Genomic DNA, 115,343 nt, shown 5'->3' with positions numbered 1-115,343 from the left:
TCTAAAATGGCAGCAAACATATTCTTCAAATTGTCTTGGATTCATTAGTCCTTCAAGTTAGCAAATGGGCGTTTCCCATATCTGAGTTTAAAATCTCGAATTAAATCACTTTCAACAATAGCAGGATCATCGTTTTGTACTGGTTTCCAGCAAACAAGCAAATCATCAGATTTATTTAATTGCCAAATATATCTTCCTCCCCAATGTCCGACATTACCTCCTTGTCCAAAAATGAAGTATTGTTTTAGTCTTGATTGCAAGGTTGCACGGCTTCCATCTTTTCCAGCCTTTCCAATATAAACAACAATCGTATCATTAACCCATTCATCATTCAATTTATTAATAGGAACATTGGGATTTCTACCTTTAAAGTGACCTCCACTACCGACTTCTAGAAAGTTTGGTTCATTCCTATCTATCCTTAGAATCATATAAACACCTTTTGACAATGAAATCATTGAATAATCATTAAATAGCGCTTTCATTGATTTAAATCCTATAAAGCCATTCTCTTTTAATTCTTCAATTGTTTTGAATTTCATCATTCTATAATCTATTAATATTTATTTCCAATATTTTTTCTCAATATACCGAACTATATATTTAGCAGTTTCTTTCTCTGCTTCAGATGCATTTGAACTTTGTGAAATCATAATATAAAACTGTCGCTTTCTTTCAACGCCTTCTTTATCTAAGCCCAGCAGTTCCTGCTCAATCATGTTATGCAACTGTTCTTTTTCTTTCTGTTGCTTAAAATATAAATAAAAGCAATAGGGAATTAATATAAATAATAATAGAGGAAATATACATGCCACCAATATCAAAAGAACAACCATCAAGCAGCCGCCCAAAATTTTGCGTTCATCTCCATTCATAAGAATATATAATTAACTTGAGTTTTTTATACTAAGATTATTATTAAACAATCAATTTAAATAATTCTTTTCTCATCTTTTGTTTTTAGTACAAAACTAAAAAATAATATAAACAAAAGTACACATTTTATCGAACAGCTAATCTATTCTCAGCTATTAAAATTTATCAATAAGCAAAAAAATAACAAAATAGTTCCTAAAAAAATGGGGGGATAGTCTGTAGATTAAAAGCATTATGTGCAATTGCTACCGAAAAAATTACCTATACATCTGAAATAAAGAGTAATGTATAAGAGTAAAAATGATCAAAAAGCAGAAATAAAGAGATAACAGAACCTGATTCATTCTTTAGTTGACTTGACAAATATAAACTCATAAACACATTCTAAAAATAGAGTTTTAAAGAATGTGTTTATGAGTTTATATAATTTTACCGAACAATAATATTTTAATATTAAAACATCTTCCTTACTCGTTCAATACCCGCAACCAATGCATCTACCTCTTCTTTGGTATTATACAAACCGAAAGAGGCACGCACTGTACCTTCAATACCCAAAGCCTGCATAAGCGGTTGAGCGCAATGGTGACCGGTACGAACGGCAATACCAAGGCGATCGAGCAATGTACCCATATCAAAATGGTGAATGTCTCCTACAAGGAAGGAGATTACACTACCCTTTTGGTCGGCCTCGCCAAAGATTCTCATACCCTCGATTGTTTTAAGGCGATTCATGGCATAAGTAGTAAGCTCATGCTCATAAGCTGCAATCTCCTCAATTCCAATCTTTGATATATAATCAAGAGATACTGCTAATGCTGTTGTTCCGATATAATCGGGAGTACCAGCTTCAAACTTATACGGAAGTTCATTGAATGTAGTCTTTTCAAAACTTACAGTCTGAATCATCTCTCCTCCTCCCTGATATGGAGGAAGTTTATCGAGCCATTCTTCTTTTCCGTAAAGTACACCCACACCGGTAGGACCGTAGATTTTATGTCCTGATAATGCATAAAAGTCTGCATCCAGGTCTTGTACATCTACTTTCATGTGTGGAACCGACTGAGCTCCGTCTACAAGAACAGGAACACCATGTCCATGCGCAAATGCAATCATCTCTTTCACCGGATTGACGGTTCCAAGGACATTGGATACATGAGCTATGGAAACAAGCTTTGTACGTTCTGAGAAGAACGACTTATACTCATCCATCAGCAGTTCACCCTTTTCATTGATAGGAATAACCTTTATGGTAATCCCTTTACGGGCTGCAAGCATTTGCCAGGGAACTATATTGCTGTGATGTTCCATGGTTGAGATTATAATCTCGTCACCTTCACTGCAGAATTCTTCCCCAAAACTGAACGCCAAAAGGTTGATAGACTCTGTAGTGCCGCGGGTAAAGATAATCTCGTTTGTGCTGCGGGCATTGATAAACTGCTGAACAGTTTTACGTGAACCTTCGTGCAATTCTGTAGCCTGCTGACTAAGGAAATGGACTCCACGGTGCACATTGGCATTTACAGAATAATATTGTTCTGTAATAGACTCAACCATGCAGCGAGGTTTCTGAGTAGTAGCTCCGTTATCGAAATATATCAGCGGCTTACCATACACTTCGCGTTGAAGTATAGGGAAGTCCTGGCGAATAGATTCTATATTGATCATTGAATTACTATTTTTAAATGGATGAGTTTATTTACATCCTCTGCAACCTACGCATTTACTCAATTCACCACGGAAGCGTTTCTCGATAAGCAGATGCAGACGTTCTTTCAAAACGTCTATCCGGATATTGTCTACCACTTCATTGACAAAAGCAAACATCAACAGCAAGCGTGCTTCTCTTTGTGAGATACCACGAGCTTGCATATAGAAAAGTGCACCCTCATCCAGTTGTCCTACTGTTGCACCGTGACCACACTTCACATCATCAGCATAAATCTCGAGTTGTGGTTGGGTAAACATTCTGCATTCTTTGGTTATGCAAAGATTACGGTTTGTCTGTTGCGAGAATGTTTTCTGTGCATCCTTGCGAACCAATACTTTCCCGGCAAAAGCTCCGCGAGCTTCATCATCGAGCACATACTTGAAGAGTTCGTTGCTGGTACAGTTGGAAACAGCATGGTCAATGAATGTATGATTGTCCACGTGTTGATTCTTATCGGCAATAGCCATACCGCAAAGGTTTATCTCGGCATGTTCTCCCGCCAGTAAAACATGGGTACGGTTGCGTGTAGTACCGTTATGCAGTGTCATTCCGTTAAGAAGAAGGTTGGAACCTGCTTCCTGACGAACATAACAGTTAGAGATTCGTGTACTGGCTGTGTGAGTTTCTTCAAGCTCATACATATCGAAAACAGAATCTTTACCTGCAAAAATCTCGATAACCTGAGTAGTAAGGAAGTTCACTTGGTCCTGTGCATGGTCGCAAACCAGCAATTTGGCTTGCGCACCGTCTTCAAGTACCACAAGAACACGACGATTGACCATAAAGTCCACGTCTCCCCTAAGGATATTCACCAACTGAATGGTGCGTTCCACAACTACTCCTTTAGGAATATAAAGGAAAACACCATCCTGTGCGAACGTTGTATTGAAGGCTGTTACTCCATCTTCTGAAGTTTTTGCCAGTTTTCCGTAATATTTGCCTACTAATTCAGGATGTGATTCAGCCATATCTTTCAGACTACCCATCAATACACCTTCCGGTAATTCTACTTTTGGTTGTTCTTTGGAGTAGAAAGCATCATTAACCACGAAGTAAAGTGAGGTACTCATGTTGGGCACATCACATTTAAATACTTCATACGGATTAACCGGTATTTCCAGACGGTTCAGATTCAGTCCGTAGTTCGGAGCAAAGGCTTCGCTTACATCGGTATATTTATAATCTTCCAGTTTTTGGGTGGGTAAGCCTAATCGTTCAAAGTCGGCAAAAGCATCTGCACGCTTTGCGTTCAGCACTTCAGCACTGTGTGAACAAATCATCCCTTCACACTGAGAAAAGAGGTCGATATATTGTTGTTCTACCATAATTCTATATGTTAATTGTCTGCACTCGAAATGGAATGCTGACAAATTAATTATTTATTCTCCCAGTTCTTTCTTAATCCAGTCATAACCCTTTTCTTCAAGTTCAAGAGCTAATTCCGGTCCGGCAGTCTTTACAATCTTTCCCTGATAAAGCACATGTACGATATCTGGTTTGATGTAGTCGAGCAATCGTTGATAGTGAGTAATCACAATTGTGGAGTTTTCCGGAGTCTTCAACAGGTTTACTCCATTAGCTACAATGCGAAGAGCGTCAATATCAAGTCCGCTGTCTGTTTCGTCAAGGATAGACAAGCGTGGTTCCAGCATAGCCATCTGGAATATTTCATTTCTTTTCTTTTCACCACCACTGAAACCTTCGTTTACAGAACGGTTTGCCAATTTAGTATCCAGTTCAACAACCGCACGTTTTTCACGCATCAGTTTAAGGAATTCGCTGGCAGTAAGAGAAGGCTGACCTTTATATTTACGATGTTCGTTTACAGCAGTACGCATAAAGTTTACCATACTTACACCCGGAATTTCTACCGGATACTGGAAACTAAGGAAAATACCTTCACGGCTACGGTCTTCCGGAGGAAGATCAAGAAGATCCTTTCCATAGAAGTGAACAGAACCTTTAGTTACTTCGAAAGCCGGATTACCGGTCAAAACGGAAGATAATGTACTTTTTCCTGATCCGTTAGGTCCCATAATGGCATGAACCTCTCCCGGTTTCACTGTCAGGTTTATACCCTTTAATATCTCTTTGCCATTAATACTGGCATGCAAATCTTTTATTTCGAGCATATTATTTTTTGTTTTTATTTATCCTACTGAACCTTCCAAAGAAACCTGTAGCAGCTTCTGGGCCTCTACAGCAAACTCCATCGGAAGTTTATTAATTACTTCTTTTGCATATCCATTTACAATCAAACCAATAGCATCTTCTGTTGAGATACCTCTCTGATTACAATAGAACAGCTGATCTTCACTAATCTTTGATGTAGTAGCTTCGTGTTCAACGATTGCTGTTTCATTATGAATATCCATATATGGGAACGTATGAGCTCCGCATTTATCGCCTAACAAAAGACTGTCACACTGGCTATAATTACGCGCACCTTCGGCTTTTTCTACAACCTTAACAAGTCCGCGGTATGAATTCTGACTCTTTCCAGCTGAAATACCTTTTGACATGATAGTACTCTTGGTATTCTTTCCCAGGTGAATCATCTTTGTTCCCGTATCTGCCTGCTGATAATTGTTAGTAACAGCCACAGAATAGAATTCAGCCACAGAGTTATCTCCTGCCAGAATACAACTTGGATATTTCCAGGTAATAGCCGATCCTGTTTCTACCTGAGTCCAGGAGAGCTTAGAATCATCACCTTTGCAAATACCTCGTTTGGTTACAAAGTTATATACTCCACCTTTACCATCCTTGTCACCCGGATACCAGTTCTGAACAGTTGAGTACTTTACTTCTGCCCTATCGTGAACTATGATTTCCACAATTGCGGCATGCAATTGGTTCTCGTCACGCATTGGAGCAGTACAGCCTTCCAGATAACTTACATAAGCATCATCATCGGCTACAATCAACGTTCTTTCGAACTGGCCTGTATTGGCAGCATTTATACGGAAATAGGTAGAAAGTTCCATTGGGCAACGTACACCCTTTGGTATATAAACAAACGATCCGTCAGAGAATACTGCAGAGTTTAGTGCAGCAAAGAAATTATCTCTATAGCCCACTACACTGCCTAAGTATTTCTTAACCAAATCGGGATGTTCACGAACTGCTTCACTAAAGGAGCAAAAGATAATTCCTTTCTCCATAAGGGTTTCCTTAAAAGTAGTCTTAACAGAAACCGAGTCCATTACGGCATCAACAGCCATTCCGCTTAATGCCAGACGTTCCTCGAGAGGAATACCAAGTTTATTGAATGTTTTGATCAGTTCAGGATCAACTTCATCCAACGATTTTGGTCCCTTTTTCTTTTTGGTAGGGTCGGCATAATAGCTTATACTTTGATAATCAATCTCAGGAATAGTAAGATGTGCCCATGTTGGCATTTCCAAAGTCAGCCAATGGCGGTAAGCCTTGAGGCGAAACTCCAGCAACCAATCCGGTTCATCTTTCTTAGCAGAGATCAGGCGAATTACATCTTCATTAAGCCCTACAGGGATAATTTCAGTCTGCACATCGGTAGTAAAGCCATACTTGTACTTTTCTTCCGTGATCTCCTTTAAATATTTATTGGGTTCTTCTTGTTGCATATTTAATGAATATATTTATTCGATACTTCTTTAACCAATGGGAATACGATTCCTGCTACCTTTTGTGTTGGATAATATAAGATGGCTCCTTTCTTATTATCTTGCGAAATAAGATGGTTGCTACTATCTATAAACTCCAGTACATTAATAAACAGGCTTGCTAATATAAGATATTTTAATCCACCCAGCAAAGCACCGGCCCATTTATTTAACCAATTAATATGCATAGCTTCGAGCGTTTTGGTAAAAAATCCACCTGCCAATGTTGACAGTAAAGGTACAGCTACCCATATTATAATGAAAGCGAGAGCTCTGGCAAACGTCATTGATTTCGTAAAAGACGGACAAAGTGTTTCTGCAAACGGTATATACATTAATTTGGCAATATACAATCCCACTATTAATCCCACCGTAGAAAGCAAGAGCTTTACTCCTCCTTTTAAATATCCTTTTGCTGCGCCGGCTCCAATAACCAGCAATAACAATATATCAATTGTTCTCATTATTTTATATATAACAAAAAACGTGCCGATGTGCCTGTTACTATATCAAAAAGATACGTCAGCACATCGGCACGTTGTTATTGTCTTATTGACAAGCCAATTTGCCTATTGGCATTTTGGCTAATCAATTTATTATAAAGTCTGTTTCACTTCAACTTCTTCAAATGATTCAATAATATCACCTACCTTAATATCACTATAGTTTTGTAGACTGATACCACATTCATAGTTTACAGCAACTTCCTTCACATCATCCTTGAAACGTTTCAGAGCATTGATTTCTCCTGTAAAGATTACAATACCATCACGAATCAAACGAGCTTTGTTAGAACGTTTAACCTTACCTTCCTTAACCATTGCACCTGCTACTGTACCCACCTTAGTGATATGGAATACTTCGCGAACTTCAATAGTTGCAGTAACTTCTTCCTTAACAACCGGAGCAAGCATACCTTCCATTGCAGCCTTCACCTCTTCAATAGCATCGTAGATGATAGAGTACATACGGATATCAACTCCTTCTTGCTCTGCAAATCTACGTGCAGAAGCTGATGGGCGTACCTGGAATCCAATGATAATTGCATTGGAAGCCGCAGCCAAAGTTACATCTGATTCAGAAATCTGACCTACTGCCTTATGAAGTACGTTAACCTGGATCTGTGGAGTAGAAAGCTTGATCAATGAGTCGGACAATGCTTCGATAGAACCATCCACGTCACCTTTCACGATAATATTCAATTCCTGGAAGTTACCAAGAGCAATACGACGGCCAACTTCGTCCAAAGTAAGAAGTTTCTGAGTACGCAAGCCCTGTTCACGTTGCAATTGTTCACGTTTGTTGGCAATTTCACGAGCTTCCTGTTCTGTTTCGAGTACATGGAATGTATCACCAGCAGTTGGAGCACCATTCAAACCAAGAATCAATACCGGTTCTGAAGGACCAGCTTGTTTAATACGTTGATTACGTTCGTTAAACATAGCTTTTACCTTACCGAAGTTTGTTCCTGCCAATACGATGTCACCCATCTTTATTGTTCCGTTTGATACCAGAACAGTAGCAACATAACCACGTCCTTTATCTAATGTTGATTCAATAACAGAACCTGTTGCACGACGATCCGGATTAGCTTTCAAGTCAAGCAATTCAGCCTCAAGCAATACTTTTTCAAGTAATTCATGAACTCCATCACCTTTCTTAGCGGAAATATCCTGAGATTGGTATTTACCACCCCATTCTTCTACTAAGAAATTCATTTGAGCCAATGATTCTTTAATCTTTTCGGGATTTGCATTCGGTTTATCAACCTTATTAATTGCAAACACGATAGGAACACCGGCAGCTACAGCATGATTTATAGCCTCTTTTGTCTGAGGCATTATATCATCATCGGCAGCAACTATAATAATCGCGATATCTGTTACCTTCGCACCACGAGCACGCATAGCAGTAAATGCCTCGTGACCCGGAGTATCCAGGAATGTTATTCTCTTACCATCAGGAAGTTTCACATTATAAGCTCCAATGTGCTGAGTAATACCTCCGGCTTCACCGGCAATTACATTCGCCTTACGGATATAGTCAAGCAATGAAGTCTTACCGTGGTCAACGTGTCCCATTACGGTTACGATTGGTGCACGTGATTCCAAATCTTCATCATCATCCTCTTCCTCTACAATAGCTTCAGATACATCTGCACTAACATATTCAGTTTTGAATCCGAACTCATCAGCCACAATGTTAATTGTTTCAGCATCAAGACGCTGGTTGATAGAAACCATCATACCAATACTCATACAAGTACCGATAACCTGATTAACCGAAACATCCATCATACTTGCCAACTCGTTTGCAGTTACAAACTCTGTAAGCTTAAGTATTCTGCTGTCTGCCATTTCCTGATCTTCAAGAGCCTGTTGACGATTAGATACAGCGTCACGTTTCTCTTTACGATATTTAGAAGCTTTGTTTTTACCTTTAGAAGTAAGACGTGCCAGTGTTTCTTTAACTTGCTTTGCTACATCCTCATCGCTAACTTCTGCTTTTACAACAGGTTTCTTAAAGCGATTTCCTTGTTGTTGAGACTTGTTAAACGGTTTATTTCCCGGATGATGTCCGCCAGATGCAGGTTTATTTGTACGTTCACTGTTAGGTACAGGACGTGCTATTCCCGAAGGAGCAGATACATTATTAATATCTACTTTCTCTTTGTTTATACGGCTACGTTTTTTCTTCTTTTTATCATCCTCAGCCTTATCTACAGTCTTAACTATTTTTTCATCATCCTTTCTTATCTCTTTGATAATAGCGTCTTTCATCAACTTCTTCTGCTCAGTACGCTGCTTATCTTTTTCTTCGCGTTCTTTGCGTTTTTCCTCTTTAGACTTCTTTTTAGGACGAGTGGACTGATTCAACGCTGCAAGGTCAATTTGACCAACTACATTGATTTTAGATACAAACGCTGTAGAAGAATGAATTTTAAATACATCATCTTCTTCGGTTTTTTCCACTTGTTCAACCATTTTTTCTTCCTTTTTCTCCTCTTTTTGTTCAGATTTAGGCATATTCTCTTTATTCACCACTGGTTTTGGAGATTCCTTCTTCACAATAACCACAGGTTTTTCTTCTTTAATAATTTGTTCTGCTTGCTTTTCTGCTTTTACTTCTTCCTTTGCAATTACAGGAGCTTTAGTTACTTCCTTTTCAATCTCTACCTTCTTTTCCGGAACAACAGGACGAGGTTGAGGCACTTCAGCTGGTTTTTGTTCGGCAACAGGCTGAGGAGCTACTTTCTGAGGTGCAACTGCAGGTTTTGGTTTTTCTACAATCTCTTCTTTTGCAGGAGGTGCAGTTTGTGTTGTATGTGTCTTTTTATTCAAATTCTCCAAATCAATTTTCCCAACTGGTTTGAATTTAGGAATGACATCCTCAGGAACAGTAACTTTTATAACTTTCTCCACTCTCTTCTGAGCTGGTTCTTCCTTTTTCTCCTGTTCAAATCCATCAATTGAAATAGATGCTTTGTTTCGATCTTTATTTTGGCGTTCCTGAATAAATTTTTCCGATTCTATACGCAAATTCTTATCTGTACTAAACTCTTTTACAAGAATAGCATACTGTTCTTCTGTGATCTTCGTATTCGGGTTTGCCTCAATAGAAAATCCTTTTTTTTGTAAGAACTCGACTACCGTCGTGATTCCTACATTCAAATCTCTTGTTACTTTGTTTAACCTAATCGTCATACTTTTTTTTAATTGATAATTGAAATTGGAGTATTGAAAAACAGAAGAATAAATTAAAAATGATAACGGAAATGCGTCTAGACATTCGGTTATCCATTCTCAACCTTCATTCATTAGTCTTCAAATTCCGCTTTCAAAATGCGTAATACCTCATCCACCGTTTCTTCTTCCAAGTCGGTTTTTTCGATCAGCATTTCGCGTGGAGCATTAAGTACAGCTTTTGCTGTATCAATACCAATAGCTTTAATTGCATTAATCACCCACTCATCGATCTCATCTTTGAATTCATCAAGATAGATATCTTCATCCTCAGTAGCTGCGTCCAGTTCGCGGAACACATCAATGGTGTACTCAGTTAACATACTGGCAAGTTTGATATTCATACCGCCTTTACCGATAGCAAGCGAAACTTCTTCCGGTTTCAAGAAGACTTCAGCCTTCTTTTCTTCTTCATTCAATCGAATAGAAGATACTTTTGCCGGACTTAAAGCACGCTGAATAAATAATGAAATATTAGAAGTGTAATTAATTACATCAATATTTTCATTACGAAGTTCACGAACAATACCATGAATACGACTACCTTTAACACCCACACAAGCTCCTACCGGATCAATTCTTTCATCATAGGATTCTACCGCAATTTTTGCGCGTTCGCCAGGAATACGGGCAATTTTTCTAATTGTAATCAGTCCGTCGTTTATTTCCGGAACTTCCATCTCAAATAATCTTTGCAGGAATACAGGAGAGGTACGTGAAAGGATAATCTTCGGATTGTTGTTTTTATTATCTACACGGGCAACAACGGCACGTGCTGTTTCACCTTTCCGATAGAAATCACTTGGTATCTGCTCTGTTTTAGGTAACAATAACTCATTACCTTCATCATCAAGCAACAGAATTTCTTTCTTCCAAATCTGGTAGACTTCTGCATTGATGATAGTTCCTACCATGTCAATATACTTAGCGTAAATACTGTCTTTTTCTAGCTCAAGAATTTTTGAGGCAAGTGTTTGACGAAGGTTCAGAATAGCACGACGACCGAAACTAATAAAATTAACCTCGTCTGTTACTTCTTCACCAACTTCATAAGAAGAATCTATCTTCTGAGCTTCTGTAAGTGATATCTGCATATTCGGATTAGTAAGATTTTCATCTTCAACTACCTCACGGTTACGCCATATTTCAAAATCTCCTTTATCCGGATTCACGATAACATCGTAATTTTCATCCGTGCCAAACATTTTCGCGATAACACTACGGAAAGACTCTTCAAGTACACTCACCATAGTAGTTCTATCAATATTCTTCAGTTCTTTAAATTCCGAAAATGTATCAATCAAGCTGATTGTTTCCTCTTTCTTGGCCATAATTTATTTAAAACTAATTAAGTATTTAGTATATTTTATTTCATCATATGTAAAACAGAGATCTTCGTCCACAAGTTTTGGACGTTTTTCTCCTGCTTCTTTCACTTTCTTCTGAACAGTAACAACAAAACGTTCTTCGTTCACATCTTTCAGAACCCCGGTATATTTAATTCCGCCTTTTGTCAACACTTCGACATCACAACCCAAATGTATATAATATTGTTGTAATACCTTGAATGGCTGACCGATACCGGCAGAACCAACTTCCAATTCGTAATCCTCTTCTTCACGGTTAAGCTTTGATTCAATATATCTGCTCAACTCTACACAATCTTCAATCCAGACCCCTTCAGCATGGTCTATTTCAACAAGGATCTTGTCATCCGGAGACACATTTACGTCTACCACAAAATACTCTTTACCTTCAAGCCAGTCATTAACAATCTGACTAACAGTACTTTTTTCTATCATTGGTTCACTATTAAGAACAAAAAAAGGGCTTTAATCGCCCCTCACCATTCATCCATTTCGACCGCAAAGATACGAATAATCCCTTCATAAGCAAAATATTAGGACTATTTTATTATAATATGATTATAATTTTTGCAATATTTTCTTAAAAATAAACTTTTCAGATAAATAACATTCTATTCTTATGACTAAAAACTTGTGGTATAATTTCTGAGTTCCTTGCGCAATTCCAAGGCACGCCCCTGAGTCAACCCATCAAGTATAGTCCAGAATCTGTCACTATGGCTCATCTCTTTTGTATGAGCAAGTTCATGAAGAATCACATAATCAACGAGATATGAAGGCAGCAGTAATAGATAATATGAAAGATTAATGCTTTTCCGAGAAGAACAGCTCCCCCATCGACCCTGACTAGAATTAATTTTCAATGATTCGTATGGTAACTTATGTAGTTTTGAAAGATTATCTATGCGTGAAGGTAAAATTATTTTCGCATTCTTCCGTAAAGCTTCTTCAATAACCTTACGCAACCACGCTTGCAATTCATCGTCATCGAAATTGGCTATTGGAGGACAGACAATACGGGTTATGCCCAATTCTGAATAAGATAAGAATTTATTTTGTGTACCCCGAACTAATGATAACTTAAAAAACTCTGCGTCAATAGTAAAATCAAGGTCTATTCGTTTACGCTCCACTTTCTTTTTAGAGCGGATTAATCTTGCTCTGAATTTTTCAATAGCTCCTTGCACTTCGTGCATCTCTACTCCTTTTGGAACAGTAATATAAAGAGCTTCCGGGCGGGTACGAAGTACAATTCGCCGGGCTCGTATATTTTCACGTATTACAATCTTGCCTAACTCTTTATCTGAATATTCCTTTCCAACCATGATTATTTATTATTGAAGCAAAGATAGATAATCTTTGCACAGGAGCTAACTTAGAAATAAAATTTTAAAAGTTAAAACCGTACAGAGTGTTCGATAATGAACAACCATATTTTATATAAAGCGTTATAAATAAAGCAATTATAATTTTGGCACAACAAATGCAATACTTGGTTATAAAATAATATTTCAGTGGTGCTGCAACTTTTTTAAGTACAACTCCGTCTAATAGATACAAAACAATTAAAATCTTAATAGAATATGAAAAGAATAGCAAAAACAATCAGTGGATTAGCAATGATTATGTCTGTATTGGCTTTAAATACAAGTTGCATTGAAGTCAGACGTATTAAAGCAAGCGGCAACTATATAACAAAAAATATAGAAGTGCCAGATTTTAATTCAATCAAGGTTCAAGGAAGTGAAGATATACTCTTTTCTCAAAGTACTGACGGAAAAACAAGTGTTAAGGTTTATGCTTCGGATAATATAGTAGACTTATTAGATATTAGAGTGGATGACGAAACATTAATCGTAAAACACAAAAATAATTTTTCCATATTTGGTTTTGGGGATAATGGTAATGTAAAAGTAATCGTATCAAGCCCTAATATTTACGGAGCTTCAGTTCAAGGGTCGGGAGATATTCTTTTCAAAACAATAATCAAAACAGACAAGCTTGATCTTTATGTTCAAGGATCTGGAGATATTAATGGAACAGGCATTATTTGCAACGAATTGCACTCAACTGTACAAGGATCTGGTGACATTGCAATAAAAGGTATTAAATGTCAGAATATAGAAGCTGGCATACAAGGATCAGGAGATATTCTTTATGAAGGCGAAGCAAACTCCGTTACTCTGAAAACTCAAGGTTCAGGAGATATTAATGCCGCAAACCTTAAAGGAATGGAAGTATATGCTACGACACAGGGATCGGGCAGTATTTCTTGTTTTGCTATTCATGACTTGAAAGCAAAAATACAAGGAAGCGGTGATGTCTCTTACAAAGGAAATCCTAGAGTCGATTTCGAGAGCAATAATAAGTTACATAAAATGGATTAATTTTCTATTCTCTATAAACCAAGGCAGCCTTTCTCTCAAGAGTGAGAAGAAAGGCTGCTTTTTTATTCTTCTCTTTTATACAGAAAACTTACTTTTCTTCGTGATACAAAGTCAGCAATAACTAATTCTATAAAGAAACCTAAGCCATTCATTCAGGAAACATTTATCAAATGGTCTACAGCTAATATATTTAAAGTCTACTTCTATTTTTATTTTAGTCTACACCTAAATTAGGTATAAGCTACTATTAGTTAACAAAGTCTGGCGAAAAGAAGAGTTAGATCCCTATATTTATTATCTAAGCAACCTCAGGATCTAAACAATATGACTTTTCTTATTTCTAGAATATGTAAATAACTGACATTTATCACTATATTTACAATAACAAAAAAATGGAAACTATGAAAAATCGTAGCCGCTTACTTCAACAAGGAATACCGGGAACCGGCAATATACTTTACTGGATGAGTCGGGAACAAAGAGTTGCCAGCAATCCGGCGCTATTCTTTGCATCCTATATGGCCAAAGAATACGGCAAGCAGTTGGAAGTGCTATTTGTAATAGACGATAATTACCCCAATGCCAATCTCCGGAGTTTTGCTTTCATGATTGAAGGTCTGCAGGAAGTTAAACTTCTTTTGGAGAGCCTAAACATTCCTTTTCATATCCGAATTGGAACGATTCCGAACGAAGTAATAAGCCATATTAACCTTCATCAGAATTCTATAATAGTAACCGACTTCAATCCGTTACGCCACGATGTTTCATGGAAAAAAGAATTGTTTCATTCAGTTTACATTCCTGTTTACGAGGTAGACGGACGAAATATTGTACCCTGCTGGATCAGTTCTGACAAACAAGAATATTCGGCACGTACTATTCGTCCGAAGATCACCCGGCTACTTTACGATTATTTGCACCCTCTGCCCGATGTAGAATCACTAAAACAAGAACAAACTCTTGCATCCGAAAGCGTGGACTGGGAAGGAATTCTGGACTCATTAAATATAGACAAGAGTATAACTCCAATAAATAAAACTGCAGGAGGAAAAGCTGCACAGAAAGTATTAAATCAATTTATTGAAGAGCGGATAAGGAATTACGCTATTGAAAGGAATAACACCAAAACAAACGGCTGTTCAGAGCTCTCGCCTTATCTTCACTTCGGACAGATTTCCGCATTGGAAGTAGCTTTAAAAGTAATAAAAGAGTGTCCGGACGATGATAATAGAAAAGCTTTTCTCGAACAACTAATCATTCGTAGAGAACTGGCAGAGAATTTCTGTTACTATAATCCTAATTACGATTCATTTGAAGGTTTTCCTTCATGGGCTAAGAAGTCATTGCTAGATCATCAATCCGATATAAGGGAGTATCTTTATTCTCGTGCTGAGTTTGAGCAGGCACAAACACATGATTCTCTTTGGAACGAAGCACAAGGTACACTTGTAGAAAGCGGAACAATGCACAATTACCTGCGGATGTATTGGGGAAAAAAGATTTTGGAATGGTCGGCTACAGCCAAAGAGGCCATGCAAACAGCAGTTTATCTGAACGATAAATATCAATTGGACGGAAGAGACCCAAATGGATATACCGGATGTGCCTGGTGCATTGGTGGGCTTCACGATCGCCCCTGGTTTAACCACTCTATTTTCGGAAATGTACGGTACATGGGATCTAAAAAAATAAGCAGTCAGAACCGGAAATAAGAAACCAGTATTACATATAAAAATAAAGTTTTGCTGACCTGCATATATAATAAAAGGGTTACTGTGACCAGCAGTAACCCATTTTATTTGAAGTTAGTTATTTATGAAATTTTGAGATAATTGAAACTTCACAGTTTCATCAATTGTTTGTTTTAATTAAGCACAAAAACTATTACAGTTATATAGTAAATGAAAAAAAACTTGTTAATTATGAGTGTTTAGGCTCCATTGATTTAGCCAATCTGGCTATAAAGTCTTGACTCATGTTTCCGGTAAAGTTTATAATTGTGAAACAATCATTTTCACACATCAACATTACCAGTTCAATAATAGAACTCCTCTTTTTTCTGACCATGATCTGAAAATTTTCAGATTTATCTTCGAAAGAAAGATACGGTTCAAACCTATCTGAATTCTTATCGAGAACTTTCAAAGCTTCTTTATAATACTTATGCCCATTATTCTGGGTAGTAAGCATCTGCATGCTTTTAAGCTTTGAGATCATGTCCATCATTTTACCTTCATCATCCACATCCAGATCCATTACCTTTTCCATCATCTTCGGACTGATAGTCACACAAGTAAGATTGCCATCAGGCTTATGATTCTCTAAAAAACGAGAAGCAAAATCCTGCGCAGAAACCGTAACAGATACAAGAGTCATCCACAGTATAAAAAGAGCGCTCTTCATTGTTATTATTCCGTAACCGATATTGAATCATCTCCACTCTTAGTTTTCAGGATACTATCCGAAGCTAACTGAGTTTGAGATTTATTAATACCTTCAGATACTTTCATCAATGCAGATGACAATTGTTCATAAGCCATTTGCGGGTCTTTGTAAGTATCCTTATATGATTCGTAATTATAATCCAATTGATCTTCAGCAAAGAATGAGCGTTGAGCTACATTCCCTAAAGTGATAACAAATGCCACCATCGCTGCAGCTCTCATAAGCGGCATAAAACGGCTTGCAATTGTAAGATGTCTGGCTTTTACCACCGGAGTTTCTATAGCAGCTAAAACCTTTTCGTCAAAGTCTGCACTTAGTTTAACATCCTGCTGTGTCTGCTGATAAACAAACACCTCTTTATATGGAAGCAAGTGAGCCGGTATCTCTTCCTGAGAAAAGAAAGAACGTAAAATCTGCTCTTCCATCAAGGAAGTCTCGCATTGCCAGTATCGTTCTATTAGCTGTTCTATATACTTATAATCCATAATTCTCTATGTCTGTGTATCTTTGTTTTATCTTTTGTCTAGCCCTGAAGAGATTCACTTTAACCTGTTCCTCTGTCAGTTGCAGAACTTCTGATATTTCTTTATAACTCTCTCCTTCTATATCCCTGAGTTGCATAATTACTCTCTGCTTCTCAGGCAGTTCATTAATCAACTGGTGAATCAGTTTCATTCTTTCTTCGTTCACTAATTGATCATAAGGACCAGATGCAATAGCTTTTTGTTCCAGTTCGGGAGTTAACGACTCGTTTTGAGCTTCCATCTTCTGGCTTCGGTCTATGGCTAAGTTTCTGCAAACAGTTAAACAATAAGCCTCAATCGATTCCAGTTGCGACCACTCATCGCGTTTATTCCATACCCGGATCATCGTATCCTGCACCACATCTTCTGCTTCAGCCCTGTCAAAGGTGATTCGAAGCGCCACGCGAAAAAGTTTATCTTTCAGTGGCAGTATGTCGTTTCGGAAGCTGATTTCTTGCATCTCTATAAATAATGACGGGTGAGGGTTTAAAAAGTTACAGGCAGACAGAAAAAAAATTGGATTATTTTATAATTTTTGTGCCTTCATTCTTGTTAATCGCTGAGGATAAGGTTATTACAACCTGAGAAACACCTGCATTAATTGCAGAAAAAGAATTTTCTAACTTCGGAATCATGCCTCCCTGAATAACTCCCTGAGCTACATAAGCATCAAATTCGGCACGAGTTATCTGAGGAATTACGCTATTATCATCGTTTTCATCTTTGAGGACTCCCCTCTTTTCAAAACAATAAACTAACGTCACATCAAAAATATCAGCCAAAGCTTTGGCTGTTTCTCCTGCAATGGTGTCGGCATTTGTATTTAGCATATTTCCATTACCATCATGCGTTAGGGGAGCCATCACCGGAACGACACCTTTTTTAATAAGATCTCCCAGGATAGATACATTTACCTGCTCCACATCTCCAACAAAGCCATAATCTACATCCTTAACCGGACGTTTTACAGAGCGGATGGCATTCATATCGGCACCAGTAAGCCCCAAAGCATTCACACCTCTGGCCTGAAGTCCGGCTACAATATTCTTGTTTACCAGTCCACCATAGACCATAGTCACCACTTTCAGCGTTTCTGCGTCAGTAATGCGTCGGCCGTTAACCATCTGACTTTCAATTCCCAGCAGGGAAGCGATCTTTGTTGCAGATCGCCCTCCACCGTGAACTAATATTTTATTTCCCTGTATAGCAGCAAAGTCATTAAGAAGCTGATTTAATGTAGCTTCTTCTTCAACGACTTTACCACCAACTTTAATAATAACAAGTTTTTCCTTCATGATTATTCCAAATATGTATATCCATAAAGTCCAGAACGATAGTTAGAAAGGAATTCTTTTCCCTCTTCCACTGAAATTCGTCCGTTCTTCACAGAAGAAGTAACCCATGTTTCGAGTGTGCGAACCAGCTTCTTTGGATTGTATTGCACATAATCCAATACCTCAGCAACTGTTTCACCATCAATAATCTGTTCAATGTTATAGCCTTTTTCGTTTACAGTGATATGAACCGCATTCGTATCACCAAACAAATTATGCATATCGCCCAGAATTTCCTGATATGCTCCAACAAGGAACACTCCCATATAATAAGGTTCTTTTCCTTTCAGACTATGTATAGGCAGATAATGAGACACATTTCGTGTAGAAATAAAATTATCTACTTTTCCATCAGAGTCGCATGTTATATCCTGCAAAGTAGCACTTCGGTCTGGTCTTTCATCCAATCGTTGAATTGGCATAATAGGGAAAATCTGATCAATAGCCCATGAATCAGGAAGTGACTGGAACAATGAGAAGTTACAGAAATATTTATCTGCCAAAAGCTTAGAAAGCTGACGGAATTCATCCGGAGCATGTTTCAAACCAGAAGCAATCTGATGAATTTCCCGGGTTATCGACCAAAATAGTTTTTCAATCTTAGCACGAGTTGCCAAATCAACAATACCATGACTAAACAAGTCGAGAGATTCTTCACGGATCTGCTGAGAGTCATGCCATGCTTCAAGCATCTTATTCTGATTCAAGCTATCCCATATAGAATACAGTTCTTTCAATAATTCATGATCATCCTCATCAACCACATCTTTTTCATCATCCCATTCTGGAAGAGTTGCAGTTTCCAGCACTTCGAAAATAAGAACAGAATGATGAGCTGTCAATGAACGACCGGATTCGGTGATAATATTAGGATGTGGAATATCATTCTTATCAGCTGCATCTACCAATGCTGAAATTGAGTCGTTCACATATTCCTGAATAGAATAATTCACGCTACTTTCACTGTTAGAAGAACGGGTTCCGTCATAGTCTACACCTAACCCGCCACCAATATCAACAAACTCCACGTTAAAGCCCATTGAATGGAGCTGAACATAGAATTGAGAAGCCTCACGTAAAGCTGTTTTAATACGACGTATTTTAGTAACCTGACTTCCAATATGGAAATGAATAAGTTTCAGACAATCTTTCAGATCCTTCTTTTCAAGGAAATCCAACGCTTCAAGCAACTCACTGGAAGTAAGTCCGAACTTGCTTGCATCGCCACCGGAATCTTCCCATTTTCCACTACCTGATGAAGCCAGTTTAATGCGGATACCAATATTAGGCAAAACATTAAGTCGTTTTGCAACCTTAGCTATTAATTTAAGTTCATTAAGCTTTTCAACAACCAGAAAAATTCTCTTTCCCATTTTCTGGGCAAGAAGAGCTAGTTCTATATAACTTTCGTCCTTATATCCGTTACAGATAATTAAAGAATCAGAATCAGTATTGATGGCAATTACAGCATGTAGTTCAGGCTTGGAACCAGCTTCCAGTCCTAAATTAAATTTCTTACCATGACTGATAATTTCCTCAACAACCGGGCGCATTTGATTTACTTTGATAGGATAAATTATAAAGTTCTGTGCTTTATAACCATATTCCTCAGATGCAATCTGAAAACATTTAGCTGTTTTCTCAATCCGGTTATCCAAAATATCCGGAAAGCGTAACAACATAGGAGCCGAAACATCCCTCAGTTGCAATTCATCAACCAAATCTTTTAAGTCGACAGCCACTCCGTTTTTCTTGGGGGTAACCACTACATGACCTTTGTCATTGATACCAAAGTACGAGGTTCCCCAACCGGTAATGTTGTAAAGTTCCTCTGAATCTTCAATACGCCATTTTCTCATTTTCTAATCTTATACTATTTATGGTAAGTTATTAATAGCGCAAAAGTACGTATAAATCTATAGTTTTCAATCAGTAATAAGTATATTTTTACTAAATACGACACATTCTTAATATAATAAAACAAAATATGTGATACTTTAGGTGAGAATACAGATATATAACATACACACAACAACTTGTATGTATGCTACAACATTTTGCATTTGCATGAAGTAAAGAGAAAATTTACAAGCCAAGTAGTTCCTTTAGCTTATTGACAGAAGATTTTATTTGGTATATATCTTCCAGCTCATCGGCATTGAATATATATTTTGCCTTTGAATAGAACGGAGCACGTTTCTCGAGCGCCTTTGCAATGAATGCTTTTAACTCTTCGTTCGTTTTACCTCTCAGAATAGGACGATTTTGACTAGCAATCTTCAGACGGCTAAACAATACATCCGGAGCAACATTTAAGAATACAGTTTCTCCCTTTTGATTCATGAATTCCATGTTATCATAAAAGCAAGGTGCCCCTCCTCCGGTTGAAATAACAACATCCTCAAATTCAGCAATTTCATGAAGCATCTGGCGTTCCAACTCTCTGAAGCCTTGTTCTCCCCTCTCCGCAAATATTTCCTGTACGGTTTTATGGAAGCGTTCCTCAATATACCAATCCTGATCGACAAAAGATAAATTCATCTCTCTGGCAAAAGCTTTTCCAAGAGTTGTTTTCCCCGCTCCCATATATCCGATTAAAAAAATCCGAGTCATTGCTGTTCTTTTATAATATTTCGGCTACAAAGATAAAATTAAAAGGAAGAACTATTTCGTCTGCAGAGATGTTTTTTATCTTTGCAAATGAATCCACTACTAAAAAGAATAATTATGCTCAAAAAATTAATGCTAATGAGTATCTGTGCCTTAACACTCTCATCTTTCACACCAAAGGATAACTCCAGTAAAGATAAAAAGAACAGCGAGCTCTTCCTGCTTATAGGAACTTACACTTCCGGAACTAGCAAAGGCATATACGTTTACCGTTTCAATACGGAAACAGGAGATGCTAGTTATGTCAATGAAATAGATGGACTTTCCAACCCATCCTACTTAAACCTCACAAAAGATGAGAAGTTTGTTTATTCTGTTGGAGAAAACGAGGACGAAGGAGGAGTGGCTTATGCTCTTTCATTCGATAAAAAGAATGGTAAACTAACCCGCCTTAATTCTCAGAAAACATTCGGTGGGTCGCCTTGCTATATTAACATCGATCCAAAAGGAAAATATGTAATCACAGCTAATTATACGGGAGGAAATGTTTCTGTATTTAAAATTAAGAAAGACGGAACGCTATTCCCTTCAAACCAGATCATTTCTTTTGATAAGAAAGATGCTACGGAGCCACAACCAAAATCTCATCTACATTGTGTTGCTTTTACTCCGGAAGGGAAATATCTATTAGCCGACGATCTTGGAAAAGACAAAGTACACAAGTTCAATTTAAATTATACTGAAGCAGAAGATAACTCTGTTCAGTTCCTGCAACCAGGTAAGCCCGAATCTTTTGATGTAGAAAAAGGATCTGGCCCGAGACACATAACTTTCCACCCAAACGGCAAATATGCTTACCTCATCAATGAGCTATCCGGAAAAGTGACTGTGTTCAGTTATAACAACGGAATATTAAAAGACATTCAGTACATTGCATCTGATACAACTCCGGGAGCTGATAAGAAAGGTAGTGCAGATATTCATCTTACCCCTGATGGCAAATTCTTATATGCCTCAAACCGTTTAAAAGCTGATGGTATTGCTATTTTTAAGGTAAACCAGAAAACTGGGAAACTTACCAAAATTGGATATCAGTATACAGGAATCCATCCACGAAACTTCATAATTACACCTAATGGAAAGTTACTTCTGGTTGCTTGCAAAAACAGCAATGTAATTCAAGTCTTTAAAATTAATTCTAAGACTGGTTTACTTGAAGATACCGGAAAGAAGATTGAACTGGATAAACCTGTCTGTCTGAAGTTTGCAAGCCTTTATAATAAATAATGCTATACAAAAGAAACAGAAGTAAAAATAAGGTCTCAGATATTTTGAGTATCAAAAGAATTCACATTCTGAAATTCAAATAAATACAAATGGGGTTGTCCAAAGTTGGAACAACCCCATTTCTATATCTTTATCTTCGGCTCTCTTACCTGAAATCGCTTTCAAATATTCAATTCTCAGATACCTAATTTTATTTTTCGGACATCCTCGTTTTGTTATATGATTTAAAGAATCCAAACTTTACTCATTAACTTAAGGTCGAAGCCATCTCTTTCACCTTAGCTCTGCAGATCTTACCGCTTTCAGTTAAGGGTATTGAATCGACAACAAAGATCTTTTTAGGGACCTGATAGGAAGTCAGTACCTTACTCATCTCCGTTTTAAGCATTTCATCATTAACGGGAGCAGCAACAAGTAAAACTACAATCTCGCCAAACTTTGAATCACTCTTAGACGTTACAGCAAAAGGTGCATGGATAAGTGCTTTAAGCTTTTCTTCTACCTGTTCAATCTGTATCTTTACTCCTCCGCTATTTATTGTATTGTCCTTCCGTCCTATAATATTGAAACTACCATCGGGATTTATCTCTGCGATATCATTTGTCTGCAATATAACATCACTAACCAGAGGTGCATTGATTACGAGCGTACCTTCTTCTGAAAGAGAAAGATCTACTGAAGAAAAAGGATAATAACTGATAGATGCCAATGGTCCATTGATTCTTCTCAATGCGATATGAGAGAGCGTTTCTGTCATTCCATAGGTACAGTAAATCTCACCGGGAAGCTTTTTCAGTTCTTCTTCCAAATTCGTATCAATAGCCCCGCCACCAATAATCAGGATATCAGATTCCTCCAGTATCTTTCTTTCTTCAGGTACTTGCAGACTATTAAAGACCTGCAAAGGCACCATCGATAAAAAGCGAAAAGGCTTTCTGATATTTTCCAATGGGTGACCGCAAGGAGGAATATAATGGATATCAAGTCCGGCAATCAAAGCTCGAACTGCCATCATTTTCCCGGCAATGTACCCCAATGACATATTTATCAGTGCAGAGTCGCCTTTTCTTAAATGAAGAAATTCACAAGTCAATCGTGCGCTTTGCATCATCTGTTCCTTGCGAACTACCAATTCTTTCGGCTTGCCTGTAGAACCGGAAGTATGCACTTTTATTTCAGTCTTGCCATCAAACCATTCAAGTAAAAAGGAATATAAGCCATCATATTCGCTTTTCCCTTTCAGGAAGTCTAAAGCCTCAGTTGATGAATAAGTTATACCGTCTAAAGTCAGGACTTGTTTGCTTATATCAAATTCAAAGTACTGCAACTTATTTTCTTCCATACCAAAGTTTATCTTCACGAATCACTAAAGGCATTTCTACATTATCGGTAAAGAGCATGCCGGTACCCAATCCTTGAGGAAGAGTTGTATTAAGTGTAGCACACCATTGAGCTATGGCATTCAATCCTATATTCGATTCCAAAGCAGAAGTAACCCACCAGCCAATATTTCTCTTTACAGCCTCATCAATCCATTCAGTGGAACCACAGATTCCTCCGTGAAGAGACGGTTTCAGAATAATATATTGCGGATTTATCTTATCTAAGAGCTCAGCTTTCCCACTTAATGAAGTTACTCCAATAAGTTCTTCATCAAGAGCTATAGGTATCGGTGTTTCTTTAACGAGTCTGGCCATCTCCTCAATTTGTCCGGCACGAATAGGTTGCTCTATGGAATGAATATCAAGTTCCGCCAGTCGATTGAGCTTATTCATGGCATCTTCCGGAGAAAAAGCGCCATTTGCATCTACTCTCAATTCTACTTCTCTGGCAGTAAAATGCTTTCTAATGTGTCGCAGCAAAGAGAGTTCCTCTTCAAAATTAATAGCACCAATCTTTAGTTTGATACAACGGAAACCCAATTCCATTTTCTTCTCAATCTGACGGAACATTTGTGCATAATCCCCCATCCAGATAAGTCCGTTGATTGGAATACCAGTCTCTCCACGAGAAAAAGGTGTATCCCAAAGCGCAAAACTGTTTGCCTGGAAGTGCAACAGAGCTGTTTCCAGTCCAAAGAGAATAGAAGGATAAGAGCGCAATGCTTCCTTATCGAGCACTCCCGTTTGCTCCAATCGCTTGCAAGCATCACTGAGAATATTCTCATAATCGGGAAGGTCATCACAGCTTAGGTTTGGCAGAGGTGCACACTCTCCCAAACCTATTCTTTGTGGTTCTTCAACAGAAGTAATGCCAACATACCACACTTTCCGGGTATTATACACTCCGCGGGAAGTTCCGGCAGGTTGTTTAAAGTGTAATGTTGAAGGACGTATGGTTGTTTTAAACGTCATTACTAAGGAAATTTTGGAAATTGTTTAAAGTCGGGTTTACGTTTTTCAAGGAACGCATTTTTACCTTCCTGAGCTTCTTCAGTAAGATAATACAAAAGAGTGGCGTCACCAGCCAATTCCTGAATTCCGCTCTGACCATCAAGTTCGGCATTCAATCCAGCCTTAATCATTCGTAAAGCCAATGGACTGTGCATCATCATTGTTTCTGCCCATTCCACCACTTCATCTTCAAGCTTGTCAAGAGGAACAACTTTATTTACCAGTCCCATATCCAAAGCTTCCTGAGCATTATATTGTTTGCAAAGAAACCAGATTTCACGAGCTTTCTTCTGTCCTACGCAACGAGCCAGGTAAGAAGCACCAAATCCGGCGTCGAAACTACCCACACGAGGACCAGTCTGACCGAAAATTGCATTCTCGGAAGCTATTGAAAGATCGCATACCACCTGAAGTACATGACCGCCACCAATGGCATAACCATTCACCATTGCAATAACCGGTTTAGGAATTGAACGAATCTGTTTTTGTACATCAAGCACGCTCAAACGAGGTACACCGTCTTTGCCAATATACCCACCTTTACCTTTTACATTCTGGTCGCCTCCTGAACAAAATGCCTTATCTCCTGCTCCAGTAATAACAACCACACTAATGTCGGCACATTCGCGGCAGATTGTAAGTGCATTACTCATTTCTCCTGTTGTTGTAGGAGTAAACGCATTTCTATAACGAGGACGGTTGATTGTTATCTTTGCAATTCCATTATAAAACTCAAAAAGAATATCCTCATATTCCTTTATGGTTTCCCATTTTCTTTCTTCCATATACAGTCTATTTTAGATTGTGATAATATGCTTTAAATACTTCGGCATTCACCTCCATTGATGTTATTGTCTCCAATAATATTGGTTTCTCAGAGGTGCTGCTCACAAAAGTAATAATATTCTCCTTCAATTCTGTTTCATTTTCAGCCGACAAATAAGAAAATCCCATGGCCTGAGCCCACTCTTTGGCCACAGTATTGTGCCTGTAAGAGATATGATCGTCTAATGATTCAGCCTTATTTAATCCGGGTAGTAAATGGAAGATCTCTCCTCCTCCATTATTTACCAGCATAATACGTAGGTTCTTGTTTATATGCTTATTCCACAGTCCATTTACGTCATAAAAAAAGCTGAGGTCGCCAATTACCAGAAACGTAAGATCCGGATGAGCAGCAGCAAATCCTACAGCCGTAGACATTGAACCGTCTATACCACTTGTTCCTCTATTACAATAAACCGGAATATCTGCATTCAAATCAAAAAGCTGAGTGTTACGGATAGAAGAACTGTTGCCCAGTTGCAAAGCAGCCTTTTCCGGTAAAAGAGGCAAAAGATTTTTCAGCACAAACAAATCAGAATAAGGTATAGCTGCCGTAAACTCATTTCTTTTACTTTTCAGTTCATCCGATTTAGTTTTCCAAAGCAAACTGTAAGAAGCCATTTCCGGTTCATCGGGAGAACCCAACAGAGAAAAAAAAGTTTCATCCATTTCAATTACATCCGTCAGCGATTGGAAAAGATCGGGAACAGAACCATCTAAAGAAACATGCCAGTGTTGAGCCGGGCGTTGCTTTCTGAGGAATTTCTTTATTCGCTTGGAAACTATATGTCCACCAATGTAAATCAATAAATCGGGGGTAAACTCATCCCACTTTTCTTCGGGAAGAGCATATATTATCTGATCGAAATTGCCAATTACGGGGCAGGAAGAAACATTTGATATATGTTCAGCCAAAATCACACAATCCCACTTTTCAGCAATCTCTTCAATGGATTTTCTAACCTTTTCATCGGGTAAAAGCTGACCTACAATAATCATTCGTTTACTGCTCTTTGCCCATTGATTGCGAAAATATTCGCTATTATCCAAAGACTTGGGATAACCGCCCGAATATCGTATCGCTCTTACCTGCGGAAGTTCTTCAGTAGTAAATTCAAAAAGAGGTTCAGAAAGCGGAACATTGATCTGTACCGGACCTTTACCGTGATGGTTCAGTTCCAGCAAAGCCTCGTTAATGAGGCGGTTGCAATACCATTCATCCTCCTCGGTAACAGGTTCGGGAAGTTGGACGGACTTCTTTACCAAAGTATTAAATATCCCCGGTTGAGGAAGTGTTTGTCCGTCCATCTGTCCTATCCAGGCAGCAGGACGGTCGGCAGAAATAACAAGTAGTGGCAACTGTTGATAAAAAGCCTCAGCCACAGCCGATCCAAAGTTTAGTAAAGCTGTACCTGAGGTACAGCACACAGCCACCGGACGATTAATTTTCTGAATAAGACCCAATGCAAAGAAAGCAGCACTCCGTTCATCCACCACCGTGAAGCATTTGAATGCAGGATGCTGGGAAAACGTCTGAGTAAGGGGAGCTATGCGTGATCCGGGAGAAACCACCACGTGATCGATGCCATATTCGCGCAACAGCGCAGCCAACTGAAGAACATTTTTCTTATTCGAATACATACTAAGCCTCCAATTTATTTAATTATCGCCAACATAGTCTGCAGTTTCGCCTCCGTCTCTTTCCATTCCAGCTCCATCTCCGAATGAGATAACAATCCCCCTCCGGCATATAGAGTTAGACAAGAAGCACCAATCTCCATGCAGCGCAAATTTACATACAAATCCGTCTTTCCATCGGGATTAATCCATCCCAAAAAGCCGGAATAGTAACGACGATTATACCCTTCATTCTCCAATATAAATCGATATGCCTCCTCTTTAGGGAGTCCGCAAACCGCCGGCGTGGGATGCAATAAACCAAGCAAACTACCTAGCCGACCTTTTTCCGGTAATGCAAAAGAGAATTCACTCTTGAGATGTGCCAATTCACCGGCACGAACCGTAAATGGACCCTTTTCTTCAGGAGTTATACCAAAAGCAGTCAACTGATTCCGAACATAATCTACAACCAATTGTTGCTCACGAATATTTTTATCACTCCAGGCATTCGGCAAAACAGCCCGATGAAAAGGCAAAGTTCCTGCAAGAGCTACCGTATTCCATTGCTCATCCTTTCCGGAAAGCAGAATCTCGGGCGTACTACCCAGCCATGTTCCCGTTTGAGGGGTATGATATAGATAAACAAATGCGTCGGCATATCGTTCACACGCGTTGAAAAGAGCCTTTTCAAGAGAAAAGGATGAGTTTTTTGGCTGCACGGAAGTACGCGACAACACCAGCTTTTCAAATCTTTTTTCTCTGAGCGAAGATATAAACGAAGAAAAAGCCTGTGAATAAGAATCATAATTATCCGCTTGCGGGCAATTTTCCGTATCTTCTTCAGACAAGGTATCCTCCGCACATTCCTCCTTCGATAGATAACTATTTATATCCTTCCATCCTTTAATGAAAACATCCGGTTGCATCAGCATAAGCGGAGACGAGTCTGAAATCCAGAACGGAGCAAAGACAAATCCCCTCTTGCCGTCCAGTTCATCCAGTTCATTTAAAGAAAAAGAGGGACTAGCCGACTGAAGAATTAAAACAGGTTCCTCTTCCGGAACCCTGTAAATAACAAAGCTTTTATTCTGTTTGATAAGTGCTTCAATTCCTATCATCTGATCTTCCCTTTCCGCACTAAAAGTCTATCTGTCATCGTTACTTTTTTATTGGAGTACAAAAGTAAGACTATTTTTCAGATTATCCTTAAAACGGTTCCTGGATTAACTTAATGCAAGATTAGTTGTTGCTGATTTACCGGAATTTCAAAAGACTAAATAACGATATGGAAATTTTGCTGGGAATTATAAACGAATTAAAAGGGAGTAATCTGTATAAGATTGTTTTGAAGAGTAGCCCGTGGGGGAGTCGAACCCCCCTTTCAAGAATGAAAATCTTGCGTCCTAACCGATAGACGAACGGGCCATTTATGATTTGCAATTAGAGATCTTCAGCACTATTAGCAGCACCTCATTTCCCAATTGTGGCGCAAAGGTAGTACTATTTTTCGATTTACCAAATAGTGAATAGAAAATCACCATAATTATAATCCAAACTTATGCTCATTCCCAATAGCTATTGTTTTCAATTTTCTAATAAGTTTATTAGTAAATTTCATCTTTCTTAATTGCAAGTTATAATCAAAATATTTAGGGTTATATTCTTTTTCTATATCTGTTTGATTAAACTTAAAATGTATAACTTTATTTTTTAAATAAATGTAAACCTGAGTATTCACATTATTCTCATGCCATGTAACTGAATTAGATCCATAACCCTCCGGATATATTTTTTCTTTTCTCATTCTGGAAGCATTTTTATTTATAAATAAAAAAAGAGAAGAACAGTCAACCAACATAGGTTTATAGTTAATACATGGATGAGTTTTAGTAAAATAACATTTCCCAGACCTTTTCCAAACAATATAATTATTAACATAAACACCTTCATAATAACCAGTAGGCGAGCAGGTATCATTATTTAATCTTTCAGTTCCCCAAACACCACCTTCTACAACTTTCAACACAATAATTGAATCTACTCCATTTTTCCTTAGGCTATCAACCAATGAAAATAAATTCCTTTCCGAAAAACAAGATATAGAAAGCAGTAATCCTAATAGTGTAAATACATATTTTTTCATAAAATTTTATCTCTATTTTTTATCTCTTTTCGAAAAAAACAAATTTGGATAGATCCTCAGTCAAATGGAAGTTTTTTAAGAGGTGCACAATTTGTTTTCCAGATGTCAAGTTCAAACAGTTTATTTTCATTATCAATATACAAAGACGCAATAACTACTATTCCATCAAGATCATTAAACTGATATTCGCTTACACATTTATCAAAAAAACGTTTTTTAATTATATCTCCATCTGTATATAGGCGTAAACTGCCCATTTGTCCATCATCCATATTTTGTACAGTCAACTCATCTTTCCAATTAGAAGATAAGTTGATTGAAGCTTTTTCAACTAAAAGTTCTATGAGTTTCAATTCCTGTACTGTTGGTTTTCTATTTAATTCCATGTATTTGGCCTATATTTAATAGATGAAAAAGGTAGATTTACTTTATACATATTCTTTTCAAGGCTTGAATAGCTTCTTCATTTTCACAATTTTCTTTCATCTTTTTATAAGATGATTGGATAAATGATATGATATCAATCCTATTCACTGGCTCGAAAATTCGAAATTAAGACAGTAACTATCCTTTTCCTCCATACCCATATCTGCAGTCCTAGTTTATCGAAATCATATACAGTCTGATTTTGCCCTTTTCCATTTACTAAAATATAAATATTTTCAGATTTATCCGGTGTCACATTATAAGATAATAGAAACTCATCAAATGGCATTTTTATCAGATTACGGCCCGCCCAGTAACATTCCTTTTCACAGCAAATAGTCTCGATCTTACTCTTTTCAACCCATAGAATGAGGTCTTGTTCATAAAAATTATAACTCTCATATGAAAAGTCTTTCTCTTTATTTTTTGTCAAACAATGAGGTAAATGAGTATATTTTCTTATATCACTTCCTAAAACGAATTCACCTACAGATATATTAGGAACTAATTCTGTTTTCCTCATTTTTTCATTTTTTACATGCCCAACTGTGTTCTTCTCCTTTAGCATTTTTTTAAGTATCTCATTCTATATTAGTTAGTTTTCATTCTATTATTTCTTTTTATTCTGCCTTTATTTGAATATTATTAGAAGTATTTTTTCGTTTGAAATAAGTCTGATAAACATCTTCAGCTTTTTCTACAATTAATTTTTCATACGAATTTCTATCAAAGCACAACTCATAATAGCCCCAAATTGCTTGAATATAAGGATATATATCCTCTTCCTTCTCAATTAATCTGAAATGCCATTTAGGATCTACCTTATCATCAACAACTTCAAATAGCTGACAAGGGCAAGCTGAAATAAGGCCATCATCATCTACTAAATAGGATAAATAGGATTCAAACATTATCATTCCCATCACCAAATATTCTCTTCCTACCGTTATTTCTCCATATATAGAATTTGCCGTAATTCCAAACCTTCCTAGCTCCTCTTCCTTCAACAATTTATTTTCATAACGCCTTAAATCTTGACCTGTATTATACTTGCATCGAACTTTCATAATTATTTAAACTTCAATTTTAATTGGTTCCTGTAATCAAAGTTTAAAACACTAAATGGATCCATATAAATATTTTTATACAATAAATATTTATCGTCTGTTAGAACAATAGTCCAATACCGAACAAAATATGAGCTTTTATTTGTTCTAAAATTAATATCATCATTCATAGCTTCTAAATCTACCAGACGTTCAATACCTGTATATATGAAAAAACCTTTTTTATTATCAATCGGCATGTATAAAAGAGGCCTGTTTTTTGTAAGATAATTATTCATTGCCTGCTTATTATCAAGAGCTTTATAAGGAAAAGCCATACTTGCCATTAAATGAATATAGGTTTCTTTAGTATTTCTTTTATCTACAATCATCTCAAAAAAACAACTATCGTTATCAACCTCTTTTACAAAAGAATTTAGCAAGTTACTAATAGTATCATTGAAAATAAACTTTCCTGCAAATTCAAAATGCCGTTTATCAGAAATATCTTTTTCACATACCCCAGATATAATATCTTGATTTATGATTAGATATATATTTAAGATTATTGAAAAGATAAAAATGGCTGAACTTATTTTTTTATTGATTTTCATTCGTTATTATTTTACTGTTAATCTTTTAAGTAACATTGAAAGTTTTGAACCATTAAGAATATCACTTATACTTCTATAACCTATAATTATGTTTTAGAAGAAATAATTTCTACCATAAACACTCATAATAATACAACATCAAATGCCCTCTTTAAAGGCTTACTAATAATTTATATCTATAAATTTCCATTGGTATATCAAATCTAATAGGATTATTCTCGCAATAAACATAAGGTGAAACAGGATAATATCAAAATGAGCAACATCTATCAAAGTTAGCTTAATCATATTGCTCTATAATGTTAGTGAGCCGTTATCACTCTTTTGTATATCCTGGTTGATTTCGTTGGATCAGAGTCATTTGTACTCAACTGAATTGTATTATCGTCAGCAAATTGAACTTTAAATTCTTGAGTAGTTTTCTGACCATATAAAGCGAACAATTCTTTCCCAATCTTATTTTCAGTTAGTTTGAATTCAAAATTTGAGATTCTGCTAATCTCTGGAATCCATACGTCATCTGAATCAGAAAAGAGCTTCACATATTTATTATCATTAAGCTTATAAATTCTACCTACCAGTTTATTATTCTCCCTTTTAATGTGTATTTGAGTTCCATCCATCAATGGCGCCTCCTTAATTTCCCAAATCCCAATAAATTTATCATCTGATACTTGCTTCAATTTTCCAGAGCAACTAAAAAAAATCAATGATGTTAATAATAACGCTAAACTTGTTTTCGTAATTTGTCTCATATTTCACTTTTTTATTAAATCTATATATCTATAATCTCAAATATCTAAATGATTCCAAATTAATTAAATTCTATATATCATTTGAAATAAATATTTCTTCAAATTTTAAGCCCTTAATTTCATATTTATCAAGAGATTCTTTAAACTTTTCACTAATAACCAATAACGGTCGTGCATACCTCACAACAAAAATATCATGTGCTGTAAGATTAGATAGGCCTGTACACTCCCACGTAAAAAATATATCACTTTTATCAAAGAATAAGCTATCAAGTTGTTCCTTTGAATATTGGAGACTAAATGGTAACACTTTAGTTGGAACATTGCTAGACTGGTTAAAAACAACCTTACTAAAATATCCATTACGTTTACATACAGGACATTGTCCCTCAATAGCAAAGTTGTTCATTTTGGATGGAGGCAATATTATATTTGTATTCAAATGATAAAAAGGCAAATCGTTATTTTTATAATCAACGATCTTTCTTAAATCGCCTAATTTAATACCATCAGTTATAAGTTTCTGATATAAATTTTCAGATATTATAAAATCATCATCAAGTGTTATAAAAAAATCCTTTTTTATCTGTCTTAAACCTTTTGTTTTCAATTTGCCGACTAAAATTGCACCTGTACCACAACTTCTACATGCAATTTCAATACTATAATTACTTTTACAGGATTCACCACTTTCACCTATAGGAGCTCTATTATAAATCAATATATAATATTTCATAAAACAACATCTATCAAATTATACAAAAATATCTTGCGCACTTAAATTAACAAATAACAATGGAGAATTTGATATTTCATCTTGACAATAAACTATTGGAAATCTATTCAATAGGTTACAATCAAAATCTTGAATATTAGTAATCTTTTTAAGTAAGTATCCATTCAATTCAAAACTACACAAGGCATATTTTATAAAAGAATTCTGTTCAAAACATTCATGAATAAAACTTGTAAGTTGCATTAATTCATTTTCAAATACTTCTTTATGGTATGTTTGTTCAGGAATACCAACACATATTTCATAAAAGTCAGCATTCTCATAATCGAAAAGAGACACTATTGTCTTTCTGTTCTCAAAATATTCTGATTCATTTTCGCCTTCAGGCAGATTGATCTTCATAAGAAAATCATGAATTTCATTTTTTGAATTATTTCTTTTGCTTACTATGAGTGAAATATCAAAGTATTCTGGCATAATATTATATTCATTATAAAATTGAGCAATCTTGTTTTCCGTCTTTGATCAACTTGTCACGCTAAATTCATAACTAGCAACAAATTAATTATCAAGAAAAAGTTTTTTTCATTCCATATGTTTTATTATGTAGATCAATTAAAGTCCAAACAAAAAATATTTTCTTAATTCTTTAATAGACTACAATGGGCATGCTTTAAGCTGAACATAAGATACTCCGTAGTATGATCTTGAGTTAATTAAAACGCACTTGGCAAATTTAATATATTGTATTGAATTTTTGCTATTTATATTATGAAAATTTCTTATTAAAATAGATAACAACTCTTCTGTAAAGGCCTTGAAATTATCTATCTGGAGACGCTTGCAGATGGTCACAAAGAGACTAGGGTCAAAGACAGGTTGATCTGTAAACTCTGTCAAGTCAACCAAGCATTGCATATACGGATTCTACTGTATCGCCCCAATTTTTTCTCTAAAACAAAAAAGTTACTGCCATCTGCTACTAAAATGCCTCAAAGAACTTGCTAAAAGGCATTTCAGAGGTGGGAGATAAAAAGATTGCACAATTTCATCTGCTACAAATTGCCATCATCTACCACCAAAAATAGAATTTCAAGATAGTACTACGACGTAAAATTGCAATTACGAGGCAACGTTAACTATTTGTTTACTCCAAACTTTAAATAATAGAAAAGCCAATTTTTGCTCATTATCCCTTTTCTAGTATAAACATTCATTTATGATAATAAGTGAGTTTACAGCCAAGAACTCATGGGTTCTCGGCTAAAGTCCCATGGGTTTACGGCCGAAGACTTATGGGTTCACGGCTGCAAACTTACTAAGCACTAAATACGAAACCAATAAACACATGATATCTAGACCATTATATGCAATAAGAAAAGATTCAATTATTATAGGAATCATGTTCTCCAAAAAATCAGACTACGCAAAGGCGAAGACAAGAGATACGTACAGAGGAAAGTTATATACTTTAAGCAAGAGAATTGAGTAGGTGGCAGATGAATGAATTTAGTGGAAGATAAATTGTAAAACAAAAATATCTACTATCAGAATATACAATTATAAATCAGTTAATTACACCATTTTTAGTAGCAGGTGGGAGATCGAACCAATAAATATCGACAGAAAAACAAGAAGGAGTTAATAACAAAATCAAAACATCAGATGGAAACACAAGTATACAGAAACCAAAAGTTCATTGAACTTAACATTCTAGCAGTGCATGAGAAAAACGACTCATTTGTGGGATGAACCAAAAAATAGTTATCTTTGTCCACAACTTATACATTCAAGAAACAATACTCCGAATAAAAGAGCGATGGCAAAACAGAAATATTATGTGGTTTGGGAAGGTGTTACGTCGGGAATTTATACTTCTTGGAACGAATGTCAGCTTCAGATAAAGGGTTACGAAGGCGCAAAATATAAATCTTTCGAGTCCAAAGAAGAGGCTGAACGAGCCTATGCCTCCTCTCCTTACGCATATATTGGTAAACAGGCCAAAGCGTCTGCTCCGAAAGTGCTTCCGGCGAACATAATTAAACAGAGTCTGGCTGTAGACGCTGCTTGCAGCGGAAACCCGGGAGCTATGGAATACAGGGGGGTATATATTGAAACGGGAGAAGAGATTTTTCATTTTGGCCCGATGAAGGGAACAAACAACATCGGCGAATTTCTTGCTTTGGCGCATGGCCTGGCACTGCTCAAACAAAAAGAGCTCAAAATTCCTATCTACAGCGACAGTGTAAATGCTATAAGTTGGGTGAAACAAAAGAAATGCAAAACCAAGCTACCACGTACTCCGGAAACAGAAGAGTTGTTTCAGATTATAGAACGGGCAGAGAACTGGCTGAAAAATAACAAATATACCACTCAGATTATTAAGTGGGAGACAAAAGACTGGGGTGAGATTCCTGCCGATTTTGGCAGGAAATAAGATTTTTTGGAGAAGCTAAAACAATACTCGTTCTGATTCTTCAATTGCCTTGGTGATAAAATATCCTTTAGCTAACTTATCACTAATATTTATCACATTATTCTTCATCGCCTGATACTGTTCTGCAGTTAATGATGACAGAATCTGATCAAGCTCTGACAGTGAACCGATGCATATACCTATATTGTTTTCTTCAACAAAATGTGCCAGAGCTGCTTTCTTCCAGATTATTACTGGCAACTGACAACGAATATAAAGAGATGTTTTATGAGGGTTATTATATTGCAGATAATCGCCGAAAGCTCCGCTGCAGGCATCTATAGAATCTCCATCCCAAACCAGACCAAAATGCCCTTCAGCAGTTGAGATAAGTTCATCGGATGGAACAAAGCCTTTATATGCAAAGTTCTGATTTCCTCCAAGAAGTTCTTCATTAAAACCGGAACCATACAGTACAAACCGGTATGTTTTTACATATTCTCCAAGCTTATATAAAAATGCATTTTTCTTATAACTCAGCCCACCAGCATATACTATACTAAATGGAAAATTTATCTTAGCTGTGTTTTTTGAAACATTAGCAGAAAGATAATCAAAGATCTCCAAACAACCCAATTTAGATGTACTTCCATTCTCTTTCAGCCAATTTGCCATTTTCTTATTATGGGCAATGATATAGTCTGCATTATTAAGCCGTTCTATTTCCTGAGGAATGGTTAGTTTTCCCCTTCGAAAGCTTCCAAGATCATGAATAACAACTGTAACCTTTCCACCTTTAAGATGAGCAACTTTACAAATAAATGAAAAATATTTCTTCAGAGGATACTGAAGTACAAGCCAATCACCTTTAGAGATTAAAAAAGAGGCTTTCAGCACTCCCAGCAGAGTAAATATAAATCCCAGTAACTTATTGTTATAATGGGTTTGCTTTAATCCGATATTTACAAAACCAGCGTCGGACAAGATTGTTTCAATATCGGTTTTGGCCTTGTTACCGGCACTAGACAGATTGGGATAGTTCTTTGAAAGATAATACTTATTCATTCTTTCTCTTTTTAGAGATTATACAATTCCTTTTTCACTAGTCTCAATGCAGCTTCCACGGTATCATCCATGTCAAAGTATGCATACTGAGCCAATCGGCCACCTAGCAAAAGCTTTCCATTTAAGTCAGCCTTTTCTTTGTATTTTGAATATATCTGCATATTCTTATCATCGTTAACAGGATAATATGGCTCGTTTTTGCCAGTGAATTCACTCGGATACTCGCGGGTTATAACAGTAAATGGCTGATTCCCGAATTCAAAATGTTTATGTTCAATAATCCTTGTATATGGAACACTTCGCTCATTGTAATTAACAACTGCATTTCCTTGAAAGTCTTCAATATCCAGCCGTTCATGCTCAAAAGACAAGCTTCTATACTCTAAAACACCAAATTCATAATTAAACAATTCATCTATTCTTCCCGTAAAAAGAACTGTATCTGCAAACTTATCAAGTTCAGCTTTATGATCAAAGTAGTTGGTATTCAGCTTTACTTCAACACCCTCCAGCAAACCATTTATCAATTTATTATATCCTCCTTTGGGAATGCCCTGATAGTCATCATTAAAGTAATTATTATCATAGGTAAAACGGAAGGGAATTCGTTTAATGATAAATGCAGGAAGTTCTTTAGCTGAACGTCCCCACTGCTTTTCTGTATATTCCTTTATGAATGCATAATAAATATCATCACCGCAAAGCTTTAATGCCTGTTCTTCCAGATTTGCAGGTGTTTCAATATGTGCATAGCGCTGCCTTTGTTCTTCGAGCTTTTCTTTTGCTTGCTGTGGTGTTTCTACGCCCCAAAGCTTGCTAAACGTATTCATATTAAAAGGAAGATTATAAAGCACTTCTTTATAATTTGCCAGCGGAGAGTTGGTAAACCGATTGAATTCTACAAATGAATTAACAAACTGCCATACTTCCTTATTGCTTGTATGAAATATATGTGCACCATACTTATGAACATTAATAGAATCTACATCCTCACAATAGATATTGCCACCTAAATGAGAACGCTTGTCTATCATCAGACATTTTTTACCCATTTTCTTTGCATGGTAAGCAAACACTGAGGCAAAAAGTCCTGTTCCTACAATTAAATAATCGTACTTTATATCCATTGTTTATCCCGAAATTAAGATTTCTTCTGCTCAAATATAAAACGAAAATCTGAAACAAGAAGAATCTAACTAAACTTATTGAAAACTATTTATTAATATTTTTCAATGTTTCTTTATAATTATGTTGTGTATCAAACAATAAAGAGCCATGCATAGTAGGCGACTGAACAGGAGTCATATAATCACCAAAATCAATCTTTAGAATTTTATCATACCCAACAGGAACAGGTATCATTGTATTTTCAAAATCCATATAGAGTGTTTGGTCATAGAAGGATTTATTTTTTATTCGCACGCGGTAATTTAATGATAAATGTGCCATAAGCTCTGTCTCTTCAATAGGAGTTTGCCTTAATACATTCTCATATTTTTCGAAAAGAACTTTGTCCCAACGTAATTTAAGATAAAGCTTCTCTGGAAGCCGCCACATTATCTTTGAAGATAATTTAAGCATGTGCTTATATAAATTAATCTTTCGAAGTTGTTTGTTATAACGACGAGGAATATCAGTCACTCCGTCAAAAACAAAAATATCTATAAATATACCTTGGTTATATTTTGCTTTTGGATTTGATATTGCTGTAGTATCCGAGTTTCTAATTTGTACATGCCTACGACCATAATATTTATCAGAATAGATGGTCTGAAAAAAATAAGGCGAAAGAAATTCTTTATCTGCTACTTCACAAAGTTTATCAAAATCATCTCTTAGCATAACCATGTCAATATCATCATCCCACGGAATAAAGCCTTTATGACGTACTGCACCTATCAACGTTCCGGAATCTGCCCAGCATTTCAGATTATACTTTTTACAAACATTAAGCAAGAGATTTAAAAGATCGAGCTCGCAAGCCCATACTCTCTTCATTTTTTCCGTAACTAAAAAACCATCTCTGACCTCTTCCTTAAAGAAGTCAGCATTTTCCATATTGAAATTATTCATTTTTACGTTTTTGTTTTTTTCAATAGATCTTATTACTGTAACAAGACCTTAAATAAGCATTTGCCCTTGTCTGGATACAGGAATCTTTCTGATTTTCAGACTTAAGAAGTAATTCCTTACCAATGATAATACTTTATCTTCAATCTTAGTTTTATTTTTCGTATTAAGTTAAGAGGCTTTGATTTAATCTTCCCCTTATAGTTCTCTATAAAATCATCAACAGCATCTAATACACGGGCCGAATTCTTGCCGTCACGATGCGGTTCATGGTGCATGGTATAAGTATAGATGTTATCCATAAGCTCTTTAGGACGTAAAAGTGCCTTTTCAATAGCATCTCCAATCTCGTTTTCATTCATTACATCCAGCAAGTGATTACCCGGATGCGTATTGCGAAAAGTAACGACCGGCTTATTCAGGAACATGTATTCCACAATAATGGATGAGCTATCGCAGAGCATAACATCTGTTTTTCTGAAGGTGTTAAGACCATCATTGGAACGATAAAAGACTACGTTATCATATTTATCGGCCAGATCTTTATATTTTTGGATTAGTTCAGGATCATCAAGCTTTGGATGGAAAGTTATAATCCAGTTCCACGGCTTGGTTTCGACCAATTGCTTTATTGTTTCCCACAAAAAGGGTGCAGAAGAAATTCCTTTGGTAAATGTTGGCGAATAAAGAATTGTTGGATTATCTCTTTGATCTGTATGAGATTCAGTCTTATCAAAGAAAGGATCAACCTTGCACCAACCAGTTTCATACACTTTAAAGAAACCATTTTTCTTTTCCAGTTCTTTAAAATAGGGTGTGGTGCTTTCTCCCTGCGTGCAATATATATCATACCACCCCCTGATGGTGAAGTGATCATCGATCTTTTCTACTCGCTTTTTCATGGCATATCCATGAAAAACAGCGACTTTTACTCCGGGAAAGAAGTCGTAAACAAAGTTTCCGGGTGCAAAAACTGCAATCGGATTATAATCAAGCACTTCTTGTATTGTCTTTAATTGCTTTTCATTCTCTGTTAGCCAGCTTTCGCAAGAGTCTTCAATAAACCAGGCTACATCATCTCCTCTTCGCCATATTTCATCCTGAAGAGGGCGCAAAATAGAAAAAGAATAAGTCAATGAAACAAAAAACAAATAGTGCTTACCCATAATATGTAATATCTTCCTATTCTATTAAAAATTCAGCGTATATTTTACCTGATGTTTTTTTGCAAAGCGGGTCCAGAACTTCCGTCTGTAAGTCAGAATTAAATCCCGGCATAAGACCTCATCTGCTCCACGCGTTGCAGCATATTCTTTTGCCAGCAATTCAAAGAAAGGAATTTGTCCCCATAACCTTGCAAAGTTAGCACACCCCGCTTCAATACTCACCTTTCCAAATTTCATGCGGTTAATATCCACCAAAGAAAACTTATATTCACCATCTTCTTTGTCAAAAAGGATATTACCGGGTGAGTAATCAAGATGCAATATTCCGGCTTCGTGAAGTTTCGCTGAAAAACGTGCAAATGCAATAACAATATCCGAACAGTCTTTTATATCTGCATCGCCAAATTCATAGAATCTACGGCTATATGGACAATGTACACTTACAAAATAAGAATATCCGATCAAGCCAAAATTTCTTTCTTCAATATAGGCTATCGGTTGCGGAGTCTCAAAACCCTTCTCGAGCAATCGTTGCGGATACTGAAAAGCACGCAATCCTTTGCTTTTTCTTATAAAAGTATAAATAACCCGGTTAAAGAACATCGGGACTCTATATCTTTTGACGTTTACGTCAATCTCTCCTATTTTGATTACTTTAATCTTATTCCGGCCTTTGTATATGGTTTTTCCTTCTTCCCCAAAGATATGAGGAACAGATTCTACAAAAGTTCGCAATGATTCAAAAGCCGGATTCAGAAGTATCTTCATTCTATTTAAAATATTATGCTCTCTATCTTTTTAATAACCATATCGGGAGTAATCATATTCAGACAAGCATAATCTTTACGATAGCAAGATTTGTTTCCAAATACAGAACATGGACGGCATGGAAGATCAACCTGAACAGCATTCATAGGAGATTGTTTCCAGCCCATAAATCCGCAATACGGATGGGTGGCTCCCCAAACAGATACGACAGGCGCATTGACTAACGATGCCAGATGCATATTTGCGGAATCCATAGATACCATTGCATCCAGATAACTCATCAGGATGAGTTCGGTGTTCATATTCAGCTTGCCAATCAGTGATGTTACAGAAGGATATTTATTTACCCATGAGGTAAGAACAGACTCTTCGTTTTTCCCTCCTCCAAAAAGGAATACCTTTACACGGGGATCTTTTGCAAAGTAAGCTATCACTTCTTCCTGCTTATCCAGAGGAAGCACTTTCCCTTTATGTTTGGCAAAAGGTGCAATGCCAATCCATTTCAAATCGCCTTTATCTCCGGTGATATGTTGTATCTGAGACATATCGCCTCTTCCTTCACCGAAGATGGAAGTAAAATTAAGCTGAATTGGAAAACCTAAAGCCTTAAAGACGTCTGTATATCTACGGAAGGATGATTTCTGATTCTCAAATACCTTATGGTATCTGTTGGTCAGTTTCTTCTTGCCCAGACGTCCTTTAAAGATATAAGCAGTTGGAATACCCATCATCTTGAAACGAAGACGAATTATTTTTGTACGGAGTACATTGTGTAAATCGGCTACGTAATCAAAGTTCTGAGGCTTCAACTCGTTATAGAATAACCGATGTAATCCCAGTAGCCCACTATGTTTACCATGCAAGTCGGCTCCCATAAAATGAACATTCTGAGGTAATCCTATAAAAAGCGGTTGGAGTATTGCACGACTCAACACAGTAAATTCATGTTCAGGATGCTGAAGGGCAAGCGAATGAATCACCGGGATAGTCATTGCTACATCTCCTATCGCGGAAAAACGAATAATCAATATCTTAGCCATTATTACTTCTTAGCGTAAAGAACAGGATTAAGAGCCGGGTCGTTATACATCTTCATCTGTTTGTATACTTTCATATACTTTCTGCCAGCCTTAATATCATCTAACAGCTGATCAATAGCTGATGATAAATCTTTTTTCTGTTCCAAAAGGATATCTAATTTCTTCTGGCACTGTTCGTGATGCTCTGGAGTAGTATCTGTACGCTTCACTTCCTCGCTCATGTGATAAATCTTCAATGCAAGGATAGAAAGACGGTCTACAGCCCATGCCGGACTTTCTGTATTAATAGTTGCATCAGCCAAAGGCTTCACGTCTTTATACTGATCATAGAAATAGCTGTCAATAAGTTCAACTAAATCTGTACGATCCTGATTAGACTTATCAATGCGTCTTTTCAAAGTAAGTGCTTCTACGGGATCAATCTGAGGATCACGTATAATATCTTCAAAATGCCATTGCACGGCATCTATCCAATTCTTCAAATATAAATAATACTCAATAGTTTTCAGCTCATAAGGATTCTGAATCGGAGCATCTACACTATCAGTCACATGGTAATTCTCTGTTGATTGAAAGAAAATCTCGTTGCAAAGGTTACTAAATGTCATAATCAGTATTTTTAAAAGTGAACCGCAAAAATATGCATTCATTCCCGAAGAAACAATTTTTCGCACATTTTATTAGTTAAATGAGCAACTTTTAGTACTTTTGTGGTTAATCTTCTACCCAAATATGCATTAATATATGTCTATCAGATTATCTAATGTATCCAAATTCTACGGAAATCAGGAAGTGCTTCATAATGTGAGCTTTGAGGTGCACCCAGGAGAAATTGCTGCTTTTCTTGGACCAAACGGAGCAGGCAAATCAACATGCATGAGAATTATTACAGGATGGCTGACTGATTTCAAGGGTACGGTTAGCGTATGCGGAAATGATATTACCAAGGATCCTATTGCTGCCAAGCGCTGCATTGGCTATCTGCCGGAGAACAATCCGCTTTATCCGGAGATGTATGTCAGAGAATATCTGGAATATGTTGGACAGATTTACCGGGTAGCCAACCTGCATGGTTTAGTAGACAAGATGATTGAACGGGTAAAACTGGAGGAAGTTTGTGGCAAAACCATAGGAACGCTGTCGAAAGGATTCTGTCAGCGAGTGGGACTGGCGCAGGCTTTAATACATAACCCCGAAGTGCTGATTCTGGACGAACCGTCATCGGGTCTTGATCCTAACCAGCTAACTGAAATCCATTCTTTGATCAGAGAACTTGGAAAAGAAAAAACAATTCTATTTTCTTCTCACTCCTTACAGGAAGTTTCTGAGTTATGCGAACATGCAATTATTATTCATAAAGGTAATATTGTGGCTGATGCACCGATCAGTGAGCTAACTAAAGAGGAGCCTCTGGAGGATATTTTTAAAAGACTAACTAAATGAAAGTAATTATTGATAATAAGATTCCCTACATTGAGGGAATTATTGAAAAGCTTGGAGGAGATACTCCTAACGAAGTTATTTATATACCCGGAACAAAATTCACCCCCGAAATTGTTCGTGATGCCGATGCACTGATAATCCGCACCCGTACTCTCTGTAACCGTGAATTACTGGAAGGAAGTAAAGTGAAGTTTATCGCTACTGCAACCATAGGTTTTGATCACATTGATACTGATTATTGCAAAGAAGCGAGGATTACCTGGACAAATGCTCCGGGATGCAATTCTGCTTCTGTGGCTCAATACATTCATTCCACGCTATTGCTTCTGGAAAAAGAGAAAGGATTTACGCTGAAAGGAAAATGTATTGGTGTTGTTGGTATAGGAAATGTGGGAAGTAAGGTATGCGATGTTGCCCAATCACTGGGCATGCGGGTATTGATGAACGATCTTCCTCGTGCCGACAAGGAAGGTGCCGGAATGTTTACGGATATGGAGACCATAACCCGTGAATGTGATGTAATCACGTTCCATACTCCGCTCAACAAGGAAGGCAAATACAAGACATACCATTGGGCCGATGCCGGATTTTTCAATTCGCTAAAAAAGAGTCCGGTTATTATAAATACCTCCCGGGGTGAAGTTACCGAAACCTCTGCCCTGCTCTCTGCTTTAGAAAAGAAACAAATCAGCGAAGCGGTTATTGATGTTTGGGAGAACGAACCTGAAATCAGTCTGGAATTGCTTAACAAGGTATTTCTGGGAACTCCGCACATCGCAGGTTATTCAGCAGATGGGAAAGCGAACGCCACCCGTATGTCGTTAGAATCATTCTGCCGCTTTTTCAATATTAATCCGGATTTTGATATTCAACCTATCCAACCGGAGAGCTCAGTAATCAAAGCCTCAACAGAAGCAGATGCTTATCTGCAAATGTATGATCCGAGACGAGACAGCAACGCTTTGAAGGCCAATCCAGAGATGTTTGAGCAATTGCGGGGTGATTATCCTTTGAGAAGAGAAAAAGAAGCGTATACTATTCAGATTGCATAACGTAATATTCAAAATATCTTGTACAAAAGAATGATTTGTTTTGTACAGAACAATTAATTCTTTTGTACAGAAGATTGCATTCTTTTGTACAAAAGAATAAAAACATCTGAGGAAGTAATAAAAACCTCCCGCCACTGCTCATAAAAAAAGCCTCCATTCAACATGGAAGCTTTTCCCTTTACTAACAAAACACCTAATTAAAAAAAGCGATACATTTATTTCACATAAGGCTTTAACACCTCTTTCCAAACCATATATCCTGGTCCTAAAAGGTGAAGGCCATCATTTGTATATTTCTTATCGAAGCTTTGAGTTCCCGGAGCAACAAAGTGAGCATACAGGTCAATATAAGTATACCCATTCTCTTTTGCCAGTTGCTTTAAACCTTTGTTTATATCAAGTATCACTTGTGTCTTATTGTGCACTTTAGGGAAACGGGTAAATTCATCGTTCACCGGAAGAATACTTTGAATATAGAGCTTTGTTTTAGGAGAATCTGATTTGATTTTGTTCACCAACTTCCTGTACATTACAAGAATGCTATCTGCTGTAAGGTCGTGAGAAACATCATTAACTCCAGTCAACAGGAATATCTTTGCCGGTTTACCTTTCAGTATTGGATCAATCCGATCATATATTCCCATAATTTCGTCGCCACTGATTCCACGGTTTTTGATGTGCGGATTGCCAAAAAGTTCGGCCCACTCACAGCCATCTGTCAGACTATTGCCTAGAAAAACAATATCTGTAGACGTGATGGGCAGTTTCTCAAACAATGTAGCACGCTGGTAGTAATAAGTGGTGTATTTATCTTGTTGCGCAAAACTATTTGCACAAAAGAGTAAGCCGAGAACAAAAAGAAGTGACGCACTTTTCATTTCTATTCATTATTTTGTTGCGCACGATATGCGTCTACTGCTTTCTTCACAGAACCATACATCAACAGTAAGCGTTTGGACTGTTCATATTCCAATCCCAACTCTTCCGAAACCATTCGTGTGCCACGGTCCACCAGCTTCTTATTAGAGAGTTGCATATTTACCATCTTGTTTCCTTTTACGCGACCAAGTTGAATCATTACAGATGTAGTAATCATGTTCAGAATCATCTTTTGTCCGGTTCCCGATTTCATACGTGAACTTCCGGTTACGAACTCAGGACCAACAATCATTTCGATAGGAACTTCGGCTTCTGCAGATAATGGAGAATCAGGGTTACTGGATATTGAGCCAGTAAGGATGCCATGTGCACGTGCATTTCGTAATGCACCAATCACATAAGGAGTAGTTCCTGAAGCGGCAATACCAATCACTGTATCTTTCTCATTGATTTGATGTTCCACCAGTTCTTCCCATCCACGTTCCATGTTGTCTTCGGCATTCTCCACCGGATTACGCAAAGCCGTATCGCCTCCGGCTATCAGCCCAATAACTAATGTAGGAGGCATACCAAATGTAGGAGGTATTTCCGAAGCATCCAAAACGCCTAATCGGCCGCTGGTGCCGGCTCCCATATAAAAGATTCGTCCACCTTGTTTCATGCGGGGAACTATCTGAGTTACTAATTTTTCTATTTGTGGTATTGCTTTTTGAACAGCAATTGCTACCTTTTGGTCTTCTTCATTAATACCTTCCAACAACTCTCTGACTGATTTCTTTTCCAGATTATCATGAAGAGATGGGTGCTCGGTTATTTTTATAAATGACATATCTTATTTTTTGTTTATTGTTAGTTTGAATGATAAGCTACAAGACCTTCCATTGGGCTCTTTATAATTGTACCAATCTGAATATGGAGTTCCTCTGCAGCTTCAAGGAGAACGTCTTTATAATTAACAGCTACTGATCCTACAAAATGAACTTTATTATGCTGGTAATCATACTGCATTACATTCTTAACAAAGAACGATTTAAAACTATTCAGCACCAATTGGTGAACTTCCGGGTTCTCTATATTCTGTGCCAGGAACGGAGATAAATGAGCCAGGAATCTATTTGGGAAAGGCTTTTTATAAACATTTTCCAGGATTATTGCCGGTGTTAGCTGAAACTGATTCAGGAACTTCTCTTTTAGTTCGGGCGATAACTGATTCTTTAAACAATCACCAACCAGCAATCTTCCAAGTACAGCTCCGCTACCTTCATCTCCCAAAATATAGCCAAGAGGTGAGACATTATCTACAATCTCTTTCCCATCATAAAAACAAGAGTTCGATCCTGTTCCCAAGATACATGCTATACCTGAATTCTTTCCACACAAAGCACGGGCTGCAGCAAGAAGATCACTTCCCACCTCTACAGGTGCCTTTATGTGTTCGGCTATAGCAAGGCGAACTATTTCATTCTTTTCGGGAAACGCACAACCTGCACCGTAAAAAAACACTGATTCAATGCTACAATCCTTAACCTGTGGCAATAATGCCTCCTCAATCTCCTGACTAATCTCTTCCTGAGTCTGAAAGAAGGGATTTGTTCCTTTTGTCAGGATTCGCTGGACTATCTGTCCGTTCTCTACTAAGCACCAATCTGTCTTGGTAGAGCCACTGTCTGCTATTAATATCATATTTTAATATATATTTTCTTTTTGTATAATACATATCCAATCATCCAGTTTACACCGACAAATAACAATGCAAAAGTTAATGAGCCAGGATAATCGCCCAAAAGAGGCTGAAGGATATATTTGTATAAGTATATTTTCAAACTAATCATTTTGCCATCAAAGTAGAAAAGGATACTACCTGTAAATATTGAAAGAACAGCTCCCGTTACATAGATAAATAAAGGATTCACACCGAATGACTCAAAGAATCGGCACCATTTTTTATAACCTTTAATATCTATAATCCAAATAAGCAGTCCCAGGAAGCTGGAAGCTAATCCGCATGTAGTCAAAACAAATGTAGGTGACCATATTTTCTTACTGATAGGACAGCCATAACTTAACAGTAAACCTGAAAATGTGAGAACCGTACCAACCAGAAACAATCGTTGAATGCGTTCTCCGTTATCTTTAACGCTCATAAGCAATTCACCACACCAGAATCCTATTAGTACATGGCAAATAGAAGGGATAGTACTAAGCAATCCTTCCGGATCGATAGCCAGACCAGCATCTTTATACATGTGATCCACACCCAGAACAATCTGATCGAAAACAGAAATAATGTTCTGTTCGCTTTGTTCGAACCCATTGCCTGTTATTAATAACAGGAAATAGGCAAAAAGAGTAACCAGAACAATTACCGGTATATATTTATGCTTTACCAGAATAGCAATAATAGATGTTGCACCATAACAAAGAGCAAGTCGCTGCATTACTCCAAGTATCCGAAGATGTGCAAAGTTTGTAACCGACTGCAGAAGGCGTTCGCCAAATGGTAGATTCTCTGCAATCAATGAATTATATGTTCGGAATGATAAGGATAGCCAACCAATTCCCAGACCAATAGCAAAAATAACCAAAGTACGCTTTAATATTTTCAAAGCAGCTGAATGACTGAACTCGAAATTATATTTCCTGAGCGAAATATAAGTAGAGATACCCATTATAAACATAAAGAATGGAAATACTAAATCGGTAGGAGTTAATCCTATCCATTCGGCATGCTCAAGAGGTGCATAGATTGAACCCCATGTACCGGGATTGTTAACCAAAATCATACCTGCAATGGTAATACCTCTTAGTATATCCAATGCCAGCAGTCGTTGACTTACGTTTGTTTTCATAGTATTTTTATTTTGTTATTGCTGTTGTACACTGATCTACAAGATACACAATGGAAATATAAGGGATTCCGGAATTAGTTGTCAGTCCAATTTCACAAGTGCGACTGTTTGAATATCCCACTTCTACTCCGGCCTTCTCTAATTGAGGCTTCAATTTTCGGAGAGCGTATGTATTTACCTCAGGATGGGTAAAGCCTTTGTCGCCAGCAAACCCGCAACATCCTACCTCTTCGGGAACAATTACCTTTGTTGAGCAAAGACTGGCCAAAGCTACCATCTGATCACGTAATCCCATCTTTTGAGTAGAACAGGTTATATGGATGGAAACCGGTTTATCTATTGGTGTGAAATCTAACTTATCTTTCAGGAAAGTGTAGATAAATTCCACTGGTTCGTATAGCTTAACTTTCGTCATTACATTTCGCATACGGTGCAAACAAGGACTCTGGTCACAAAGCACTGGATATTTACCTTGCTCAGTGGCAGCAAACAGCGCCTCTTCAAGTTCGGCAGATTTACGGTCTGCAATATCCATCATTCCTTTACTTTCCCAGATAGTTCCGCAACAAAGCTTATCCATATCTTTAGGGAATATTACTTCATAACCCGCTTTTTGGAGAAGCTGAACTGTTTTATCCACTAAAGGAGTAGCATCCGGAGTTTCCTTTGCTGTTCCCATCATCTGGTTAAGGCAGCTTGGAAAATAAACAACCTTCAACGGTTCACTCTTTTGAGTTATTTTATGGGGATAATAAGCTTTTGGCATTGCGGGAGTCCACAATGGGAAATTATCCATTGATACATAGCGAATGCCTTTTGTAAGGGAAGTCATTGTTTTGGTTCCCAATACAGAATGGGCTCCATTAGCCAGACTAAGTACCGGACGAAGTATACTCTTCATCCCTTGGAAATGGTTGGCAGCGAAATCGCCAATCTTATATCCCAGACTTCCCACCGGCAATTCTTCCTGACGAATATCATGCGTAAGGTCTCCCACATTAATATTCATCGGACAAGACATGGAACAAAGTCCGTCTCCTGCACAAGTTTGATTACCAAGATATTTATATTGCTGTTCAAGTTTAGCTAACCGTTCATTATCTTCACCCGATTTTCTTAATCGGGAAATCTCTCTGCGAATAACAATACGCTGTCTGGAAGAAAGGGTAAATCCGCAAGTCAGACAGTTAACTTCACAAAAACCGCACTCTATACACTTATCTACATGAGCATTAGTCAGAGGTAGCGGTTTGAAATTCTTAATATGGCATTCAGGATCATCATTAAAGATAACTCCCGGGTTAATCAGATTCTTTGGATCGAACAGATTCTTCACCTCTTTCATTACCTCAAAAGCAGCCTCACCCCACTCGTATTTAACGAACGGTGCCATGTTTCGTCCGGTACCGTGCTCGGCTTTTAAAGATCCGTCATACTTATCGACTACTAAAGTCTTCACCTCATTCATCAGGTTCTCATATTTACGAACCTTTTCATCCGTATCAAACGCCTGATTAATAATAAAGTGATAGTTTCCTTCCAATGCATGACCGTATATGCAGGCATCTGCATAGCCATGTTTTACCAGTAAAGCCTGCAACTCAGCAGTTGCTTCGGGTAAGTTTTCTATATGGAAAGCTACATCTTCAATCAAAGTTGTTGTACCCAATTCACGGGTACCCCCTACTGATGGGAAAATTCCGGAACGAATGTTCCAGTACTTGGAATATTCACTCTCCTTATCAGTAAAATGAACCGGAGTATATGTTTCAAAAGATTCAAGAATAGTCTCAATCTCCTTTATCTGATCATCCAATTCTTGTTTGGTAGCAGCTTTCGTTTCTGTAAGAACTGCGGTTAGTCCCTCTCCTGTTGGGTCGTTCACAGAACTGAGCGACTTTGAATCGAGTAACTCTGCCCCCATTACCGGTCCTTTTTTCATGGCCACAACAGCACGGCATGCCTCTTTTATGTCCTTGAAATAAAGCATGGCACTGGCACTGAACGGATAATCATATCCCGTTCTCATAGTTGCTTCAGAAAGGAAGGCCAATGTTCCTTCGGAACCTACCATCAGGTGGGTAATGATTTCAAAAGGATCGTCATGTTCAACAAAAGGGAGAATATTCAATCCGGTTACATTCTTAATAGAATATTTATATCGGATCCTTTCCGATAACTTTTCATCATTTCTGATTTTATCACGTAAAGCCTCTATGCCTTTAATAAAATCAGGCTTTTTCTTTGCAAAATTTCTTTTACTGTTCTCATTTCCGGTATCAAGTATAGTACCATCAGCCATTACTATTCTTACGGAGAGTAACATCTTGTCACTATTTGCATGAGTTCCGCAATTCATCCCCGAAGCATTATTCATGATAATACCTCCCACCATTGCAGATTTTACGGAAGCAGGATCAGGAGCAAACTTTCGTCCGAAAGGTTTCAGAATCTGGTTAACTCTTTCTCCTATTAGTCCCGGTTGAAGAGTTATGGTTTTATAATCGGGAGAGATTGTATACTTCTCCCAATGCTTGCCTGCAACAATCAAGATAGAATCGCTTATGCTCTGCCCCGAAAGACTTGTTCCCGCTGCTCTGAAAGTAACAGGTAAGTTCAAGCTATCAGCTATTAAAAGTATTCTGGAAATTTCCTGTTCATCGACAGAACGAATTACTATTTTAGGAATAAGGCGATAAAAGCCGGCATCAGTTCCCCATGCTAAAAGACGTAGCTCATCTGTATAGATTCTGTCTTTAGGCACAAATGCTGAAATCTCTTCAAGAAGAGAATTATAATTCTTACTCATGATCTTGCTTTGTTTATAGGCTAATAAACCTGTTACTTATATAAATAATATTTTTTTGAAAGCTTCTTAAAGCTCTCTACATCTTTATACCAATAATCTTTAATATCCTCAAATCGGTTATTCTTTGCAAAACGCAAACGAATCTGATCACTACCACTGACTTTATCGAACATATTGAATCGTTTGTTATCAGCATTATTAAATACCGCTTTATCAGGATATAATTCTGCAACTTCCTGCATTATATAGAACTGAATTTCAGAAAGAGCAGCTTTCTTATAATCAGTAATATGCACCTGCACACCCTGAAGATTCTTGCCCTGTCCCACTGCATAGAATGGATTAAGGTGAATCGGTCTGAATTTAATACCCGGTAAATTCAGGCTATTCATTTTTGCTGCAAACTCATCTGCTTTTATCCATTCGGCCGCAAACATCTGGAAAGGAATGGTATATCCCACACCAATAGACATATATCCCAGTTCACCAAGGATTCCTGATACAGGATAGAATTCAGCAGAATGAGCATGAGGAATATGAGGCGAAGCAGGAACCCATTGTAAACCGGTTTGGGTATAATCCATCTTACGTTTCCAGCCTTTCATTTTTACAACATGCAGTTTGCATTGCTTTTTCAGCATATTCTCATTATTAAGCATCATAGCAAGTTCACCACAGGTTAATCCGTAAACATAAGGAATTTTGAATTGGCTCACAAAAGAGTAATAACCATCTTCAACCACATTGCCTTCTATCTTAAGACCATTCACCGGATTTGGACGATCGAGCACCACAAACTCAATATTATTCTCGGCAGCTGCTTCCATTGCAAGTCCCATTGTACTTATATAAGTAAATGAGCGGCAACCAATATCCTGAATGTCATACACTAAAACATCTATATCTTTCAACATTTCGGGTGTGGCCTTACGTGTTTTGCCATATAATGAATAAACAGGCACTCCAGTTGAAGGGTCGTTGGAATTATCAACATGATCACCGGCATGCACATCTCCACGAACTCCATGTTCAGGACCAAAAAGAGCTACAAGCTTTACGTTCTTTGCTTCATGAAGAATATCAATAGTCGACTTCAAATCATTGTCTACCCCCGTTGGATTAGTGATTAACCCAACACGTTTACCTTCCAATATTTTAAAGTTCTGTTCTTTCAAAACTTCAATACCTGTTTTTATTCTTATTTTCTGTGCGGCTACATTGACTGCCAATAATCCTACAAGGGACAAAGTAAATAAATATTTAAGTTTCATCACTCTTATTTTTTAAATTATTCCGATTCTATTTCATCTTTTTTCTTGCCATACTCTGGATCAATCTTCACAAATGCACAAACTGCAATAGTGGCAGCGCAACAAATCATCACCCAAACAAAGAAGTTCTCATATCCAATATGATCTTGCAACCATCCGGCAGCCATACCCGGCAACATCATGCCTAATGCCATAAATCCTGTACAGATTGCATAATGAGCTGTTTTATGTTCTCCTTCAGAGTAGTAAATAAGGAAAAGCATATAGGCTGTAAAACCAAATCCATAACCGAACTGCTCTATAAAGACACAAATATTAATAATGATCAGGCTTTGTGGCTGGAAATATCCCAAGTAAACAAAAGTAAGGCATGTTAAAGAGATGCTCCAGGCCATAGGCCACAACCAGCGTTGAAGACCGCCCTTGGATGCGCAGATTCCACCAATGATTCCACCAATTGTAAGGCCTAGAATACCTACAGTTCCGTAGACTATCCCAACTTCTGCGGTACTAAGCCCCAACCCTCCTTTTTCTAATGGATCAAGTAAAAAGGGATTGATAAGTTTCACTAACTGAGCTTCCGGCAAACGATAAAGCAGCATAAAAAGGATAGCTACGCCAGCCTGTTTTTTCTGAAAGAAAGTAATGAACGTTGCCAGGAATTCTTTAAAGATATTTGATGCTGAGACATCAGTCACAGTCGATTTATCTGTTTTGGGTGTTGGCAAGATAAATTTGTGATAAAGGCAAAAAGCAATAAACAATCCACTTAAAATATAGAAAGTGATGGACCACGCAAAAGGAATATTTCCAGTCCAGTTTTCTAATCCTCCGGCCAATACAATAAGAACACCTTGTCCAAAGATAGTGGCAATACGATAGAAAGTGCTGCGAATACCTACATACAATGCTTGTTCTGAAACATCTAATGCCAGCATATAAAATCCATCGGCAGCAATATCATGAGTAGCAGAACTAAATGCCACCAACCAAAATACAGCTAAAGTAATCTGGAAGAAATTGGACATTGGTATGGTAAAAGCAATACCTGCCAACCCGGCACCAACCAAAAGCTGCATTGTTACAATCCACCAACGTTTGGTTTTAAACAAATCTACAAATGGACTCCAGAATGGTTTGATAACCCATGGCAAATAAAGCCAACTGGTATATAAGGCTATATCTGTATTGGAAATATTCAGTTTCTTATACATAATAACCGATATAGTCATTACTGCTACATAAGGTAATCCTTCAGCAAAATATAATGTGGGGATCCATGCCCAAGGTGATATTTTCTTATTTTTCATAATATGGCATTAATATAGTTTATTTATGGATGCTCCTACGTAATAGTGCAACAAAATCTTGTCGTATGTATAACCTTGCTCACCCATTACTGCAGCTCCAATCTGGCAAAGTCCTACTCCGTGTCCCCATCCTGAGCCAATAAGGTTAAAGCGTTGGGGAATATTATTTATTATATTCTCTTTTTCGACAACAAAAGCAGAACTGTATAAGTGAGACGTAGAAAGTGTTCTTCTGATTTCTAATTCTTTGCCGATTGTCAGTGTTCGTTTGGTTCCAACTATTTTTAGTTTTACCAATCTACCCGAAGTACCTCTCTCCACAGGGATAAGATCTACTATTTCACCATAATCAACACCTGAACGTTTAAGGATAAGTTCAGAGAGCTCTTTCTGTGAATAAGAAACCTTCCAGCGATAAAAGTTAACTGTCTCCTGATCATAGTTATTCAATACCTGAGAAAGAATTTTCTTATCTGTTGTATTACAGAAGGCATCTGGAGAAGTATATATCCATTTTACAGCTTCATCTTCTTTAGTCAAATCCGGCAATGGTTCTCCACTCTTATCATCACGAAGTTTGACCAAATATGGATGTTTCACATCTTCCCAACAGTATTGAAACTCTTCTACTGCGCCACCACAACATTTAGAGAAACGAGCATCACAAATCTTTTCTCCTGACATTAAGAGTTGTCCGGAAGTACTTCTGACAGCAAGTTCTACATTTTTTGTAGAAGCACGTGTAATACCTTGGTAGCGTTGGCAATGATCATCAGCACACACATCAAAATTAACATGGTCTTCACGGTCATACCACTTTATACATTCATCCTCTGTCTGAGAAAATGCAGTATATTCTGACTTTGCTTCAGCGATCTCTTTGTTCTTCTGAATCTGAGCTAATAACCAGCTACGGGAGATTACGGCATGTGCTTTCAATAATTCCATAGAAGCTGTAGCACTCATCTCAGACGAGATTACACTGATTAAGTAATCTTCAACAGAAATTACATTTACAGCGGTCAGCTTATTATTCTCAACAATAAGTTTAAGAGCACCACGAAAACGTTGATTTTCTTTCCGCTCCCAATGGAAATTAATGCCAATGGTTACATCCAGCAATTCAAAAGAATCATTTGCACTGTCGGAAGGTTCAAACAGTAATTCTTCATAAGCCGAACCATTCCAAAGAATTTTTCCTTCAGAATAAACAGCGTTCTGGCTTCCGGTTACTAAAGAACTGTTCCAAAGATAATTGCCCTGCAAAACAAAATCTATTTGAGGTTCAAACATGATCCCCACATCTACTCTAGGTTCTTTCATAACGCTGGTTTTATATGATCTGCGATTTTCTTTAAAGCAACTTCATCCATACATACCTCGCTTAAAATTGTACGCACATTTTCTGCCGTAATCTTATCAAAGTCTTTTTCCAAAGGAATTATAAATACACCACCCATATCAACAGCACCCGGACTAATTAAGATATTATCTTCGCCTTTTGCAGTATAACAGGAAGGACGGTGCAATGACCGGGGAAAAACACAGACTATCCATTTATCTGCTTCATACCAGGCAAGAACATTCATCATTGGTTCCTCTTCTCCCGGTTTAACTTCCATTGAAGCATATATTTGTTCAAACAATTCAACTGCATTTTCTTTTGAATCCGACTCTATAACAAAAGTTCCTTTCAGATAATTATGCAAAATATACAGTTTTGCTGATTGAAACTCTAATACGGGCTTAATTGCAAATTGTCTCCATTCCTTCTCTATAGTAAGAAAGCCTTTACTTCCAGCCTGAAAATGTACATGATCAGGTGCAGACGCACCACATTTCGGACCATTATAAAAGATTGTATATTCATCTATATTATATGCCAGATCCAACATATCTCCTAGTCTACCGGCAATTCGCTGATCCACATGCTTGCATGAAGGGATAGTAAGATGCTTCGGAAATATTGGAAACGGATTAATCAGAATTTCATAATCTTCTCCAAACGGAATGCGCATCTGTTCTACCGGGCGGTTCTGCCTGCATAGAAAACATTTTCTTTCCTGAATAGATTTGGTATCTATTTTGGCTGAAGAAGAAACAATTCTGGCCGGATTAAACTGAACTTTGATTTTAAAATTATCAAACGCCAGTTCTTTAACCTTTACTTGTTTCAGTGCATCATAATTGTTCCTCGCCAGTTCCCATACATTGAGCTGTTCCTGAAGCAATTCTGCAACTTGCGATGATGTAACTATTCTTTTCATTTCTTCTTATTTAAAGCAACTCTAGCTTGAAGTTCCCAGGTACGGATTCTGTCTTTATACGTGTTGTGACCGTTCATCTTAACAATATCAAGTGAAGCATCAGAATTATCATCCCAACGACGACACATATAAACAACATCGTATACACGTCCGATCTGATATTTGCGGGAAATGTTCAATCCTAATGCATAATCTTCACCATAACTTGTATTAGGTACTTTTATTTCTCTAAGTACTGGTGTATAGAAAGCACGTGGAGCACCCAAACCGTTAATACGAAGTGCATTGTTCCGTCCGTTCTCTGGAGTCCATTCTTTATGATCAATGATTCCGGGAGCTATCATATTCATATTAAAGTCGGTCATCATATAAGTACCAACGACCATAGCACAATTTTGCTCATAGAAAGCATCAACCATTTTCTGCAATGTATTCTCGTCAATGTAAACATCATCACTGTCTAGCTGAACAACAAACTTTCCACATTTTGGATGGTGTACACCCAGATTCCAACAACCACCTATACCTAAGTCCTGACGTTCCGGAATTATGTGAATCAAACGTTCATCTGACGCAAACTTATCAATAGCTTCCGTTGTGCCATCGGTAGAATAGTTATCTACTACAATTAAATTGAACTTAAAGTTTGTTTTCTGATTCAAAACTGAACGGATAGCATCTTCAACTGTACGGATACGGTTTCTAACAGGAATCAGCACTGATGCTTCAAACTCGAAATCTCCGGCATTAAATTCAATCTCTTTAAATTCTGGAGCAAGATATCCGCCTATAACTTTTAGATGATCAGTACATGCTGCTTCCATCTCGATTTGTACTCCTCTGTTCTTAGGATCTACATAATCGAATATCTTTTCTCCACTTTTACGTGTATCGAATTCTACTTCAGAGTATAGATACTCATTGATATGAACCAAAGAAGATCGTTGAGATACTTTCAGGCGCAAATCGTATAATCCTGCAAACGAATACTCGGTAGTCATTTCTTTCACAGCAGCTTTTAGTACACTAGACTTATAAAGCAATACTGAACCAAAATTAAAATCATCGCGCAAACTACCAAACTGATAATCAATAACAGGACAAGCTGTTCTTGTTTCACCTATTACCTGGTAATGATCTGCATAAACCATTCCTGCATCAGAATCTTCTGCTATATGTAACATACGTTCTAATGCAAACATTCCTAATTCCAGAGTGGTATATTTTGTATAAATCAAGCTGTAATCTGCATCTGAATGAGATGCAATTTCGCGGGCTGCAACTGTAGAATTCAATGATGGAACCTGAAGTTTCTCACAACCATCTATAGATTCTTCCACATTATCTGTAACAAGTAAGTAGATCTTACTTACCAAATCGCTGGCTTTTAAATTTTTTATAGTCTGCTCAGCTTGTGCAGCTCCCATAAAGGGAATAAAACAATTAACTGTAGTTTTCATATTAATATCGTATTACTTTTTATTCTTATCGTTTATAACTTGACTGTTTTAAAATTCCTACTTCACCGCTTGTACTTGTAAACACGCATTCTGTAGCACTCAGTGGCACCACCGTACTTATAAGTGAGTTCCCCACTTTATGTTTCCAGAGAAGTTTTCCTGAGAAAGCTTCCAAGGCAAAAACGACTCCACTCTTAGTGCTACCAAACACAACTCCATCTTTCTCCACCAACATGGATGGCGCATGTTCATATCCAAACTTCACATCGGTTGCCCATATCTGTTTTGGAACATTACCTTCTGTAGAAAAACAAACTACGCTATCTTGCATGGTTTTACTATACAATCGCATCTTATCTGCCGAAAGTCCAATTGTTTCTCTGACAGTAGATTGAAAAGTTCTCCATATTGTTTTTCCACTATTAGCATCAATCGCAGTCATTGCACGTTGAGGATCGGTTATGAAAACTTTCCCATTTGCGGCGACAGGCCATACTGCAGCCGGAGAAAAATGCATCCGAGTCAGATTTCCATTCCATTTCCAAAGCTCTCGCCCGGATTCTTTATCTAATGCATACAGATTATTATCCCAGGCACCAAAAATAACTTTGCCTTCGTAAATTAATGGTCTTGTTTCAATATATCCTTTAACGTCTGTATATTCCCAGCGAAGTTTTCCTGTCTTCACATCAATAGCCCGAAAGGTATGATCACTTGCTCCAATATATGCAATCCCATTATCAATAGTAACAGCACCTAGTACAGCTTCTTTGGCTGTATATTCCCAACAAAGTTTTCCTGTTTTAGCATTGACTCCATATATTTTTTTATCAGCAGACCCAAAAACAACGACACCATTTGATGCTGCCGGGGTTCCTACAATACGATTTCCTGATTTGAATTCCCACATTTTCTTACCACTGCTTAACGAGTAGCAACTTAAAAAGCCCAAATCATCTCCAACATAAACGTTCTTATTATATATAACAGGAGATGAATATATTCCTGCAGCTGTCTTCACAATCCAAAGTTCTTTAACCTTATCATATTCTTTATTTATAGAATAATCAGGTCTTTTATACCCAGAATCATCTGAATTATAATAACTTTTTCTTAAAGAATATGATGCCCACTTTTCAGGTTCATTTCCTATTTTTTGCTCATATACCAATAATGAATCGGGAGTCACTTCAAAAACGGAATAACCTCCGACTTTTTCTTTTCCTCGCAAGTTTGAACGACAAATAATACCAGGAATACCATCGTAATTAAACAATAAATTACGGTGATAATGTCCTCCCAGGAAAGCCCTGATATTGTATTGACGAACAGCATCTGTTACATCATACCAATTATCTACATCGCCCTCTTGCAAAGGGTAATGGGTTACCAGAATAACCGGTTTATCTTTTCCAAAGGTTGCCAACTCTTTTTTCATCCAGGAAATATCCTGTGGAGAAACATGTCCATCAGCCATTCTAATGACTGGCCCTGAATTAAATCCAAGAAAAAGGATTCCATTGTACTCAAACTTAAATCTGTCTGAACCAAAAATATGGCCAAAATCAGTTGCTCCAGATTCACTCCACTTTGTTTCATGATTTCCGGAAGTGATATAATATTTCATCTTCAACAAGTCAAGCAATGACTTTACTCTCTTCAGAGATGCACGATCCCCTTCTTCAGTTACATCACCAGATACAATTACAAAGTCTATATCCTTGGTTTTATTTATTTGCTCAACAGATTTTCTCAAATCATTATAAGCAAGAGAATCACCACTAACATGTAAATCTGTCAATAATGCAAAGCGGAAATTTTCACCTCGTAAAGAGTTAATTATTAGGCAAAAAAGAACTGATAAAAAGACTTTTTTCATAATTAGATCTATTTAGGCCCTTATAAAAACAAATGTAAAATAAATGTTTTAATTGTAGAAATAAGAGCGTTTATTTTATGAGTTAGAATCATTTATTTGCAAATAATAACATTTAAGAAAACAATATTAGTAACATAATCATGTATAGTAAGCCATTAAAAATGCGAAATAGGAGAAATGTTTTGAGTATGATATTCAACCAGTCCATTCATTGGCGACTCAACAATATTATCAATTACTATACCAAATTCCTTTGCAACCTGATGTAACACAGAAGAATAGTTATATGCAACAGAGCCGACAAAACGAATTGGATAATTTTGATAGTCATACTGAGTAACACTACGAACAAAGAAGCTTCTTAAATTCTGAGAAACAAGATCATAGACATATTCACTATCAAGATGTTCATTAAGAAAATATGAAAATGTTGATAGGAAACGGTTTGGAAATGGGCGACTATATACAGACTCAAGAGCATCATCAGCCGAAATACGAAACTTTTCATAGAATGTTTCAATAAGAGCAGCTGGCGCCAATCCTTTTAAACAATCAGCCAGAAAAAGCTTACCTAAAACAGCGCCACTACCTTCATCACCTAAAACATAACCTAAAGATCTCACATTGCGAGTTATATTTTTCCCATCATAAAAACAGGAATTAGATCCAGTCCCCAAGATACAAGCAATTCCTGCTTCATTTTTTAATAAGCCACGTGCTGCAGCCAATAAATCACTCTCAACTTCAATGGGAGATTTAAATTGGGCAACTAAAGAAGCACCAATAATACCTTTTCTTTCAGGAGAAGAGCAACCTGCTCCGTAGAAAAAGACCTGTTCAAATCTTTTTCTAAAGAAATGTTCCGGAAGTCCTAAGCGTACACTGCGACTTATTTCTCTCCTTGATTGAAAAAAAGGATTTATTCCTTCTGTAAAAATATGCTCAGTAACGCAATCTCCATCAATCAAAGCCCATTCCGTTCTTGTTGAACCACTCTCAGCTATCAGTTTCATTTATTGTTTGCTTATTAAAAATTGCTCAAAGATAAATAATATTTCTTTATCATCATAGATAAGATGAAGAGGTATTATTCACCATTTAAAATTCAATTATTCAGTTTTTTGAGAAGAAAGATAACACTGACTTCATTAACTGGTTTTTCCCTTCTTCATTCTTAACAGATTCAAAAGGAAAACCGAGTATGCAGGTTTTATATTTTCCATTATACGCCACACCTGCACTCAAATTATTTTCAGAATATCTAAAGACTGTATACGAATCTTTTGCTGCCGGCTCTATTCCATCAGGAGATTCTACAGCATATGATTCAGCATTTAGTTCATTGTAATAGTCATAATTACCAGACAACATTGCAAAAGGAGATGCTACGCTTTTAACTTTGCCTGTTATAGCAGCCTGTCCTGTACGCCATTTATATTTCAATGTATTCATCGCAAAATTCCTATCTTCCTGTCGGGATGCTTTATTATCCCACAAATCCGATCCGACAAATGCACCCGAAATAAAGATATTACCATCTGCTTCGCAATATTCTTTAATTGCAGTCTGCAATTTCTCAGGGAATGTTTTAAACTCTGTTGGACATTGGCCTCCACGCCCCATCTTTGTTTCACGTTCTTTCCCCAAGATCAGATCTACAAATTTATATTCTTTCAGATCTGCATTCTTATCCATTATGGCTTCATCACTACAAGAAACAAAAGAGTATCCTGCATTAGTTATTGCTTTTCCATGAACAAAAGGATAATCGAAAGTATTGCCTGCAATAACCATTTTTTCATAATTTGCGCGACTAGCTCCAAAACCTGCAGCATCATCATCCATCCATGGAATACTACGTCGGAATTCCGTCTGACTTCCAATAAAACTATAGTCTTGTTTGTAAGGAACTCCATGATCAAGCACATCATAGAAACCTGCAATACTATCGGCTACAAAGTCGGCCGGAGCACTAATTCTATCAAAGCCGTTCACTACCAGAACCATCCCCTTCTCTTTTGTCACTCTACTGGCTGAAAGAATTTCAGAAGGAAAACTTTCACCTCCATCATTCAATGCAGTAACCTTATAACTATAGATTTGTCCTTCATTTTGTGATACGCGATAGCTATTTGTATTCACAATAACACCATTATCAAATTCTCCGTCATCAATGCGCGTATAAACAACATACTTATTTGCTACAGCAGTTGGTTCTAATGGGTCCATAACTGGTTTCCAATTTAACTCAACTTCGTCTGTATTAACAAAGTGAATATTAAAATGATCTATTGGCAATGGCTGAACAACATATTTCTGCTTATATTGAGAAGATACAAATTGAAGTATTCCTTTATAAATTGCACGACTCACTGTAAAACGAAATCTCGGATCCAGTCCATATCGCATATCAGCAAAATTCTGATGAGAAAGAAGTTCCAACAACATAGCAGGAACCTTAGGAACACGTGCTTCATAATAAGACTGATTCCACATTCCACGACGCGACCAGTTAGGTTCATATAATGAACGAATGTCATTCACTATTTGAGACTGTACAAGGTCTGTTAAATCTCTGGCGGCATATCTGGAAACGCCATTTGTATATTTGGTATCATCGGTATTAGTACAGAAAATGCCTAAAGATCCTATAATTGAATCATTCATTGTTGTTCCAGCATCGGTATGGAAAGCAAAAGATAAATCAATTGGGATATTCAAACCTTCTGACTTCGGATCAACACTCGATCCTCCAGCTAAATAATTAACCCAAAGGCCTCTCGATTTATAATCATCAGTATAATCGTTCACTCCTTTACTTGGAGAATATACATCTTCCGGAAAACCTGCCCATTGTAGCCAATAACGGGCCCCTTCTGTATAACGAGGGTATCCGCTCGTTTCGTAAGGATAGTCAACTTTTGGCAATGGTTTTATTTCTTCCTGAGCTTTGGTATCTGAGCTCTTTACATTTTCAGTGGTACCACTATCGGCAATGCGACGAGCAATATTTCCAAAACCGCCACCAATCTTTATAGCATCTGCCGTAACAACATTTCCTGTCTTAGACGATTTGTTAGTGAGCACAATTCTGGAATCATAATTTCTGCCAGCATCAAAGCTGAAATGTCCTAAATAAATCCATGTACCTCCGCCCATTGTCTGATTAATCTTAAACTGAGTGGTACCTCCTTTATGATAGACAGTATACAAAGCGTCATCAGAACTGTTTGCTAGGCTTTTATAAGAAATATAAACAGCATATCTACCAGCTTTAGGAATATCCGGAATCCACTCTGCCGAACTCTCTTTTCCTTTCTTAATTGTTTCTATCAAACGGAAAGTTCCATCATGAAAAGGGTTATCATTGTTTATGTAAAAGTCCTTTTTCTGAGCAAAACCAGGACCGGCGCCATCATTCCATTTTTTATCAGTAATCTTTTCAATATAACGAGAACTTGCACTTAAAGAACCGTCATTATCAACAATAATTTCTGCTGTATTTGTATCACGCTCACGAGGCAAAAGTACATTAGCACCGGCATTTTCAAGCATTGGTACTAAAAACGGCAGAACATAACTCTGTGTATATAAATCCTCCACTGTCTGAAAGATACGGGCTCGTTGCCACTCCCATCGTGTTAACTTCGACTCATAATAATATCCATGACTTTGCCACATGGCAATGTGTCTGTTCAAAAGACCTTTTGTTGGTCTGTAAGGTACTGAAATACGAGTTATTAAAGGCTTATCAATGTCATTAACAAAAGTTTTTGCTTTCTTATCTTTCTTACTTCGTAATGCAAGTGGAATAAGTTCTTCTATCGGGTGCTTATCAGTAATCAATGTCACTTGATAATTTACAAATTCTGGGGGTAGTTGTTGACGAATATGCTTATATATTTCGGCTACATTATCTTCCCTGAAAGGGATATAAGAGCAATTCATATTAGCATATAATTCTAACTTGTTTTTACTAACTGCAAAAGAATCAATATAAATTGGTCCTACAGATATGGTCTTCTTTGAAACTTGAGTCAAATACGAACCAATTGTTGAGCGCACTTCTTTAGAAAGTTCCTGGGCTTCAGCTACCTGACTAAAAGAACCAGCGAATAACAAGCTTAATACAAAAATACGAATAGGTTTCATATACATCTATTTTTGTTTATTCATTATCAAAGTAAGACCAATAAAAGTAAATAAGGCATTAAAGATTAGCAATTCATAGCTAAAAGTGTACCCATTAAACCAAACCTGTGAATTCTTTTGAAGAACAAAACAAAGTATTGGTGAAATAAGGGCAACTAAAGGAACATATTTATCACGAACTTGCTTTTTTATGCAAATACCAAAGGCAAACATACCTAGAATAGGGCCATAAGTATAGCTCGCCAGAATATAGACAGCATCAATTACACTTGTGTTATTCAATGAATTTATCACAATGATAACCAGCCCCATTACTACAGACATCATTACGTGAACCTGCTTACGAACTTTTACAACTTCTAAATCAGTTTTATGCTTTGTACTTCCCAGAATATCCACAGTAAAAGAAGTAGTTAAAGCTGTTAGTGCTGAACCTGCAGCTGAGTAAGCAGCAGAAATTAATCCAACAATAAATAAAACACCTACAATTTTAGGGAAATAACCATGAGTAGCGATTAATGGGAAAAGTTCGTCACTCTTTTTAGGAATTGCAATTCCTGATTTCGTAGCATATATATATAAAAGTACACCTAACATTAAAAACAATAAAATAATTACTACCTGGAAAATACCACTGGTAATCATATTCTTCTGAGAATCTTTAAAATTCTTGCAACTCAAATTCCGTTGCATCATGTCCTGGTCAAGACCGGTCATAGCAATCATTGTGAATATACCTGCAAGGAATTGTTTAAAGAAATATCTTTTATCATTAACATCATCAAAGAAAAAAGTCTTTGAATAATCATGATCAATAATAGCACTAAATGCTCCATTAAAAGAGAGATTCAGATCTGAGCTTATATAATATATACAAAAAAGAACAGAACCAACTAGACAAAGAGTCTTTAAAGAATCTGTCCAGATTAAAGCTTTAACCCCTCCACGGAAAGTATAAAGCCACACTAATAAAACTGTAAAAATAACATTCAGTAAGAAAGAAAGATGTAATGGTTCAAAAACCAGTAATTGTAGAACCACACAAACAAGGAAAAGGCGGACTGCTGCACCCAGCATTTTTGAAATAAAAAAGAACCATGCACCTGTTTTATGTGTAGAAACACCAAAGCGATTATCAAGGTACTCGTAAATAGAAACCAGGTTCATTTTATAAAAAAGAGGAATCAGTAAAAAAGCTATAATAAACTGTCCAGTCAAAAAGCCAAGAGCCATCTGCAAATAAGAGAAATTGCTTACGGCCACCATCCCTGGAACAGAAACAAAAGTTACTCCTGAAATGCTAGAACCTATCATGGCAAAAGCCACTACATACCAACGAGACTTCCGGTTTCCAACAAAAAAACCTTGATTATCAGTCTTTCTTCCTGCAATATATGATATTGCAAACAAAACTGCAAAATAACAAAAAATAGTTGATAGGACTAGAACTGGACTCATACCTTCATTTATTAAACTTCTAAAACATTATACTAAAAAAAAGGCTAATCAAAACTTATTCAATTTTTCCAAACAAATAACAAAACTACATTCTTTTTCATTTATAAAAAAGGGATAGTCTAAAAAAGGCTATCCCTTTTTAAAATTATTCACAACTATTTAAGGTTAGTTCCAAAGTGGAGTCTGTGTTAGATTATATCCTCTTTTAGTATACAAATCTATTTGATCCTTAGCTACTGGAGATAAATAGTTCTTATCATCAAAAGAAATTCTATCTTTCGCGCCCTCAGGGATATAATAGCCTACCATACTACTTGCATTTGTACCATTATATGTAACTATCGTACCATCAGCCTTTGCAACTTGAAGTTTACCAATTTTAGCTTTCACTAAATAAGCAGGAACTTCTTGTGGAATATTAACCCATATACCTTTCAAGTTATCTGGATGAGTAGTGCAATTCATATATTGCAACTTTCCCCATCTTTTTATATCCAATAGACGAGAATGTTCAAATACAAATTCCATTTGACGTTCGCGACGAATCTCCCAGATGAGAACAGGAACATCACTATCACGATCAGGATCATCCGGAAGACTAGCTAATTGCATAGGAGCAGTTTTAGTAACACCTCTTGAAATTGCTTCTGAATCCAATGGTCTATTACGGATAACATTAATTGATTTATCAATGTCAGCTTGGGTAACTGCAACTCCATTTAATGTAGCCAGTTCAGCTTTTGCCTCAATCCAGTTTAATAACACTTCAGATAAACGCATTACCGGATAAGCATTCGTATTAGTCATACTAGCATATCTTGCAGGAATATTTGCATCTGCAGCATGTGTCGGTCCTTCTCTATCAATAAATTTACATGAATAAAGTAATGACGCAGACTGAACTTTAGGAGCATACCAGAATGTTGCTTCAAAACGTGGGTCACGTGTTTTAATCAAATTTGAAAGATTAAACGAATCCGCTTTTGCTACCGATGAATTTTTCCAGTTTTTTCCATCTACACAGATAAAAGCTTTAACCAAAGCAAGGTTAGCTGCAGAAGTCTGACTTTCATAGCCATTACAGTATGAAGCAATACAATGAGTTACTCCCTGATCTTTATTATAATTTCTGAAAAGGATACACTCTTTATTGCTTGACAAGTCTGAAGATCCAAATAAAGAGCGGAAATCAGAAGAAACTGAATACTTTCCACTATTCATTACAACTTCCGCAGCATCTCTGGCAAACTCGAGATATTTTTTAGCTCTTGCCTGATCATTGGAATGATATTTCTGCCATGTTCCTTCAAAAAGCATCCAACGTGAAATAAATCCAGCAACAACGTACTTATTTACATATTGATTACCATCATTTGCACGTACTTTATCTAATGCATATTTAAAGTTAGCATAAACAGAATCCATCACTTCAGCTCTTGGAGTTCTGTCTTTAAACATCTGATCATAATCTGTTTCAGAGAAAGTCTTTGCATAATATGGAACATCACCAAATGTTGCTACTAATCTGCTATATTCTAAAGCTTTAAAGAATCTGGCGATTCCAGACCAATGCCCGTAAGCTTCTGTTGATATACTTGATTTAGAATAACTTTCAATTCTATCAAGAAAGACATTTGACTTACGAATCCATCCAAAATACCAGGATGGACCAGCATATTGTTGCAACCACGCACTACTACTTCTTGAAGAAGGAATACTAGATTCAAAATTTGTCTGAACATTAGTATTCACACAGTTATCACTAAAATTATAGCCTAATAAAGGAGCATAATCTGTTCCCCATGAAGAATTATAACCTGGGAAAAAAGAGGTATAATATTCATTGGCATAATACCTTAGGTTACTTTCCTGAGTCCAAAATGCTGGAGTATCAGGCTCATTATTTAGCTGAGGACGATCCAAAACATCATCACTACATCCCGAAAAAACGATGAGTATTAATGAGAATAGGGTTAATATATTCTTTTTCATTGTTATATTTTTTAGAAGTTAAGCTGTAAACCGAATGAAACACTTTTAAACATCGGAGTACCTACTCCAGTACGACCCGAATTGTAATTTGATGAATTAAACATAGAATATCCAGACACAGCTTCAGGATCGATTGGAAGATCACGTAAATGATCAAATGTGAAAAAGTTTTCAAGAGCTATATAAACACGAGCTTTAGATATTGCAGCCTTTTTCAATAAGTCCTGAGGCAATGAATATCCTAATGTCATATTCTTAATTCTCATATAAGACATATCTAACAAATATCTGGATTGAACCTGCATATTATTTGTATTGTCGCTACCTCCTTGATTATATGCTCTAGGATAAAATGCATCTGTACGGTCGTCTTTCCAGAAATCTCCAGCAAAAGTTTGAGGCATAGCGCCATCAGAAGAGTTATATCCCGGAATAGCTAAGAAACCTGATCCCCAAATTTGACGTTTTCCAACTCCCTGGAAGAAAATAGAGCAGTCAAAGCCTTTCCAGTCAGCACCTAATCGAAGACCATATTCATAGCGTGGAGTTGAATTACCAATAACTGACAAGTCACCATGATCATCTGTTGTATTACTACCATTGTTTATTTCACCATCACCATTCAAATCCACGAATTTAACATCACCCGGTCCAAAGTAGAAATTTGATGAATTTTGCAAATAAGGTTGATAAACAGGCTTCTTCCCATCAACTGTTTTTAGTTTATAAGCTTTTTTTCCAGCATATTTGGCACTTTCATCTGCAGTCAATGTAATTAACTGCGGTTTACCATCACTACCAAGTTCAAAATCGCTGTATTGGTATAACCTGTCTGTCTTATAACCCCATATATCTCCATATCTTTTTCCTTCATAATAAGTATTGGAAACAGTCTTTACAGCTAGCGGAGCATACTTTGTAATTATAGTTGTTGCATCTGCTAGAGTTGCTGTTGCATTAACACCAATACCATTACTAAATCTGTGATTATAGTCAACAGCAAGTTCCCAACCTCTGGTTCTTAATTCACCAAAGTTACCATTTGGAGCACTAGTACCAAATGTATTAGCAACAGCAGCACCTGCTACAATCATATTTTTAGTTGTTCTTTGATACCAGTCAAATGAAACTCCTAATTCATTATTAAACATACGTAAATCGACGCCTAAATCTAGTGTTTCAATATCTTGCCATGTAATTGATGGAACTACTACAGAAGGAGTACCGACAGAAACAAATTTAGTAGAACCATCTAACCAACTTGTATTCGAAACACCCATAGTAGAAACATACATAGAATTAGGCACTGTCTGATCACCAATAGTACCCCATGAACCTCTCATCTTCAAAGAACTTAGAGTTGGTTTTGCCCATTCCATAAATTTTTCCTCACTTGCTCTCCATCCGGCAGAGAAAGAAGGGAACCAGCGCCAGCTTAAATTAGTAGGGAACTTAGAAGAACCATCATAACGTAGATTTGCCTCAAATAAATATTTATCCATTAAAGCATAATTTAAACGTCCATAGTAACCCAACTGAGATTCCCAATACACTTGTCCACCTGCAGTCTGAGTTCCTGTTGCCAAATCAAACTGAGGATTAGAAATATCCAAAAGTTGTGTGATTTGTGACCAATTGTTGACAGTCTTCTGAGTTACACGGTTAATACCACCCATAGCTTTGAAAACATTGTTTTCATCAAGTTTAAAGTTATATGTTGTATAAACGTTCGCAGTTTCTTGCTCCATATTTTCAGAGTTACGATAAATATGGTCTGGATTAGATCCTGTTGAGGTATAAGTTACATTGCTTAACTGGTAAGCCGGCATAGCACCTGTAGCTGAAGCATCAACTACCTGTCCGCTATCATCTACATAAATCCGGTTCCCATTTGCATCTAATTTAGCAGCGGCTCCACCCCATGCGTTTTTCGCTGTATAAATAGTTCCAGGTCTGTTCCATGTAAATTCCTGACTAGCATGAGTAAAATCTGCATCAACAGTCCAATCTTTAGTCAGATGTATAGTTGCACCGATGTTCACATTTGTATAATTATATTTTTGGCTAGCTGTATTAGCTTGCTGAGCTTCAGAAACAGGGCTTCTTATCGGATCTCCATCTTCTGTAGTAAGAGGATAAAGTGGCCCCCAACGATATAAATACAACCAAGGGTCAGCTGTAGTTGAGTTTGTTACGTAAGCATATCTTTTTTCACGCTTAGAATAAATCATACCAGCTTTCACTGTAAGATATTTATTTATATCGGTACTCAATCTTAGTGATGCATTGTAACGTTTAAAATCGTCATGTTTTGCAGGTTTCATCATACCTGTCTGATCCAAATATCCTAAACCAATATTATAAGCTGTTTTACCGCTTTTCCCACTAATTGAAAGATTCTGTGTTTGAGAAGGAGTCCATTCTCTTACCATATAATTATATGGATCATAAGTTCTGACACCAATCTTACGGTCACTTGAATCTACATACCAGTCACGACCGTAAACCATCGGATCATTTGCTTTTACAGTACCCCCATATTTTTGTTGCCAAAGAACAGATTTCTCATAACTTTCACGGGTTACATACCAAAACGCTCCAGCAATTGAACTTCCAACTCTTTCGAATGCATTAACAGTGTAATCCAAAGCATCAATACCGCCCATTTTTATGTCTTTGGCAACATTTTGCCATGAGAAGTTAGTTGAATACTGAATATTTACAGATTCGTTCTTTGCACCTTTCTTTGTTGTAATAAGTACAACACCAAAAGCAGCCTTAGCTCCATAAATTGAAGATGCAGCAGCATCCTTCAATACAGAAATAGATTCAATATCATCTGGATTAACCATTTGAATACTAGGAATCTCAACATTATCCAAAAGAATAAGAGGAGATGAAGTTCCATTGATTGAAGCTAACTGACCACGAATCTTCATTGTAGGATCAGAACCAATTTCTCCATTACCTACAGTAACCGAAAGACCTGGTATTGTACCTTGCAGACCACGGCCAACATCAGCAATTGGTCGATTCTTTAAAGATTTGTCGATATCTACAGAAGACACTGCACCAGTCAGATTTTCTTTCTTTTGAGTACCATAACCTACTACTACAACTTCCTCTAACAATTCCGCGTTTTCTTTCAAAACAACTGTGATAGAAGTTTTACCATTTACAGCAACCTCTTGCTTTTGAAAACCAATATACGAAACTATTAGTGTTGCATTTGGCTTAAGTTTCAAAGAGAAATGTCCGTCAATATCAGTAACAGTACCATTTTTAGGCGATCCTTTTTCTGTGATACTGGCGCCAATCACCGGTTCTCCGTTAGAATCGGTCACTGTACCTTTTAGAATGATAGCTTGTTGTTGCGACTCACTTACATCATGAGTAACATTAACAGCCCAAACACCTGCAATAGCCTTAGTGCTTCCCACTGTAGAGAAAAGGAAAGCAACTGCTAAAGCTGTAAGAAACTTCTTTGAGAAAGTTCCTCGAGATAGTTGAATTGTGCTCATAAAAGATCAATAATTTAAAGTTGAAAATTATATAAATTTCTATCTAGAACTAATAATATCAGAAGTATTGATTTTAAAATAATCATCATTTATTCAATAATTTAAATCATATATTAAATATGATCTATTAAAAACGTATTAGCACATTGAATATCGGCCAATCTATAGAATAAAACCAGTTTAAATATGCATCAAAAGTAGAACTTAAATTTTAGGATTCAAAACATAAATTCTATATTTTTTAATGTTTTATTCACATTTTAAATACAAACTACAAAACGACACGATTAATTCAATAATAAAATCAAAATATTATTGATATAGTTATTTTTGTATCAAATTGAATTAATATTAAAATTTATAGTAACTTATCTACAGGAGTAAATTCGTATCCTTTGGATTTTAAAGTCTCTATTAATTTATCAAGATAGTTATAAAACTTATCTGTTCGTCTTTTATCCGTGCCAATATGAACTAATAACATAAAACCATTTAGTGTATTTATTTGCTCATAATTGAGAATATTCTGATAAATCTCCTCTGAAGATTTATACGACTTCATTTCAGGAACAGTATAATCAGCATTTGATCCGGTTCCCGGAGTGAAATTAATAAGTTGCACGCCTAATTCTGAACACCATGAAGATATATCATTATTATACCATTCATAGGCAGGTAGAAAATAAAGCTTCTTGGGTAAATTAACTCCTGCCTGTATCATTGCCTGATAATTATCTTTAAGATCTTTCCGAAAAGCTTCACGGGTAATCAAAGTCGAATCTCTCTTGCCCCAGTCGGCATAAAGTATATGCTTATCCGAATGTGGAGCTAAATAATGACCATCTTTCTGCAATGACTTTGCTAACTTAGGGAAAGAACGATAAAAATCACCAGTCAGAAAGAAAGATCCTTTAATGTTTTGTTTCTTTAAAGCCTTACTGATAGTCTTACCCCCATCCGCAAATTCATGCCCGGTAAAGACCAAAGCTATTTTCTTTTTCGAAGTATCTCCCTGAATAATTCCTCCAAGAACTCTCTTATTCGAATCTTTAGAAGAAGCTTCAGATGCCAGGTATGCCAGATAATAACTTAAAGATGCTGTTCCATCCATAGTTGGTTCATTCGTAGAATAGTCTGCATAATCATCGTGATAGACAACTCTATCTGATTGAAAAGCTGCATATTTATCTTCTTGTCCTAAATGAACACCTCTCAAATTCTTAAAAATAGAAGTATAAACAGGCCCATCAACCAATCCACCATCAATAGGATAATGATACAGCTGCGAAAAAGCAGAATGCGGATAAAGAGGATAATCTCCATTGGAAGGCAACCCTACAATCATGCATTTTCCCCATGGATTACAACCAAATAACCAATCTCGCATAGCTGTTTCCATTTCAAGAAATTCAGTGTTACCAGTCAATCTGCGATACAAGTTACATTGAGTTATCAGCGCAACTGTAAGATTGTTAGAACACCATATAAAAGGTATTCCATTTAAAAACACATCATCGCCAGCACGTTCGCGTACTCGTTCCAAGCCACTTCTTAAGTTACGAATAAACTCGTTCTTTACGGCTGGATTATCTTGAGTAGCAAGTTGATAGTGTCCGATATTCACAAAGGGATACCACTGATAATGGCGTGCAGAATCTGCTCCCATCCAAGGAGTAACAGGTTCCATTCTACCATACAAAACGGCATCTTTCAGATACTTCTTATCACCGGTAGATTTATAAATCTGAGCTGCAGCAAGCTGCATATCATCAGTCCAGTTATCTTCTTCATAAAAATATGGAGACACACAACAGGCTGTTTGACATACGCCCGGAAACTCTACACCTTTATTATAGGCATCAACAGACTTTTCTTTTAAGATTTTCGAATATTCAGGATAAAAGTTTGCCAGTAAATCGGCTCCTAAAGAAAAAGCTGATGCAAATTTACCAACAGTCGAAGCAAGTCCGGTTGTTCTGTTTTTATGTTTCAGCAATCCCTGCTTTTGCCCCGTGCAAAAATAAACCGGACGATCTTTTCCTTTTCCCCAACCATAATCAACTACGTCATTAGTCGGCAATTTAAAGCCTGCATGATCTCTATCATCTGCAATCTGATTAAAAAAAGTATCTTTATCAGGATTCATTCTTAACAGCCAATCCAAACCCCATTTTGCTTCGTCAAGCACATCGGGAATTCCATTGCTTCCGGGTAATCCGTCAGCTCTATAGTTATCAGCAAAAGCCTTTGGGTACTGACTATAAGCAAATAACATCTGGTATATAGCATTTGCCGAAGTAGTGACATATTGAAGGTAATCAGAAGCATCATGCCATCCGCCACGAGCATCTATTTTTTCTCCGGTACGAGTAGGATGATCAACAATTCTACCATCAAACTTATGGCAAGAATCATTTAAAAACGGATTAAACCCACAACGTTGCTGGCGCATGTACTTTAATGGTACTTCAACAGCAGATGAGTAGACATTATTACCTATTCTAAAAACAGGAGACTTAACTGTTCCTGCTTTAATATAAAAAGAACCGGATTGTTTAAATTCAGAGAAGTTCAAACGAGCAGTATTAGAAAAAGGACCTTGAGCGCCTTTTTGTTGAACGACTTTGCAGTTACACATTACTTTATCAGTCAAGCCACTTACAATCTGAAACTCTGAAACAGACACAGATTGATCAGTAAGCCAAACAGCTACCTTAACATCATCAGGTAAATAACCTTCTTGATTCACTCTAATCCATTGCGAAGCGCAAACAGAGCCAGAGAGCAAATGAAAAGAAAGAAGTGCAATCCCTATTTTTTTCATAATATGGCACAATAAAGGTCTGGTTAACAAAATACTAAATGCAAACATAAATATTAAAAACTTAATTGCAAGCAATTTTTATATTAAATTTTTGTTTCCAATATTTAATTAACCTAAATTATATTATCTAATAGTTAATATGATGTTATAAAGCAGAAATAAAATGAATTTCAGAAAGTAACCAGCATTTATTATAACAAGAAGAGATAAGCTCTTTAACTAAAGAATAATCAAAACATTATTTTAACTTTGCACACTTTCGTAAATTGAAATCAATGGACATATTCAAAAATATGTTTCAACTGGTTTCTTTAATAAAAACTAAAGAAAAACACTACGTGAGAGAAGTAATACTAAAAATAAAAAAAGGTGAGCGTCTGCTTGATGCGCTAAAACGCGATGGAAAGCAAATGCTGCCAACACATTGCATTATCAATAAAACATTAACAGGTATTGGAGCTACTTACTGTGAACTGGTGAGCGACAGAAACTCAATTATCGTTGAGCCAAATGTTCCGGTAATTGAAGGTAAGGTAAAAAAGCACAAAGGAAGTATATTAGGTGTATATTCAGGTATCACGGGACAGAAAATTGAGGAATACATCCAGAAACATAAGTCAAAACGAAAGATTATGGTAACTCCGGAAAGTTTTCAGCGACTAAAAGAGACTCTGGAGGAAATAAGCATTGATATATACAATGAATTCTTTTTGCTGTTCGACGAATGCGAAAAACTGATTCAGGACATTGACTTCCGCGAATCCATTGAAGCTCCTATGGATGATTTCTTTAGATTCAGAGAGAAAGCGATGGTTTCTGCCACACCTTTGATAGCAGCAGATCCTAGATTTGAAAAGCAAGGCTTCTCAATATTAAAAATTACACCCGATTTTGATTTCAGCATGCCAATAAAACTTCTACCTACCAATAATATACTGGAGGCATTCCTTGAAGAGATTACTTTGCATCCTGGCAATATCTGTGTATTCTGCAATTCAATAGATACTTTCGAGTCAATTTTCTGCGAGTTGTCACTCGACCTTCAGAAACAAGTCACCACTTTTTGCAGCGAAGGCGCAATGGAGAAGCTTACATATATGCATTCTAAAAACTTCAACCGAAAAGCTTACAGCTTTATAAACAAGCTCACAAAGGTAAACTTCTTTACGGGCCGGTTTTACTCGGCGGTAGATATAGAATGCAAAAGCAAACCTCACGTTATTATCCTGTCGGACATGATGGGGGCACCACAATCAGCCATCGATCCAAGAACAGAGACTATCCAGATTACAGGCAGATTCCGCAACGGAGTTAAAAGCGTTACGCACATCAGCAGTATAAAAGAGGATTTGGAATACCGTTCGGAGGTAGAAGCACAGCTTTATCTGGAAGGAACATTCCAGGCTATCAGCACAATAAAGAACCTCTATTCAAAAGCCGGAAGCGAAGGCGAGAAGGGTGCATACCTTGAAGCACTTCTTGGAATGAGTGGAAACTGTTATTTAAATGAAGACGGAACCAGGAATGAATACAAGATAGCCAACTACTACGATGAACAAAGAGTGTTGGAACTCTACACAAACAAAAATCACCTACTGAATGCCTATAAGGCAATACCAAATTTCAGTATAGATTTCCAGCCAAAGGAATATCTATTCAGCGATGCAGACCGACTGTCACGCCAGAGAGCGAAAACCCGCAAATGGAAAGCGGAGGTATTACTTCGTCAACTCGACAGGGCAAACCATCTTCGTTTCTCAGAGAATCCGGAACATAGAAAGTATTACGAAGCACAGATACAACAAATTATTCGTTCTCCATATGAGCATACTCTTTTTGAATGTTACCTTTCAAAAGGATCTGAATATATAAGGAGTATAAACTTCCGCGAGTCGACCATGCTCAGCACTTTAAAGAAGAAGAGCTTGCATCAGCTAAAAAACTGCCCTTCTGTAACCCGCGGAGTTCATAAACAATTGGAGACAGGAAAGCAATATACCGCATCCGAAATTAGTGCCGTACTCACCAATATATATAAGAAGAACGGTATACCTGTAAATAAAAGAGTAACTGCATCCGAAGTAGAGAGGTATTTTGAGACAAGTACTACCCGCAACAATAGAGGACCTAAGATATTATTAATCAGCACAAAATAGTGAGAAACAGAGACGAGCAATTAACTGACTGAAAAATGGAAAAACATAAGGTTGTTTTGGAGGGGGTAACAAGGGTACCCCCTCTGAAAAGCCGTGAGAATGGGCGTGCTAAATTTTAGCACAAGACATATAAAAGAAGTTTTTGGGAAAGTTTAGCACCACCACTTTTACTTTGTAACAAATTATGCTTTCAGATCATTCAGAAGACAACTTAAATTCCTTGCAGATAGTATCTTCAATTACTTTGGGGAAGTATTTATATTCCAGAGCATGAATCCTTGTGGCCAAATCATTAGGAGTGTCCGTTGTAAGCACATCACATTTTGCCTGAAAAATTATACTGCCAGAATCATAATGCTCATCTATATAATGTATAGTAATACCAGAGAATTTATCGCCCGATGCAATCACAGCGTCATGAACACGGTCGCCATACATCCCTTTTCCACCATACTTAGGAAGTAAAGCCGGATGTATATTTATAATTTTATTAGGATACGCATGAATCAGGTCTACAGGAATCTGAAGAAGAAAACCGGCAAGAACAATAAAATCAACTTCATGTTCTTTAAGCAAAGAGAGAAGTTCTACAGTATTATTAAAATCAGTTTTAGTAAACACAGCATAAGGGATATGATGCAACCTAGCTCTCTCTAATATATAAGCATCAGCCTTATTAGATAAAACCAAAGCAACCTCAATAGACAGATTGCCATTAAAATATTGCATGATATTTTCGGCATTCGTACCTGAACCTGAACCAAATATTGCTATTTTTATACTCATAAAACCGCTAATCTGTGCACAAAATCGTGAAAAATGTGCAAACAAATGAAATTTATTGGTTAAATATTTGCTCGAAACAATAAATATTCATTCCTTTGCAGCTGCAAATTTAAAAAAATAATTCAATTTATTAATTAAAAAACTTAAAGTTATGTCTGAAATTGAATCAAGAGTAAAGGCGATTATCGTTGATAAATTAGGCGTTGAAGAATCTGAAGTTACATTAGAAGCAAGCTTCACAAATGATCTAGGTGCAGATTCACTTGATACTGTAGAACTTATTATGGAATTCGAAAAAGAATTCGGAATCTCTATCCCTGATGATCAAGCAGAAAAGATCGCAACTGTAGGTGACGCTGTATCTTACATCGAAACTGCTAAAGCTTAATTCTGATTTCATAATATGGAATTAAAAAGAGTTGTAGTAACAGGTCTTGGTGCTCTTACTCCTATAGGCAACACTATTCCCGAATTTTGGGAAAATTTGGTCAATGGTGTGAGCGGAGCAGGACCTATTACTCATTTTGATACGTCTTTGTTTAAAACTAAATTCGCTTGCGAAGTAAAGAACTTTGATGCAAATCAATACATCGATCGCAAGGAAGCAAGAAAGATGGATCGTTACACACAGTATGCAGTTGCTGTAGCTAAACAAGCTGTAACAGATTCAGCTCTTGATCTTGAGAAAGAAGATTTAAACAGAATTGGTGTAATCTTTGGTGCTGGAATCGGTGGTATCCAAACTTTTGAAGAAGAAGTAAAGAACTATGCTACCAACAAAGAAAACGGCCCAAAATTCAATCCTTTCTTTATCCCAAAAATGATTTCGGATATTGCAGCAGGACAGATTTCCATCATGTATGGCTTTCACGGTCCTAACTTTGCAACTGTATCTGCTTGTGCAACTTCTTCAAACGCTATAGCTGATGCATTTAACTATATCCGATTGAACAAAGCAAATGTAATTGTAACCGGTGGATCTGAAGCAGCTATTACTGAAGCAGGTGTAGGCGGTTTTAATGCAATGCACGCTTTGTCAACACGAAACGAGGATGCAACAAGAGCTTCTCGCCCATTCAGCGCAAGCCGCGATGGATTCATTATGGGTGAAGGTGGCGGATGCCTCGTTTTGGAAGAATTGGAACATGCCAAAGCACGTGGAGCAAAAATTTACGCTGAAATTGTTGGAAGTGGCCTTTCTGCTGACGCATATCACTTAACAGCTTCTCACCCAGAAGGTTTAGGAGCTATGTTGGTAATGAAGAATGCATTGGAAGACGCTGAAATGAAACCGGAAGAAGTTGATTATATCAACGTTCACGGAACATCTACTCCTGTAGGTGATATTTCAGAATCGAAAGCAATCAAGGAAGTATTTGGCGAACATGCTTATAAGCTGAATATTAGTTCCACTAAATCTATGACTGGCCACCTTCTTGGTGCTGCCGGTGCTGTTGAAGCTATTGCAAGTATTCTGGCTATTAAAAATGGAATCGTTCCTCCAACTATCAATCATGAAGATGGAGACAATGACGAAAACATTGACTATAACTTGAATTTTACCTTTAACAAGGCGCAAAAGCGTGAAGTTAATGTAGCACTTTCTAACACCTTTGGTTTTGGTGGGCATAATGCATGCGTTATCTTTAAAAAATACAGCGAATAAGATTGTGTTAAACAACAAAATAGATAGAATAAGGCTCTTGTTCCGCAAGGATAGAGAGTCTTATTCTCGTTTTTATTCTATTTTGGGGTTCTATCCTCGCAACATAAGCCTTTACGAACAGGCTTTACTCCACAAATCGTCTTCTATAAAGTCCGAAAAGGGCCGACCTCTGAATAACGAACGACTTGAGTTTTTAGGAGATGCTATTCTTGACGCTATTGTAGCAGATATTGTTTACAAGAAATTCGAAGGCAAAAAAGAAGGTTTTCTAACGAATACACGTTCTAAAATAGTTCAACGGGAAACTCTTAATAAACTTGCCGTAGAAATTGGCCTCGACAAGCTGATAAAATACTCCACCCGCACATCTTCACACAACAGCTATATGAGCGGAAATGCCTTTGAAGCATTGGTAGGTGCCATTTATATGGACCGGGGTTATAATGTCTGCAAGCATTTCATAGAAGTTAAGATTATTAAGCGCTTTATTGATCTGGACAAAGTGGCAAAGAAAGAGGTAAATTTCAAATCTAAACTGATTGAATGGACTCAGAAGAACAAAGTTATAGCCTCTTTTGAACTTATAGAACAATTTCTCGATAAAGAATCGAACCCTATCTTCCAATCAGAAATTCTTATTGAAGGGCTTTCTGCAGGAACAGGAATAGGCTATTCGAAAAAAGAATCTCAGCAAAATGCTGCTAAGATGGCACTGAAAAAGATTCAGACCACACCAAATTTCCTCAAAGAAATCTTTGATGAAGCAAGAAAGAAAGCAGAAGCAGCTATAGCTGAAAAAGAGATTCTTGCAAAGGATGATGAGAATTCCGGGATTGCAACTCTGGAAGCAGAAACCACTCTGGAAACAGAAGCGACCGAGTTAGAGGCCGAAATAACCGATTCTTTCGAACCTCAAAACAATGAAATGGTATTAGAAGAGGAACAAGAATCAAATATCAGCGTAACTGAACAATTGATACCCAACAATCCTCTTCTGGGTTAAGTCATTCTGTATTCGCTCTTTTCTTATCCAAAACAAATTCCCATTCTCCTACCCTGAACAACCAAATCTTGATCTTCGGTTACTAATTTCAATTTCCCGGCAACTTCACTTAAAGGTATTGAAGAAATTTCATTTCCTTGCAACGCTATCATTCGCCCAAAATCCCCGTTGGCAATAAGTTCTGTTGCATGCCCTCCCATACGGGTCGATAAATTCCGGTCGAAAGGTGTTGGTGCTCCTCCTCTCTGAATATATCCCAGAACTGTTTGTCTTGTTTCAATTCCGGTTTCGTGTTCTATTTCTCGGGCAACATATTCTGCCGCCCTCTTTCCATCGCCCGTTTTAATACCTTCTGCTACAACTACAATAGAATACGGTTTTCCTTTTTTCAGGCGGTTCATTATCGTTTCGCCAACGTTCTTAATACTATATTCTATTTCGGGTATCAATATTACATCTCCTCCGCCAGCCATGCCCGAATAAAGAGCAATCCAGCCAGCCTTATGCCCCATAACTTCAATTACCATTACTCTTTTATGAGAACTGGCAGTAGAATGAAGTCTGTCGATAGCATCAGTAGCAATATTAACCGCAGAATCGAATCCAAAGGAGAAATCTGTGCCCCAGATATCATTATCGATTGTCTTTGGTACAGAAACCACATTCAGCCCCATAGCTGCCATCTTTGCTGCAGTTTTCTGGGTGCCGTTTCCTCCAATACAGACCACACAATCAAGTCCGAGCTTTTGTATATTTTCCGCCATTATTGCGGGTTTATCAATATCTGGTGAGACGCCTTTCTTTTTAAAAGGTTTTTCTCTCGAAGTTCCTAGAATAGTACCACCTTGATTTAGCAGCCCCGACGTCGATTTTTCTGTAAAGAATTCCACATCATTTGTCAGCAAACCCTGGAAGCCACTATGTATACCAACCACTTCCATTCCGTAAAAATTCATCGCCGTCTTGCAAACGCCTCTTATTGTTGCGTTAATTCCCGGACAATCTCCACCCGAAGTCAATATACCTATTCTCATACCCTAAAATTTTAATTCTAATATGAGCGTAAAGATAGAAAAAAATAGAAGCAATAAGAAAAACAGTAAAAAAATATATTCGGGAGAGTATAAATATAATAAATAAGGTTATTTTTGCATAAGATATAGAACTTATTATCGAATACATAATGAACAGTACAAAGCTGATTAGTAAATTTTTCATTCCACGACTAAAAGAACTTGCATTATACAATACAGCCGCACAATCTATCCAGGAACAAGTACTTGCCAGGCTTTTAAAAGAAGCCAATCATACTGAATGGGGAAGAAAGTACGACTATAACAGCATCGGCTCTTATGAGGAGTTCAAAAAAAGAGTTCCCGTACAGACTTATGACGATGTTAAACCGTATGTTGAAAGGATACGTTCGGGAGAACAAAACCTTTTATGGCCTTCCAAAATTGAATGGTTTGCAAAATCATCTGGTACTACAAACGATAAAAGTAAATTCCTGCCTGTAAGCCGTGAAGCTTTAAAAGACATTCATTATCGCGGTGGTCAGGATTGCGTTGCTCTGTATTCTCAAATTAACCCTGAAAGCCGCTTCTTTTCAGGAAAAGGGTTAATCCTTGGAGGAAGCCACAGCCCGAATCTGAATTCAAAGCACGGACTTGTTGGCGACTTATCGGCAATACTTATTCAGAATATCAATCCTCTATTCAACCTGATACGCGTTCCAAGTAAAGAGATTGCGTTAATGAGTGAATGGGAAAGCAAAATAGAACGGATAGCTCAAGAAACAATTAATAAGAATGTAACAAATCTCTCCGGAGTTCCTTCGTGGTTTCTGGTGCTGATAAAAAGGGTTCTGGAAATCACCGGAAAGCAAACTTTGGAAGAAGTTTGGCCTAACCTGGAAGTCTTTTTCCACGGTGGAGTAAGTTTTGCCCCCTATCGTGAGCAGTACAAGCAGCTTATACAGACAAGCAAGATGCATTACGTGGAGACATACAATGCCTCTGAAGGCTTCTTTGGGGTTCAGAACGACCTATCCGACCCTGCCATGTTATTGATGATTGATTACGGCATTTTCTATGAATTTATACCGCTGGACCAACTTCATCAGGAGAATCCGGAAATCTATTGTCTTGCCGATGTAGAATTAAACAAGAACTACGCAATGGTAATAACCACTTCTTGTGGTTTATGGCGATATATGATTGGCGATACAGTAAAATTCACGTCAAAGAATCCATATAAGTTTGTCATTACAGGCAGAACAAAGCATTTTATTAACGCCTTTGGAGAAGAACTCATAATAGATAATGCAGAAAAAGGGCTGGCTAAAGCATGTGCCGCTACCGGAGCACAAATATGCGAATACTCTGCTGCGCCTGTATTTATGGACAAGAATGCAAAATGCCGTCACCAATGGCTGATTGAATTTGCCGTAATGCCCGACTCTGTAGATAAGTTTGCAGATATTTTAGATTCAACTTTAAAGGAGCTTAACTCTGATTACGAGGCTAAAAGGTATAAAGACATTGCGCTTCAGCCTTTAGAGGTTATTGTAGCCCGCAAAAGTCTGTTTATTGACTGGCTTAAAATGAAGGGGAAATTAGGCGGACAGCACAAGGTTCCAAGACTAAGCAATACAAGAGAGAACATTGAAGAAATGATTCTTCTGAACAATAACGAGAACTTAGCCTGAACTTTTAAAAAACAAACCGAATAGTCTATAACATCTTGTACAAAAGAATGCATTCTTCTGTACAGAACAATTCTTTCTTTTGTACAGAAGAATTAAATGTTTTGTACAAGGAAAGATTAATCTTCCTTTGAGTTTTTAAAAACAAAGGAATAAGAATCAAAAAGCATAGTAAGCACTAAAAATAATTAAGGCCTCAGATTCCCGAACAGGAACAGAGGCCTTAACTTTATATCAATATCCTTATATTAAATCAAAGTCTTTAAAAGAGTAGTGATACTAACCTTATCAGCAATGATATTATTCAGTTCAGAGATTGCAACTCTTTCCTGAGCCATTGTATCACGGTGACGGATAGTTACACAGTTGTCTTCCAGAGTCTGGTGGTCTACAGTTACACAGTATGGAGTACCAATAGCATCCTGACGGCGGTAACGTTTACCAATTGAATCCTTTTCATCGTACTGGCAATTGAAGTGGAACTTCAAGTCATTGATAATTTCACGTGCCTTTTCAGGAAGACCATCTTTCTTAACAAGCGGCATAACAGCAAGTTTAATTGGAGCAAGTGCAGCTGGCAATTTAAGTACCACGCGTGTTTCGCCACCTTCAAGAGTTTCTTCGCAATAAGAAGCACACATTACGCTAAGGAACATACGGTCTACACCGATAGATGTTTCAATTACGTACGGAGTATATGATTCGTTTAACTCAGGATCGAAGTATTTAATATTCTTTCCTGAATATTTTTCGTGCTGACTCAAGTCAAAGTTTGTACGAGAGTGGATGCCTTCTACTTCTTTAAATCCGAATGGCATTTCAAATTCAATATCTGTAGCAGCATTAGCGTAGTGAGCCAACTTATCGTGATCGTGGAAACGATATTTAGCATCTCCAAAACCAAGTCCTTTATGCCATTTCAGACGTTGTTCTTTCCATAATTTAAACCAGTTAAGTTCTTCTCCCGGACGAACAAAGAACTGCATTTCCATCTGTTCGAACTCACGCATCCGGAAAATGAACTGACGGGCAACAATCTCGTTACGGAAAGCCTTACCAATCTGAGCAATACCGAAAGGTATCTTCATACGACCGGTTTTCTGTACATTCAGGTAGTTTACGAAAATACCCTGAGCTGTTTCCGGACGAAGATAAACCTTCATTGCACCATCGCTTGTAGAACCCATCTCCGTAGAGAACATCAGGTTAAACTGACGAACTTCTGTCCAGTTCTTTGTGCCAGAAATAGGACATACAATCTCTTCATCAACAATAATCTGACGAAGTTCATCCAGGTTATTATCATTTAAAGCCTTAGCAAAACGAGTGTGCAAAGCATCACGTTTTTCCTGATGACCCAGTACACGTGGATTAGTTGATCTATATTGAGCTTCATCAAATGATTCACCAAATTTCTTGCGGGCTTTCTCAACTTCCTTATTAATCTTTTCATCATATTTAGCAAGCTGATCTTCAATAAGCACATCCGCACGGTAGCGTTTTTTAGAGTCCTTGTTATCAATCAAAGGGTCATTGAAAGCGTCAACGTGACCGGAAGCTTTCCAAATTGTAGGGTGCATAAATATAGCTGAGTCAATACCAACAATATTTTCGTGAAGCAACACCATGCTGTCCCACCAATATTTCTTAATATTATTCTTCAACTCAACTCCCATCTGACCGTAATCATACACTGCTCCAAGTCCATCATAAATATCACTTGAAGGGAATACATAACCATACTCTTTACAGTGTGATACAATTTTCTTAAAAACATCTTCTTGTGCCATATCTTTTGTTTTATTTGTTAACTTGCTTACCAGAAATAAAATGCAAAGTAAATGAATTTTTTCAATAAAATTCGTATTTTTGTCTGCACATCACCCCATAATGATGTAAAAAACATAATTTGTTGTTAAAAACGATACCGAAAAAGAGGAAAGAGAAGATTTATGAGTGACGACACAATCGATAAAAATGAATTGAACGACGATATAGTACCTTCTTCTGAAGAGAATTTCATAGAAGAAGAGAACTCAACAGAAGAAGAATTAGCAAACAGCAACGAACATTCAGACTATAAACCTGTTGGTTCTCAAGACGAAAACATTAAGCACCAGCTGTCTGGTATGTATCAGAACTGGTTTCTTGACTACGCTTCTTATGTAATTCTAGAGCGTGCAGTTCCCCATATTAATGACGGACTGAAGCCTGTTCAACGACGTATTCTTCATTCCATGAAGCGACTGGACGACGGACGTTATAACAAAGTGGCAAATATTGTTGGTCACACCATGCAGTTCCACCCTCACGGTGATGCTTCTATTGGTGATGCACTGGTACAACTTGGACAGAAAGACTTATTAGTGGACTGCCAAGGTAACTGGGGTAATATACTTACCGGCGATGGTGCTGCAGCTCCCCGTTATATTGAAGCCCGTCTGTCTAAATTTGCGCTCGATGTGGTGTTTAACCCTAAAACCACTGAGTGGAAACAATCTTATGACGGACGAAATAAAGAACCTATTACACTGCCGGTAAAGTTCCCTCTTCTTCTGGCTCAAGGCGTAGAAGGTATTGCTGTGGGACTCTCTTCAAAGATATTGCCGCATAACTTTAACGAATTATGTGATGCTTCCATATCTTATCTTCACGATGAAGAGTTCGAACTTTATCCCGATTTCCAAACCGGGGGTGCTATCGATGTATCCAAATACAATGATGGCGAACGCGGAGGAAGCGTAAAGGTCCGTTCAAAGATTACCAAAATTGATAATAAGACACTGGCCATTACGGAGATTCCTTACGGCAAGAATACAACCACTGTTATTGAATCAATCTTAAAAGCGGTTGATAAAGGAAAAATCAAGATCCGGAAGGTAGACGATAATACTTCTGCTCAGGTAGAGATTCTCGTTCATCTGGCTCCCGGTGTCTCTTCTGATAAAACAATTGATGCACTTTATGCATTTACCGATTGTGAAATAAGCATTTCACCAAACTGTTGTGTTATTGATGAGCAAAAGCCTCACTTCCTTCGGGTAAGTGATGTTCTGAGAAAGTCTGTAGACAATACTAAATACTTACTTACACAAGAGCTGCTTATTCATAAAGGCGAATTACAGGAAAGCCTGCATTTCAGTTCTTTGGAGAAAATTTTCATCGAAGAACGTATATATAAAGACAAAGAATTTGAACAGGCTAAATCTATGGACGAAGCTTGTGAGCATATTGACAGCCGTTTAACCCCTTTCTATCCATACTTTATCAGAGAAGTAACTAAGGAGGATATCCTTAAGTTGATGGAGATAAAGATGGGACGCATCCTCAAGTTTAATTCAGAGAAAGCTGAAGAACTGATTGCCAGAATGAAGGCTGAGATTGAGGAGATTGACAAACACCTGGCAAATATTATTGAGTATACCGTAGATTGGTATACAATGCTCAAAAACAAATACGGGAAAAACTATCCACGTTTAACCGAGCTTCGTAATTTCGATACAATCGTGGCCGCTAAAGTAGTAGAAGCCAACGAAAAGTTATACATAAACCGCGAAGAAGGTTTTATTGGTACTGCTCTTAAAAAGGATGAGTATATTGCCAATTGCTCTGATATTGATGATGTGATTATCTTCTACCGTGACGGAAAATACAAGATTGTTCGTGTGGCCGACAAAATGTTTGTGGGCAAGAACATTCTTTATGTAAACATCTTTAAGAAGAATGACAAGCGTACCATCTATAATGTTGTTTACCGCGATGGAAAAGAAGGATTCCATTACATTAAGCGATTCAATGTTACGGCAATGACTCGCGACAAGGAATATGATGTTAGTCAGGGAACTCCCGGATCAAGGATTGTTTATTTCAGTGCAAATCCTAATGGAGAAGCAGAAGTAATTAAAGTAACATTGAAGCCTAATCCTCGAATCCGCAAAATTATTTTTGAAAAGGATTTTAGTGAAATAGCTATTAAGGGACGTCAGTCTATGGGTAATTTATTAACTAAGAATGATGTTCATAAAGTTGGTCTGAAACAAAAAGGAGGTTCTACTCTGGGCGGACGAAAAGTTTGGTTCGACCGGGATGTATTACGTCTTAATTATGATGGACGAGGAGAATATCTTGGTGAATTCCAGAGTGATGATTCTATTCTTGTTTTGCTCAATAACGGAGAATTCTATTTATCCAACTTCGATCTCAGCAATCACTACGAAGACAATGTGAGTATCGTTGAGAAATTCGATCCAAACAAAGTATGGTGTGCAGCTCTTTATGATGCCGATCAGCAGAATTATCCTTATCTGAAACGTTTCACACTCGATGCTACTTCGCGCAAGCAGAACTATCTGGGTGATAACAAGGATAATAAACTGATTCTTCTTACAGATGAGTTCTATCCTCGTTTTGAAGTTATATTTGGAGGGAACGACAGCTTCCGTGAAACATTAATAATAGATGCGGAAGAGTTTATCTCGGTTAAAAGTTTCAAGGCTAAAGGAAAACGTATATCAACCTTTGCCATTGGCGCAATAAACGAGCTTGAACCAACCCGCTTCCCGGAACCAAACAGTGAGGACAACAAAGATTCCGAAGACGAAGATGCCGAAACTGAAAACATGGATCCGGACAAAGATAAAAGTGAAGGTGATATTATTGATGAGATTACAGGACAAATGAAATTATTCTGATGAGATAAAGTTTTTGCAAGTTCCACAATGTCTGCTAAACACAAAATGAACTAATGAGAAAAATAACTGCATTACTTGTCATTCTTATTGGACTGAGTGGAACTATCTCCGCCCAAAGCGATTCATTGCAGGCCAACCGTTTTGTTACTCGCGCCATAACTTATGGTATAGGATATACAAACTTACTCGATACCTACCTTTCACCACAGGAATATACTGGTATGGAGGGGCGTGTTGTCAGGGAAACAATCAGAATGACCAAGCTATTTGACGGGAATGTATCGTTGCAGAATATTTTTCAGGCAAACCTTTCGTATACCCACAATCGGGTAGATAACAATAATACTTTTGCCGGATTGGTAAACTGGAACTATGGATTGCATTATCAGTTTCGCATTAACGATAATCTAAAGCTACTTGCAGGTGGATTAAGTGACATAAACGGTGGATTCGTCTATAATCTACAGAATTCTAATAATCCTGCATCAGCTAAAGCGTATGCAAATATTGCAGCGTCCGGCATGGTTATCTATCGGTTCAAAATTAAGAATTATCAGTTTGTAGCTCGTTATCAGGCAAATGTTCCTGTAGCTGGTGTTATGTTTTCACCCAACTACGGACAATCATACTATGAGATTTTTACTTTAGGAAATAGCGAAGGAGTTATTAAATTCACCAGCCTGAATAACCAGCCTTCAATTCGTCAGTTGTTCTCTTTGGACTTTCCGGTGGGATGTACAAAAATACGACTCAACTATCTTTGGGATATTCAGCAATCTAAAGTCAATAAGCTAAAAACACATACCTATTCGCATATCTTCATGGTGGGCTTTGTGAAAGACCTCTACATTGTAAAGAGCAAAAATGGAAATCCGCTTCCGGCAAAACTAAGAGCGTATTAATGTGTAATACAACAATTAATCGTAATGAGATTTAAAGAACATATTAAATATTATATAAGTTGGAGCATCGCCATCTGCTCTCTCCTGTTTATCATGACTTCGTGCGTGGAAGAAGCTACTTACAGCGACACACCCGAAGGCAATTTCGAAGAATTATGGTCAATTATTGACGAGCAATATTGTTTCCTTGATTATAAGAATATTGACTGGGATGCTATTCACACAAAATATAAGAAAAGAATCTCTGCCGATATGACGACCGATGGATTGTTTCAGGTGCTTGGGGATATGCTTGCCGAACTAAAAGACGGACATGTTAATCTGTATTCGGCCAACGATGTTGCACGTTACTGGAAATGGTACGAAGATTACCCCATGAATTTCAGTGACAGCATACAAAAGAACTATCTCGGAACTGATTACCGTATTGCATCAGGAATAAAATACAAAGTCCTGGACGATAATATTGGTTATATTTATTATGGAAGTTTCTCTGCAGGCATTGGTGATGGTAATTTGGACGAAGTACTGAGCAATCTGGCTATTTGTGACGGATTAATAATTGATGTACGTAATAATGGCGGAGGTACCATTACAAACGCCACCAAACTGGCAGAACGCTTCACTAACGAAAAGGTGCTTACTGGTTATATACGTCACAAAACAGGAATAGAACATACAGATTTCTCAGAACCCTATCCTATTTATCTGGAACCATCCAATAGCATCAGGTGGCAAAAAAAGGTAGCTGTACTTACCAATCGTAGAAGTTATAGTGCCACGAACGATTTTGTAAACAGTATGCGTATGCTGCCATTAGTAACTATCATAGGAGACAAAACCGGAGGTGGTTCTGGTTTACCTTTTACTTCCGAATTGCCCAACGGATGGAATGTTCGTTTCTCGTCCAGTCCTCATTTTGATGCCAATATGGAACAGATAGAATGGGGTATTGATCCCGATATAAAAGTGGATATTTCATCCACTGATTATAGTAAAGGAATTGATACCATTATAGAGCGAGCACGAGCTTTTTTAAAAAAATAGAAAATAAAATTGGATTTTGTTTGCACATAAAGAAATTATTCCTACCTTTGCAACCGCTAAACAGAAGTGCGACATCAACCGCAAATGCGGCTGTGGCGTAATTGGTAGCCGCGCTAGACTTAGGATCTAGTGACGAGAGTCGTGGGGGTTCGAGTCCCTTCAGCCGCACTTCAGAAAGACCTGCAATATTTTGCAGGTCTTTTTCTTTTTATCACGACTCTTCTTATTATTGGATCATACCAAAATCCTGAGGTATTGAAATCTTAAGCATAAATTTGGATAATCTGAATAAGAAGTAAGAAACCTGGGATTGAATCTTTGTTTGATAGATCCGTTTTAAAAGAAAAACTAAAATCCCCTACCTTATAATCTTCTATCTGAAAAATTCATTTTGTTATAATCATCATATTTAATGGCAAATATTGAAATATAAAAAATGAAAAATAAAAATACGGCCGACATGACTGTTGGCAGAATCACACCACAGATAATTCGCTTTGCTATTCCTTTAATACTTGGCAACTTCTTCCAACTGACATACAATGCCGCAGATTCTATAATTGTAGGTAGGTTTGTAGGCACAAATGCATTGGCCGCAGTTGGAGCAGCCGGACCTATTATGAATATTGTTATTTTTATGATCGTTGGTATTTGTTTGGGAATGTCAGTTCTTATGAGCGAATTCTATGGGGCTGGTGATTATCCTAAACTAAAGCGTGAAATTTCAACGTCTTTTATTTCTGGCGGTATCTTTACCCTAACTATCATTATTCTGGGTATACTCCTATCCCGCCCTATTTTATTGTTAATGAATACTCCGGCTGAAATCATAGATGATGCTACCCATTATCTCCAGATAATAATTTTCGGCTTAATCTTTACTTTTACATACAATATATATGCTTCAGCCTTGCGTAGCATGGGGAACTCTAAAACTCCGCTCTACTTTCTGATAACGTCATCTATCCTGAATGTTATTATGGACCTTATATTCGTTGTTATCTTTAAAATGGGAGTAATAGGCGCGGCCGTGGCAACTGTCATAGCAGAGGCAATATCTGCTTTTCTATGCATCTTCTATGTATGGATAAGAATCCCGATACTTAAATTTAAACGTTCTGAATTTGTTTTTGACCGTTCATTGCTTAGAAGTACAGTAAATTACAGCTCAGTTGCAGCAATGCAGCAAATTTGTCTATACGTAGGCAAACTACTTATCCAAGGAGCTGTTAATCCTCTAGGCGTACATTCCATTGCTGCTTTTAATGCGGTTAATCGCATAGACGACTTTGTTCTTGCGCCCGAACAAAGCATTGCTAACTCTTCCACAACATTTTTAGCAATAAACCGGGGAGCAGGAAAAACAGAGAGGATGAGAAAGGGATTTATTTCATCCTTTAAAATAGAACTTACATATAGCATCGTATTAATGCTTGGCATTTTCTTCGGATCCTATTGGCTGACTTATCTTTTTGTTGGCAATGAAGGAGAAAATGTGATTGTATCCGGCGTATCATATCTGAAGACAATGGCCTTCTTTTACTTTTTACCTGCCATAACAAATGTACTTCAAGGCTTTTTCCGTGGAATAGGAAAACTAAGGGTAACGTTAAATTCTACATTTTTTCAAATTGCAGCCAGAGTTATTGCTGCTTATTTTTTAGCTCCTCGATTTGGACTGTCGGGAATAGCCTTTGCATGCCTTGTAGGATGGATAGTAATGCTTGGATATGAGATTCCTGTATTCATGAAGCATTGGAAGAAAAGATAGAAAATCCTGATTTGTTTTGACGATTTGAATGAACAATTTTGATGTAAATAAGATATTAACAATCTTTTATATTTCGTAAATTACAAAATTTAATTCTTTTCAATGGAAAATATTCGTATTTTTGTACTTTATTAGCTTTTAACGAAATATTTAATATAAATATAAAACGTTCGTAGTAAATTTATAATATTAAAAACAACCAAATGAAAAATAACCTATCTCGAGAGAAAGTAGAAACATTATCCACCATTTCAAAAGGTAGACATAGAACTAACCTGCTGAAAGTTCAGGAACAAAAAGCTCTGGCTTTTTTCGTTCAACGTATTCCTGAATATATAAGCTCAGATATGTTGACCGCTATCGGCTTCATGGGTAGCGTAATAACAGCGTCTAGCTTTATACTGGCAGCTCACATTAATATATACTTCCTTTTACTTGGTGTATTAGGCTTCGCAATAAACTGGTTTGGCGATTCTCTTGATGGTAGAGTGGCATATTACCGTAACACTCCAAGAAAATGGTACGGATTCTCTCTAGATATTACAGTAGACTGGATCACTGATATCTTAATAGGTATTGGATATATGGTTTACGTTGGAAGTCCCTGGTACTTAATCGGATATGGTTTCATTGTTATGTACGGCTGGGAAATGATTACCACCTTGTTGAGATATAAAATTACTGATAAATACAGCATAGACAGCGGACTGTTTGGCCCTACAGAGGTTAGAATCTTTATATCACTAATCCTTGTACTCGAAGTCTTTTTCGAAGGCTCTATCATATACTCGGGAGGTGTAATATGTATTATGCTATTTATTGCAAACATTAATGATACAAGAAACCTTTTACGATTGGCAGACAGCCGGGATATCACTGAAAGAACAACCAAAATGAATGAAAACAAATGATTGAGAAATTATTCGTTTTCACAAAAGCCCAGATATCATGCGGCATAGGTGGAATTGTTGATTACATAACAATGATTCTATGCACAGAACTGCTAGGTATACATTATACAATCTCAATTGTTATCGGCGGAACCATCGGAGCGTTTATCAATTTTTCTATAAATAAATCGTGGGCTTTCCAATCTAAGGCAGATTCTTATAAATACTCATACAGAAGTCAGCTAATCAGATTTACTCTTGTTGCATTGAACAGTATTGCATTAAAATCTGCCGGAACATACTATTTCACGACTGTTCATCATATTGATTATGAGTTTAGTCGTATTATTACCGATCTAATTGTTTCCTTAGCTATAAATTATACACTTCAACGAAAATGGGTTTTTAAAAAAGAGCGTACTAGTCTTAAAACAGAAAAGACCTACGTTTCAGGGCGTTGATGGTAACTATTAATTTTTTGTATTTTGAGAAAGACATTAATTGAAGCAGAAAACCTTGAAAAAGCCTCTCCGATTTTTAAAGGCAAATTGGGGAATCGTTTGGCTAAATTTGTCATTCGGCTTTTTGCTATAGATAAGGTTAATAGGCTATACGAGCAATCATGCGATTATAAAGGCGCTGAATTTGCAGCGAGTTTATTAAATAACTTAAACGTTAACTATCGCATTGGAAATGTTGAACGTTTAAAAGAACTGCCTCAAGGTGGGTTTATCACTATATCCAATCACCCTTATGGAGGAATAGATGGAATTATGCTGATAGATCTGATGGCTGGAATACGTCCGGACTATAAAGTGATGGTTAATGAGTTTCTCTCTCTAATTGAACCTATGGAAGAGAACTTTATTTCGGTTAAGCCCAAAGGAAATAAAGATAACGGAGTATCTACAACAAGCATCAACGGCATCCGCGAAACACTAACGCGTCTTCACGATAATCATCCTGTTGGTTTTTTCCCTTCAGGAGCTGTTTCAGACCTCAGCTTGCGCGACAGATGTGTAAGAGACCGTGAATGGCAGGAAAGCGTTGTCAGACTCATTCAAAAGGCTAATGTGCCAATTGTTCCGATCCGCTTCTTTGATCAAAATTCACCATTCTTCTACTCACTGGGATTAATTGACTGGAGAGTTCGTCTGATAAGGATGCCCTATGAGGTATTTAATAAAAGCAAGCAGAATCCACGAATTGGAATCGGTGAAATAATAACAGTTGAAGAACAGGCAAAATATACTGATTACCAATCTTTGCGAACATTTTTGAGAGAATCAATCTATAAAATGCCAATGCCTGCTTCGTTTACGCCAAGAACAATTCTGGACTTACCAGGAACTTCTCAAAAAGACAAGAAGTAAATATATAACTTATACTGAAGAAAATTCAGTTTGATATACATCAAAGACAGTTTTAGACCCGGGTCTCAGCACACTTTAGACCCGGGTGTAAAGCATACTGAGACCCGGGTCTAAACAATATTCTCTCCCGAAAGATTTCAAAACATTACCTCACAACATTTTATCGTCTCTAAGCGTTTATTATCTGTAACATCAATACTTTACAGAGATGAAAGCAAAAAAAATAATTATTGGCCTGTTTGCTGCCTTTATTGCTTTGTCTTTACCGATGAATGCACAAAGCAAAAAGCAGAAACAAGAAGAGATCAGTAAAACGATCAGAGAGCTTATAGAAGCTCAGAAGATAAATGTAGAAGTCAATACTGCCTTACCTATGAGAGGCCCAAGCAGACATCTTACATCAAACTATTCCGTAGAAATAAGGAATGATTCCGTATTCTCCTACCTGCCATATTTTGGTATTGCCTACTCCGCACCTTACGGAGGTCGAGCTAAAGGATTAATTTTCGATGAAAAAATAACAGACTACAAAGTCCTTTTTGATAAAAAAGGTACTGCAAATATAAGTTTCAGAACCCGAAATGATGAAGACAGCTATATTTACTGGATAAAGATTTTCTCATCAGGATCGGCAGATGTACGTGTAACTCCTAACAATAAGCAGTCCATCTCTTTTTATGGAGAATTTATTTATGATGCGCCTAAAAAGAATGCTAAGAACAAATAATTAACTCAGCATACTATCTCTTTTCTACTAACAAAAATCAAAAGTATTATGAATACAATTGAACGAGCAAAGAACATTATTCTGTCTCCTAAAACAGAATGGTTGGTTATAGAAACTGAAGAAATTTCAGCAAGTAAGCTATTAACTTCTTATTTACTTTTGTTGGCTCTTATCCCCGCCGTTTGTGGATTTATAGGCTACGGCCTGGTTGGTTATAATGTGCTTGGAGCGCATTTCGGATCAATTGATTTAGGTTTCCGCCATGCGGCAACGTCTTATGTTAGCATGATTGCCGGAGTTTATCTTACAGCATTTATAATAAACAAACTAGCACCAAGATTCAGCTCTTTAGAGAATTTCGATAAAGCTTTTCAGCTAGTTGTCTATTCATATACACCCATGTTTGTTGCAGGAGTTTTTTATCTTTTTCCATCGATGTCAACAATCGCTGGGATTTTCGGTTTATACGGTCTTTATATTCTATACATCGGACTAACTCCAATGATGAAAACACCCGAAGAAAAAGTAACCTCCTACTTCCTGACCTCAATTATCTTCCTGGTAGTTATCTCATTGCTATTATCCATTGTGCTTGGTGCCTTTTACTTTTAAACAAACAATATTCAATATTAAAATCTAAAGCTATGAAAAATAATAGAATTCTGTTTTTAGTACTTTTTCTATTTGTATTCGCCAATACAAATGCACAAGGCTGGCTAAAGAAAATAGGTGAGAAAGTTAAGGATAAAGTAGAGAATAAGGTTGAGAAGAAAACCGATCAGGCTATTGATAAAGAGTTGGATAAAACAACAACAAAAAAGAAAGGTACAAATGATAATAGCAAAGTAGAAAAGAGCTCTGTGGAGTCTACGGAAAAAGGCAAACTGGAGAGCTATTCTCAGTACGACTTTATACCGGGAGATAAAATTATCTTTTTCGAAGACTTTTCACAAGATGCCATAGGCGACTTTCCTGCACAATGGACAGGTAACAGCACTGGAGAAGTCAAGAAGTTAAATATAGCATCGGGAAACTGGTTGCACATGAATGGAAAAGATGCTGTTTACTGTTATACAAAGAAGATTGATTTCCCCGAAAACTTTATATTTGAGTTCGATTTTGTTCCGGATAAAGATTACTCCCGCGGAACAATTCTTAATATTTATGAGGACGATCCGAAAAGGCCACAGGAGATAAATGATGACGCATGGCCAGGAATTCATGGCTTAAAAATAGTAATTCCGGAAGATGGCTGGGAAACTACCGGATACAAGCCAGGAGGTGAGAATCTTAGTGGTTCATCAAATACCAACCCGGTGATTACCGAAAAGGTAAACCATATAATTATCTGGGTACAGAAAAGAAGAGTGCGTATTTATCATCTGGGGGCAAAGGTTCTTGATATTCCAACCAACATTCACAGTACTACAAAGTTTAACAAGATAGTGTTCAACGGATGGGATCGTAACAGCCACCCGTATATAACGAATCTTAAAGTTACAACCGCCTCTCCCGATACCAGGAGCAAACTGCTGACCGAAGGAAAAGTTATCTCTTATGGCATTTATTTCGATTCAGGAAAAGATATAGTAAAGCCCGAATCTTACGGATCGGTACGCGAAATTGCAAACGTACTGAATGAGAATCCCGCAGTTCGGATTAAGGTTATTGGCCATACAGACAGTGATGGCGATGATGCACTTAATCTGGATTTATCAAAAAGAAGAGCTGCAAATGTTAAGCAATACCTGATTAGTGAATTCAAGATTGACGGCTCCAGAATTGAAACGGATGGAAAAGGAGAAAGTGCACCTATTGCAGACAATAGCAGCCCTGAGAATAAAGCTAAAAACCGCAGGGTTGAATTTATTAAGCTATAATTCAAAATAAAAATAGGCCTCTTTACCGTACTTTATGAATGCGGTAAAGAGGACATATTAATATACTTAATCTATCTAAATCTCTGTAAATCTAAGAATAAGGCATAAACTCAGAACTTATCAAAAACAGATTAATCTTCCACAAAATATTTTTTTTGTAAAAACAAAGGGATGAATGTTATGTTTTCATCCCTTTTTCGTCTATTATACATAGATGAATCTCGAACAATTCAAAATAAACGTTTTGCCACTTCGTGAAAAGCTGTTTAATTATTCACGAAAGATGACTGAAGAAACCTCCGATGCTGAAGATATTGTTCAGGAGGCTTTTCTTAAGCTTTGGCGCATGCGTGAAAAGCTGGACGAATATCGCAGCATTGATGCACTAGCCACAGAGATTGTAAAAAATCTCTGTATTGACAGATGGAAATCGCCGGTTCATGCATCTGTGGGACTCGATGAGATCAAAGTTCTCTCTGGATGGGATAATCCCGAACAAACACTTGTGGCAAATGACCAGGTGCAGTTAATAGGGAAGATAATGGAGACTCTCCCACCCTTACAGCAAACAATCATCCGGATGAAAGATATAGAAGGGTATGAATCGGAAGAAATTGCTGAAATAACCGGTTGTGATATTCAGGCAGTAAGAATGAACTTGTCGAGAGCTAGAAAAAGAGTCAGGGAGGTATTCCTGCAATTAACAAACGAGAGAAAGGAGAATCAGAATGAAAATAGACGCTTTGCTTAATAAGTACTTTGAAGGAGAGACTTCCTGCGAAGAAGAGCAATGGATAAGGGACTACTTTTCAAATGAAAACGTTCCAGAGCACTTGCTTTGCTATAAGCCAATGTTTGCTTACTTCGATAATGAAATAAGCACAGAACAGGCCAAAAAGACTGTAAAGGCTAATAAGATGGCTATTCCACGAAGAAAAACGTTGGTCTATACATTTAGCGGAATAGCGGCCTGCATTGTTATGGCAATAGGAATATCTACATTCTTTCAACAATCTGATGATTCTTGCAAAAGGAATTATGTAGTAATTAATGGTAAATGTTATACCGACGAAGCAACAATTAAGGCTTATGCAAATGCTTCACTTCAGGAAGTGGCCACTTCCAAAGATGAGGTTTTTACTGAATTATTTAAAGATTAACAGATTAAAAACAGAGAATAATGAAGAAAAGAATTCGGTTTTTACTGCTTATGCTTATACTCTCAGGGTGTTTCCCTGTGGTTTGTGAGGCACAAAGCGGGTTAAGAATAGCTTCCATTTTCGAAAGATATGGAAAACAAAAAGGAGTTGCCATGGTAGAGCTGTCAACAGAGATGTTGGAAACCTATAGCATGGAAAAGTATAAGAGCATCACAATCAAAGACTCTCACAGGGCTTTACCCGAAATACGTCAATGCCTTGAAACGGACAAAAAAGGCGCAAAGAAAATAAAAGAGATTATTGAAGGCGGCCAACTTGTATCGGGTTATTATCAGCTTCCTTCAAGAAAAGAAGATCTTAACCGGTTTATACTTTTTAAACTCAGTAAAAAAGGAGCGGCTACATTGGTTTATATAGAAGGAGAACTGGAATCTGACGATCTTATTACTTTGCTATTTATGAAAAAAGATTTATAACTCACAACCAAATACAGAACAGTATGAAAAAAATTATGTTACTTGTTTTTTTAATATTTCCCACACTCTTAATGGCTGGGGAGATAGCTCCTTCCGACACTACAATTTATGTAAACGGGAAAAAAATAGTGATTAAAGAGAACAACGATAAAATTAAAATCAAGGTATACGAACAAAAGGCTCAAGGCGACACCATAGAGAATGATCAAATATTTGAAGGCATATACCGGGATGGAAAAAGTACAGAGAAACGCATGTCCAATAGTATAAACATCCCTATTCCGAAGCTAGGATCAGGACATTCATCTTCAAATCGAATAACAGACCCTCACTGGGCAGGTTTTGGAATGGGCTTTTGCAGTTTTGCCGACAACAAAATGAACCTGAACAATGTAAATGGGGTTGATCTGATATCAAGTAGTTCAAAGGAATTCATTTTGAATTTTTACGAACGTGCATGGAATATATCTAAGTGTGGATTAGCTATTGTTAGTGGAACCGGGTTCCGTTTTAACAGTTATCACTTTGAAGGAAACAAGGCACTTATTGAGGTTAACGGGGTTACAGAACTGAGAACTGCTCCTGCAGGAGGAAGATATGACGACAGCAAGCTGCATACCTCCTACTTCACCATTCCTTTGCTGCTTGAATATCAAAAAAAGATTCCACACACAGGTCCCCTCTATCTATCGGCAGGCGTTGTGGGTAATGTAAAGTTATGCTCTTCTTCCAAAGTAAAACTAAACGATGAAAGTGGTAGTCATAAGCAAAAGCTAGGAAGCGACTTAAATATTCGCCCTATATCAATGGATTTCCTGGTACAAGCAGGTGTAGGATGTTTCGGAATGTATGCAAGATACTCTCCACAAACTCTTTTTGAAGGAGGAAAAGGACCTGAAATTCATCCCGTTTCCATCGGATTAATTCTTCATTTTGATATGTAAATCCAATCTGTATTCAATAATCTTTCTTATAAAAGCACTCCTGCTATCAATTACATACAGTATAGGTAGCGGGAGTTTTTATATAATAAGAAGTGTAATCCCCGGCTTAATGCAAGTAGAAAAAGATTAGAAGCGCCACATTAAGCACTATTATAAGAGTAAAGCCGATAGTAAGATAAGGAAGCATCTCTTTTCTCCTGCCTGAGAAGAATAAAGCATAGCACATTTTCATAAGATTGTTGCTCACAATAGCTTGCAATGTACAAGCCACGGCCATACTTACAGCTAAGCTTCCGGTACCCTGGAGAAGGGTTAATACAAATGGCGTAACATCACTTAAGCCCGATACAAACGAAAGTATATTCAATCCCTCTGCTCCTGCATAGCTAAATGTGTAATGGGTAACAACTGTAAAGACAACAAATAGCAATGCAAAAATCAAAGCAACTTTAAACTCTAAAGGGTTATTGCTTTCTTCACGATCGTCTTCAGCATCTTTTGTTAGCTCGGTAAAATCGGTTTTTTTATGAATAACCCAAGCTATTATTATCGATACACATGACATAATAAGCAAATAAGGATAAACAGAAAGAAATATCTCTACGCTGAACACCGGTATCAGTATAAGGAATCGAAGATACATCATACTCACTGCCATCAGCATTGCGGCCACATATTCGGGGATTTCTCTTTCCTTTGCATGCTTACATTTGCGGGCCAAGACTGAAATAGTAGCAGTGCTGCTATATAATCCTCCTACAATGCCGGCAACCAATGTACCGGATTGATGAAACACATATCTTTTCAGCAGATAAGAGAGATAAGAAATGCCGGAAACAACCACAGTAGCAAGCCATATTGTGTAGGGAGTAAGGTTTATCCCCGGAATAAGATTCTCATTGGGAAGCATTGGAAGAATAATACCACTGATAGCAAGGAACTTTGCCAGGGTAATCATTTCGTCATTCTGCATGTGCTGTGCAATCTCCGTAAAAGTACTCTTCATTTCTGTAAAAAGTAGAACGGTAACAACAACCATGATATAGAACCAGGAAGGCTGGGTTTCTACAATCGGAGCAAGACAGTAGGTGATTAAACCGGTAATAATGCTGGTAATTCCATAAATATTGTGCTGAGACATCTTTACATAATAGTTAAGCCCCAAAAGAATAATTAGAGCCAATCCGCCACCCATAAAAAGGAACAGATTTACAGGATCAAGAATATAAAGCAGATAACCAAGAATCCCGATAAAGGTAAACGTACGGTCTGTTCCGAAAAAGGTTTTATCTATTCCTTCTCCTTCCTTCTTCAAACTCAACTTGCGTTGCGAAAGACCAATAAGAAGGGAAAAAAGAGTTACCAGAACAAACGTAAAAAGTTCCTGTGGGAATATTTGATAGATCTTCTCCATAATCTTTAGTTTTTCTATTTAGTATATGAATACTAACTTATCTATTATATTTTGAAAGAACCGTGATAACCACTAATAGTATAACAGATTAGAGAATAGTCATTTATATACAAATATAAAGAAATATTTCAGACAAATAAAATTATTTCCAGGTTCTGAAAGGGTGTTTCATTAAATTTGAGTTGTAATAACGGATATCTCCGGTCACCTCTTCATCAATAAACGAAGGTTTTTCATACAATTCATCTTCAGAGTTAAGTTCTACTTCAGCCAGAATAAGCCCATCATTCTCGCCATAGAACTCATCAACTTCAAAAGTATGCTTTCCGCTTTTAACCAAGTACCTGGTTTTGTCGATAATGCCCGGTTCACAAAGCTTCATCAGTTCCTGAGCTTCATTAAACGGAATCTCTTTCTCCCATTCGTATCTGCTCATACCAGAAGCATTAGATGCACCTTTTATTGTAAGATATCCCTTTTCATCGCGTATTCTTATACGAACAGTGCGCCCATGCGCACTGCTTATATAACCTTGTACAATATGACTCTGAGAATAAGCCAATGACTTAAATTCTCCTTTTACCAGGAATTTTCTTTCTATTTCCTGTGCCATAAATTAGAAATTTAATTGAGCACGGAGCGTAACAATGCTATAATCGTTACCCACCTTACCAAAACTTTCAATAACTTCAGAAGGAACCTTTGTCACTTGAGTAGCACTCTTATAACCTACTGCAACAGTTCCACCTGCATTTGCATATTTATCATGATCCACATAAGAGTAATTCAGCTGAAACTTCAGGTTCTTGCTTGCATAATAGTTAATGCCCAATGTGTATCCTTTAGAGTCACCACCCTTAACGCTTTTCCCATTCATATCCAAACGGTCAAAACGGGCAGCCAATTCTATATCTCCCCACTCTTTTCCACAAAGAGGTTGAGTAAAGGCACCTTTACTTGCAACATAAGATTGCTGACCACCAAATAACAGACAAGCAACCTCTGCATAATATCCATTAAACTTTTCTGTAGCTAAGTCACTCATTCTGTGAGTCTGGTTCAGGATATATTCACTTTGGAAACGAACACCGTGAGAAAAAGCAGCAAGTTCAGTGCCTAGCAACCAGTCATGGTTTACAGAAGTAATATCTTTAGTATCCATAAACTTAATCTTGTCAATACCTGAAAGAGAAGCAGTGCTATATCTAACAGTATTTACCTTTCCTGAACCCACATCTGTTTTTGGAGTACGATAAGAAGCAGCAACTCCTAAATGGAATCCCTTATCTTTTGCTTTAGAAAGAGGCATCCAGATAGTACGGAATGTATAAGATACACCTTCGTCCTGTCCGGCTTTAAGGTTTGCATCAACATAATCTTTTTCTGTACTGCCATTTATCTTCTGGAAATGAACGCCAGCTTGTCCAAGGAATTGCCCTTTTTGATAAGCTCCCTGCAAACCAATATGATATTCTGGTGAAAAGGCTGAAACAACATTCGGATGTTCGATGAAAAGGAAATCTCCAGAGGAAGTCATTGTAAGCATAGAAAAACCTTCCTGGAAGTTACCCAAACGGAAATTCAATCCATTCAGGAAATCGTACTTAATAAAACAATCCTTCAAAGTAAAAGCACCTCCGGCAAGATCCATTTCTACTTTACCTGAAAGATTTTTCCCGAAAGAAGCATTTGTGTTAAGTCTTACACGACGAAAGCCTACCCCGTTAGCAAGCGGTTGATAATCTCCTCCATAGTAAGCAGCACCATCCATCTGAATACGTCCACCGAAAGAAACTTTTAAATCACTTTGAGATAAATTGAACAAAGGAGTTACACTCTTGTTCTCTGACACAGAACCTGGTTCTGCTGCAAATACAAAAGCAGATACCGATAACAAACCCAAAAGAGGGAGCAATGTTAGTTTTTTCATAACTAAATTATTGTAATATAATGTTTATTGCTGCCTTGGGAAGAAAATAAAGAAGCGGAAAAGGTTCTCCTCTTCCGCTTGAACTTTATGAAAATAAAGAAGAACTAAGCAACAGTAGTAAACACAAAATAATTAGTGCAACAACTACAATCTGAAATACTCTTTTAGCCTGAAGCTCTTCCTTTTTAGCGTTTATAGCCTTTTTATTCTTTCCCATGGCATTTAAATTATTAGGTTTAACATGTTCCCTTGCGTGTTTCCTCCAAAATTAAAAATAAAATATCATATTGCAAGCAATATTTATTTAAAAAATAATTTCTACCAGAAAACAAATATTTACAAGAGTACATCGCCATTTCTTAATAACAGATTATTCTTCCGATTCACCGGCAAATTCCATCAGATATGCTTTGATAAAACCATCTATTTTGCCATCCATCACTCCTCCTACATCCGAAGTCTGGAAGTTTGTGCGGTGATCCTTCACCCGGCGGTCATCAAATACATAACTACGAATCTGTGATCCCCATTCTATTTTCTTCTTTCCGGCTTCAACTTTAGCCTGTAAAGCCATCTTCTTCTGAAGGGCAATGTCATACAACTGTGAACGAAGCAATCTCATGGCGTTCTCACGGTTATCCAGCTGAGAACGACTCTCCGTATTTTCAATCAGAATTTCACGTGTTTCACCGGTATCCGGATCTTTGTAGTTATAGCGGATACGAACACCCGTTTCAACCTTATTTACGTTCTGTCCACCGGCACCACCCGAACGGAATGTATCCCAGGTATAATCTGCCGGATTAATTTCTATTTCGATGGAATCATCAACTAAAGGCGTAACAAAGACTGAAGCAAATGAAGTCATTCGTTTTCCCTGAGCATTGAAAGGCGATACACGCACCAGGCGGTGAACACCATTTTCTCCCTTCAGATATCCATAAGCATAATCACCTTCCACCTGCATGGTAACCGTTTTTATTCCGGCTTCATCCCCATCAAGAATGTTATTGATAGTCAGTTTATAGTTATTTGCTTCTGCCCACCGCATATACATACGCATCAGCATAGAAGCCCAGTCCTGACTTTCCGTGCCACCGGCACCCGAGTTTATCTTTAAAACGCATCCCAGCTGATCAGCTTCTTCACGAAGCATATTTTTCAGCTCCAGATTTTCAAGCATTTCAACAGCTTTTGCATAGTTTTCATCAACTTCAGCTTCAGTAACCAGTTCGTCTTTGTAAAAGTCAAAAGCCAGTTCCAACTCGTCAGCTAGAGTTTTCATTTCATTGTATCCCTCAATCCATCCCTGGATTCCTTTTACTTTTTTCATTTGAGCCTCGGCTGCTTTTGCATCATCCCAGAATCCGGGAGCCTGAGTTCTCAATTGTTCTTCTTCGACCTGAATTAATTTATTGTCGATGTCAAAGGTACCTCCTCAGCGCATCAGTGCGCTCTTTCACGTCTTTAAGTTGTTCGATTGTTATCATCTCTGATTTTTTATTATTTTTTTGAGGCTGCAAAGATAAGGATTATTTTATTAGCTATAAAAGAGATAAACCAAAATAGTTCATTATAACAATGATATACAATAAAAAAGACAGCAACAAACTAAATTTGCTGCTGTCCAAAAAAATCAAGTTTTAATTACTAAATTATTAGATGATTAGATTATTGAAAGACTTATTATTTATAAATAGGACCGTAATTAGCGCAAGCACGATAATCAGCTCCCTCTTTATCCATACCAAAAGCATTCCATGCAGCAGGACGGAATAATTCATCTTCATTAACATTATGCATACATACAGGAATACGAAGAATTGAAGCCAAAGTGATTAAGTCCTTACCAATGTGACCATAACTAATGGCACCATGATTTGCTCCCCAGTTATTCATTACAGAATATACATCCTTAAACGCCGGTTTGTCACACAATCTAGGAACAAACCATGTAGTAGGCCATGTTTTATCAGTACGAAGATTAAGCGCTTCGTGAATATCCGAATCAATTTCTACAGTCCATCCTTCAGCAATCTGAAGCACTGGTCCCAAACCTTTTACCAGGTTAAGACGCATCATGGTTACAGGCATGCCTCCTTTAGATAAGAAATTTGAAGAGTAGCCACCTCCACGGAAATAATCACGGTTGGCAGGATACCATGTAGTAGCAGCCAAACAATCTTCTACTTCTTTTTCAGTTATTTCCCAAGCCGGTTTCATGGCAGGTTGCCCATCTTTTGTTTGCTTTCCGGTACCATCCAAAGTAGTTGCACCAGAATTTATCAAATGGATTATACCATTAGCAGCCAATCCGGTCAGTTTCTTTCCAGTCACTCTTTCTACAGCTTCCGGACTCCAGAAAGTACGTACATCAGAGAATATCTGAGCAGTCTGAGTAAGCAAATGTCCAAATAGCATGGCAACGCCATTACATGCATCATTTTCCGTTGCAAGAACAAAGGCTTCACGGATGCCGTTCCAATCGAAAGAAGTATTAAGCAAAGCTTCAGAGAAATCACCATTCGGCATAAAATCTGTCCACTGACGCTGTCCCTGGAAACCACCAGCAATAGCATTATGTCCCAATGCTTCTTCTTTGAAACCCAACTCTCTTAGTTTAGGATTACCTTGCATCAAATCACGTATGATGATAGTCATTTTCACAACAAATTCCCAGTCAGCATCCTTAGCTTCACGTGTTTTTATCTTAGCAGGAACATTAAAATCAGTACCTTCGTTCGGTTTACAGTATTTTTCTGTCCATTTCATCGCTTTTGCAAACTCTTCCTTATCATAGATACCTTCATTTACCCGACGGATAATTTCACTCATATCTACCGATTCGTTACGCATACCTAAATATTCCTGAAAGAAATTAGCATCAACGATAGATCCGGCAATACCCATGGAAACACTACCTACAGAAAGATAAGATTTTCCTCTCATAGTAGCTACTGCCTGAGCAGCACGTGCAAAGCGAAGAAGTTTTTCAGCTACATCCTCCGGAATAGTATTATCATCCAAATCCTGAACATCACGGCCATAAATGCCAAAGGCAGGAAGTCCTTTTTGTGCATGAGCAGCAAGAACAGCAGCCAAATAAACAGCTCCCGGACGTTCTGTTCCGTTAAATCCCCAAACAGCCTTTGGATAATGAGGATTCATATCCATAGTTTCGGCTCCGTAACACCAGCAAGAAGTTACAGTAATAGTTGCTCCTACCCCTTCACGTTCAAACTTCTGGGCACAAGCTGCAGTTTCGGCCACGCGACCAATAGTACTGTCAGCAATTACACATTCTACCGGAGAACCGTCGCCATTCTTTAAATTAGAAGAAATCAAATTAGCCACAGCTTTTGCCAGGTTCATAGTCTTTTCTTCAAGACTTTCACGTACGCCATCCTGACGTGCATCGATAGTAGGACGAATCCCGATTTTTGGATAGTTTTTCATAATCACATTAGTATAAAGCGTTAAATATCATATTAATTAAATCTTAAATTCCATGCTGAACAGTGCTGATAAATACACATAAAAAAAAGAGTTTATAAAGAGCTACGAAGAGTCACTTCCGTAGGCAGATACTCATATATTTTAGTATTATTCAGAACAAAGTCGGCAACTTTAGCCCCCATCTTTTCCCAATTTATAGTCAAAGCAGTAATTCCGTTATCAATAACCTCATAAGAAGGGATATCGTTGTAAGCCAAAACACCAATATCACTGCCACATTTAAGGCTTAGTGCCCTACTCTGCTTTATAATATCAACAACATCCTGAAGTTTAATCACCAGATAAGCCACCCCATGCTGAAGTTTGCATTCATCAAGAGAATCGGCAATTTCACACAAGAAACCATTATCATCACAGAACTTCCTGAAATAGTCCTTGCTACTTTGAGGATGCATTAAATCTTTTGGAAATACCAGTACCAGTTTCTTATATTTACCAAGAATAGGAAGTACCAATTTCAGGCTATTATATAACCCATCATCAAAATCCTGACAAACATAAGAATAGGAAGACTTGTCAAACTTGCCAAAATCGAGAAGAAGCAGCTTATTAGGATCAATCTTGCACAAAACATCCGAGAATTTCTCATTACTGAAGTTCATCACAATGTATTTATTGTAACGTCCGGCAGATTCTCTGATCAAGGTCTTAAACAAACGTTCATTGTACTGATGGAAAAGCAAATCAACTTTATAACCGGCAGGTAAGCGTTTGATGAAACTATTGTAAAGCACATCCTTGAAAGGCGAATACTGATCCAGCAATAAAAGAACATTAACGATTTTATTCGTTACATAGTAGCCTTTACCGGGAGTAGAATCAATAGCCCCACGTTCCTGTAAATCTTTAAAGGCTTTAAAAACTGTATCTCTTGATACTTTATATTCAGCACTAAGCTGGTTAATAGAAGGAAGCGGGTCGCCTTTTTTATAGGTGCCCATTGAGATAGACTTACTTATCAAGTCGGCCAGTTGCTTAACCTTAGTTGTATGTTGTCCAAAATCCTTTTTCATTCTATATTAGCTAGTTACAGCCTATTATCCATACTGAACTATGCTGCGGTACAAAGAAATAGATTATAGATAATATAAGCAAGATTAAGACACATGTTTCAAAACACAATTAAACAAAAAAAGGGATGCAATTTATGCATCCCTTATCAGTATATTGATTAGACTTTACGCCTCATACATCTTGTCAATAACTTCTTTATAGTTATTTTCAATTATATTCCTTTTCATTTTCAAGGTATTTGTCAGTTCTCCTTTTTCCATGCTGAACGGCTCAGGCAGCAATGCAAAATACTTCACTTGTTCATAATGGGCAAACTGTTGTTGAAGCGTATCAATACGAGACTTGAACAGTTCAATAATCTTAGAATTCTGCAATAATTCCTGCAATGAAGAATATTCAATCCCTTTTTCTTTAGCATAAGCTATCACATGTTCATAGTTGGGAACAATAAGAGCCGACACATATTTACGCTGATTGGCAATGATAGCCACCTGTTCGATAAAACGATCCACAACCAGTTTGGTTTCCAATGCCTGAGGAGCAATATACTTACCGTTAGATGTCTTGAACAAGTCTTTAATACGCTCTGTCAAATATAGCTCACCGTCCTTAATATATCCGGCATCACCGGTACGAAACCAGCCATCTTCCGTAAAGGCAGTTTTATTAGCTTCGGCTTTCTTATAATACCCTTTAGAGATAGATTTGCCACGAAGAAGGATCTCGTTATTTTCTCCAATCTTAACCTCTAGGTCGGGCATTATCTTTCCTACAGAACCAATTGTGTAATCAGTCATAGTTAAACAAGAAACCGTTGCAGTAGATTCAGTCAATCCATAACCTACCACAATATTTACACCTACCGAATGAAGAAATTCATTTATTTCATTAGATATGGCAGCACCTGCAGTTGGGAAGAAATTGCCATTCTCAATTCCAATAGTCTTTCTCAGGACAGAGTAAATAGTTTTATCATAAAACTTATATTTCAGCTGATTCATTAACGGAGGAGTTTTTCCTACTCGTAAATAATCAACATTATGCACCTTACCAACCTTAATAGCATCCAGCATCAAAGATTTTTTCAATCCTGTAGACTGATTGATAACTTCTTGTACACCATCATACACTTTCTCCCAGAAACGAGGAACATTACACATCAACGTTGGACGGATTTCCTTAATCGTCATCTGTATATCATTCGGACGCAAGTTTATACAAGTCAAAACTCCCTTATGGATACAATAATACGCCCATGTTTTTTCAAAGATATGAGTAAGAGGTAAAAAGTTCATAGAAACATCCTGATCGGTCATAGTAACCAAGCGAATATCATGAGTTCTCATCTGCTCTTTATAGCAGGAATGATGAATCATCACACCCTTAGGTTCACCCGTAGTTCCGGATGTATAAAGAATATTTGCCAAATCATCAAAACTAGCTTTTGAAGAACGTTCTTCAACAACAGCAGCATGCTGTTTGGCTTCTCCCATTTTCAAAAATTCATCAAAGTAAATTGAAGTAGTATCCTGTTTATCTTTCACAACCGCACGGTCGAAAATAATAAGACGTTCCAAAGAAGCGCATAAAGGAAGAACGGTGAATGCTGCGTCATATTGAAATTGTTCACCAACAAACAAGAAACGAATTCCAGCATCATTCACAATATACTGTGCCTGCGAAGGAGAGCTGGTTGCATATAACGGAATAGTAACAGCACGATTAGCAAAAGCTGCAAAATCTGTATATAAACATTCCGGTTTATTCTGAGAGAACACACCGATATTTTCCTGTTCGGCTATCCCCATCTCAACCATTGCATTAGCTGCAATCTGAACCGTTTCAGAGAACTGATTCCATGTAACAGGAATCCATTGTCCCTTATCATAATCCCGGTATTTCAGGGCCACACGGTCGCCATATTTTTCGGCCTGGCGATGAACCAAAACAGATAAATGATGATAAGTCATACTATGTTTTTTTGTAATTTCAGGGGACAAAGGTATAGTTTAATTTGCAACTATAGCCATATTTGTGAAGTAATTTGCTCTAACGTATTCATATTGAACTATCGATATTGTCAGCAAATCTTTCATTTAATAAGATTTATATAGGGAATTTTTAGTTTACGCCATTTGTTTCAAGGCTTGATATCTTCTAGGCCTCTTTTTAAACCAATATGAATTAATAATTGTTCAATTGCTAAATCATTAAGTTCAATTTCTTTAAGTATTGAAATTAATAAATCAATATTTTTATCTTTTACTGGATTATCAAATTTGTCCATTAATCTACTTATATAAAGTCGCTAATTTACAGTCATTCCAACAAATATTTCCATCTGCATCGCAAATTATCAAAAAAAATAGAGTTATGCATACAATCAATATATTTACCGTTATACTTTACCAATAAATTCATTATGGAATATTTTCTATTGACTTTTTCGTGTATACAAATTTATTCCCTTTGTAAGAATATTCAAATCTAATTATATGAAAATTATCATCATAATAATATTTCTCATAATAAGATGGAGCATACAGACTATGTAGAGTTCTAATATATATATTTTTCTTTTTTGTTATAGTATATTCTGCAGCTTGCTTGTTCAATCCAAATAAAAAAGGCACATATGCACCATCTTTATATTCATCATAAACAAATGCTGTATCATTTTTTGTTAAAAAAGGTATAGTGTCCACACCTCCTAAAAGTTTACTTCGGTAATCAACAAGCATATTTTCTTTAAAGAAGTAATCATTAACATATGTCCTTTTTAAATAGATACTTGAAACTGTTAAGCTATCATTATTATATTCTAAATTCAAGCTTTTTAGTTCATTTAAAGAAGAATCTAATATAACAGATTTAAATGAATCAAGGACAAAAATATCTATTTTATTATGATCAGTAATCATTCGTTTCCTATTATTACAGGAAGATACCATTATTAGCATTAATCCTCCCATTAAAAATATATTCTTCATCTTTAAATAGTCTTTATTTGGGATAATTTTCCTTATATTTTTGAGATGCAGCTTTTTCTACGGCATCAGATATCTTTTTAATAGCTATTAGATACGACATTAGCGCTTTATATCTTCTATATCCTTCATTTCTCATATCTTTATCTCTTATAGCTGCATGATCAGCATCAGGAGTAGGATGCATCAATTTCTTTAATGAAAATCCATGAAGTTGAGTCTCATGAGCAACATCTTCTACAATATCGTGCCAATCACTTTGCATATAAGAATAAATATATAAATTTACATTTTCCCCTTCTCCTTTTCCTATTGCCGCTGAAGCTTCCGAAGGGCTCTTACTTAATTCTTCTGAATAAGAATAGTCATAAACATTTAATGAATAATCCGAGTATTTACCATTCTTTGTGAATTTTACACCACCAATCTCATCTCCAGCAGATGCATATGATGAAAAAAAATCTCTTCCCTCTTTAGTTAGCATAACAGTAGCTAATGCCATTCGAGTCTTATAAGAAATAGAATTATATACTGCTTCAGGTTGGCCTCTCTTATCATTTTTCTTTATTTCATAGGTCACAATTTTTCGTCCATCAGTATCAATTAGCCTAATAGGATTATTAACACAATACGCATACGGTGAAATGGAATAATATTTCTCCGCCAAAGGATCAATTACACCCCATCTACCAATAGCAGCATCATAATGCCGTGCACCATAATCATACAAATCCAGCCCATGCATGCGATCAAGTTCCTTACCATTGTACTTATACCTGTTATCAGAATTATCAATTCCTTCACCGAAAGTCATTCCGAAGGGATAGTAATGGTTAGCTTGTTCAACCGTTCCACTTTGATTGAATACCACACGGTTATTTCCCTGGTGATCCTGAATATAGTAATGATAAGTGGGTGTTGTACCACTCATTGTTATATACCCACCATCAACAATTATTCTGCTGAGAGCTCCGTTTTCATAGATCACATTTCCGCAATAATCCGTCTGGGTTGTTACTGCTACTTTATCAGCAGGAACAGGAAGCATGCTTCCCATTGGCACCAACAGATTCCCGGTAGTGGTTACTTGCTTAACCTTTCGTTTTACCCCTGCTGCATCATATAGATACTCAGAAGTATGCCCTTCGGTAAATTGTAACGCACTTGGCAAATTTAATATATTGTATTGAATTTTTGCTATTTTCTTGTGAGAATCTCTTGTTAAATTACCATTGGCATCGTAAGTATATTCAGGAGTACCAACACTTGCTTTTACAAAGTTAAATGCACCGGTGTATGACGGTTCACTTGATGATGCGTCTGTTACGCTACTTAATTGGTTTCCATTGTAGTTCAGTGTCAGGTTATCTATCATTCCGAAGGTTGATGGTTTAGCAGACAAGCCGTATCTTGTCAGGCTCTTTATATTACCCATATTATCGTACGCATAGGTAGTTGAATAGTTCTTACTGGAATTAACATCATTATTCTGATAATCGGCTGCAGTAATACGACTCAGGTCATCGTAATGGAAATTGTATCCTCTTTGAGTATCGTTCTGTACTATCCAGTTCATCGCACTGATATTGCCATTATAGCATGGGATACTACCATTGGATGATTCATTGTAATACAAGGTTTCACTAAAACGGCTCTTTGCTGTATTAATGCTTTTCAGCCAGCTTCTTATATTATATGTATAACTAGTTGTTTCTTCTGCTCCGTGTTGTTTCTTTGACTGAAGGCGCCCCATATCATCGTAAGTATTCTCTGCTAATACAACCGGAGTGGAACCATTCAGTGAGTGAGTGGTTTTTGTCAGGCGCTCTGCATTATCATAAAAGCACGAGAGAGACTAAAAGGACAACATAGGAGATTTTGATTCAAAATATATTCTCTTTGTTTTTCAGATACTCCCCTTTAATTACTGGTCGTAAATACCCAATTAGGATAAATATTTTTCAGTCCGTGCAAGTATAAACTCTCAACGGACTGTTTTTATATCAAAAGTTCTTAATTCTTCTGTTGCTATTGCGGTAATAATATAAAATTATAAACACCCATTAATAATCCATTCTTTAATCAAAGAAAGTTATCCAGAAAGTCTAATACAATCAAAACCAGAATAGGCGTAAACTAGAGTTGTTACTAAAAACAGACATTCCAGATTAAAACAAAGATTCTAAAAATAAAGAAATGAATTCTTCTTTAAAAAAGATTCTCTCATCCATACATTTTAAATCATGAATAAATCGAGATAAGTCCTTTTCTGATAATGCAACAACATGTTTATCCAAAAATTTAAATATTTTCTGTTGATACGACTCTGATATTTCTTTTTTTGAAATTACCTGTATAGCAAAATGTTCTTTTGGTCCAATACGTTTAACAAATACACTAAATACTGACTGTTCCATACTTGCAACATTACCATCCAATGCTAAATTATACAAGCTAAAATCTCCTTTTCTTTTATAGAAATATCTTCTAGCTCTAATAGAATCAGATAATGCAGAAAAATCATCTTTCTCAAGCCAAAGCCAGATTACATTATCACTATCATTGTAAAGCTTATAAGTAATACTATAAATATTACCGTTTTCACTATTATAAATGCCATAATGTAAATAGTTCTTTTTAACAATAAGTCCATTTGTTGAAATAGATTGGGCATCACAAACAAGTGGAAACAACATTGCAAAAATAATTAGCACAATATTTCTTATTTTCATCTGCTTCTCATGTTTTTAACAGTTTCTTGCTTTGATTTTAAAATCATATTTATCAAAGGTCGATTTAAATCATACGACCCACGTTTAGGGTCATCTATTTGGTGTCTTGATTTATCTCTATCCCGTGTTAATACATACATTAAGCCATGTCCATTACCTTCATGACTGTACATCTCAGCCTGAGCCTTTTCTGACAAATTAGGATTTATATAAATATATATGGTATTGTCTGGAGAGTTAGAACCACTTCTTCCTTTGCCAGGAAGAAGTGGTATTCCCATTTTCCCAGCTTCTACTGTACTTGTACTACTAGGATCATGTCCTCCATCAGAATCAACAAAATCGTTATCTGGTTCTTGGTAAGTCAATTTCCCATCATCTTGTACTTTACCGCCATTATCCATATAAGAAAAGTCTGCAGATAAATTAACTTCAATAAGAATGTCTGAATTTACCAAAGTAGATAATGCCTGATAATTTCCACTTTCACTTTTGTGACTATTTAAGAGACTAGCATCAATGTTACCATTTTTATCTAATTTCACATAATCCATATCCTTAGTGGTCAAAGTATTTTTAATCATATCTAATGCGGCATTGATAATCGGTTTAATAACACAGCCATCTGGATCAATAAATCTAATTGGATTATTAGCACAATAAGCATACGGTGAAATGGAATAATATTTCTCCGCCAAAGGATCAATAGTAGTAAACCGAATTCCATCTTGCATTCTAGCACCATAATCATACAAATCCAACCCATGCATACGATCAAGTTCCTTACCATTGTATTTGTACCTATTATCAGAATTCTCAGTTCCTTCACCAAAAGTCATTCCGAAAGGATAATAATGATTGGTTTGCTCAATAGTTCCACTTTGATTTAATACCACACGGTTATTTCCCTGGTGATCCTGAATATAGTAATGGTAAGTGGGTGTTGCACCACTCATCATTATATACCCGTCATCAAAAAGTATTCTGCTGAGAGTTCCGTTTTCATAGATCACATTACCGCAATAATCCGTTTGGGTTGTTACTGCTACTTTATCAGTAGGAACAGGAAGCATGCTTCCCATAGGTACCAACAGATTCTCGGTAGTTGTTACTTGTTTTACCTTTCGTTTCACTCCGGCAGCATCATAAAGATACTCTGAAGTATGACCTTCGGTAAATTGTAACGCACTTATATGCTTTTTAGTTATAATAATTACAACTAATTTATATATAGAAAAAAATCACCAATATTCTCACACTTTATATTTATTCAACCTCCCATTGCTCTGGATGCTCCAAATTATTAAAAATTCTAAAGCCATTATATATCTTATAATAAGCAATTTGTATAGCATCATATCTATAAACGTTATAGAAAAAAGTTGTATCTATAAAGCGTTTATGGAAATAAAAATCCTTATCTATATTAATAAGCTTTATCTTGAACTTAACTTTTCGATTCATTTTATTAATTGTCGCAACTTTCATCGCATCAATTCCTGATTCACTATTATTATAAAAAAATATTCGGTTGAAGACCAATGAATCATTGATCCAAACTTTAGCTACTTCTTTATTTATTCTTTCAAAATCGAGTGACAGATACACATTAACGCCACTATTGTTAATTTCATTTTGCTTATTTGTACACGAGATAAACAAACAAAAGATTATTAATACACAATATTTATTCATTGCACAAGATATTTAACACCAAAAATAGTTTTCCGAACTGGAGAGCAATGATTCAATTTACCTTGAAGTATTTTTGTTGCATCTCTCTGATTTGTTCATTTTTCAAATAAGTAGCTTTAGATGGATCACCTCAAACCTGTAGTATGTTATCCATGCAGTATGTTTATTATCTTTATTTCTATTTATAATTTCTCAAAGATTGACCGACTAATTATTCCGATATCCAAGACTCTGGGTTATCTCGATTATTATAAACCCTAAACCTTTTAAGAAAACCTGTATAAGAAATAATCATTTCATCAATATTATTGATGAAATAGAAAAATGTCGTATCAACATATTGTTTTTGATTGCATAACGCTTTATCAATATTAATAAATTGAACTTTAAATTTTATCAGCCTATTAGTTTTATTAAGGCGAGCAGCCTTCATACCCAAAGCATCTTCATGTTTGTTTAAATCAGAAAAATATATTTTACTAAATTTCAAAGTATCATTGATCCATAATTTTGCAACAGTTTTATTATTTCCTTCATAATTCATACGAAGAAATACAAAAACTTCTTTACTATTTACCTTTCCTTTTTTACTATTGCATGATAATAGCAAACAAATCAGCAATAATAACAAAAATATTCGCTTCATTTAGTCAGTATTTTCTTAAATAAAAAAGATCTCACAGGAGAGACTTTATTAATTTTACCATTTATATAATTATGCATCATTAAACTTATTTGTCCATTATTTAAAAAAGTTGCTTTAGATGGATCTTTACCCGCATCCTGAATACGCCAAGATTGCATCATCAAATTATTCATATCTTCAGGTAACCCTACATGAGGTAATCCAGCAGAATGACCAAATTCATGAGCTATAGTTCTCTTATTTTTCCTGCAATCGTTCTATTAGCTACTTAATCCCCAATATTAATATTAAGTGTTCCAAATCATCTATCAATTTTTAATTTCTTCTCATTAGATAGAAAATAGGAACAATTTACTTATTTATCTTTTTAATAATCGGTCTTGAAAAAGTTCCTTCTTCATTTTTCAAAGGAAATGGCATAAAAGGATAGGCACCATCTAGCTGATAACAATTAAATTTTCCATTTCTATCCTCTATTGCCCAATAAAATTCATCTAGATTATTCATATCTTTTTCTTTTTTTATATCAGGATCATTCACTGATACATATTTTTCTAGCCCAGTATAAATAGAAATAATCTTATGATCTAACTCAATATGCCATAATGAACTTATTTGACTTCCACGTTCTTTTTCTGTTAATGATACAGGTCCAATATAAAATAAAATGTTAGAATTATGCGGATCAAGTTTATCAAAGTATAACTCATAGATCTTATTTGACGGACTCTTTTTTATGATGCTGTCAAGCAGCATTTCAATGCCTGCCCTAAGTCTGATTTGTTTTACCTGCTTATTCTGAGTTACACAAGATTGCAATATTAAACAAAAGAAAACTATCAATCCAGTTTTAAAACTATTCATTTTACTTTTTACAAATTATGAAAATTATTACTTTTTTTATATTAAGTCAAAAAAAAATCACCCTTAATCAAGTTACTAATGTTAGCACCAGGATGTATTCTAGTAATATTAAACATTCTGTATCTATTAAAACCTGCTGGAGTAGCTGTTGTGTTATGTGCCGTAACAATAAAACTCACATTATCTTTAACGATTAATTGAAAGATATGCTGGTTTATATTTGAGGTCCATCAAGTATTGGACTACCAATAATCACACTTTCTAATCCATCATTTATCATGTAATAGTTTGAGTCAGACCAAAAGAGATATTGCCCACATAAAAGGCTTTAAACTTTAAAACTCCGTTGCTATATTTACATTATTTAGGTGCTTTTATTATATAGATGTAATGTTCAGTGCCTACTTCTTCAATCCTTCCGGATATTATTTTCAATTTTGGATCAACATATTGAATTTGCAAAGTAGGTAAAATCTGTAACATTTCTTCTGTATAGTCGTAATATTTATTCACGCTATCAAATTTCAGTAAGTTTGTTCCCAGCAAAATTCTACACGAGAATTTTACTGGATATTTTTCATTTGGTTTAATGCAAATCTCTTTCTTATCATAAAATGGTATTAAAGCCATACTGACAATTGATGTGTCTATGTAAGCTTTTCCTTTAAATTTGAACAAAATATCAAACTCAGATTCAGAGCTATTTAACGTAAGAACTGAATTGGTATTATTCTCTATTTCCAATTCAAAATAAACACTGGGACCTTCCTCTTGTTTTTCTTCCCAAGCACCTTTTTCTATTTTCGTTATCACTCGAGAAACATTGATTTTTTTAATATTAATGTTTTGTCCGAATAATGTGGAGCCAAACAATAAGAAGAACAGCACAGAAAAAAATAATCTGAACATAACGTTTATTTTTAGATTTGTTTGTTTTTCATTTTTCTCTATTCAAAGACATGACGTGATTATTAATTATTTCTTTTTCATTACACAATAAAGAAAAAACCAAGTTATTAAAAACATTACCCCCTGAACCTGAAGGATTCCTACTTCATCTAATATTCCGAAATAAATTAGGCCAAAACTTAAGAAAGAAACAGGGAGTGTTAATTCTAATACAAACCAGCACCAAGCCCCATTAAAAGAAGAACCTGGATATATTGCCAGAAGAGCTAAAATAGATAATCCAACATAAATAATCGAAATAATTAACGACTTCTTAAAAGCACCTATGTTTTTCATTTTATTGTTTTATTATGCAAATATTGGAATGTTTTGGGAAGAGCTAATACACCTAAACCAATTCCTAATAAACATCCTTGAATTCTTGTAACAGGATTAGATTTCCTAAGCCTATAGTCATTTCCTGCATTACAAAGCGCCCATAGTCAAATCAGATACATCACAGACTAACTAAAACACCCCAGCAAAGCCAATAGCATTAATACACCTACAATGATTGCGACAATACAGGCAAGATAACCTCTAAAATGCATAATATAAGAGACTGCGAAACGATGATTTACAAAGCGCTTTTCATCTTTATATGTAGATCGAGTAGACCATACTCCAAATATAATACTAGCTATGGCTATTAAATAATATTTCATATCATATCATCATTTTTAGCATTCTGCTTATTGTCCATCATTAGCAATTTAATTTGGTATATAGTAAACCAAAAACAAGATTTTCTAATTAAAAACCAGTTGAACATAGGCCTGGCAAAATTAGTATAAATCTATATACTGCTTTAATCATTTTAAATAGTTACTTACATTTCATCTCAAACCGAGAGCATTATAAAGGTGCTCAGAAGGATGTCCTTTTCTTATTTGTTCGCACTTGGCAAATTTAATTATTTGTCTCACATTTTTGCTATTTTATTATAAAAATCTATTACTTAATAGCGCTTTTATCCTCATTAAGTTGAATAAATTATTATTCCATATATAGAAACTTGGTATCACATTAGGTGGCAGAGGTGGCAGTAAAAAAGACCTTTTTGGCTTTCCAGAAATAAAATTTTGAAAATTCTGCAATTTGCGGAATTTACAAAATTTATTTTTCAGAATCGGAAAAAGTATTATTTCTCTGCCACCTCTTCTATGTTGTAATCCAAATTATAAGAGTATTATTAATATTTATTATACTTTTTATTAGCTTTGTAATCAGGTAGTTGAAGAGGA

101 protein-coding genes and 2 tRNA genes (1 of these 103 running past the window's edge) are annotated in these 115,343 nt (G+C 36.7%); 26 read left to right on the top strand and 77 right to left on the bottom strand.

Annotated elements, in window-relative coordinates; translation table 11 throughout:
• The 12 genes from BUC21_RS07255 to BUC21_RS07200 form a co-directional block, all read right to left on the bottom strand.
• Window positions 1-45 carry the start of a restriction endonuclease gene (locus tag BUC21_RS07255; protein ID WP_073400730.1) on the bottom strand. 639 nt of this gene lie to the left of the window's left edge, so 45 of the gene's 684 nt are visible here — the first part of the coding sequence; it begins with the start codon at window positions 43-45; its stop codon lies off the left edge, out of view.
• Complete coding sequence (locus tag BUC21_RS07250; RefSeq protein ID WP_245797075.1) at window positions 45-545, bottom strand: hypothetical protein; 501 nt, start codon at window positions 543-545, stop codon at window positions 45-47. The genes BUC21_RS07255 and BUC21_RS07250 overlap by 1 nt, the downstream gene beginning before the upstream one ends.
• A gap of 18 nt (window positions 546-563) precedes the next feature.
• Window positions 564-875, bottom strand: coding sequence for a hypothetical protein (locus BUC21_RS07245; protein WP_073400729.1), 312 nt, complete (start codon window positions 873-875; stop codon window positions 564-566).
• A 454-nt stretch (window positions 876-1,329) separates the two neighbouring features.
• Window positions 1,330-2,544, bottom strand: coding sequence for an aminotransferase class V-fold PLP-dependent enzyme (locus tag BUC21_RS07240; RefSeq protein WP_073400727.1), 1,215 nt, complete (start codon window positions 2,542-2,544; stop codon window positions 1,330-1,332).
• 27 nt (window positions 2,545-2,571) lie between these two features.
• Window positions 2,572-3,915 carry a Fe-S cluster assembly protein SufD gene (gene sufD / locus BUC21_RS07235; RefSeq protein ID WP_073400936.1) on the bottom strand — a complete coding sequence of 448 codons (1,344 nt, stop codon included), beginning with the start codon at window positions 3,913-3,915 and terminating at the stop codon, window positions 2,572-2,574.
• A 51-nt stretch (window positions 3,916-3,966) separates the two neighbouring features.
• The gene (gene sufC, locus BUC21_RS07230; RefSeq protein WP_073400725.1) at window positions 3,967-4,719 is read right to left on the bottom strand and encodes a Fe-S cluster assembly ATPase SufC; all 753 of its coding nucleotides are present in this window, start codon (window positions 4,717-4,719) and stop codon (window positions 3,967-3,969) included.
• An 18-nt stretch (window positions 4,720-4,737) separates the two neighbouring features.
• On the bottom strand, window positions 4,738-6,192 hold the full coding sequence (sufB, locus tag BUC21_RS07225) for a Fe-S cluster assembly protein SufB (RefSeq protein WP_073400723.1): 1,455 nt from the start codon (window positions 6,190-6,192) through the stop codon (window positions 4,738-4,740).
• 2 nt (window positions 6,193-6,194) lie between these two features.
• Window positions 6,195-6,695, bottom strand: coding sequence for a CvpA family protein (locus BUC21_RS07220; protein ID WP_073400721.1), 501 nt, complete (start codon window positions 6,693-6,695; stop codon window positions 6,195-6,197).
• Window positions 6,696-6,827: 132 nt separating this feature from the next.
• Window positions 6,828-9,935 carry a translation initiation factor IF-2 gene (gene infB / locus BUC21_RS07215; RefSeq protein ID WP_073400719.1) on the bottom strand — a complete coding sequence of 1,036 codons (3,108 nt, stop codon included), beginning with the start codon at window positions 9,933-9,935 and terminating at the stop codon, window positions 6,828-6,830.
• Window positions 9,936-10,048: 113 nt separating this feature from the next.
• Entirely contained in the window at window positions 10,049-11,305 is a 1,257-nt protein-coding gene (gene nusA / locus BUC21_RS07210; protein ID WP_073400717.1) for a transcription termination factor NusA, read from the bottom strand.
• 3 nt (window positions 11,306-11,308) lie between these two features.
• Window positions 11,309-11,776 carry a ribosome assembly cofactor RimP gene (gene rimP, locus BUC21_RS07205; protein WP_073400715.1) on the bottom strand — a complete coding sequence of 156 codons (468 nt, stop codon included), beginning with the start codon at window positions 11,774-11,776 and terminating at the stop codon, window positions 11,309-11,311.
• Window positions 11,777-11,964: 188 nt separating this feature from the next.
• Entirely contained in the window at window positions 11,965-12,666 is a 702-nt protein-coding gene (locus tag BUC21_RS07200; protein WP_073400713.1) for a YgjP-like metallopeptidase domain-containing protein, read from the bottom strand.
• A gap of 258 nt (window positions 12,667-12,924) precedes the next feature.
• On the opposite strand from BUC21_RS07200, the gene BUC21_RS07195 reads away from it, so the two are divergent.
• Window positions 12,925-13,728 (top strand): head GIN domain-containing protein, encoded by an 804-nt coding sequence (locus BUC21_RS07195; protein WP_073400711.1) that lies wholly within the window; start codon window positions 12,925-12,927, stop codon window positions 13,726-13,728.
• Between the two features lie 401 nt (window positions 13,729-14,129).
• A complete protein-coding gene (locus tag BUC21_RS07190; RefSeq protein WP_175550491.1) occupies window positions 14,130-15,440 on the top strand; it encodes a deoxyribodipyrimidine photo-lyase in 1,311 nt (436 codons plus the stop codon).
• Window positions 15,441-15,648: 208 nt separating this feature from the next.
• Here BUC21_RS07190 and BUC21_RS07185 read toward each other — a convergent pair whose 3' ends face one another.
• From BUC21_RS07185 to BUC21_RS07160, 6 genes are all read right to left on the bottom strand, one after another.
• Window positions 15,649-16,131 carry a DUF4252 domain-containing protein gene (locus BUC21_RS07185; RefSeq protein ID WP_073400707.1) on the bottom strand — a complete coding sequence of 161 codons (483 nt, stop codon included), beginning with the start codon at window positions 16,129-16,131 and terminating at the stop codon, window positions 15,649-15,651.
• 5 nt (window positions 16,132-16,136) lie between these two features.
• Window positions 16,137-16,658 (bottom strand): hypothetical protein, encoded by a 522-nt coding sequence (locus BUC21_RS07180; RefSeq protein ID WP_073400705.1) that lies wholly within the window; start codon window positions 16,656-16,658, stop codon window positions 16,137-16,139.
• Complete coding sequence (locus BUC21_RS07175; RefSeq protein WP_073400703.1) at window positions 16,648-17,157, bottom strand: RNA polymerase sigma factor; 510 nt, start codon at window positions 17,155-17,157, stop codon at window positions 16,648-16,650. The genes BUC21_RS07180 and BUC21_RS07175 overlap by 11 nt, the downstream gene beginning before the upstream one ends.
• Window positions 17,158-17,218: 61 nt before the next feature.
• A complete protein-coding gene (gene argB / locus BUC21_RS07170; protein ID WP_073400701.1) occupies window positions 17,219-17,992 on the bottom strand; it encodes an acetylglutamate kinase in 774 nt (257 codons plus the stop codon).
• A 2-nt stretch (window positions 17,993-17,994) separates the two neighbouring features.
• Window positions 17,995-19,890, bottom strand: a complete 1,896-nt coding sequence (gene speA, locus BUC21_RS07165; RefSeq protein ID WP_073400699.1) for a biosynthetic arginine decarboxylase — start codon at window positions 19,888-19,890, stop codon at window positions 17,995-17,997.
• Window positions 19,891-20,116: 226 nt separating this feature from the next.
• Entirely contained in the window at window positions 20,117-20,644 is a 528-nt protein-coding gene (locus tag BUC21_RS07160; protein ID WP_073400697.1) for a shikimate kinase, read from the bottom strand.
• 114 nt (window positions 20,645-20,758) lie between these two features.
• Between BUC21_RS07160 and BUC21_RS07155 the strand changes: the two genes are divergently transcribed.
• Entirely contained in the window at window positions 20,759-21,928 is a 1,170-nt protein-coding gene (locus tag BUC21_RS07155) for a lactonase family protein (protein ID WP_073400695.1), read from the top strand.
• 247 nt (window positions 21,929-22,175) lie between these two features.
• On the opposite strand, the gene BUC21_RS07150 is transcribed toward BUC21_RS07155, so the two are convergent.
• The 14 genes from BUC21_RS07150 to BUC21_RS07085 all read right to left on the bottom strand — a co-directional run bounded on the left by BUC21_RS07150 (window position 22,176) and on the right by BUC21_RS07085 (window position 32,963).
• Window positions 22,176-23,270: an AMP-binding protein gene (locus tag BUC21_RS07150; protein WP_073400693.1), complete on the bottom strand. Its 1,095-nt coding sequence runs from the start codon at window positions 23,268-23,270 to the stop codon at window positions 22,176-22,178.
• Window positions 23,257-24,282, bottom strand: coding sequence for an o-succinylbenzoate synthase (locus tag BUC21_RS07145; RefSeq protein ID WP_073400691.1), 1,026 nt, complete (start codon window positions 24,280-24,282; stop codon window positions 23,257-23,259). The genes BUC21_RS07150 and BUC21_RS07145 overlap by 14 nt, the downstream gene beginning before the upstream one ends.
• A gap of 2 nt (window positions 24,283-24,284) precedes the next feature.
• Entirely contained in the window at window positions 24,285-25,106 is an 822-nt protein-coding gene (gene menB, locus BUC21_RS07140; RefSeq protein ID WP_073400689.1) for a 1,4-dihydroxy-2-naphthoyl-CoA synthase, read from the bottom strand.
• A 7-nt stretch (window positions 25,107-25,113) separates the two neighbouring features.
• On the bottom strand, window positions 25,114-26,787 hold the full coding sequence (menD, locus tag BUC21_RS07135) for a 2-succinyl-5-enolpyruvyl-6-hydroxy-3-cyclohexene-1-carboxylic-acid synthase (protein ID WP_073400687.1): 1,674 nt from the start codon (window positions 26,785-26,787) through the stop codon (window positions 25,114-25,116).
• A gap of 14 nt (window positions 26,788-26,801) precedes the next feature.
• Window positions 26,802-27,884 (bottom strand): isochorismate synthase, encoded by a 1,083-nt coding sequence (locus BUC21_RS07130; RefSeq protein WP_073400684.1) that lies wholly within the window; start codon window positions 27,882-27,884, stop codon window positions 26,802-26,804.
• 235 nt (window positions 27,885-28,119) lie between these two features.
• Window positions 28,120-28,191: transfer RNA gene (locus BUC21_RS07125), tRNA-Glu, on the bottom strand.
• Between the two features lie 118 nt (window positions 28,192-28,309).
• Entirely contained in the window at window positions 28,310-28,909 is a 600-nt protein-coding gene (locus tag BUC21_RS07120) for a hypothetical protein (RefSeq protein WP_073400682.1), read from the bottom strand.
• A gap of 56 nt (window positions 28,910-28,965) precedes the next feature.
• Window positions 28,966-29,295, bottom strand: a complete 330-nt coding sequence (locus BUC21_RS07115) for a DUF6984 family protein (RefSeq protein WP_073400680.1) — start codon at window positions 29,293-29,295, stop codon at window positions 28,966-28,968.
• Window positions 29,296-29,435: 140 nt separating this feature from the next.
• Window positions 29,436-29,858 carry a hypothetical protein gene (locus tag BUC21_RS07110; protein ID WP_073400933.1) on the bottom strand — a complete coding sequence of 141 codons (423 nt, stop codon included), beginning with the start codon at window positions 29,856-29,858 and terminating at the stop codon, window positions 29,436-29,438.
• A gap of 97 nt (window positions 29,859-29,955) precedes the next feature.
• A complete protein-coding gene (locus tag BUC21_RS07105) occupies window positions 29,956-30,402 on the bottom strand; it encodes a hypothetical protein (RefSeq protein WP_073400678.1) in 447 nt (148 codons plus the stop codon).
• Window positions 30,403-30,404: 2 nt separating this feature from the next.
• Complete coding sequence (locus BUC21_RS07100; protein ID WP_073400676.1) at window positions 30,405-30,995, bottom strand: hypothetical protein; 591 nt, start codon at window positions 30,993-30,995, stop codon at window positions 30,405-30,407.
• A 302-nt stretch (window positions 30,996-31,297) separates the two neighbouring features.
• Window positions 31,298-31,750, bottom strand: coding sequence for a hypothetical protein (locus BUC21_RS07095; RefSeq protein ID WP_073400674.1), 453 nt, complete (start codon window positions 31,748-31,750; stop codon window positions 31,298-31,300).
• 70 nt (window positions 31,751-31,820) lie between these two features.
• Window positions 31,821-32,486 (bottom strand): hypothetical protein, encoded by a 666-nt coding sequence (locus BUC21_RS07090; RefSeq protein ID WP_073400672.1) that lies wholly within the window; start codon window positions 32,484-32,486, stop codon window positions 31,821-31,823.
• A gap of 18 nt (window positions 32,487-32,504) precedes the next feature.
• Window positions 32,505-32,963 carry a hypothetical protein gene (locus BUC21_RS07085; RefSeq protein WP_073400670.1) on the bottom strand — a complete coding sequence of 153 codons (459 nt, stop codon included), beginning with the start codon at window positions 32,961-32,963 and terminating at the stop codon, window positions 32,505-32,507.
• Between the two features lie 1,342 nt (window positions 32,964-34,305).
• On the opposite strand from BUC21_RS07085, the gene BUC21_RS07075 reads away from it, so the two are divergent.
• Complete coding sequence (locus BUC21_RS07075) at window positions 34,306-34,923, top strand: ribonuclease H1 domain-containing protein (protein WP_073400666.1); 618 nt, start codon at window positions 34,306-34,308, stop codon at window positions 34,921-34,923.
• Window positions 34,924-34,938: 15 nt separating this feature from the next.
• On the opposite strand, the gene BUC21_RS07070 is transcribed toward BUC21_RS07075, so the two are convergent.
• From BUC21_RS07070 to BUC21_RS07040, 7 genes are all read right to left on the bottom strand, one after another.
• Window positions 34,939-35,967: a glycosyltransferase gene (locus BUC21_RS07070; protein ID WP_073400664.1), complete on the bottom strand. Its 1,029-nt coding sequence runs from the start codon at window positions 35,965-35,967 to the stop codon at window positions 34,939-34,941.
• 11 nt (window positions 35,968-35,978) lie between these two features.
• Window positions 35,979-37,094: a UDP-galactopyranose mutase gene (glf, locus tag BUC21_RS07065; protein WP_073400662.1), complete on the bottom strand. Its 1,116-nt coding sequence runs from the start codon at window positions 37,092-37,094 to the stop codon at window positions 35,979-35,981.
• An 85-nt stretch (window positions 37,095-37,179) separates the two neighbouring features.
• Entirely contained in the window at window positions 37,180-38,040 is an 861-nt protein-coding gene (locus tag BUC21_RS07060) for a LicD family protein (protein ID WP_073400660.1), read from the bottom strand.
• Window positions 38,041-38,156: 116 nt separating this feature from the next.
• Complete coding sequence (locus BUC21_RS07055) at window positions 38,157-39,203, bottom strand: CDP-glycerol glycerophosphotransferase family protein (RefSeq protein ID WP_073400658.1); 1,047 nt, start codon at window positions 39,201-39,203, stop codon at window positions 38,157-38,159.
• 24 nt (window positions 39,204-39,227) lie between these two features.
• Window positions 39,228-39,971 carry a lipopolysaccharide kinase InaA family protein gene (locus tag BUC21_RS07050; RefSeq protein WP_073400656.1) on the bottom strand — a complete coding sequence of 248 codons (744 nt, stop codon included), beginning with the start codon at window positions 39,969-39,971 and terminating at the stop codon, window positions 39,228-39,230.
• Window positions 39,972-39,976: 5 nt separating this feature from the next.
• A complete protein-coding gene (locus BUC21_RS07045; protein WP_073400654.1) occupies window positions 39,977-41,011 on the bottom strand; it encodes a glycosyltransferase family 9 protein in 1,035 nt (344 codons plus the stop codon).
• A gap of 2 nt (window positions 41,012-41,013) precedes the next feature.
• Complete coding sequence (locus tag BUC21_RS07040; RefSeq protein ID WP_073400652.1) at window positions 41,014-41,619, bottom strand: DUF4254 domain-containing protein; 606 nt, start codon at window positions 41,617-41,619, stop codon at window positions 41,014-41,016.
• A 136-nt stretch (window positions 41,620-41,755) separates the two neighbouring features.
• On the opposite strand from BUC21_RS07040, the gene BUC21_RS07035 reads away from it, so the two are divergent.
• The gene (locus BUC21_RS07035) at window positions 41,756-42,454 is read left to right on the top strand and encodes an ABC transporter ATP-binding protein (protein ID WP_073400650.1); all 699 of its coding nucleotides are present in this window, start codon (window positions 41,756-41,758) and stop codon (window positions 42,452-42,454) included.
• Window positions 42,451-43,506 (top strand): 4-phosphoerythronate dehydrogenase PdxB, encoded by a 1,056-nt coding sequence (pdxB, locus tag BUC21_RS07030; protein ID WP_073400648.1) that lies wholly within the window; start codon window positions 42,451-42,453, stop codon window positions 43,504-43,506. The genes BUC21_RS07035 and pdxB overlap by 4 nt, the downstream gene beginning before the upstream one ends.
• A 215-nt stretch (window positions 43,507-43,721) precedes the next feature.
• Here the strand turns inward: pdxB and BUC21_RS07025 are convergent, their stop codons facing one another.
• From BUC21_RS07025 to BUC21_RS06945, 17 genes are all read right to left on the bottom strand, one after another.
• Complete coding sequence (locus BUC21_RS07025) at window positions 43,722-44,384, bottom strand: GDSL-type esterase/lipase family protein (protein ID WP_073400646.1); 663 nt, start codon at window positions 44,382-44,384, stop codon at window positions 43,722-43,724.
• Window positions 44,385-44,386: 2 nt separating this feature from the next.
• Window positions 44,387-45,214: an N-acetylmuramic acid 6-phosphate etherase gene (gene murQ, locus BUC21_RS07020; protein WP_073400644.1), complete on the bottom strand. Its 828-nt coding sequence runs from the start codon at window positions 45,212-45,214 to the stop codon at window positions 44,387-44,389.
• Between the two features lie 20 nt (window positions 45,215-45,234).
• Entirely contained in the window at window positions 45,235-46,068 is an 834-nt protein-coding gene (locus BUC21_RS07015; RefSeq protein ID WP_073400642.1) for an ATPase, read from the bottom strand.
• Complete coding sequence (locus BUC21_RS07010) at window positions 46,065-47,234, bottom strand: acyltransferase family protein (RefSeq protein ID WP_073400640.1); 1,170 nt, start codon at window positions 47,232-47,234, stop codon at window positions 46,065-46,067. Before BUC21_RS07010 ends, BUC21_RS07015 begins: the two co-directional genes overlap by 4 nt.
• Window positions 47,235-47,241: 7 nt before the next feature.
• Window positions 47,242-50,043 carry an FAD-binding and (Fe-S)-binding domain-containing protein gene (locus BUC21_RS07005; RefSeq protein WP_073400638.1) on the bottom strand — a complete coding sequence of 934 codons (2,802 nt, stop codon included), beginning with the start codon at window positions 50,041-50,043 and terminating at the stop codon, window positions 47,242-47,244.
• A gap of 32 nt (window positions 50,044-50,075) precedes the next feature.
• On the bottom strand, window positions 50,076-51,314 hold the full coding sequence (locus tag BUC21_RS07000) for an exo-beta-N-acetylmuramidase NamZ family protein (protein WP_083547632.1): 1,239 nt from the start codon (window positions 51,312-51,314) through the stop codon (window positions 50,076-50,078).
• 17 nt (window positions 51,315-51,331) lie between these two features.
• Window positions 51,332-52,624, bottom strand: a complete 1,293-nt coding sequence (locus tag BUC21_RS06995; protein ID WP_073400634.1) for an MFS transporter — start codon at window positions 52,622-52,624, stop codon at window positions 51,332-51,334.
• A 9-nt stretch (window positions 52,625-52,633) separates the two neighbouring features.
• Window positions 52,634-53,947 carry a SpoIID/LytB domain-containing protein gene (locus BUC21_RS06990; RefSeq protein WP_073400632.1) on the bottom strand — a complete coding sequence of 438 codons (1,314 nt, stop codon included), beginning with the start codon at window positions 53,945-53,947 and terminating at the stop codon, window positions 52,634-52,636.
• Window positions 53,944-54,891 (bottom strand): DUF4922 domain-containing protein, encoded by a 948-nt coding sequence (locus BUC21_RS06985; RefSeq protein ID WP_073400630.1) that lies wholly within the window; start codon window positions 54,889-54,891, stop codon window positions 53,944-53,946. Before BUC21_RS06985 ends, BUC21_RS06990 begins: the two co-directional genes overlap by 4 nt.
• Window positions 54,888-56,351 carry a glycosyltransferase family 2 protein gene (locus BUC21_RS06980; protein WP_073400628.1) on the bottom strand — a complete coding sequence of 488 codons (1,464 nt, stop codon included), beginning with the start codon at window positions 56,349-56,351 and terminating at the stop codon, window positions 54,888-54,890. The genes BUC21_RS06985 and BUC21_RS06980 overlap by 4 nt, the downstream gene beginning before the upstream one ends.
• A gap of 25 nt (window positions 56,352-56,376) precedes the next feature.
• Complete coding sequence (locus BUC21_RS06975) at window positions 56,377-58,230, bottom strand: outer membrane protein assembly factor BamB family protein (protein ID WP_073400626.1); 1,854 nt, start codon at window positions 58,228-58,230, stop codon at window positions 56,377-56,379.
• 155 nt (window positions 58,231-58,385) lie between these two features.
• Window positions 58,386-59,243, bottom strand: a complete 858-nt coding sequence (locus BUC21_RS06970; RefSeq protein ID WP_073400623.1) for a hypothetical protein — start codon at window positions 59,241-59,243, stop codon at window positions 58,386-58,388.
• A 100-nt stretch (window positions 59,244-59,343) separates the two neighbouring features.
• Window positions 59,344-62,382 carry a golvesin C-terminal-like domain-containing protein gene (locus BUC21_RS06965; protein ID WP_073400931.1) on the bottom strand — a complete coding sequence of 1,013 codons (3,039 nt, stop codon included), beginning with the start codon at window positions 62,380-62,382 and terminating at the stop codon, window positions 59,344-59,346.
• 6 nt (window positions 62,383-62,388) lie between these two features.
• Entirely contained in the window at window positions 62,389-63,840 is a 1,452-nt protein-coding gene (locus BUC21_RS06960) for a sodium:solute symporter (protein WP_073400621.1), read from the bottom strand.
• A gap of 165 nt (window positions 63,841-64,005) precedes the next feature.
• Window positions 64,006-65,832 (bottom strand): RagB/SusD family nutrient uptake outer membrane protein, encoded by a 1,827-nt coding sequence (locus tag BUC21_RS06955; RefSeq protein WP_073400618.1) that lies wholly within the window; start codon window positions 65,830-65,832, stop codon window positions 64,006-64,008.
• Between the two features lie 11 nt (window positions 65,833-65,843).
• Window positions 65,844-69,353 (bottom strand): SusC/RagA family TonB-linked outer membrane protein, encoded by a 3,510-nt coding sequence (locus BUC21_RS06950; RefSeq protein WP_073400616.1) that lies wholly within the window; start codon window positions 69,351-69,353, stop codon window positions 65,844-65,846.
• Between the two features lie 358 nt (window positions 69,354-69,711).
• Window positions 69,712-72,177, bottom strand: a complete 2,466-nt coding sequence (locus tag BUC21_RS06945) for a bifunctional glycoside hydrolase family 9 protein/polysaccharide deacetylase (RefSeq protein WP_073400614.1) — start codon at window positions 72,175-72,177, stop codon at window positions 69,712-69,714.
• A gap of 275 nt (window positions 72,178-72,452) precedes the next feature.
• On the opposite strand from BUC21_RS06945, the gene BUC21_RS06940 reads away from it, so the two are divergent.
• Entirely contained in the window at window positions 72,453-74,333 is a 1,881-nt protein-coding gene (locus BUC21_RS06940) for a DEAD/DEAH box helicase family protein (RefSeq protein WP_083547630.1), read from the top strand.
• 195 nt (window positions 74,334-74,528) lie between these two features.
• On the opposite strand, the gene purN is transcribed toward BUC21_RS06940, so the two are convergent.
• Entirely contained in the window at window positions 74,529-75,119 is a 591-nt protein-coding gene (gene purN, locus BUC21_RS06935; RefSeq protein ID WP_073400612.1) for a phosphoribosylglycinamide formyltransferase, read from the bottom strand.
• A 151-nt stretch (window positions 75,120-75,270) separates the two neighbouring features.
• Between purN and BUC21_RS06930 the strand changes: the two genes are divergently transcribed.
• Genes BUC21_RS06930 through rnc form a run of 3 tightly spaced genes read left to right on the top strand, consistent with a single transcriptional unit; the run spans window position 75,271 to window position 77,788 of the window.
• Window positions 75,271-75,507 (top strand): acyl carrier protein, encoded by a 237-nt coding sequence (locus BUC21_RS06930; RefSeq protein WP_073400610.1) that lies wholly within the window; start codon window positions 75,271-75,273, stop codon window positions 75,505-75,507.
• Between the two features lie 15 nt (window positions 75,508-75,522).
• Window positions 75,523-76,785, top strand: a complete 1,263-nt coding sequence (gene fabF / locus BUC21_RS06925; protein WP_073400608.1) for a beta-ketoacyl-ACP synthase II — start codon at window positions 75,523-75,525, stop codon at window positions 76,783-76,785.
• Window positions 76,751-77,788, top strand: coding sequence for a ribonuclease III (rnc, locus tag BUC21_RS06920; RefSeq protein ID WP_083547629.1), 1,038 nt, complete (start codon window positions 76,751-76,753; stop codon window positions 77,786-77,788). The genes fabF and rnc overlap by 35 nt, the downstream gene beginning before the upstream one ends.
• A 23-nt stretch (window positions 77,789-77,811) precedes the next feature.
• Here rnc and BUC21_RS06915 read toward each other — a convergent pair whose 3' ends face one another.
• Window positions 77,812-78,822 (bottom strand): ATP-dependent 6-phosphofructokinase, encoded by a 1,011-nt coding sequence (locus BUC21_RS06915; protein ID WP_073400606.1) that lies wholly within the window; start codon window positions 78,820-78,822, stop codon window positions 77,812-77,814.
• A 149-nt stretch (window positions 78,823-78,971) separates the two neighbouring features.
• Here BUC21_RS06915 and BUC21_RS06910 point away from each other — a divergent pair, with 149 nt between their 5' ends.
• Window positions 78,972-80,495 carry a GH3 auxin-responsive promoter family protein gene (locus BUC21_RS06910; protein WP_073400604.1) on the top strand — a complete coding sequence of 508 codons (1,524 nt, stop codon included), beginning with the start codon at window positions 78,972-78,974 and terminating at the stop codon, window positions 80,493-80,495.
• A gap of 245 nt (window positions 80,496-80,740) precedes the next feature.
• On the opposite strand, the gene BUC21_RS06905 is transcribed toward BUC21_RS06910, so the two are convergent.
• Window positions 80,741-82,282: a glycine--tRNA ligase gene (locus BUC21_RS06905; protein ID WP_073400602.1), complete on the bottom strand. Its 1,542-nt coding sequence runs from the start codon at window positions 82,280-82,282 to the stop codon at window positions 80,741-80,743.
• Window positions 82,283-82,444: 162 nt separating this feature from the next.
• Here BUC21_RS06905 and BUC21_RS06900 point away from each other — a divergent pair, with 162 nt between their 5' ends.
• The 15 genes from BUC21_RS06900 to BUC21_RS06830 all read left to right on the top strand — a co-directional run bounded on the left by BUC21_RS06900 (window position 82,445) and on the right by BUC21_RS06830 (window position 96,353).
• On the top strand, window positions 82,445-85,183 hold the full coding sequence (locus tag BUC21_RS06900; RefSeq protein WP_073400600.1) for a DNA gyrase/topoisomerase IV subunit A: 2,739 nt from the start codon (window positions 82,445-82,447) through the stop codon (window positions 85,181-85,183).
• Between the two features lie 53 nt (window positions 85,184-85,236).
• Window positions 85,237-86,085 carry a DUF3316 domain-containing protein gene (locus tag BUC21_RS06895; protein ID WP_073400598.1) on the top strand — a complete coding sequence of 283 codons (849 nt, stop codon included), beginning with the start codon at window positions 85,237-85,239 and terminating at the stop codon, window positions 86,083-86,085.
• A 24-nt stretch (window positions 86,086-86,109) separates the two neighbouring features.
• The gene (locus tag BUC21_RS06890) at window positions 86,110-87,132 is read left to right on the top strand and encodes a S41 family peptidase (RefSeq protein ID WP_073400595.1); all 1,023 of its coding nucleotides are present in this window, start codon (window positions 86,110-86,112) and stop codon (window positions 87,130-87,132) included.
• Between the two features lie 86 nt (window positions 87,133-87,218).
• Window positions 87,219-87,300 (top strand) — tRNA-Leu (locus tag BUC21_RS06885).
• 268 nt (window positions 87,301-87,568) lie between these two features.
• Window positions 87,569-88,903: an MATE family efflux transporter gene (locus tag BUC21_RS06880; protein ID WP_073400592.1), complete on the top strand. Its 1,335-nt coding sequence runs from the start codon at window positions 87,569-87,571 to the stop codon at window positions 88,901-88,903.
• A 203-nt stretch (window positions 88,904-89,106) separates the two neighbouring features.
• On the top strand, window positions 89,107-89,814 hold the full coding sequence (locus BUC21_RS06875; protein ID WP_073400589.1) for a CDP-alcohol phosphatidyltransferase family protein: 708 nt from the start codon (window positions 89,107-89,109) through the stop codon (window positions 89,812-89,814).
• Complete coding sequence (locus tag BUC21_RS06870; protein ID WP_073400587.1) at window positions 89,811-90,254, top strand: GtrA family protein; 444 nt, start codon at window positions 89,811-89,813, stop codon at window positions 90,252-90,254. The genes BUC21_RS06875 and BUC21_RS06870 overlap by 4 nt, the downstream gene beginning before the upstream one ends.
• A 24-nt stretch (window positions 90,255-90,278) precedes the next feature.
• On the top strand, window positions 90,279-91,166 hold the full coding sequence (locus tag BUC21_RS06865; RefSeq protein ID WP_073400585.1) for a 1-acyl-sn-glycerol-3-phosphate acyltransferase: 888 nt from the start codon (window positions 90,279-90,281) through the stop codon (window positions 91,164-91,166).
• Window positions 91,167-91,374: 208 nt separating this feature from the next.
• Window positions 91,375-91,893: a DUF4251 domain-containing protein gene (locus BUC21_RS06860; RefSeq protein ID WP_073400583.1), complete on the top strand. Its 519-nt coding sequence runs from the start codon at window positions 91,375-91,377 to the stop codon at window positions 91,891-91,893.
• 48 nt (window positions 91,894-91,941) lie between these two features.
• On the top strand, window positions 91,942-92,505 hold the full coding sequence (locus BUC21_RS06855; RefSeq protein WP_073400581.1) for a Yip1 family protein: 564 nt from the start codon (window positions 91,942-91,944) through the stop codon (window positions 92,503-92,505).
• A gap of 32 nt (window positions 92,506-92,537) precedes the next feature.
• Entirely contained in the window at window positions 92,538-93,773 is a 1,236-nt protein-coding gene (locus BUC21_RS06850) for an OmpA family protein (RefSeq protein WP_073400579.1), read from the top strand.
• Window positions 93,774-93,987: 214 nt separating this feature from the next.
• Window positions 93,988-94,524, top strand: a complete 537-nt coding sequence (locus BUC21_RS06845; RefSeq protein ID WP_073400577.1) for an RNA polymerase sigma factor — start codon at window positions 93,988-93,990, stop codon at window positions 94,522-94,524.
• Window positions 94,502-94,933, top strand: coding sequence for a hypothetical protein (locus BUC21_RS06840; protein WP_073400575.1), 432 nt, complete (start codon window positions 94,502-94,504; stop codon window positions 94,931-94,933). The genes BUC21_RS06845 and BUC21_RS06840 overlap by 23 nt, the downstream gene beginning before the upstream one ends.
• Before the next feature lie 20 nt (window positions 94,934-94,953).
• Window positions 94,954-95,409: a DUF6108 family protein gene (locus tag BUC21_RS06835; RefSeq protein WP_073400573.1), complete on the top strand. Its 456-nt coding sequence runs from the start codon at window positions 94,954-94,956 to the stop codon at window positions 95,407-95,409.
• Between the two features lie 23 nt (window positions 95,410-95,432).
• Complete coding sequence (locus tag BUC21_RS06830; RefSeq protein WP_073400571.1) at window positions 95,433-96,353, top strand: hypothetical protein; 921 nt, start codon at window positions 95,433-95,435, stop codon at window positions 96,351-96,353.
• Between the two features lie 106 nt (window positions 96,354-96,459).
• Here BUC21_RS06830 and BUC21_RS06825 read toward each other — a convergent pair whose 3' ends face one another.
• From BUC21_RS06825 to BUC21_RS06750, 18 genes are all read right to left on the bottom strand, one after another.
• Window positions 96,460-97,767, bottom strand: a complete 1,308-nt coding sequence (locus BUC21_RS06825) for an MgtC/SapB family protein (protein ID WP_073400569.1) — start codon at window positions 97,765-97,767, stop codon at window positions 96,460-96,462.
• Between the two features lie 142 nt (window positions 97,768-97,909).
• A complete protein-coding gene (locus BUC21_RS06820) occupies window positions 97,910-98,380 on the bottom strand; it encodes a CYTH domain-containing protein (RefSeq protein WP_073400567.1) in 471 nt (156 codons plus the stop codon).
• Window positions 98,381-98,383: 3 nt separating this feature from the next.
• Complete coding sequence (locus tag BUC21_RS06815) at window positions 98,384-99,697, bottom strand: OprO/OprP family phosphate-selective porin (protein WP_073400565.1); 1,314 nt, start codon at window positions 99,695-99,697, stop codon at window positions 98,384-98,386.
• An 85-nt stretch (window positions 99,698-99,782) separates the two neighbouring features.
• Window positions 99,783-99,914: a hypothetical protein gene (locus BUC21_RS16700; RefSeq protein ID WP_262483232.1), complete on the bottom strand. Its 132-nt coding sequence runs from the start codon at window positions 99,912-99,914 to the stop codon at window positions 99,783-99,785.
• A 153-nt stretch (window positions 99,915-100,067) separates the two neighbouring features.
• Window positions 100,068-101,187, bottom strand: a protein-coding gene (gene prfB, locus BUC21_RS06810) for a peptide chain release factor 2 (protein WP_139261318.1) whose coding sequence is annotated in 2 segments (ribosomal slippage) — window positions 100,068-101,123 and window positions 101,125-101,187 — 1,119 coding nt in all. Because the reading frame shifts where the segments join, the coding sequence is not laid out codon by codon here.
• A gap of 196 nt (window positions 101,188-101,383) precedes the next feature.
• Window positions 101,384-103,153 carry an L-fucose isomerase gene (gene fucI, locus BUC21_RS06805; RefSeq protein ID WP_073400563.1) on the bottom strand — a complete coding sequence of 590 codons (1,770 nt, stop codon included), beginning with the start codon at window positions 103,151-103,153 and terminating at the stop codon, window positions 101,384-101,386.
• A gap of 92 nt (window positions 103,154-103,245) precedes the next feature.
• The gene (locus BUC21_RS06800) at window positions 103,246-104,226 is read right to left on the bottom strand and encodes a GntR family transcriptional regulator (RefSeq protein ID WP_073400561.1); all 981 of its coding nucleotides are present in this window, start codon (window positions 104,224-104,226) and stop codon (window positions 103,246-103,248) included.
• Between the two features lie 165 nt (window positions 104,227-104,391).
• Entirely contained in the window at window positions 104,392-106,197 is a 1,806-nt protein-coding gene (locus BUC21_RS06795) for an AMP-dependent synthetase/ligase (protein ID WP_073400559.1), read from the bottom strand.
• Between the two features lie 170 nt (window positions 106,198-106,367).
• The gene (locus tag BUC21_RS16445; protein ID WP_175550490.1) at window positions 106,368-106,514 is read right to left on the bottom strand and encodes a hypothetical protein; all 147 of its coding nucleotides are present in this window, start codon (window positions 106,512-106,514) and stop codon (window positions 106,368-106,370) included.
• 133 nt (window positions 106,515-106,647) lie between these two features.
• Window positions 106,648-107,217 (bottom strand): hypothetical protein, encoded by a 570-nt coding sequence (locus tag BUC21_RS06790; RefSeq protein WP_139261316.1) that lies wholly within the window; start codon window positions 107,215-107,217, stop codon window positions 106,648-106,650.
• A 13-nt stretch (window positions 107,218-107,230) separates the two neighbouring features.
• A complete protein-coding gene (locus BUC21_RS16520) occupies window positions 107,231-108,967 on the bottom strand; it encodes an RHS repeat domain-containing protein (RefSeq protein ID WP_073400555.1) in 1,737 nt (578 codons plus the stop codon).
• 415 nt (window positions 108,968-109,382) lie between these two features.
• Entirely contained in the window at window positions 109,383-109,946 is a 564-nt protein-coding gene (locus tag BUC21_RS06780; protein ID WP_139261314.1) for a hypothetical protein, read from the bottom strand.
• Window positions 109,943-111,079, bottom strand: coding sequence for an RHS repeat domain-containing protein (locus BUC21_RS06775; protein WP_073400551.1), 1,137 nt, complete (start codon window positions 111,077-111,079; stop codon window positions 109,943-109,945). Before BUC21_RS06775 ends, BUC21_RS06780 begins: the two co-directional genes overlap by 4 nt.
• A gap of 133 nt (window positions 111,080-111,212) precedes the next feature.
• Entirely contained in the window at window positions 111,213-111,641 is a 429-nt protein-coding gene (locus BUC21_RS06770) for a hypothetical protein (protein WP_073400549.1), read from the bottom strand.
• A gap of 211 nt (window positions 111,642-111,852) precedes the next feature.
• Window positions 111,853-112,287 (bottom strand): hypothetical protein, encoded by a 435-nt coding sequence (locus tag BUC21_RS06765; RefSeq protein ID WP_073400547.1) that lies wholly within the window; start codon window positions 112,285-112,287, stop codon window positions 111,853-111,855.
• A gap of 351 nt (window positions 112,288-112,638) precedes the next feature.
• Window positions 112,639-113,151 (bottom strand): hypothetical protein, encoded by a 513-nt coding sequence (locus BUC21_RS06760; protein ID WP_073400545.1) that lies wholly within the window; start codon window positions 113,149-113,151, stop codon window positions 112,639-112,641.
• 360 nt (window positions 113,152-113,511) lie between these two features.
• Window positions 113,512-114,060, bottom strand: coding sequence for a hypothetical protein (locus BUC21_RS06755; protein ID WP_073400543.1), 549 nt, complete (start codon window positions 114,058-114,060; stop codon window positions 113,512-113,514).
• A gap of 66 nt (window positions 114,061-114,126) precedes the next feature.
• Window positions 114,127-114,396: a hypothetical protein gene (locus BUC21_RS06750; protein ID WP_073400541.1), complete on the bottom strand. Its 270-nt coding sequence runs from the start codon at window positions 114,394-114,396 to the stop codon at window positions 114,127-114,129.
• Window positions 114,397-115,343 lie beyond the last annotated feature (947 nt).

It is taken from the genome of Bacteroides luti (assembly GCF_900128905.1).
Lineage (GTDB): Bacteria > Bacteroidota > Bacteroidia > Bacteroidales > Bacteroidaceae > Bacteroides > Bacteroides luti.
The sequence above is the reverse complement of the archived record's forward strand: the minus strand, read 5'-3'. Positions and strand labels throughout refer to the sequence as shown.

Bases quoted from the DNA above. Each gene is read 5' to 3' on its own strand.
- BUC21_RS06855 (WP_073400581.1), top strand. From the start codon at position 91,942: ATGAATACAATTGAACGAGCAAAGAACATTATTCTGTCTCCTAAAACA.
- BUC21_RS07120 (WP_073400682.1), bottom strand. From the start codon at position 28,909: ATGAAAAAATATGTATTTACACTATTAGGATTACTGCTTTCTATATCT.
- BUC21_RS06930 (WP_073400610.1), top strand. From the start codon at position 75,271: ATGTCTGAAATTGAATCAAGAGTAAAGGCGATTATCGTTGATAAATTA.
- BUC21_RS07245 (WP_073400729.1), bottom strand. From the start codon at position 875: ATGAATGGAGATGAACGCAAAATTTTGGGCGGCTGCTTGATGGTTGTT.
- BUC21_RS06940 (WP_083547630.1), top strand. From the start codon at position 72,453: ATGGACATATTCAAAAATATGTTTCAACTGGTTTCTTTAATAAAAACT.
- BUC21_RS06945 (WP_073400614.1), bottom strand. From the start codon at position 72,177: ATGAAAAAAATAGGGATTGCACTTCTTTCTTTTCATTTGCTCTCTGGC.
- BUC21_RS07040 (WP_073400652.1), bottom strand. From the start codon at position 41,619: ATGACATTTAGTAACCTTTGCAACGAGATTTTCTTTCAATCAACAGAG.
- BUC21_RS07015 (WP_073400642.1), bottom strand. From the start codon at position 46,068: ATGATATTAATAGCAGACAGTGGCTCTACCAAGACAGATTGGTGCTTA.
- BUC21_RS07250 (WP_245797075.1), bottom strand. From the start codon at position 545: ATGATGAAATTCAAAACAATTGAAGAATTAAAAGAGAATGGCTTTATA.
- BUC21_RS07150 (WP_073400693.1), bottom strand. From the start codon at position 23,270: ATGGAAGAAAATAAGTTGCAGTACTTTGAATTTGATATAAGCAAACAA.
- BUC21_RS07045 (WP_073400654.1), bottom strand. From the start codon at position 41,011: ATGGCTAAGATATTGATTATTCGTTTTTCCGCGATAGGAGATGTAGCA.
- BUC21_RS06980 (WP_073400628.1), bottom strand. From the start codon at position 56,351: ATGAAAACTACAGTTAATTGTTTTATTCCCTTTATGGGAGCTGCACAA.
- BUC21_RS07070 (WP_073400664.1), bottom strand. From the start codon at position 35,967: ATGAATAAGTATTATCTTTCAAAGAACTATCCCAATCTGTCTAGTGCC.
- BUC21_RS07155 (WP_073400695.1), top strand. From the start codon at position 20,759: ATGCTCAAAAAATTAATGCTAATGAGTATCTGTGCCTTAACACTCTCA.
- BUC21_RS06870 (WP_073400587.1), top strand. From the start codon at position 89,811: ATGATTGAGAAATTATTCGTTTTCACAAAAGCCCAGATATCATGCGGC.
- BUC21_RS07180 (WP_073400705.1), bottom strand. From the start codon at position 16,658: ATGGATTATAAGTATATAGAACAGCTAATAGAACGATACTGGCAATGC.
- BUC21_RS07100 (WP_073400676.1), bottom strand. From the start codon at position 30,995: ATGAAAATCAATAAAAAAATAAGTTCAGCCATTTTTATCTTTTCAATA.
- BUC21_RS06990 (WP_073400632.1), bottom strand. From the start codon at position 53,947: ATGAAAGAACCTAGAGTAGATGTGGGGATCATGTTTGAACCTCAAATA.
- BUC21_RS06915 (WP_073400606.1), bottom strand. From the start codon at position 78,822: ATGAGAATAGGTATATTGACTTCGGGTGGAGATTGTCCGGGAATTAAC.
- BUC21_RS06760 (WP_073400545.1), bottom strand. From the start codon at position 113,151: ATGAATAGTTTTAAAACTGGATTGATAGTTTTCTTTTGTTTAATATTG.
- BUC21_RS16700 (WP_262483232.1), bottom strand. From the start codon at position 99,914: ATGGGAAAGAATAAAAAGGCTATAAACGCTAAAAAGGAAGAGCTTCAG.
- BUC21_RS16445 (WP_175550490.1), bottom strand. From the start codon at position 106,514: ATGGACAAATTTGATAATCCAGTAAAAGATAAAAATATTGATTTATTA.
- murQ (WP_073400644.1), bottom strand. From the start codon at position 45,214: ATGTCATTTATAAAAATAACCGAGCACCCATCTCTTCATGATAATCTG.
- BUC21_RS06875 (WP_073400589.1), top strand. From the start codon at position 89,107: ATGAAAAATAACCTATCTCGAGAGAAAGTAGAAACATTATCCACCATT.
- BUC21_RS06780 (WP_139261314.1), bottom strand. From the start codon at position 109,946: ATGAAAATAAGAAATATTGTGCTAATTATTTTTGCAATGTTGTTTCCA.
- infB (WP_073400719.1), bottom strand. From the start codon at position 9,935: ATGACGATTAGGTTAAACAAAGTAACAAGAGATTTGAATGTAGGAATC.
- BUC21_RS06755 (WP_073400543.1), bottom strand. From the start codon at position 114,060: ATGTTCAGATTATTTTTTTCTGTGCTGTTCTTCTTATTGTTTGGCTCC.
- BUC21_RS07035 (WP_073400650.1), top strand. From the start codon at position 41,756: ATGTCTATCAGATTATCTAATGTATCCAAATTCTACGGAAATCAGGAA.
- BUC21_RS06955 (WP_073400618.1), bottom strand. From the start codon at position 65,832: ATGAAAAAGAATATATTAACCCTATTCTCATTAATACTCATCGTTTTT.
- BUC21_RS06970 (WP_073400623.1), bottom strand. From the start codon at position 59,243: ATGAAACTGATAGCTGAGAGTGGTTCAACAAGAACGGAATGGGCTTTG.
- BUC21_RS06895 (WP_073400598.1), top strand. From the start codon at position 85,237: ATGAGAAAAATAACTGCATTACTTGTCATTCTTATTGGACTGAGTGGA.
- BUC21_RS06965 (WP_073400931.1), bottom strand. From the start codon at position 62,382: ATGAAACCTATTCGTATTTTTGTATTAAGCTTGTTATTCGCTGGTTCT.
- fucI (WP_073400563.1), bottom strand. From the start codon at position 103,153: ATGAAAAACTATCCAAAAATCGGGATTCGTCCTACTATCGATGCACGT.
- BUC21_RS07010 (WP_073400640.1), bottom strand. From the start codon at position 47,234: ATGAAAACAAACGTAAGTCAACGACTGCTGGCATTGGATATACTAAGA.
- BUC21_RS07240 (WP_073400727.1), bottom strand. From the start codon at position 2,544: ATGATCAATATAGAATCTATTCGCCAGGACTTCCCTATACTTCAACGC.
- BUC21_RS07000 (WP_083547632.1), bottom strand. From the start codon at position 51,314: ATGAAACTTAAATATTTATTTACTTTGTCCCTTGTAGGATTATTGGCA.
- BUC21_RS07190 (WP_175550491.1), top strand. From the start codon at position 14,130: ATGAAAAATCGTAGCCGCTTACTTCAACAAGGAATACCGGGAACCGGC.
- menB (WP_073400689.1), bottom strand. From the start codon at position 25,106: ATGGAAGAAAGAAAATGGGAAACCATAAAGGAATATGAGGATATTCTT.
- argB (WP_073400701.1), bottom strand. From the start codon at position 17,992: ATGAAGGAAAAACTTGTTATTATTAAAGTTGGTGGTAAAGTCGTTGAA.
- BUC21_RS06795 (WP_073400559.1), bottom strand. From the start codon at position 106,197: ATGACTTATCATCATTTATCTGTTTTGGTTCATCGCCAGGCCGAAAAA.
- glf (WP_073400662.1), bottom strand. From the start codon at position 37,094: ATGGATATAAAGTACGATTATTTAATTGTAGGAACAGGACTTTTTGCC.
- BUC21_RS16520 (WP_073400555.1), bottom strand. From the start codon at position 108,967: ATGGGGCGCCTTCAGTCAAAGAAACAACACGGAGCAGAAGAAACAACT.
- BUC21_RS07105 (WP_073400678.1), bottom strand. From the start codon at position 30,402: ATGAAAGTTCGATGCAAGTATAATACAGGTCAAGATTTAAGGCGTTAT.
- BUC21_RS06960 (WP_073400621.1), bottom strand. From the start codon at position 63,840: ATGAGTCCAGTTCTAGTCCTATCAACTATTTTTTGTTATTTTGCAGTT.
- BUC21_RS07090 (WP_073400672.1), bottom strand. From the start codon at position 32,486: ATGAAATATTATATATTGATTTATAATAGAGCTCCTATAGGTGAAAGT.
- BUC21_RS06910 (WP_073400604.1), top strand. From the start codon at position 78,972: ATGAACAGTACAAAGCTGATTAGTAAATTTTTCATTCCACGACTAAAA.
- BUC21_RS07175 (WP_073400703.1), bottom strand. From the start codon at position 17,157: ATGCAAGAAATCAGCTTCCGAAACGACATACTGCCACTGAAAGATAAA.
- BUC21_RS06765 (WP_073400547.1), bottom strand. From the start codon at position 112,287: ATGAAGCGAATATTTTTGTTATTATTGCTGATTTGTTTGCTATTATCA.
- pdxB (WP_073400648.1), top strand. From the start codon at position 42,451: ATGAAAGTAATTATTGATAATAAGATTCCCTACATTGAGGGAATTATT.
- BUC21_RS07060 (WP_073400660.1), bottom strand. From the start codon at position 38,040: ATGAATAATTTCAATATGGAAAATGCTGACTTCTTTAAGGAAGAGGTC.
- BUC21_RS07095 (WP_073400674.1), bottom strand. From the start codon at position 31,750: ATGAGACAAATTACGAAAACAAGTTTAGCGTTATTATTAACATCATTG.
- nusA (WP_073400717.1), bottom strand. From the start codon at position 11,305: ATGGCCAAGAAAGAGGAAACAATCAGCTTGATTGATACATTTTCGGAA.
- BUC21_RS06845 (WP_073400577.1), top strand. From the start codon at position 93,988: ATGAATCTCGAACAATTCAAAATAAACGTTTTGCCACTTCGTGAAAAG.
- BUC21_RS07055 (WP_073400658.1), bottom strand. From the start codon at position 39,203: ATGGGTAAGCACTATTTGTTTTTTGTTTCATTGACTTATTCTTTTTCT.
- BUC21_RS07075 (WP_073400666.1), top strand. From the start codon at position 34,306: ATGGCAAAACAGAAATATTATGTGGTTTGGGAAGGTGTTACGTCGGGA.
- BUC21_RS07025 (WP_073400646.1), bottom strand. From the start codon at position 44,384: ATGAAAAGTGCGTCACTTCTTTTTGTTCTCGGCTTACTCTTTTGTGCA.
- sufB (WP_073400723.1), bottom strand. From the start codon at position 6,192: ATGCAACAAGAAGAACCCAATAAATATTTAAAGGAGATCACGGAAGAA.
- sufC (WP_073400725.1), bottom strand. From the start codon at position 4,719: ATGCTCGAAATAAAAGATTTGCATGCCAGTATTAATGGCAAAGAGATA.
- BUC21_RS06850 (WP_073400579.1), top strand. From the start codon at position 92,538: ATGAAAAATAATAGAATTCTGTTTTTAGTACTTTTTCTATTTGTATTC.
- BUC21_RS07220 (WP_073400721.1), bottom strand. From the start codon at position 6,695: ATGAGAACAATTGATATATTGTTATTGCTGGTTATTGGAGCCGGCGCA.
- menD (WP_073400687.1), bottom strand. From the start codon at position 26,787: ATGTATTCGAATAAGAAAAATGTTCTTCAGTTGGCTGCGCTGTTGCGC.
- BUC21_RS06830 (WP_073400571.1), top strand. From the start codon at position 95,433: ATGAAAAAAATTATGTTACTTGTTTTTTTAATATTTCCCACACTCTTA.
- BUC21_RS06880 (WP_073400592.1), top strand. From the start codon at position 87,569: ATGAAAAATAAAAATACGGCCGACATGACTGTTGGCAGAATCACACCA.
- rimP (WP_073400715.1), bottom strand. From the start codon at position 11,776: ATGATAGAAAAAAGTACTGTTAGTCAGATTGTTAATGACTGGCTTGAA.
- BUC21_RS06800 (WP_073400561.1), bottom strand. From the start codon at position 104,226: ATGAAAAAGGATTTTGGACAACATACAACTAAGGTTAAGCAACTGGCC.
- speA (WP_073400699.1), bottom strand. From the start codon at position 19,890: ATGAGAAAATGGCGTATTGAAGATTCAGAGGAACTTTACAACATTACC.
- BUC21_RS07115 (WP_073400680.1), bottom strand. From the start codon at position 29,295: ATGGAATTAAATAGAAAACCAACAGTACAGGAATTGAAACTCATAGAA.
- BUC21_RS07005 (WP_073400638.1), bottom strand. From the start codon at position 50,043: ATGAGTAAGAATTATAATTCTCTTCTTGAAGAGATTTCAGCATTTGTG.
- BUC21_RS06825 (WP_073400569.1), bottom strand. From the start codon at position 97,767: ATGGAGAAGATCTATCAAATATTCCCACAGGAACTTTTTACGTTTGTT.
- BUC21_RS06840 (WP_073400575.1), top strand. From the start codon at position 94,502: ATGAAAATAGACGCTTTGCTTAATAAGTACTTTGAAGGAGAGACTTCC.
- BUC21_RS06790 (WP_139261316.1), bottom strand. From the start codon at position 107,217: ATGAAGAATATATTTTTAATGGGAGGATTAATGCTAATAATGGTATCT.
- BUC21_RS07145 (WP_073400691.1), bottom strand. From the start codon at position 24,282: ATGACGTTTAAAACAACCATACGTCCTTCAACATTACACTTTAAACAA.
- fabF (WP_073400608.1), top strand. From the start codon at position 75,523: ATGGAATTAAAAAGAGTTGTAGTAACAGGTCTTGGTGCTCTTACTCCT.
- BUC21_RS07110 (WP_073400933.1), bottom strand. From the start codon at position 29,858: ATGAGGAAAACAGAATTAGTTCCTAATATATCTGTAGGTGAATTCGTT.
- BUC21_RS06815 (WP_073400565.1), bottom strand. From the start codon at position 99,697: ATGAAAAAACTAACATTGCTCCCTCTTTTGGGTTTGTTATCGGTATCT.
- BUC21_RS07200 (WP_073400713.1), bottom strand. From the start codon at position 12,666: ATGGTTGGAAAGGAATATTCAGATAAAGAGTTAGGCAAGATTGTAATA.
- BUC21_RS06835 (WP_073400573.1), top strand. From the start codon at position 94,954: ATGAAGAAAAGAATTCGGTTTTTACTGCTTATGCTTATACTCTCAGGG.
- BUC21_RS06995 (WP_073400634.1), bottom strand. From the start codon at position 52,624: ATGAAAAATAAGAAAATATCACCTTGGGCATGGATCCCCACATTATAT.
- BUC21_RS06890 (WP_073400595.1), top strand. From the start codon at position 86,110: ATGAGATTTAAAGAACATATTAAATATTATATAAGTTGGAGCATCGCC.
- BUC21_RS06820 (WP_073400567.1), bottom strand. From the start codon at position 98,380: ATGGCACAGGAAATAGAAAGAAAATTCCTGGTAAAAGGAGAATTTAAG.
- BUC21_RS06985 (WP_073400630.1), bottom strand. From the start codon at position 54,891: ATGAAAAGAATAGTTACATCATCGCAAGTTGCAGAATTGCTTCAGGAA.
- BUC21_RS06750 (WP_073400541.1), bottom strand. From the start codon at position 114,396: ATGAAAAACATAGGTGCTTTTAAGAAGTCGTTAATTATTTCGATTATT.
- BUC21_RS06860 (WP_073400583.1), top strand. From the start codon at position 91,375: ATGAAAGCAAAAAAAATAATTATTGGCCTGTTTGCTGCCTTTATTGCT.
- BUC21_RS06905 (WP_073400602.1), bottom strand. From the start codon at position 82,282: ATGGCACAAGAAGATGTTTTTAAGAAAATTGTATCACACTGTAAAGAG.
- BUC21_RS06975 (WP_073400626.1), bottom strand. From the start codon at position 58,230: ATGAAAAAAGTCTTTTTATCAGTTCTTTTTTGCCTAATAATTAACTCT.
- BUC21_RS07130 (WP_073400684.1), bottom strand. From the start codon at position 27,884: ATGATAGGAATTGAAGCACTTATCAAACAGAATAAAAGCTTTGTTATT.
- purN (WP_073400612.1), bottom strand. From the start codon at position 75,119: ATGAGTATAAAAATAGCAATATTTGGTTCAGGTTCAGGTACGAATGCC.
- BUC21_RS07195 (WP_073400711.1), top strand. From the start codon at position 12,925: ATGAAAAGAATAGCAAAAACAATCAGTGGATTAGCAATGATTATGTCT.
- BUC21_RS06770 (WP_073400549.1), bottom strand. From the start codon at position 111,641: ATGAATAAATATTGTGTATTAATAATCTTTTGTTTGTTTATCTCGTGT.
- BUC21_RS07160 (WP_073400697.1), bottom strand. From the start codon at position 20,644: ATGACTCGGATTTTTTTAATCGGATATATGGGAGCGGGGAAAACAACT.
- BUC21_RS07050 (WP_073400656.1), bottom strand. From the start codon at position 39,971: ATGAAGATACTTCTGAATCCGGCTTTTGAATCATTGCGAACTTTTGTA.
- BUC21_RS07085 (WP_073400670.1), bottom strand. From the start codon at position 32,963: ATGCCAGAATACTTTGATATTTCACTCATAGTAAGCAAAAGAAATAAT.
- BUC21_RS06950 (WP_073400616.1), bottom strand. From the start codon at position 69,353: ATGAGCACAATTCAACTATCTCGAGGAACTTTCTCAAAGAAGTTTCTT.
- BUC21_RS07185 (WP_073400707.1), bottom strand. From the start codon at position 16,131: ATGAAGAGCGCTCTTTTTATACTGTGGATGACTCTTGTATCTGTTACG.
- rnc (WP_083547629.1), top strand. From the start codon at position 76,751: ATGCATGCGTTATCTTTAAAAAATACAGCGAATAAGATTGTGTTAAAC.
- BUC21_RS06900 (WP_073400600.1), top strand. From the start codon at position 82,445: ATGAGTGACGACACAATCGATAAAAATGAATTGAACGACGATATAGTA.